This is a genomic window from Terrisporobacter hibernicus (assembly GCF_020809405.1).
Classification (GTDB): Bacteria; Bacillota; Clostridia; order Peptostreptococcales; family Peptostreptococcaceae; genus Terrisporobacter; species Terrisporobacter petrolearius.
This window is the reverse complement of record NZ_CP081135.1, coordinates 2883573-2998915: the sequence shown is the minus strand read 5'-3', so window position 1 is coordinate 2998915 and position 115343 is coordinate 2883573. Positions and strand designations below refer to the sequence as shown.

The following is a 115343-nucleotide window of genomic DNA, read 5'->3' as shown; positions in this document are numbered from 1 at the left end:
TCTCTCTCATATACAGAAATATATCCTGATGCAATTATTTTAACACCATTATCTAATTTTAAACTTTTATCATAATTACTTTTAAAAATAATACAATTTAATTTTGACTTTTCATCTTTTAAGGATAAATAAACATTACCACTACTATGAACCTTAAAATTAGAAATTTCTCCTTTTACTCTAAGGTTATAAAGAATAGGGTCATTTATTAATATTCTTTTTATATATGAATTTGCTTCGCTTATATCTAAAGCTCTAAGTTTCATACATCCACTCCTAATAATTCTTCATTTTATTTAATCCTATTATAGCACATCCTACACTATTATCTGTTGCATATTCTTTGTCAGTGAAGTAAGCTTTTATACTTTCTCCCTTTAATTTTTTACTTAATTCTTTTTGAATATATTCACTTGCAGACACTCCGCCTCCAAATACAACTTCTTTTAACTCATGCTTTTCACATATGTAAGTTAATGATTTATACATGGATCTAATCAATGTATCTAAAAGAATTTTACTAAGATATTCTTCATTGTAATCGTAAATTATTTTATTAATTTGATTTTCTATTCCAGATAAATTCATATATCCTTCTTTTACACTTGTTTTTAATCCATTTTTGATTTTTTCATTACATTTTAAAGCATTCTCATCTATATATTTTCCACAAGGGAAATTATAATTCAGTCTAACACCTAAGCGATCTATTAACTGACCAAAACTCACATCTAAACTTCCACCTACAATTTCTATCTTATAGTCATTATCTTTTCTTTCTACTAAAAGTATTTCTGTAGTTCCACCAGACATATGAACTGCTAAAAACTTATCTTCATTTTCCAAGTTTTTATTAAATAGGCTTGCTTCTATATGATTTTCTTGATGAGTGGTTTCATAAAAAGGACAGTTATTAATGCTACTTAGTAATTTTGCAAAATTATATCCCACAGAAAAAACAGGCATATAAGAACTATCAACTGGTCTTGGTTTTGTTGATACACATATACCTAAAATATTATAATTTTTTAATTTATTATTTATTATTTGTGATAATTCTCCCATATTATTTACATGTTGAAAAACTGCTTCACTTTGTCTAAGACCTTTATTGTCTTTTTTTACTTTTAATATTATTTTTTCATTTAATACAATCTCTTTATTTAAAGAGATAGCTGCTATAGATGTTGTATAGCAGCTAGTATCAAATCCTAATATAATATTATTGTTCTTTCGTGTCATTAACAACACTTCCTAATATTCCGTTTATAAATTTAGGAGATTTATCGTCACAATATAATTTTGCTAAATCGATAGCTTCGTTTATTGAAACCCTAATAGGTACTTCTTTGCTCATGTATACAATTTCACAAATTGAAAGTTTTAATATTGCTAAATCTACTTTTGCTATTCTATTTAGAGACCAATTTAGGGCATGTTTTGTTATTAGCTCTTCTATATCATAGCAATGTTCACTTAGTTCATTACAAACTCTTTTCATATATTTCATATCTATTGCGTTGTTCATATTTACACGCTCTAAATCAACACAATTTTCATTTGAGAATTGTAATAATAATTCTTCATATCTATTTATTATGTATTCTTCGTTATTATTTAAAAAATCTTCAAAATAATTATTTATATCTTGTAAATCACCTTCTAATATATCTATTTGATAAATTAATTTCATTAAATATTCTCTACTTGTTATTTTTCTAGCTTTTTCAATATAACTTATTTTGCTTACATTGTCGTTTTTCATTCTTAATGAACCTCCTTCAGTCTTATTATTTACCACTTAAGCAATAAAAAACCCTCTGATTTTCAGAGGGCTTTATTTAATTTATTTAGTGATTTGCTTAGATTCTTCTTTCTTAGCTTGTTTTGCTAATTTAGCTTCTTCTTTTTTAGCTTGCTTTGCTAGTTCTTTTTCTTCTTTTTCTTTCTTGAAGCTAATTTCTTGAACTTGTATATTCACTTGAGAAACTTCTAATCCAGTCATTGTTTCAACTGTATTTTTAACATTTTCTTGTACTTTAAGTGATACATCTGGTATTGACATACCATATTCAATAGTTATAACTACATCTAAAGTAACTTTACCGTCTTCCATTTGGATTTTTACACCGTTGTTTTTAAGTAATTTATCTGTTAATGAAGTTATTGTCTCTACACCTTCTACTTCTAAAGCAGCTAATCCAGCTATTGTAACTATAACATCATTCGAAATTTTAACTTGCCCTAAATTATTGTTATTTTCCATGAGATTGTTACCCCCTGTATTAAGGTTTTTATAATTATATATTATCATAGCAAATTATAGTCAGTTTTGCAAGAAAATACCTCAGCATTTTCTGAGGTTTTAGTGATTATATATTATTATAACCTAAAAGTAGTAATTTAAAATCAATTTATTACTTTTGACTATAACTATTCATTAATTTAATTTTATCGTAAGATACTCCAGCTTGTTGTGCTACTAAGTCAAATATTCTTGCTGCTTCACTCTTTGACAAATCTTGTTTGTTTACTACTACATTCACATTACCTTCACCTATGTATACTAAAGCATTTTCAAATCCCTTAGCACTTAATAAATTTTCTATTTTTAATTCAGTTTCTTGATATTTAACAAGTTGAAGTTTCATATTGGATGCTTCTTCTCTTGATTTATCTGTAGTAGAAGGATTATTTATTATTTCATTTAATTCTTCTGATAAATCATTTCTTTGTTTTTCTCTTGTCATTTTCATATCAAGAATATATGTAGACTTGTTCATGTTTTCCTTTGAAGTCAATTGTTCTTCTATTTCTTTGCTTGTTTCCACTGCTTTATCTTTAACTTCATCACTTTCACTATCCTTACTATCTACAACAGTTATTTCTGCCGTCTCCTTACTATTTTTTTCATCCTTATCATTATTTGCTGTTTTTGTTTTATCCGTATTTTTATCTTGCTGAGCCTGTTCATAAGCCTCAAATTCTTTAGACACAGTAAGTGCTGATTGTTTACTTAACTGATAATTTATAACCCCAACAGCTATTAACATTGTAGATAATGCTAATACAACAAAACCTCTATTTTTAAAATTAAATTTCATTTTTATCCTCCACCCCTTATTATTTAGCGTATATCTCTACTTGATGACCTGATATTTGTAGAGATGTTTTAACTGCATCATACAACAATTCCTTTACAGCTTGATCATTTGCTCCACTTGATACTACTATCACACCTTTTATTTTAGCTTCAGATGTTTTTAATACTACTGGGTCATTTGAATTGGATGTGATCATTGTTTTATTTTCTGTTGAACTAGTAGTTGTCCTTTCCCCTCCAGAAGAATCTTGTTCTTTAGTGGTTTCTGTTGTTGTATTAGAATTGTATGCTGGAACAATTTCTTCGCTAGATTGGAAAGTAATCATAACATCCACATCTCCAGCTCCATTAATTTTACTTAGTATTTGGGTCAATTTACCTTCTAAATCTTCTTTTTCAGCTTCAGCAGCAGACGTTTTAGTTTCGGGCTCCGTACTAACATTTGATTGTTCTTTTTTTCCATCTGGCATTACTGATATGACTATAAGAGCTAATATACAAATTCCCGCCAAAAAAATTAATGGTTTCAATTTCTTTTTTTCCATATCATTGAATAATTCGTTAATTTTTTTCAACTTACCCCAACTCCTCTTAATCAATTTCTATATCCTCAATGGATACATCTAGTACCTTTATTAAGTCTTCTTTTAGTTTACTTTCTTTTAAGTTCAACTCATTTTTACTTCTAAATACTTCTTCTTCTTTTGTGTCATTAGATTGTATGTCCTTATTATTGTCATTATTACTGTTTTTTTCTTTTATTTTTATAGTTTCAATATCTGATCCATTAATTTTTAAGTCTTCTAATTCATACCCGTACTCGTCTAATTTGAGTTGTAACACACTTTTAAGACCATCTTTATATCCTTTGCTTAAGTTTTCATTGTTTGTTTTTCCTGCTAAATCATTATAACTATCCACATACATTTTTGAGTAATCACCCATTTTTTTTAATATTGTATCTTCCAATGACATGTTACTAGAAAAAAAACCTACTACAGGACTTATTATCATAAATACGAATATAAAATTACATACCAAATTTATATATGGCTTTACTTTAGTGTTTGGTAAAATCATATCTACCATATTAATAATAAATGCCCCTACTATAATCGATATTATCCATTCCTTTATACTAGCAATAATATATCCCTCCCTTTTACTTTAAGTTGCTACTGCACTTATGGAAGTTAATATAGCTATGGTTACAAAAAACATTATTGTTACAGCAATAATTGTAGCCAAAATTATTATCATTAAATTTGATACTTCATTTAAGAAAGATGATATGTTATCTTCTCCGATAGGTTCTACTACTATGGCACATAATTTATATACAAGTATTACTGATAATATTTTTATTATTGGTATTAAGCACAATCCTACTAAAATTACTAACCCCACTCCACCAAATACATTTTTTATAAGTTGAGATGATGATAGCAATATATCAACAGAATCTGATACAAATCCTCCAACTACTGGAATAAAGTTTCCAACAGCAAATTTAGCTGTTTTTACTGTAAACTTATCAAAGGATGTGACATATAAACCTTGTATGGATACTAATCCAAGGTACAAGGTAAATACAGCTCCTAAAGTCACTACATTAATTTGTTTGATAAACGATGATAATCTATTTAATTTGATATTATTAGTTACCTTATTTATTACTAATATGGCAAAAGCTAAAGATATGGCTACAAATATAAATTTTTTAAATACAATATTTATAGCTGCAATTCCTCCAATAAAAATTGGATTTAAGGCTGTAGATGTGATTGGAAATCCTACTAAAACTAAAAGTGAGATCATTATTGGTATAATTACATTAACAAGTCCTATAATACTTTCTATAGTGGCATAACATAACGCCAATATGTCTTTAAAGCTTACAAGAGTTAATGTTACTACAGTTATAAAAACTATATAATTTGTTACTGTACTAATACTTGATGATGAAAAAGAATTTTCTAAACTTTTTATTATGGATGATAATAAAGCTAAGACTAAAATGCTAACTGCAATTTTAATACTAGTTTTTATTTCTGAAAAAACTGCTGATTTAATTTTGTTTTTATCAAATAAGTCTAGTATATTTGCTTTTCCCCCTATCAAATCTTTTATATATTCTTTAAGATTTATGTCTTTTATTACGTTATCTTCTTTTACGTATCTTTCTATTTCATCTATGTTTATTTTACTTAACTGATTATCTATATATAGATCTATGTTATTTTTAGTATCCTCATATTCTTCATCATTGTTCTTGTCCTGTGCAAATGATGCAGATGTTAAAGAGAATAAAATAATTAAAACAAGACCTAAAATTTTGTTTTTCATAATAAATCATTCTCCTACTTTAAATTAAACTTATTATTGTATCTACAATGGATAAAAGTATAGGAAATGACATTGTCATAATGATTATTTTTCCACCAAACTCTAACTTAGTCGCAATGTTTTTTTCCCCACAATCGTTACAAAGAGAAACAGCAAATTCTATAATATAACAAATACCAATCAACTTAATTATTAAACTTATGTACATGGTTGGAATATTTACCTTATCAGCTAAGGACTGTATTCCTTCAATTATAAAATTCAATTTCATAACAACAGATAATAATATTATCACTCCTGCTGTTATGGCAACAAAATTCGCCATTTCTGGTCTATCTTTTCTTATGACTAAACAGAGTATGGTAGAAACCATTGAAATTCCAACTAATTGCATAACTTCCAAAGTATCTCCTCCTCTTTAGTAAAGTTGAAACATTGTTCTAACTGTATTGAATAAATCACTAATTTCTGTTATGACTAATCCTAAAACAATCACCACACCTACAAGTGTTGTAAGTGTTGCCCAATCCTTTCTATCTACTTTTTCTAAAATCATGTTTAATACTGATATTAAGATACCAACACCCGCCACTTTTAATATCAATGCTATTTCCATATTAACCTCCTAAATTAAAATTATTCCTATACAAATGCCTATAAATGTTATTAGCTTTTTATAAAGTGAACCCTTTTTAAAAATTTCTTCTTTGCTATCACTAGTAAATTTTTTTAAATTTTCACAAGTTAAATCTATCAATCTTTGTTGTGATTCTACATCACTTTGTCCCAAAGTTAAAAATAATTTTTTTAACTCATCTATTTCTTTGTTTTGTAAATTTGTCTCTTTCTTTAGTTTTATAATGTTTTTACTTAGCATTTCTTCTAAAGTTCTGCCATCTTCTTTCTTTAAATCCTCTTGCATATTTTTGCAAAAACCACAAAGACAATAATCTTGTTTTAATGATGCTCTATAAAAAACTTCTTCTAATGTGTATAACCCAAAAGCCAAATCCATTCTGATTATTTCTAATATCCTAATAACTTCATTTAATTCCTTATGTCTTTTAATAAATGCTTTATGTATAGTATCACCTATAAGATAACTGGATCCTATTAGCATCCCTATGAAAAATATTTTAATTTGCAAAGTACCATCTCTTTTCTTGTAAATCATATATTTTTTCTACTGTTCCTGGTCCCCTTTTTGCAGAAAGTAAAATAACCTTTTTAAATAATTCTTCATCTAATAAATTATTTAGTTCTTTTTTGTTTCTTATATCTTCAATGGAGTCTCCATGTACTGTAGTTATAAGCCCCACACCTCCATTTAAAGCAGTATATAAAGCTTTTATATCCTTTTCCGTGCCAATTTCATCTGTTATTATTACATTTGGTGACATTGATCTTAAAACCATCATTATTCCCACATCCTTTGGGCATGTCTCTATAATGTCTGTCCTAATTCCCACATCCATTTGGGGTGTTCCCAAATAAGATCCTGCTATTTCGTTTCTTTCATCTATTAAAGCAACATTTACACCTTTAAAGTTGTATTTTTCAGTCCCATTACTTAAATTCCTTACTATGTCTCTTAAAAGTGTGGTTTTGCCACACTGAGGTGGTGATATTATTATGGTATTATTTATTTTAGTAGGACTTTTTATAATGTGATCCATAACTTTATCAGAACAGTCTTTAACTTCCTTGGATATTCTTATATTTAAAGAAGATATATGTTTTAAATTTTCAACTTTTCCATTTTCAACTATGGCTTTTCCAACTATACCTACTCTATGTCCACCTCTTAAAGTTACAAATCCCTTTTTTATATCATCCATAAATGAGTGAATCGAGTATTTGCATATAATTTGAAAAGTTTGTTCTACATCTTCTTTAGTTACTATATAAGCCTTGTCCATATTTAAGTCTAATTTATTGTATTTTTCATTGTAAAAGTAATCTTTCTGGTTTCCGTTAATTATCAAAGGTTTGTTGATTCTAAGTCTTATTTCTTCAATATTCTCTCCTTGAATCGTTTTAATTTTATTCCTTAAATTAAGAGATAATGAATTAATAATTTCATCAGATAATTTCATCACCTTGTCCTCCTCTCTTGTTTATAATATTTATATTTATTAGATGTGTTAAATATTACTTTTAGAACAACTTTTATGTTCTTGAATCTGTTGACATTCTTATAAGCTATGATAGTATTTAATAATAATCAATTAACTTAAGGAGGCAAAATGATTTATTTATCATTAAAATATAGTATTCTTATCACTTTATCCGTTACAGGAGTTTTTCTTGCTTTTGGATATATTTATAGCCTTATTGAAAAAAGAAATAGTTTATATATATACTCAACTTTTGGCAGTAAAGGAATTTTATTTACTGGTGTAATAGGTACAACGGTTCATGAAATTGGTCATTTAATTATGTGTTTAATATTTCATCATAAAGTAGGTGATTTTCAATTATTTAATTTTAAAGGATATAAGCATGAAGAGACACTTGGATATGTTTCTCATAGATACAACGATAGAAGTTTATATGAGAAGGCAGGAAACTTTTTTATCGGCATAGGACCCATGATATCTGGTACTTTATTTATAATTTTTTCTTTTAAATTATTACTACCTTCTATTTATGAAAGTATTAATATTAGTAGTTATTTTACTCACTTATCTACAGTAAATATTGAAAATACCATTTTTTTATTACTATCTTTAAGTAAAAATTTATTAATTTCTATTTTTAATATGAATAATTTGAGTAGTATTAATTTTTATATTTTTATTTACTTAATGTTTTGTGTTTCATCACATATCTCCTTAAGTAAGAAAGATTTTGAGAATAGCAGTGTTGGTATACTATCATTGTTTTTAATTTTCTTTGCAGTTTGCTTAATTAGTATTTTTTTAAATTTGAATTTAAATTACTTATTACTAATTTTCATGAATATAATAATATATATAATATTTTTCCTAGCATTGGGATTGGTATTTTCTCTTGTTTCACTTTTTATTTCTTATTTTATTTACAAAATAAAAAGATAAATATTTTAAAATCCATTGATTAATAAAATAAAAAACCCTTAGACAATATTTGCAAAGGGTTTTTTATTTGTTCAAATTTCTATACTCCATATAAAATTTAACCATTATTAACAAAAAATGTAAAATATATTTCTCATGTAAAATAGTTTCTTTTTTCATAATATAAAAATAGTTGTAGTACAAATTAATTTTTTTATATTTGTATGATATAATTGTGAATACATAAAAACAATACTTAAATTATTAGGAGGCAAAAGTTTGATATCAATTATTTCACCTGCCAAAAACATGCGAAATATTAAAATTAATAATATAATTCCTAAAACTATAGGGAAAAATAGATACTTTACAAAGGAAACAAAAGAAATAGTGCAAGTATTAAAGTCTTTAAGCCCACATGATATACAGTCTTTAATGAAAGTTAATGAAAAAATAGCATTTCAGTCTTATGCATATTTTCAAGATTTTAATTTCCAAGAAGGAGGCGTATGTGGTCTTTTAGCTTATGATGGTTTAGTTTTTAAAAATATAAATTCAGAAGATTTTTGTCTAGAAGATTTTGAATTTGCTAATAATCATATAAAAATTTTAGACGCATTTTATGGTGTGGTAAATCCTTTGGATGAAATTTTACCCTATAGACTAGAAATGCAATCTCCCATAAAAATCCACGACAAAAATCTTTATAAATTTTGGGATAATAAAATATATAATAAACTATATAGTGAAGATAATGTGATTATCAATTTAGCTTCTGAAGAATATGCTAAGACCGTAAGAAGATTTTTAAATGAAGATGATATATTTATCGATATAGAATTTAAAGTCCATAAGGACGGAAAATTAAAGACTCTTGCAACATTAGCAAAAATGGCTAGAGGACAAATGATAAAATATATAGTTGAAAATAAAATTAATAATCCTGAAGACTTAAAAAACTTTAAATTTAATAATTATAAGTTTGCTAACAGTTTATCCACTAGTAGAAAATTTATTTTCATTAAAGAAGATTAAAATAAAAAAACTTCCAAATTAATTGGAAGTTTTTTATTTTAATTTTTTATTAGTTTTCTTCTTTATTTTCATTGGATTTTTCATCTTCTTTTTTTTCTTGTAAATATGATTCTATATCTTCTACCACATTACCATTTACAAAGTGTATAGCTTGATTTATAGCATTTTTTATAGCCTTAGCATCTGAGCTTCCATGGGCTTTTATTACTCCACCTTTTACTCCTAAGAAAGGCGCTCCACCATATTCAGAATAATCCATAAATGCTTTTAGCTTTCTTAAGTCTTCTTTTATTAATAATGCTCCAAGCTTTCCTTTTGTACTGCTCATTAAAGTTTCCTTCATAAGCTTCATCATTCCCATCGCAACACCTTCACAAGTTTTTAACATTATATTGCCTGTAAAACCATCACAAACTATTACATCAGCCTTAGATGCTATAACATCTCTGCCTTCCACATTACCTATGAAGTTTAAATCCATATTTTTTAATTCTTCATAAGCAGTTTTTACTAGCTCATTTCCTTTTCCTTCTTCAGATCCGATATTTGCAATACCAACTCTTGGATTTTCCATATTTAACACTTTTTTAAGATAAATATTAGCCATCATTGCAAACTCACTTAAATTTCTAGACTTACAGTCTGCATTAGCTCCACCATCCGCTATTATAGTCATACTTCCTTTTATATTTGGCATACAAGGGCAAAGACAAGGTCTGTCTATTCCTTTTATTCTTCCAACCACTAAAGTAGCTCCTGTAAGTAAAGCTCCCGTACTACCTGCTGATACTATAGCGTCGGCTTTCTTTTCTTTCACTAAATTCAAACCTACAACCATAGATGAATCTTTTTTTCTTCTTATTGCTTGAACTGGTTTATCTTCATTTTCAATAATTTCCGTAGTATGCACTATTTCTAATTTACTTCTATCAAACTCATATGATGAGAATTCTTTTTCAAGGATTTCTTTATCTCCTGTAATTACTATTTCTACATTATATTCTTTTATAGCATCAACAACTCCACCTACTATGGCTTTAGGAGCATTATCTCCACCCATTCCATCTACTACTATTCTCATAATTACCTCCTCGTATATTTATGTATAAATTTATATATAACTACAAAATATTATTAGTATTTTACAGTAATTATTTTATTTTTTCAACTTCATTTATTTTTATATTTTAACAAAAAAACATGTAGATTACTCTACATGTTTTTAAAAATATCATTATTCAGATACTATTTCTTTACCTTTGTAATGTCCACAATCTGGACAAACTCTATGTGGTAATTTTGGTTCATGACATTGTGGACACTCTACGAATCCTGTTGCTGTCATTTTTGAGTTAGCCGCTCTTCTCATTTTAGTTTTTGATTTAGCTGTTTTACGCTTAGGTACTGCCATTTAAGCCACCTCCTTAGTCATTTTTAAATAAATCTTTTAATTTAGCAAAACGTGGATCTATATCATCCTCGTCATTGGCAATTTGGCTACATGCACAAGTTTCCCTATTTAGGTTAGCTCCACAATCGTGACAAAGGCCTTCACAGTCGTCTTTACAAAGAGATTGTGCTGGTAAATTAAAAATTAATGTTTGTCCTATTACGTCAAGTAAATTTACTTCATCACCGTCAATAATAAAAGCATCACAATCTTCAAACTCATCTTCGTCAAAATCTTCTTTCACTAAGAAACCTTCTATAGCATATTCTATTGGTACTTTAACTTCATCTAAACATCTAGCGCAATTGTCTATCATTTGGAAACTAACATTAGCATCTAAATAATATCCTTTATTAGTTCTAGATATTTTACCTGTTAGGTTTAACGGTGAAGCTATTTTATATGTGTTCTCACAATAATTAATAGTATCAATTTTTTGTGAAAAATTCAAGTCTATTTTATCAGTTTCTTTTCTATCTAACTTATCTAGACTAATTATCATACTTTCACCTCGTTATATTACCAAATTTATTATACAAATCTAGTCAATGTTTGTCAAGTATTTTTACTTGATAGTTAAAAATAAGATTTTAATATTTTATCTGTAAATATCTTCAAAATATGTTGTTAAAATTATTTTAAGGTAGGTCAAAGCCTACCTTAAAATTTATAATACATTTATAAATAACATATTTTATAATTATTTAACTAATGTTAAAGTATCTCTAGCTATCATTAATTCTTCGTTTGTAGGTACTAATAATATTTTAACTGCAGAATCTTCTGTAGATATTACTCTTTCTTTACCTCTAACTTTGTTAGCTTCTTTATCTAACTTCATTCCTAAGAATTCCATGTTTGAAGCTATAGATTCTCTTATTTCTATTCCGTTCTCACCAACACCAGCAGTAAATACTACAGCATCTACACCGTTCATTTCAGCCGCATAAGAACCTATATATTTTTTAACTTTTTGTACATATGCATCTAAAGCAACTTGCGCTTTTTCGTCACCTTTTTCTGCTGCACCTTCTATATCTCTAAAGTCAGAAGATATACCAGTCATTCCATATACTCCTGATTGTTTATTCATTATTGCATCTAATTGATCAGCATTTAAGTTTTCTTTTCTCATTAAGAATGGTAATATAGCAGCATCTATATCTCCACATCTAGTTCCCATTATTAAACCTTCTAATGGAGTGAATCCCATAGAAGTATCTACACATTTACCACCATCAACAGCAGCTATAGAAGCTCCGTTTCCTAAGTGACAAGTTATTATTTTAAGATCTTTTATGTCTTTTCCTAACATTTGTGCAGCTCTTTGAGATACATATTTATGAGAAGTTCCGTGGAATCCATATCTTCTTACACCGTATTTAGTGTATAACTCATGTGGTAAACCATATAAGTAAGATTTCTTAGGCATTGTTTGATGGAAAGCAGTATCAAATACAGCTACCATTGGTACTCCTGGAAGTATAGCTTTACAAGCATCTATTCCCATTATGTTAGCTGGGTTATGAAGTGGAGCTAAATCTATACACTCTTTTAAAGCTGCTTCTACTTCATCAGTTATAACAACTGATGTTGCAAATTTTTCACCAGCATGAACAACTCTGTGTCCTACTGCTTCTACTTCTTTAATATCTTTTACACCACCGTAAGTTGAGTCAACTACAGCATCTAAAACTAATTTTATAGCTTCTTCATGGTTTTTCATTGGTTGTTCAACTATGTATTTACCTTCAACACCATCTTTTTCTTGCTTAAGTATAGAACCTTCTATACCTATTCTTTCTACTAATCCTACACATAATACTGCTTCATTTTCCATATCTATTAATTGATATTTTAATGAAGAACTACCACAGTTTAATACTAATACTTTCATTATTAGCAATCCTCCTTAAAAATTTAAAAATTTTCCTTAAATTAATATTCAAAATGACTATTTAACTTTATATTGTCAATCATAATAAATATAACACCTTTTTAATTAAAAGTACATACTATTTATAAAAATATCCTAGTATGTAATATTTAAATATTACGATATATCTCTTTTATATCATTATTTATTTGGTATAATAGATAATTAATTAAATTTAACTTTCAAAATAAGATGTCTTACTTATTATTCATATAATAAAACATATTTATGTGCCTTAATAACACATTTTATATTATTCTATTATTATTAAGTATTTCCTCTATTTTTGTCAACTTAAAAAATATAACATACTATTATGTAGTAAAATTACTAAAAGGAGCATTGTATGAACTTATTAGGATTAATCGTTGAATACAACCCATTTCACAATGGTCATAAATACCATTTAGAAAAATCAAAAGAAAAAACAAATGCTACTCATACCATGGCAATAATGAGTGGTTCTTTTTTACAAAGAGGAGAACCTGCTTTGTTTGATAAATATACAAGAGCTGAAATGGCCGTAAAAAATGGTGTAGATTTAGTAATAGAGCTTCCAACTCTATACGCTTGCCAAAGTGCGGAAATCTTTTCACATGGAGCTATAAGTATTTTAAATTCTCTTAATTGTGTTAATTCAGTTTGCTTCGGTAGTGAAGAAGGTAGCGTTGAAATTTTAAGTACCATAGCAAAAATTTTAGTTCAAGAACCCGAAGAATTTAAATCAGCTTTAAAAAAACATTTAGACGATGGTCACGTTTTCCCTTTGGCAAGAAGCAAAGCTTTATTTGAATATATAAAAGCGCAAAATCTTTTACACTTAAACGAAAACCAACTTCAACAAGTTTTGAATTCTTCTAATAATATTTTAGGTATTGAATATATTAAAAGTTTAATTAAATTAAGCAGCAATATTAAGCCTTATACTATTACTAGAATTGCTTCCGAGTATAATTCTAATGATATAAGTAGCAATATTTGCTCAGCTACAGCTATTAGAAATGTTCTAAGAGAGGGGGCTAATTTAAGTCACATTGAAAATGTTATCCCAAAATCAACCTTCAATGAAATAAATAGTAAAATTGATAACAATTTCACACCTGTATTTGATTATATGTTTTATAATATTTTATCATCTATCATCATTAGAGATTATGATAATTTGCATAGTTACTTCGAAGTAAATGAAGGTATAGAAAATAAAATTTATTCAAATATATTTACCTCTTCTAACTTAGAAGATTTAATAAATTCAACAAAATCAAAACGTTACACTATGACTAAAATAAAAAGAACTTTAAATAATATTTTATTGGGCATTACGAAAGAAGATGTTATAAGGGTAAAAGATTTAAATTCTGTTCCTTACATTAGGGTTTTAGCTTTTAATAATAAAGGCCGTGAAATTATAAAAAAAATCAAAACTTCTAGTGATGTTGAAATTATCACTAAGTTTTCAAAAATAAGTCATATCGAAGACTCAACATTTAAAACTCTTATTAAATATGACTTAAAATCTAGTAATATGTATAATCTTGTTTATTATAAAAATAATAAACATTTATTAAAAGGACCAATGGATTATTATTTATCACCTAAATATTTGCCATGATTAAAGAAGAAAAGGACTTTATTTATAGTCTTTTTCTTTTTTAGTTTCTGAATTTTTCATATTTTACTTTTAAAATTAATATAATACCTTAAAGTCTTTATTTGTTAGGTGATTTTATGAACATATATAAATTAACAAAATATTTTTTACCCAAAGTTATAGTTTTATTATTAATTATTGGGATTATAATTTTTCCCAACGATTCCATTGAAGCTGCAGCCAATGGAATACATATATGGGTTAATATATTAATGCCCTCTTTACTACCTTTTATAATAGGAGCCAATTTAATAGTTTCTTTGAGAGTAGTTGATATTATAGGCGCTATTATAAACCCCATAACCCAACTTGTTTTTAATATATCCGGCAAAAGCGCATTAGTTTTTGCTATTTCAGCTGTATCCGGTTATCCAGTGGGAGCTAGACTTGCCTCTGATTTAAGGTTGAAGCAAGATATTTCTCAATATGAAGGTCAAAGATTAGTATCGTTTTGTTCTACATCTGGTCCTTTATTTATAATCGGTGCCGTTGCTGTTGGAATGTTAAAGGATGCATCCTTAGGATATGTAATGCTCATTTGTCACTACTTAGGTGCCATAACCGTTGGATTACTTTTTAGAAGATACGGAAATGAAAAAAGAGGAAGATCAAATATAACAATAGTTAATAATATAAAATACATAATTAACACCCCTGAAAAAGACGGTTTTTTTATTTCATTTGGAAATGCTGTTATAAGTGGTGTAAATACTTTATTAGCAGTTGGTGGTTTTGTAATAATTTTTTCTGTAGTGTTTAAAATACTAACTTTATTCAATGTAATAGATGGAATATCTTCAGTAGTCTGCTTTTTATTATCATTCTTAGGCATAACAAAAGAAGTTTGCTCTGCTTTTATTAGCGGGTTATTCGAAATAACCATCGGTTGCAATAACATAGCTAATATTACATACATTCCTGAAGCAATTAAAGCTAGTTTATGCAGTTTCATTATAGGTTTTAGTGGTTTATCTATATTAGCCCAGTGTTGTAGCTTTATAGCTAAAACAGACATCAATACCAACATTTACATATTCAACAAATTTTTACATGGCACATTTGCAGCTTTATATACTTTTTTACTTTATCCTTTAAGCAAAAATTATTTGCCTGTTTCAAATTTTTCATCAATTTATAATTCTGTTTATAATAATAACGTTTTAAATCATTATTTTTATAACTTCAAAATATTTCTAATTATAACTGTAATTATTTACATAATATTTAATCTATACTTTTTATACATAACAAAGGATTAATTGAAAAGAATTAATTTATAAAATAAGGAAAGCTCCCAATTTACTGGGAGCTTATTTTCTATTCTTCTCTTAATTCTCTTTTATTTCTTTTTACAATTTCCAAAGTTTCAATTAAATTTTGTTCAACAGAACTTATAACATCTTCTGCATATTCAATAGAACCTTCCCTAATCTCAAGAGCATATGACTCTGCTCTACTTATAATTTCCGAAGCTCTTTCTTTTGCTCTTTCTACTACTTCATTAGATTCTACAATATCATCAAATTGTTGTTTAAGATTTTCTTCGAACTGTTCTCCTTGTTTAGCCTTAATTTGAGCTTCCTGGTTAGCTTGTTCTATAATTTGTTCTGCTTCTGCTTTTGCTTCTGTTATTATTCTTTGTCTTTCTCTATTTATCCATATTGCTTGATTTACTTCTTCTGGCATTAATGCTTTGATATCATTAATAATAGCAAGAATTTCTTCTTTATCTATACTAATTGATTTCCTTGCAAGCCCTTTAAGTGGTGCATTTTCTATTAATTCCTCTAGCTCTTGAAATAAATCCATAATTTCTAAATCTATTTTCATACTAATCCCCCTAAATTACTATTTCGTCTTGTTTTCTATAGCCTCTATGACTTCTATAGGCACTAAATTTTTAACATCGGCTCCAAAGTTTAAAACTTCTTTAATTAGTGACGAACTTACAAAAGAGTACTGTTTGTTAGTTGGCAAAAATATTGTTTCTATATCGGGATTTAATTCTTTATTCATATGAGCCATTTGAAGCTCATAATTAACGTCATCTTCACTTCTTACCCCTCTAACTAAAGTATCTATTCCATTTTCTTTACAATAATTAACCAATAAGCCTTGGAATTCAATAACTTTAATATTATTTAATCCTTTTGTGCAAATCTTAATTAACTCCACTCTTTCTTCTAGCGTGAAAAGCCCCTTTTTATTAGGATTTATAAGCACTCCTATTTGTAATTCATCAAATAATTTGGCAGCTCTAAAAATTATATCTAGATGTCCATTGGTAATTGGGTCAAAGCTACCAGCAAATATTGCTTTACGCATTGGTTTGTCCATGTTATTCCTCCACTTTATAGAATGTTAATGTTGTATTTCCATACTTTTTGTCTCTACTTTTGTATAACCTACCAATATTATCCGGAAACTTATCTTTAGTATCATGTTCTACAACAATAATTCCGTCTTCTTTTAAAAGGTTATTGTTATCTATACTACCTAATGCATCACTAAACATATTCTTATAATATGGAGGATCCATAAATATAACATCAAATTTTTCATTTTTTAAAGCTAGAGAATTTATAGCACTTTTAAAATCTAAATTTAATACTATGCTTTCATTCTCAACTCTTGCCTTTTTTATATTGGACTTTATAATATTTATACTTTCCTTACTATTATCTATAAAAATACATTTATTTGCTCCTCTTGATAAACATTCAATTCCTAAAGAACCTGTACCAGCAAATAAATCTAATATATTGCTATCTATTATATATGGATTTATCATATTGAACAAAGATTCTTTAACCCTATCTGTTGTAGGTCTTACATCATCATTTTTAGGAGCATTCAATTTTAGTCCTCTTGCTTTTCCTGAAATAACTCTCAAAGTTATGTCTCCTTTCTTTATTTTACCATAAATTTCAATTAATTTAATGAGATTTCTTCACGTTCACTAAATTTATACAATATTTCTTCTTTTAATTTTTTATTGTCATCTTGTTGTAATATTACATCTTGACCAATTATGTACCTAGCCTCCAGTTGGGCCTGTTTTAATATTTTAATATGTTTAAAAATATTTGCAACTTTTAACTCTGGAAGACCATGTTGCCTTGTCCCAAAAAATTCTCCTGGGCCTCTTATCTCTAAGTCTTTTTGAGATATTTTAAATCCATCTGTAGTTTCTTCCATTATAGCCATTCTCTCTCTACATACTTCAGTCTTTGAGTTATAAATTAGTATACAGTAAGATTTATGTTTTCCTCTTCCCACACGTCCTCTAAGTTGATGTAGTTGAGCTAGACCAAATCTTTCAGAATTTTCAATTATCATCAACGTGGCATTAGGTACATTCACTCCAACTTCAATAACTGTAGTAGATACTAATATATCCAGCTTTTTATTTTTAAAATCATCCATTATAGTATCTTTGTCGCTAGGTTTCATTTTTCCATGAAGCAATCCTACTCTTAAATCCGAAAAAAATTTTCTTTTTAGTTCTTCTACAAGCTCAACCGCTGCTGTAGCTTCTATTTTTTCACTCTCATCTACCAAAGGACAAACTACGTAGACTTGTCTTCCTTTTTCAACTTCACTTCTTACCAAGTTTTCATAGGCCTCATTTCTTCTTTTGTGTTCTATAGCGATAGTTTCCACAGGTTGCCTTCCTGGAGGTAACTCATCTATTATGGATATATCTAAATCTCCATATAAAATTAAAGCTAATGTTCTAGGTATTGGAGTTGCCGTCATAACAAGAATATCTGGACTGTTTCCTTTATTTGATAATCTTGCCCTTTGTCTAACGCCAAATCTATGTTGTTCATCTGTTATAACCATTCCTAAATTTTTGAATTCCACCTTATCTTCTATAAGAGCATGAGTTCCAATAAGAATATCTATTTCTTGATTTTTCACTTTCTTTAGCACTTTTTCTTTTTGTTTTTTTGTAAGACTTCCTACAAGCAACTCAGATTTAATATTAAAAGATTCTAATGCTTCTTTAAATGATTCATAGTGTTGGGATGCTAAAATCTCTGTAGGTGCCATTAAAGCCCCTTGATAACCATTTGAAACTACCCTTGCTAAAGCAAGTAATGCTACTATTGTTTTTCCACTTCCAACATCCCCTTGAACCAATCTATTCATTACTTTAGAAGTAGCCATATCCTCAGTAATTTCATTTAAGGCTCGAACCTGAGCCTTAGTTAGTTTAAATGGAAGAGATTTTATTATATCATTTAATTTTTCTTTTTCTTCAAATGCTATTCCACTAGCTTCATTCATCCCATTTTTAAAATAAAATAGACCTAATTGTAAAATCAAAAACTCTTCAAAAACTAATCTATATAATGCGACTTTTAAAGTTTCTTTGCTAGTTGGAGAGTGTATATTTCTAACTGCAAAATCAATACCACACAATTTATATTTCTCTAGTATATATCGTGGCATATATTCTTTTATTTTAAATTCTTCCTTGGCAAGAACTGATTTGATCATCCCTTGCAACTCTTTATTAGACAATCCATAAGTCAAAGGATATACTGGCTCAATTTTGCAAGTAGACATTGGTTTATTCGTATAATGCTCAACTTCAATAGGTATTAACTCTTTAAAATTATTTTCTATCTTAACTCTTCCAAAAACTAAAATACTATCTCCACTTTTAAACACCTTTGTGATGTATTCTTGGTTGAAAAATGACATTTTAATATACCCGCTATCATCTTTTACATCCATTCTAGTTATTTTCATACCTTTTCTTGGACTATAAGCATCTATTTTACTTATAATACCTTTTATAGATACTTTATCTTCATTTTCCAGTTGATTGATTTTTTTTATAGTACTTCTGTCTTCATATTGTCTTGGAAAATAATATATTAAATCTTTCAAAGTAAAAATATTAAGCTTGTGAAGTTTTTCTGCTCTTTTAGGACCTATTCCTTTTACAAATTGTATTTCTTTATTTAAATTATTCATAATTATCACCTACAAATATTATTCCCCTACGAATAAAAAATCCTGTATAATATACTAATTTATAGTACGATTATACAGGACTAGTTAATCATTATTCAACTGAAATTAAGTAATAATAAAGAGGTTGTCCTCCATAGTGTAATTCCACATCTATATCTTCAAATTTTTCTTCTAATAAATCTCTTAAGACTTCTGCTTCTTCTTTGGAAGTATCTTCACCATAAAATAAAGTTATTATAGCACTATCTTCATCTACTAATTTTTCTATAAGGTCAGTAGTTATTTCATCCACATTATTTCCTGCAGATAATAATTTGCCTTCTGCAATTCCTATTATGTTTCCTTCTTTTACTTCCACATCATTTATAACTGTGTCTCTTACAGCATAAGTTACTTGACCAGATTTTACTAAGGATAAAGCTTCCATCATATTTGATTCATTCTCACTTACATCTGCATCTGCATCGAATGTCACCAAAGTAGCAAAAGCTTGTGCCACATTTTTAGTTGGTATAACTATTATGTTTTTAGCACTTAATTCTTTCGCTTGACTGGCAGCCATAATGATATTACTATTATTTGGTAATATTATAATGTTTTTAGCATGTAAACTTTCTATTGCTTTCATAAAATCTTCTGTACTAGGGTTCATAGTTTGACCACCTTCTATTATGTGATCAACACCAAAATCTTTAAATATTTGTGCTAAACCTTCTCCCATAGAAGTTGCTATAAATCCGTACTCTTTTTCTTCAACAGGTATATCTTGTGTTTGAGCCGTTTCATTTAATACCTTGTTTTCATGTTGAAGTTTCATATTTTCTATTTTTATTGTTAATAATTGTCCGTATTTTAATGCTTCTTGTATAGCAAGACCTGGATCATTTGTGTGAACATGTACTTTTATTACACCTTCATCTCCAACTACAGCTAGGCTATCTCCAAACTTCATGTACATTTCTCTTACTGCTAAATCATCTATTTTATCACTTTCTAAAATAAATTCTGTACAGTATTGGAACTTAATGTCTTCACTAGATATGTTTTGTTCTACATTAACCTCTACGTTACTAGAAGTTCCACCTTCTATAGACTCTATATTACTTCCCTTTAATGAAGATAACATCCCTTCATATATAAGAACTAATCCTTTACCACCTGAGTCTACAACTCCAGCTTCTTTTAATGCCTTTAGTAATTCTGGCGTCTTATTAAGTGATTCATTAGCTTTTTTTACTACTAATTCAAGAAATTCTATCATATCCATATCTGGCTTAGCTACTTTTACTGCATACTCTCCACTTTCTCTAACAACAGTAAGAATAGTTCCTTCTATTGGCTTTATAACAGCTTTATAAGCAGTGTCAGATCCATTTTTAAGAGCATTAGCTAAATCTACAACATTTAAATTTTCTTTAGCTTCTATTGATTTTGCTATTCCTCTTATTATTTGTGATAGTATAACTCCTGAGTTTCCTCTAGCACCCATTAAAGAACCTTTTGAAAGAGCTTTACCTATATCTGTTATATCATCATTTTCAACTTTAGATAATTCTTTAATTGCATATGATATAGTTAAAGACATATTTGTTCCTGTATCACCATCTGGAACTGGAAATACATTTAATTTATCAACTAAATCTTTATGGTTTTGAAGATTATTTGCACCTGAAACAAACATATCTCTAAATTTTTTCCCGTCTATATATTGAATCATATTCTTCCTCCTATATTACTTAACCCTGATACCTTGCACGTTAACATCAATTTTGCTAACTTTTATTGATGTTGTATTTTCTACTGAGTATTTAACTCTGTCTATTATGTTATTTGCTACAGTAGAAATATTAATTCCATATTGCATTATAACAAATAATTCTATTTCTATTTTATTATCTTCTGTTTCATATATTTTAACGCCTTTAGTAGCATTGTCTCCTTTTAACAATTCAACAATACCTTTTATCTTTTGTGAGAAACCTACTAATCCGTAACTCTCCATTGCAGCTCTATATGCAATTTGAGCTATAACATGCTTATCTATTTCTATACATCCATATTTATTATTTACTTTAGTAGTCATGGTTTTACCCCCTCATTTTCTTTTTTAATAATATTTTGTACGATGTTGAATTATTATTTTACCAATTCAACAAATTTCCTTTATTTTAATAAATTATAGTTTATATTTCTATTTTAGACAAGATATATAATACTATAAGTAATTAATAATTAAAAGTTATTTAAATTTAGTAACTAAAAAGACACTTATTGCCAATACTACTCATCAAGAAATGGAAGATACAAAGTTTTTACCTTTTAAAACATAGTAATTTACAACACAACAAAACTATGATAATAAACTTTTATCATTATTTTATCTTTTAATATTTACATTAGCAAAATTTATATATATAATTTTATATGATAATGAGAAAATCTTCAATATGTTAAGAACAATTATATATTTTTATTGCAAAAATTCAAATTTTATGTTAATATAAATATGTTTTTAGTCTTAAAATAGTTATCATTTTAAGGAGGTGTATATAATGTCAAGAGTATGTTGCGTATGTGGTAAAGGTAAAGTTTCTGGAAACCAAGTATCACATTCAAATAAACACAGCAAAAGAACATGGGCTGCTAACTTAAGAAACGTGAAAGTTATAGAAAATGGAACTCCAAAAAGAGTAAAAGTTTGTACAAGATGCTTACGTTCAAACAAAGTTGATAGAGCTTAATAATAAATTTATTTTATTAGTAAAGAGCCTACAGAAATGTAGGCTCTCATTTTTTTATCTAAAAGTTTATCATTTTTTTTACTTTTTATTCGTTCTCATAAATTTTAAAACAATATTAGAAAGCCATTTTGGTAATTTTACAGTTACCATTTTCATACTTATCCCCCCTAAGTTAGATAGTTTTCAATATTTTACATTAGATTTGTACCATAACATTTATTAATTTCTATGCAAATCATTTTTTTTATAGACCTTAAAATTAAATCTTACATTACCATTATTTATGTCTATGTTCATCTCCAAAACTTTAATAAAAACCTTTACATTAAATTATATTAAAGAAGTCTTTCATTTTAGAATTATAAATTACTCATTGCATTAAATTTTTCTTTTTATTATTTCAATTCATAGTTAATCATGTTTATAAGGCTCCCATTAGCTTTCTAAGAAGTTATATAGCCCTCATGGACAAACTATATTACTTCCCACTTAAAATAAATAAACTCCTCTTAATCACATATCAAGAGGAGTTCATTTTACGCTAAGTTATAATTTCTTATAATCAATGCATATCCATCTTCAATTTTTATAATACATTCATCTTCTAACATAACATTAGATATACCTAAAGATGATAAGTATCCCATTTTAGCATTGTTCAATGGGTACTCTAATTTTTTAAGAGTTATATTGTTTACATCTGCCATTATAGGTACAACTGATACAGTATCACCCTTTTTGCCATGTAAAATAATTTCTTCATTTCTTATAATAGTAATTTCTTCTTCACTTGTAATTATCCTAGGTGTTATATTCATTTCTCTAACATAGTGCATTAAACCTATGTTTGCGAGAGTATGATCTATTCGTCCTCCTAGGGATCCGTAAAAATCTATTTCTTCAGCTTTTAATTCTTTTGCTAAATAAATACAAATCTCTGAATCTGTTTCATCCTTATGAGATGGATATTTTTTAAAAAATACGTTTTTATTTTTATAATAATCAACTAAATCATTATTAATAGAGTCTAAGTCTCCTATTATATAATTTGGTATTATATTCATTTTATATAAATGATTACATCCACCATCAGCTCCAATTATAAAATCATATTTTTCCCTAAGTATTATTTCTTTTGTCTTATCATAATTTTTTATTTCGCCATTTAATATAATACAAACCTTCATTAATATCTCCTAAAGACTAGCATTCTTTCTCATTAATTTTACAGTTTCTTCTATATTCTCACTATTAAATATAGCTGATCCTGCTACTATTACATTTGCTCCAGCTTCTACTACTTGATTTATATTACTTGGTTTTATTCCACCATCTACTTGTATATCAACATTAAGATTTTTTTCATCTATTAATTGTTTTAATTCTTTTATTTTCCCAATCATACTTTCAATGAATGATTGCCCTCCAAATCCAGGATTTACAGTCATTACAAGTACCATATCCACATCTTGAAGTACATGTTTTATAGTTTCTATTGGTGTTCCTGGATTTAAAGCTACACCTGCTTTTACATTATGAGATTTAATATTTTGTATAGTTCTATGTAAATGTCTACAAGCTTCCACATGAACTACTATTAAATCACTTCCTGCATCAACAAAATCCTTGATATAATTATCTGGATTTTCAATCATAAGATGTGTATCAAATACCATATTAACATCTTTTCTTAAGGATTTAACTATTCCAGGACCCAGTGTTATGTTAGGAACAAAATGTCCATCCATAACATCTATATGTAAATACTCACATCCTGCTTTTTCTACCTTTTTAACATCTTCTAAAAGTTTTGCAAAATCTGCTGATAATATTGATGGTGCTAATTTTATCATTTTTAATATCTCCTTTTCCCTTGTCTTATCTCATTGAGTAATTGTATGTAACTTTCATACCTTACTTTAGAAATTTCCCCTGCTTCAACAGCTTCCTTAACTCCACAATTTGGTTCATTTTCGTGTATGCATTTATTTCCAAACCTGCAGTTATCAACTTCATCAAACTCTATAAAGTATTCTTTTAATTCATTTTCTTCTATGTCCTCTAATGTTAATGAAGAAAAGCCTGGCGTATCTGCAACTATACCTCCGCATTGTAGTTTTAAAAGTTCGGCATGTCTTGTAGTATGCTTTCCTCTTTTGATTTTATCACTAACTTCACCAGTTTGTAACTTAAAATTTGGATCTATTTCATTTAATAAACTAGATTTTCCAACTCCTGATGGTCCTGCAAATACTACCACACTATTATTTAGCTCTTCTTTTACTTTATCTATATTTTCTTTAGACTTACTACTAACCGGAATAACTTTATATCCACTTAATTCATATATTTCTTTTATTTTATTCGTTGTATTATCCTCATCTAAATCAACTTTTGTAAGAATAATTACAATTTCTAAGTTTTCCTTTTCAGCAAGAACTATAAATCTATCTAATAAAGATAAATGAGGTGTAGGGTTCTTTACAGCAAAAACTATTAAGGCTTTTTCCACATTAGCAATTGGAGGTCTTATAAGCTCACTATCTCTTTTATCAATAGCTTCTACAACACCAATCTTTTTTGCCTCATCAACTATGCTAATTTTCACTCTATCACCTACTAAAGGAGTTTGCTTATTTTTTCTAAATATTCCTCTAGCTCTACATTCATACAGTCCCTTTTCTGTATCTACATAGTAGAATCCCCCTATTCCTTTCATTATCCTTCCATCTAACATTAATTGCCTCCTTATTTTTTAACACTTTATTATATATTACCACAATATTTTTATTATTTTAAATTTAATTCTTATATTTATTTTTTCAAAAAATAAATATAAGTAAGCATTATGCTTACTTATATTTTGTATCTATGATTTATTTTTATTCTTTAATCATTATTTTCTTCTTTACTTTCAACTTTGCTAGATTCTTGGTTTTCAGGCTTCTTATGTCCACCTTGTGTGTTTTCTGAGTTATTATCTTCTGTTGGTTTTTCTTCTTCTGTTGGTTTTTCTTCTTCTGTTGGTTTTTCTTCCGTTGGTTTTTCTTCTTCTGTTGGCTTTTCTTCCGTTGGTTTTTCTTCCGTTGGTTTTTCTCCTTTGCTTACAACAATATTGACAATGTCACCTTTTTTAACACTTCCAACACCTGCAACTGGATTTTGATTAATTACAGTACCTTCCTTATAAATTTCACTATAACTATAACTTACACTACCCAATTCTAACTCCTTATCTTTAAGAATTGTCTTAGCATCCTTTAATGAAAATCCAATTAAATTTGGCACTGATAATTCTTCTGGTCCTAAACTAATTACTATTGTAACAGTATCTCCTTTTTCCAGTTCAGTTCCTTCTGGTGGTGTTTGAGATATAACATGATTTTTTTCCACTTCTGAGTCATGTTTTTCAGTTATTGTTAATTTTAATCCTAAATCATTAATAACCTTATTTGCATTTTCTAAACTCATATTAAGTAAATTAGGAGTTTTTATTACTTCAACTTGATCATTTTTATTTAAAAGACCAAATCCATTAGTTACAACTCCAGCCCCTACTGCTCCTAGTAAAAGTAATACAAGTAGACCAACTAAAATACCTTTAAAACCTCTTCTTTTTTTCTTTTTAGGTCTTCTATCATAGTTATTAACATCTTCCCCATCAGGCTCCATTAAATCATCTTCTTTATTATCTCTAATTTGTTCTTTCCCTAGGGTTTTAAATTTAGACTCATCTACAACTTCAACGGGTGGTATTCTTCTTGTAGCAAAATCATCATATTGTTTAATAAAATCTAAATCTATATTTTGTTCAATATATTCAATATCTTCAATAACCTCTTCACTACTTTGATATCTATCTTCTGGAGATTTTTCTGTCAATTTTTTAATTAATGTTCTAATACTTTGGGGTATTTGAGTTTTTTCTTCTAATGTAAATTCTATTTCTTCATTTATATGTTGAAGGGCTATAGAAATAGGGCTATCTCCTTTAAAAGGCACTTTACCTAATAACATTTCGTATAATACAATTCCTAAAGAGTATAAATCCGCATTATTTTTCACCGATTTACCTTTGGCTTGTTCTGGTGAAAAATAATGAACAGACCCTATAATACTTCCTATATTAGTCATAGTAGAATTCGTAGCTGCTTTGGCTATGCCAAAGTCTGCAACTTTTACATTTCTACCCTCACTTGATATCAGTATATTATGAGGCTTTATATCTCTGTGTATAACTCCTTTTTTATGGGCAGCGCCAAGGGCTTTTGCTATTTGCTTAGTTATGTCAAGAGCCGTATATTCATCTAAAGTTCCTTCAGATTTAATAATTTCCTTTAGATTTTGCCCATCTACATATTCCATAACTATGTAGTTTACTTTTCCGTCACAACCTACATCATATACATTTACTATATTAGGGTGAGATATATTAGCCACAGCTTCTGCTTCTCTTTTGAACTTTGCTAAAAACTCCTCGTCATCAACAAATTCCGGTCTCAAAACTTTTACAGCTACTACTCTATTTAGAAGTCTGTCCTTTGCTTCATAAACAAAAGCCATACCTCCATCTCCAATTTTTCTTATAATCTCGTATCTATTACCTAAAATTGTTTCTCCCACAATATCACCATCCTAATCAATCTTACTTAAGATAACCGATATATTGTCCTTGCCAGAATTATTATTAGCCTCATTAATTAAATCTTGGCAAATCTCTTTTATATCCTTATCTTGTTTAATAATATTTTTTATCGATTCATCCTCTACACAACCAGTAAGTCCATCTGTTGCTAAAAGTAAGATATCATCTTTTTCTACTTTTTCTCTGAATATATCTACTATAATTATTTCTTCCGCTCCCATTGCTCGTGTAATTTGATTTCTACGAGGATGGAACCTAGCTTCTTCTTCCGTTATTAAATGAGCATTTACCAATTCTTCTACAACAGAATGATCTTTAGTTATTTTTCTAAAACTGTCACCTTTTAATAAATAGCCTCTACTATCACCCACATTAGCTATAATAACATCATTTTGGTAAATAACAGCTACGACTAAAGTAGTTCCCATACCTTTACAAGAATTATCCTCTAAGGCTTTAGTATAAATTTTCTTATTAGCATAATTATAGCCTTGTTTAATTATATCATCTAAATAATCCATTTTTATACCGCCACTTTGAGAAATATTCTCTTTTAAGAAATCTATAATACTTTCTACTGCTATTTTGCTTGCTACTTCTCCTTTATTATGGCCACCCATGCCATCAGCTAAAGCAAACACGCCTATACAATCATCTTCTGTTTGTAAAATCTCCCCCATACAGTAGTCTTCATTATTTTTTCGAACTTTTCCCATATGAGAGTCACAATTATAAATCATAGCAATTATCCTCCTTATTTACTTGTGTTTACGTCTAAGCTGACCACAAGCTCCTCCTATATCAGACCCCATAGATATTCTAACCGTTGCTGGAATATTACTTTTTTCTAGGATATCTCTAAACTTATAAATATAAGTTTTATCAGGTCTTTCAAAATCTCTTTCTTCTACTTTATTAATAGGAATTAAGTTAACATGACATAACATTCCTTTTAAAAGTTTTACAATTGCATCAGCTTCTTTTTTAGAGTCATTTACACCTTTAATCAATGAATACTCAAAAGTTACTCTTCTATTCGTTTTTTGAATATAATACTTACATGCTTTTATTATATCATCTATTTTATATGCATTGGCAACTGGCATTATTTTTTTTCTTTCTTCATCAAAAGGAGAATGTAGAGAAAGAGCTAAGTTTATAGGTAATTGCAAATCTGCAAATTCATACATTTTAGGAACAACTCCACAAGTAGATAAAGTTATATGTCTATACCCTATATTTAATCCATTTTCTTCATTTACTAATTGTAAAAACTTCTTAGTATTTTCAAAATTGTCTAAAGGTTCTCCACTTCCCATTAATACTACATTAGATACTCTTTTATTGGTATCTTCTTGAACTTTCATAATTTGATCTAAAATTTCCCAAGGCTCTAAATTTCTAATTAAACCCTCTAATGTGGAAGCACAAAATTTACATCCCATTCTACAACCTACTTGATTTGATATGCACACAGTTATTCTATCACCATAATCCATCATAACTGTTTCTACAACATTTCCATCATTTAATTCAAATAAATATTTTTTGCACTTATCTACTTTTGATTCTAAAGATAATTCTTGTTTTATATTTCCTATATAAGATACTTCTTCTAATTTCTCTCTCAAACTTTTAGGTATATTATTCATATCGTCAAAAGTTTTAGCACCTTTATATATCCAAGAAAATATTTGGCTACCTCTAAATGGTTTTTCACCTATACTTTTTAAAAATTCTTTTAACTCATCTTCTGTCATATTTTTTAAAGCCACTTTATTTTGTGTCATTTCATCACTACCTTACTCTAATTAATTTTGATATAAAGAAGCCATCCATTTCGTGAACATTAGGATAAATTTTCATATAACCTTTTTCTTGATTATCTAAATCCACCTTAACTTCATCTATAGGAGCTAATTCAAAGTTTTTATTTTTTTGTAAAAATTCGTTTATTACATCAATATTTTCATTATCTTGTATAGTGCAGGTACTGTATATTAAAGTTCCACCTTTTTTCACATACTTAGATGCATTTTCAAGTATTTTCTTTTGAATTGGTGGCAAGTCTCTAAACTCTTCTTTTTCTTTATACTTTATCTCTGGTTTTCTTCTAATTATTCCCAATCCAGAACACGGAACATCTGCTAATACATAATCAAATTTTCCTACACTGTCTTTATCTAAAGATAATCCATCAAACTCTTGTACGTCTACATTAGTAAGATTAAGCCTTTTACTAGATGCTTTTATTAGTTTCAATTTGTGTTCATAAATATCTCTAGATACTACTTGTCCTGTATTTTTCATTAACGTAGCTATATGCGTAGTTTTTCCTCCAGGAGCACTACATACATCTAAAACTAAAGACTTTTCTTTTGGGTTCATAACTTTTCCCACAAGCATAGAGCTTATATCTTGTATAGTAAATAACCCTTCTTTGTAAAGAACGTTATTTTCTATATCCTTTAAATTTTCCACTTTTATAGCTTCATCTACTACATGCACTTTAGATGCTTTAACGTTTTGTTGTTCTAATTTTTCTATTAATTCATCTCTAGTGATTTTCAAAGTATTTGTTCTCAAATATATGCTTGGTCTTTGGCCATTGGCTTCTAACAACTCTTTTGTAAAATCTTTACCAAAATGTATCATCCAGTTTCTTATCATCCACTTATCATAAGAGTATTTAACAGCTAGATAATCTATATCATCTTTAATTTTTATTTCTCCTATAGTTTCTTTTTGTCTTATAACATTTCTAAGTATTCCATTAATAAATCCTGAGACTTTAGAGTTTTTCTTCTTAGCTAAATTTACTGTTTCATTTACTGCAGCATAATCAGATATACTATTTAAAAACATTATTTGATATATTCCCATTCTAAGTAATGTTTTTACGTATATCTCCATTTTATTTGTTTTAACTTTTGATAATTTATCAATCATGTAATCTATGTAATATTTATTTTCTATTACACCGTATATTATTTCCGTTGCCAACCCTCTATCTTGATTTGATAATTTAACATCTTTAAAGTGTTTATTTATTGCCATATTTGAGTAGTTCTTATTTTTTTCTATATCTAAAAGAACTTTGTATGCTATTTCTCTTGCGTTCATAATATTCTCCTTATTTATCAAAATTTAATTAAGTTTTGATTTATTTTATTTTTTTAAATTTACTTTCCTTATCTGGACAACAATTGCCTTTCTTACCACTTCAGGGGTTACATTGCTTAAAGCAAAACAGGTCCTAGTAAACTAGGACCTAAATATTAATCATCACGATTATTTGCAATCATTAGCAATCTTAACAATTGAAGTATTGCAGTAACTGCTGCTGCCACATAAGTTAGGGCTGCTGCTTGAAGTACTTTTCTACTTTGTGTTACCTCTCTATCGTCTACAATTCCTAAAGATGTAAGTTGAGTTAAGGCCCTACTTGAAGCATTGAACTCTACAGGTAGTGTTACTATTTGAAATAATACTGAAGCAGAGAATAATAATATTCCTATTTGTAAAAATATACCTCTTGTGAAAAATCCTAGCATTATAAATATCCAAGACATACTTGAAGCAAAATTTACAACAGGTACTAAACTACTTCTTATGTTTAAAGGCGCATATCCATGGGCATGTTGTATAGCATGACCACATTCATGAGCAGCTACAGCTACAGATGTGATAGAAGTACCACTATAAACATCTTGAGATAGTCTTAAGACTTTAGATCTTGGGTCATAATGATCACTTAGCCTTCCTCTAACCATTTCTATTCTAACGTTATATAATCCGTTACTATCTAATATTTTTCTAGCTGTATCTTCACCAGTATATCCTCTATTTCCTCTTACATTAAAAAATCTATTTGTTGTAGAGTTTACCTTATATTGAGCATATAGAGTTAACAATATGGCTGGTATTAATAAAAACATTGTTGGATCATATCCATATCCATAATATCCATACATTGGCATTTAAAACACTCTCCTTATTTATTTGTAAAGAAGTTAATTGCTTCCTCTATTTCTTTAATGTTAATATTTGTATCTATACAAGGTCCATTAGGTCTAGAGTTAAAAACCCCAAGAACTGGAATACCCTTAACATCTCTTACCCCTGATGTTAAATCTCTTTCGCAAGCAACTGCTATTACTGCTTTAGGCCTATTATCAGTAATAATTTTCCTCGCCAAGGTTCCTCCTGTAGCTATAAATACTTTTGTATTGTACTTTTCTTTTATTTCTAAAAGTTCTTTTATTTTGCACATGCCACATTTTTTACAATTTTCAATATCATTTGTAACTTTTAATTTACAATTATGATTTTGAATACAATGTGGTATTAAAATTATTAAACTCTCACTATTAAAAGCATATTTATTGCTATAAATATAAGCATTATTTATCTTAATAAATATTTTTCTTATTTCATCTTTTGATATACCAACAAATTTTCCCATATTGCTTATAACGGGAAATATACATCTTATAATTGTATAATTTATTCTCATTAAATATTTATTAACTTCCTTATCATTTAAAATAAAATAAGTTATCATAGTAGAAAATAATATTAATAATATTATTCCACTGACTATGAGATTTATCACTAAAGAAAGTATATTTATATATTTAGATAAAAATAAGTGAATAATTAAGGCACCTAAAATAAGATTTATTAAAAAAACATTAACTACCTTAACATATTTTTTTGTATCAGTCATAATAAACCTAACCTAGAATAGTATTTTCTTCTATCTTATTTCCTTTTATATATTCGCAAACGGCCACTCTCTTTTTATTTGGCATTTGTATTTCTTCTATTAATAAAACATTTTTTTTAGTTGATACTCTTATACCTTCTTTATCAACCCTTAAAATTGTTCCACATGGTTTGTCGCTACTTTCATTTAACACTTTAGTTTTCCAAATTTTCATTATCTTATCTTCATAAGTCGTATAAGCACTTGGCCAAGGATTAACACCTCTAACTAAATCATGAATTTCTTTTGCAGTCTTTGTAAAATCTATATTACCTAAAGATTTATTCATCATGGGTGCATATGAAGAATCTTCATCATTTTGTTTTATCCTTGGTGCACATCCTTTTTCTATTTTTTCAATAGTTTCAATTAGTAGATTTCCGCCTTGCTCCATCATCATATCATGAAGCTCACCTGCTGTTATTTCATCACTTAATGCAAATTCACTTTGAAGTATTATATCTCCTGTGTCTAGTCCTTCATCCATATACATTGTAGTCACACCAGTTTTTTCTTCTCCGTTTATGATTACCCAGTTAATTGGCGCGGCTCCTCTGTATTTTGGTAGTAATGATACGTGAACATTAACACAGCCTAATTTAGGTATATCAAGTAACGACTTAGGAAGAATTTGACCATAGGCTACAACTATTATTAAATCTGGTTCTATTTCTTTTAATGTGTTTATAAACTCTTCATCTCTAGCTTTTGCTGGTTGGTATACAGGTATATTGTGTTCTAATGCCAATTCTTTCACTGGTGGCATACCCATTTTTTTACCTCTTCCAATAGGCTTATCACCTTGAGTCACTACTCCTACTACATTAAGTTTTTCATTTATTAATTTTTCTAGACATCCTTTGGCAATGTCTGGCGTTCCCATAAATACTATTTTCATTTATATCACTCCTACTATTTTTCTACTTTATCTACAAATAATACTCCATCTAAGTGATCTATTTCATGGCAGAAAGCTCTAGCTAATAGCTCTTCTCCTTCTATTTCAAAAGTATTTCCATGTCTATCTTGTGCTCTTACTTTTACTACGTATGGTCTTTTAACTTCTCCATTTTCTCCTGGAACACTCAAACAACCTTCTGCATCTATTTGTTCTCCGCTAATTTCTATTATTTGTGGATTTATAAGTTCTAATAATCCATCTCCTACATCAATAACTACTACTCTTTTTAATATACTAACTTGCGGTGCTGCAAGACCAACACCATCTGCTTCGTACATAGTATCTGCCATATCTTCTAATAAATCTATTAGTTTTTGATCAAATTTTTCTACAACCTTCGATTTTTTTCTAAGTACTGGCTCTCCAATTTTAGCTATTTGTCTAATTGCCATAATTCTTCCTCCTATAATTAAAGAATATTGTTTGGATTAACATCTATTGAAATGTTCACATCTTTATCAAATACAATTTCTTTTTTCGTTATACATATATATTTTATTATACCTTTTAATAAATTAATTTCAATATTATCATCTTTAAATAATAATTGATATCTATAATTTTGATTAATTTTTGTAATGGCACAAGGACTTGGACCTAATATAAAATCAAAATCTTCTACTCCTCTTTCTTTTAATAAATAGGTTAAAGAGTTGTACATATTTTTTATATTATTCACAACTAATTTTTCACTTTTACCACTAACAACCACACTTATCATATTATTAAATGGTGCGTAGTTGAAGATTTTTCTTACTTTTATTTCATCTTCGTAAAAACCTTCAAAGTCATAATTTAAAGCTCTTCTAATTACATAGTGGTCAGTATCATATGTTTGAAGTACTACTTTCCCCTCTTTATCACTTCTACCAGCTCTTCCTGATACTTGAGTTATTAATTGAAATGTTGTTTCAAAACTTTTAAAATCTGGAAGGTTCAACATCATATCTGCGGATAAAATACCAACTAAGGTTACATCTTCAAAATCCAAACCTTTACTAAGCATTTGGGTTCCAATTAATATGTTAGCTTCTTTGTTTTTAAACTTATTTAAAATATTATCTAGTTCACCTTTTTTAGATGTGGTATCTTTGTCCATACGAAGTACTTTAGCATTTTCAAAAAGTCTTTTTATTTCTTCTTCAACTTTTTCTGTCCCTATTCCAAAAGGCTTAACATAATCACTTCCACACTCTGGACAAGTCTTAGGTATTATTTCTTCATATCCACAGTAATGACATCTCCCAATATTTTGGTGTTTGTGATAAGTTAATGATATATCACAGTTCTTGCAAGAAAACACATATCCGCATTTCCTGCAAGAAACAAAATTACCATATCCTCTTCTATTTAAAAATAATATAACTTGATTATTATTATCTAGAGCTTGTTTAATCTCATTTTGCAAGTCATAAGAAAACATACTCTTATTGCCTAAAGTTAATTCATTTTTCATATCAACCAGCTCTATTTTAGGAAGAGGCTTTTTATTTGCTCTTTCTTTAATATCAATTAAATTATATTCATTATTTTTTGCTCTATAATATTCTTCTACTGATGGTGTTGCAGAACCAAGAACTAATGTAATATTTCTTTTTAAAGCCATATATTTTCCAACTTCAATAGCTGAAAACTTTGGATTTTTTTCTGATTTGTAAGCACTTTCATGAAACTCATCAATTATTATTACACCTAAACTATTGAACGGTGCAAATAAAGCCGATCTAGCACCAATTAATATTCTTATTTTGCCGTTTTTTATAGCTTTAAAAACATCATGCTTTTCTCCTTCAGACAATCTACTATGAAAAACTCCTACTATATCACCAAATCTATTTTTTAATCTAGATATGGTTTGAGGAGTAAGAGAAATTTCTGGAACTAAAAAAATACTGTCTAAGCCTTGTTTTAAAGCATAATCTATTATTTCCATATAAACTTCTGTTTTACCACTGCCCGTTACTCCATGAATCATATACGGCTTTTTATTTTCATCAAACATCTGAGAGGTAATTTTATCAACAGCAGTCTTTTGTTCTACATTGAGTATGACTTCTTTTTTATTTTCATCATAACAACTTTGAGGACTTCTATAATAATCTTTTATATTAAAGACTATTAAGTTTTTATTTTGCAAAGAAGTAATACTTGGTTTTGATGCTTTTAATAATTTAATTAAATCATTAATTTCTATTTCTTCATTGTGTTTTAAAAATTCTATAATATCTCTTTGTTTATCTCCCAATCGAATTTTATTATCTGACACATATTCATCAATAAGGTTAGAGTCCATACTCAAAGAAATATAGCAAATTTTTTTTTCATTTTTTTGACTTTTATAATTCCACTCTATATCAATTAAATTATCTTCCTTCATTTTTAGTAAAAGATTATTTAGAGTAGATGAAAGTTTTAAATCTTTATGGTTAGTATTTTCTTCTATTGCTTTTTCTTTTATTAGTTTATCTAATTTTATCTTATTTTTATTTTCTATTATTTTATTTATAACAAATTGTTTATTTTTACTTAAGCTATCTATTTTCATGTATAAACTATTAGCATCTAAATCTTTAATTTCTTTGGATAAACTTATTTCTTTAAAGCTCTCTACCTTATACCCTTTAGGATGAAGTAAAGATATACAGTCCATATAAGTACATAAATATCTGTTTTTTATCCACTGAATTAAATTTATATCTTCTTCTTTAAAAATAGGATGTTCATCAAGAATATCAAATAATTCTTTAAATTCCATGTTATCTTCCACTTTGTTTGAAATCAAAAATACATAGGCTTCTATAGGTTTATTACCCCTTCCAAAAGGAACTAAAACCCTATGCCCTATTTGAATATCTTCCAATAAAAACATTGGTATTTTATATGTAAACAAGTTATCTGTATAAATGCTATTATTTTTTACTATCACTTTTGCGTATTTTTCACTATCCATAGATTGCTCCTTAAAATTCGCTTTGCTCATATCATAAGCGACAAGTCCGTTGCTTAAAATTCGCTTTACTCATATCATATGCCACAAATCTATTACTTAAAAATATAAGCACCTATAAATAGATGCTTACTTTTCTAATAATGATTTTACTTTATCTAATATAACATTTGCAACTTCATCCTTTTTCATTTGAGGATATTTATTTATGTTGCCTTCTCTGTCAATTATTTTTACTATATTTGTATCAGTCCCAAAGCCTGCACCCTTTTCTGTTAGGTCATTAGCAACAATAAAGTCTAAGTTTTTCTTATTAACTTTACCTTTGGCGTTTTCAATAAGGTCATTAGTTTCAGCAGCAAATCCCACTAAAATTTTATTATTTTTAATTTTTCCTAGTTCATAGGCAATATCCTTGTTTCTATCTAATTCTATAACTAAATCATCATTACTTTTTTTTATTTTTTTATTACTATAAGTCTTAGGTTTATAATCTGCAACAGCTGCGCTTTTTATTATAACTTGATTTTCATCGAAATTGTCTATAATTGCATTATACATATCTTCAGCAGATTGAATTTTTACTAGTTTTTTTATGTTAGATGGTGGGTCTATATTTGTTGGCCCACTAACTAAAGTTACATCTGCTCCTCTATTAGCAGCTATTTTTGCAATAGCATATCCCATTTTTCCTGTAGATCTATTAGTTATATACCTTACTGGGTCAATGCTTTCTACTGTAGGTCCAGCAGTTATTAATATTTTTTTACCCTGTAGATCTTTATCTTCATTGTTAAGTAGTTCTATCACTTTATTAACAATAACTTCCGGAGAAGCAAGTTTTCCTTCTCCTTCATCACCACAAGCAAGTCTACCACTTTCTGGATTAACAAAATTATAACCTAATTCTTTTAATGTATTAATATTTCTTTGAAGAATGGGATTTTTGTACATATTAGTATTCATAGCAGGTGCTATAAGCACTTTCCCTGTAGTTGCCATAACTGTAGTTGTTAACATATCATCACATATACCATTTGCTACTTTTCCAATTACATTTGCAGTAGCTGGTGCAATTAAAAATACATCAGCTTTTTTTGCTAAAGATATATGTTCAACATCCCAAGTTTTTGGTTCTTCAAACATATCACTTACTACATAATTTTGACTTAATGATTGAAAAGTTAGAGGTGTAACAAATTCAGTTGCACCCTTAGTCATAATTACATGAACATTTGCATTTAGTTTTTTCAATCTACTTACAATATCGCATGCTTTGTATGCTGCTATTCCACCACTAACACCAATTACTACAGTTTTATTCTTTAACATAACTTACTCCTCGATTAATTTACTTTGTTCTTCTGCATGTAATGCTTCTTGTATTTCTATTTCTTCTTCAGTTAATAATCTATAAGTTATTTTTCCTTCTGATATTTCTTCAGTAGCAAGCATTACTGGTTTACCTTTGTTTATTTTACTCTCAAGGTATGGCTCACTTCCATCAACTATTTCTCTTGCCCTTTTTGCTACTGTTCCTACTAAATAATATCTGTTGTCTATTTTTGCTAATACTTCATTTATAGATGGTTTCATTTTATAATTCCTCCTTAAATTTTCTTATTATTTCATCTTCATATCTTGCAGCTTTATTTTTTTCAGCGCTTATAATATTTTCAATTTCTATTGCAGCTTCAACTTCTCTATTAGTTTCGTTGAAAATAAAATAGTTATAATCTTTAATTTGTTTGATTTCTTCTAAAGCACAACTTAATCTTTCTTGCATTTGCTCTTCAGTTTCTGTTCCTCTAGAAGACAATCTGCTTTGTAATTCGCTAAGAGTTGGTGGTAAGACAAATATTAAAATTGCATCTGGATAAATTTGCTTTACTTGTCTTGCTCCTTGCATTTCTATTTCAAGAACAACATCTTGTCCTTTTTCTAAACACTCCATAACTGGTCCTTTTGGAGTTCCATAAAAGTTACTATAAGTCTTTGCATATTCTAAAAACTCATTTTTACTTATCATATCGTTGAACTTTTCATGGGTTAGGAAAAAGTAGTTTGCACCTTCAACCTCTCCAGTTCTGGGTTGTCTAGTTGTGGCTGATACAGAAAGTTTTAAATCTTGATTTCTGTTCATTAATACTTTGCAAATTGTGCCTTTGCCTGCACCAGATGGCCCCGATACAACTAATAAAAGACCTTTCTTGTTTATAACCATTAATATTTCATCCTTTCAACTTATCTATTAGTATTATACATTTTTATAGCATTTATCACATTTAATACTACTCAATGTTTTGTATCTGTTCTCTAATTTTTTCTAATTCACTTTTAACTTCTACTACTAAATTAGTTATTTTTATATTAGATGATTTTGAACCTGTTGTATTAACCTCTCTATTCATTTCTTGAATTAAGAAATCAATTTTTCTACCTATAGAGTCATTTTTCACTACAGTATTTTTAAGTTGTTCAATATGACTTCTAAATCTAACAATTTCTTCTGTTATAGAGCTTTTATCTGCGAATATTGCAACTTCTTGAGCTAATCTATTTTCATCTATTATACTTGGATTTTCTAATATTTCACCAATTCTAGTATTTAACTTTTCTTTGTATTCATCTACAATAGTATTTGAGTATTTCTCTATCTCATCTACTAAACTACTTAATACTTCACATCTTTTCAAAGTATCTTCTGCAAGCTTTTTACCTTCTTCTTGTCTCATTTGACCAAGTTTTTCTAATGTAATATCAAGTGCTTCTTTTAACATGCTCCAGTATAAATCTTCATCTTCTTCTTTTTCCTCACATTTTACAATATCAGGAAACTTAGCCACACTCATGACACTTATATCATCTTGTAAATCGTATTTTTCTTTTATTTCTTTTAAAATATTTACGTATTGAGCAGCCAATTTATCATCGAATTTTAAGTTTACATCCTCAGAACCGATTAAGTCAAGCTTTATATATAAATCTACTCTTCCTCTTTTTACAAAATTTTTTACGTAGTTTCTTATTTTATCTTCTAAAAAAGATATCTTTCTAGGTAGGCGTACATTTATATCACAATATTTATGATTTATAGTTTTACACTCTACTAAAAAATGATAATTATCATTTTTGAATTCTCCCCTACCAAAACCTGTCATGCTTATAGCCATATTTTATACCTCCAAAATTCCTTCACATATTTTTTCTGCTCTTCCACTCATATAAGCTTTTTCATCAACTAAATCTATTTTTATACTGCCACCTTCAGAAGTAACATTCACACTTTTACATACTTTGTTTAAATAATTACTTATAATAACTGATGCTGTCATTCCTGTACCACAACCTAATGTATATCCACAACCTCTTTCCCATGTTCTAACAAATATGTTTGATTCATCTATAACTTTCACAAAATTCACATTAGTATTTTTCAGAAAAATTTCATGTTTTTCTATTAATGGTCCATATTTATGTATATCTTCCATGTTTATCTCGTCTACAAAAACAACTGTATGAGGAACTCCCATCAACATAGAACTAATAGTAAATTCTTTATCTAAGATTTGAATATTCTCATTTATAAAAACTTCTTTATTTGTGTTAACAGGTATATCACCAGATTTAAAGCTTCCGCTACCCATATTAACTGTGATTGTATCTATCTTATTGTCATTAGTATTAATCTTTATCCTTTTTATGCCATCTAATGTATAAACATTAAATTCTTCTTTTTTAATTATATTATTGTCATAAACAAATTTAACAAAACATCTAAGTCCATTTCCGCACATAGATGCACGACTTCCATCAGAATTATAGTATACCATTTCTATATCCGCCACATTGCTATTTTTTGCAACTAGTAAACCATCAGCACCAACTGAAAATTTTCTATGGCAAACCTTCTTTGCTAATTTACCGTAGTTATCACTTGCTACACTGTCATTTCTGCCATCAATTGCTATGAAGTCATTACCTATACCTTGTAATTTCCAAAACTTCATTCATATCTCCCCTTTTATACAAACAGTTCTAACTTCATATTATACAATATTTTTTTAAAAAAATAAATATGAATACGTCGCTTACCTTATTATATAATAATTATTATAAATTATTTTCTTCATAATTTTGCTTAAATTCTTTTAAGTCCTTCTTAATACTTTCATCTAAGTCATGCCATCTAATATTTCTTATAGCACCTTCTAAGGCGCATAGTCGATTTAAACAAGCGCTTTCGTCTATATTTTTAATCTTTATCCAAGCTTTTTTACTTCCTATTTCCCTTAGATTTTCAATGCTGTTTATTCCAACTTCATTTAACTGTTTTTCTAATACTTTTCCTATATTAGGTAGTTTACTTAACTCTCCCATTTTTTCACCTCCAACATTTCTTCTTAGTTATAATTTTATTGTATTTTCACATTTATGCAAAACTTTATGTTCCCACTATTCACATCTTGGTTATAATATGTAATAATAAGTTTATTACTTATGTTTGAAAGGAGAGTATTATGGCATTAGATGGTTTAGTTATTCATAGCTTGGCATACGAGCTTAGCTCAAAGCTTGTAGGCGGTAAAATTGATAAAGTTCATCAACCAGAAAATGATGAATTAATCTTATATATAAGAAACAATAAAGAAAACTTTAAATTAATATTAAGTTCTAGTGCATCAAACCCTAGAGTTTATATAGCCAATAATTATAAAAAAGAAAATCCAATAAAGGCACCAATGTTTTGCATGTTATTTAGAAAATACATACAAGGTGGTATAGTTACAGCAATCTCTCAAGTTGATTTTGAAAGAATAATAAAAATCAGTGTTGAATCTTTCGATGAATTAAAGGAAAAAACAACAAAAGATATTTATATTGAAATAATGGGAAGACATAGTAATATAATTTTAACTCAAAACAACAAAATAATAGATTCTATAAAAAGAATTCCACCTAGTATAAGTAGAGTTCGTCAGTTGCTTCCTAATATGACTTATGAACTTCCACCAGCACAAGATAAGATTAACCCTGTAAAAGGAGCATCTATAAAAAGTTTTATCAATACTTTGAGAGAGTTCGACGGTCCCATATATAAAGGTATCTACACTAAATTTTTAGGTATAAGTCCTTCTGTATCTAAAGAAATTTGTTACAGATCTAATTTAAACCCTAATGACAAAGCAGAAGATAAAACTCGTGATGAATTATCTATTTTATATAAAGTTTTTTCTGATTTATTTACTAAAATAAAAAACGACAACTATGATCCTTGCATTGCTATAGATGAAGATATAGATAAAGTAATTGATTTTAGTTGTATTGATCTTACCTTCTTAACAGGAAACAAGTTCATAAAAAATGATTCTATATCCCAAATTATTGAGGATTACTATAAAACTAAAGATTTTAAGGATAGAGTTCATCAAAAAACTTCGGACTTGAGAAAAAGTATTTCTATTAAATTAGATAGACTTTATCATAAACAAAAGAAGATAGAAAAAGAATTAAGAGATGCAGATAATGCTGATGAATTTAAAGTAAAAGGTGAATTACTTACTTCATATATATACATGATAGAAAAAGGTATGGAAAGTATAGAAGTAGCAAACTTCTATGATGAAAACTATTCAAATATCACAATACCTTTAAATAAAAATTTAACTCCTTCTGAAAATGCTCAAAAATATTTTAAAAAATACAGCAAGTTAAAAACAGCCAAAATAGAATTAACTTCTCAAATTACTATTTGTAATGAGGAAATTGAGTATTTGGAAAATATAATCCTTGGAATTGAAAACTGCGAAAATCTGGATGAATTAGCAGATATTAAAGATGAATTAATCAAATTAGGATATGCTAAAGCTCCTTATAGATACAAGGTGAAAAAAGATATAGACCTTACCACAAAGCCTAATCAGTTTACATCTTCTGATGGATTTACAATTTTAGTTGGAAAAAATAATAAACAAAATGATTATTTAACATTAAGAATTGCTGATCCAGAAGATATTTGGATGCATACTAAAAATATACCTGGCTCTCATGTTATTGTTAAATGTGCAGGAAAAAAAGTATCTGATGAAACATTATATGAAGCTGCCATGCTTGCAGCTTTTTATAGCAAAGGTAGAATGTCTTCTCAAGTTCCTGTAGATTACACTATGAAAAAACATGTAAAAAAACCTAGTGGGTCAAAACCTGGTATGGTTATTTATGAAACTAATAGCACAATTTATGTTACTCCAACAGAAGAAATAGTAGTAAAATTAAAGAAATAACAATAAAAAGGGCTTATTATGTAAGCCCTTTTATTGATAAATCATATAATTCCCATCATTTCAAATAATTTTCTAAAATTACTAACTGTTTTATTACTCAAATTTACTGATTTACATTTTACTTTGTCATAAAATTCTTTGGCTGCCATAGTTTTATTGTCAATATAATTTATACTAAATTTATTTTTATCTTCCTCACTAATAAGAGTTTCTACGAACTGGGCACATTTATAAATATCTTTATCCTTGTTATCGTAAGTATCATTACAATTTACAAAAAATATATCTTCGTTTATTTTCAAATTTAAGTTTGCTATTAATTTATCACACTCTACAAATCCAGCCTTATCATAGTCTAATATTACCTTAAAATCACATCCCCAACCAATTAATATTGATACAATTACATTTACATTTCCTGCTCCAACCGCGGGGATAATATATGGCATTTTTTCCTCTGGTACATTAAAATAATATAACATTGCCGTATAATACATGTAATCCGTTATACCTTCTGTTACAATATTCAATTTTTCTCCTTGTGGCCCAATGTTAAATCTTAAATCTGCACCTATAGCTTGAACTAGTGGACTTAATGTTTCCCTTTTTGATACGCTATTCAATTTATTATCATAGGCAGTATTGTAAATATTGGTATTCCCTTTTTCATCCTTTTCTATTGCCCTTATATTTATAATATTATTGGAATCTATCATATAAGGTGAATGAGTGGAATAAACTACTTGATTATTATTTTTGCACAAATCATAAAATAACCTTAGTAGTTCTCTTTGAGCATTTACGTGAAGATATACTCCCGGTTCATCTAGTAAGTAAATTACATTTGTATCTTTTATATTATTTGCTAAAATATCTATAAATAAATTTAAATACCATTTAAGTCCATTACTTCTTTCACTAATATTAGTTGTAACTTCATTTGTTTTCACAAGTATTTTTATAAAATCATGTTTGAAAGATATTTTAATTTGAACATATTCTTCACAATAAAATTCATTAAATCTTTTTTGTATATTGTACTTAACTTTTTCTTTTATTTTATTCCTAAATAGTTCTAATTGGTTATGGTCATCATTCTCCATGGCAAGTAAAAATTCCTGTGTATTTATTTCACTTGCCAATAAAAATTTATATAAAGCTCCCCTTCTATCTTTTATTTGTTTTTTTACCTCTTCCAATTGATATTCACTTTGCAATTCCTCTTCATTTTTTCTATGATAAAGTATGGGTAAAAGTGAATATTTTTTTCTTATTTTACTTTTAACAATTTCTAAATGTCTTATGAGAGTATATCTTTTTTCATCATAAATCATGTTGGACTTATCATCCATTTGTATATTGTCAGAAAAATCATCTTCTTCACTAACACAAATATAATCTCCCTCATAAGAGTTTAGAATATAGAGCAACTTATTAAGTGTCTTCTTATACTTAACCCAAATAGTATTATCAATATTTTCCAAGATGCCAACATATTTAGCCACTTCACTAAAAAATTCACTGTCCATACTATCATAATAATTTTCATGCAAATACAACATCAGTTCACTTTTTAAATAATTAATTGATTTAATTAACTCTATGTCCTCATTAAATAATCTGGAATATCCTCCTTTGAACTCAATTTCCCTATACTTCGAAAAATAAAAATAAGTAATATCACTTTTAATATCCTTATATTCTTTTAATAGTTCTATTTCATTTTGGGTAAATTTAAGTTCTACAACTAAAGATAACTCTTCATCTAAAGATCCATTATTAAACTTATAAAAATCATCTAATATATAGTGACTAAAAGAAATTGCTCCTAGGATTTCAAGCACATTACTTTTACCACTATCATTTTTACCTATCAATGCTGTAACATCATCTTCTAACAACAATGTATTTTTTTGTGTTCCTATTGACTTGTAATTATTTATTATCACGCTTGATATCCTCATACAATTCACGCTCCAATTTAATATTCTATAAATTATATTAATATAAGTATAAAAAAAATCACAAATTATATATATATATAATTTGTGATTTAACATTAAAATTTATTATTTTATGCTGTAAGCTCTTCTATTGTATTTCTATCTTCTTTTTTAAAGTCATTATAATTAATTAATCTGTTAACAATTATACCTACTAAGGCAGCTAAGCTAAGCCCTGTTAGCTTTGCATTACTAGCTATATTTATACCTATTTCTACTCCTGTAAAGTGTTTTACATAACATGTAGTAAGGCCAATAACTAATATTATTAACATTACCGAAAGGTTTCCATTTTCTTTATAGCATTTGCTATCTCTTATAGTTTTTATTCCTATAAAAGTAATCATTGAGAATAAGTAAATACTAATTCCACCCATAACTGCTGTTGGTATAGATTGTAAGAATGCACCAAATTTACCTACACAAGATATTACTATGGCAAACACTGCAGTAAGTCTTAATAATTTAGGATCATAATTTTTAGTTATGGCAAGTAATGCTGTATTTTCACCATAAGTTGTGTTGGCTGGTCCACCCATAAATCCTGCAAATAAAGTTGCTATACCATCTCCTAGTAAAGTTTTATGAAGGCCTGGGTCTTCTAAAAAGTTCTTCCCAACAACTGCACCGTTAGTAGTTATATCGCCCACATGTTCCATAAATACTGCTAAAACTACTGGTGCTATAATTATTACTGCTTCAAGTGAAAACTTTGGTGCACTGAAATTTGGGATAGAAAATAAACTTGCTTGACCTACTGCACTAAAGTCTGTTATTCCAACAAATTTACTTGCTACTATACCAACAAATATTGCTATTATCACACTAAATTGTCTAATGTTTCCTTTAGCAAATTTATTAATTCCTACTGCCATCCCTAAAGTTATAAACGCAACTAGTAAATTATTACTAGCCATATCTATAGCTGTTGGTATTAAATTTAAACCTATTACTATTATCATAGCCCCTGTAACTTGAGGCGGGAAAAATTTTTTAACTTTTTCCGGTCCAACAACTCTTACTATTATGGACAAAATTACATATATAAGACCTGCCACAATTATACCACCTTGAGCATAAGATAAGTCTCCATTAAAAGTCTCTGCCACTTGATTTATTACTGATATAAAAGCAAAGCTTGAGCCTAAAAACACTGGCACTTTAAAATCTGTACATTTATGGAATAATAGTGTTCCAACTCCTGCACAAAATATTGCAACTGATGGATCAAATCCAGTAAGCAGTGGAACTAATACTGTAGCTCCAAACATTGCTAACAAATGTTGTATTGATAAAATGGCTTTTTTCATTTATTTTCCCCCTAAGATTTTAACTATATAGTTGATTTATTCTTCTATGGTAACTGAATCCTCTGCATCGCACTCATTTAATTTAACAGATATTATTTCTGTTTTTGATGTTGGCACATTTTTACCCACATAATCTGCTCTAATAGGTAGCTCTCTATGGCCTCTATCTACTAATACTGCTAATTGTATGGCTTTAGGTCTTCCTACATCCATAAGTGCATTTAAAGCTGATCTTACGGTTCTTCCCGTATATAGTACATCATCAACTAATACTACTGTTTTATCTGTAATATCAAAATCTATTTTTGTTGAGTTAACAACTGGGTCAATTTGTTTCTTGCTTAAATCATCTCTATAAAGGGTTATATCCATTTCACCTATTTCTACTCTTTGGCCTTCTATATTTTCAATTTTATCTGCTATTCTACTTGCAACGGGTACACCTCTAGTCTTAATTCCTATTAACACTACATTTTCTATTCCTTTGTTTCTTTCAATAATTTCGTGACTTATTCTTGTTATTGCTCTTCCTATTGCTTTTTCATCCATTATTTTTGCCTTTTGCATAAGAATCCTCCTAAAATTTTTGTATTTAAATAATTTTATTAAATACCATGTAAATTCCAAAGAAATATTATTGTACATAAAAAAACTTCTTATCTTAAGACAAGAAGTTAGTATTTTTCCACATAAAAAAATTCTATTGTTACATGCCTTATGATCTCTCTGTATCATTTTAAAGGTATTTAATTACTATCCCTATTATATATAATTAACAATTCTTTTTCAAGTATATTTTGTACATTTAATTACTTTATTCTATTAATTATTTTTTGGAAGTATTCTGGTAACTGTGAATCAAACTCCACGTATTCATTTTTACTAGGATGAATAAATCCTAATTTCTTAGCATGAAGAGTTTGCCCGTCAACTTTTAATTTGTTATTTTTAGGACCATATAAAGGATCTCCTAAAAGGGGATGATTTAAAGATGCTGCATGAACTCTAATTTGATGAGTTCTTCCTGTTTCCAATGTAGCTTTTACTAGAGTATAATTTTCAAATCTTTCAATTACTTCAAAATGAGTCACCGCTCTTCTACCATCTTTAACTATAGCCATTTTTAATCTATCTTTTGGGTTTCTTCCAATAGGTTTATCTACTGTTATTTTATCTTCTTTAAATACACCATGACAAATAAATTCATACTCTCTAGTTATTGAGTGATCTTTCAATTGATCTGCTAAGGAGCTATGTGCCTTATTATTTTTTGCGATCATCAAAAGGCCAGAAGTATCTTTGTCGATTCTATGCACTATACCTGGCCTAATCACTCCATTTATGGATGATAAATTATCTTTACAGTGATATAAAATTGCATTTACTAAAGTATTATCGTAGTTACCTGGAGCAGGATGAACAACCATATTTTGTGTCTTATTTACTATTAATAAATCATCATCTTCATAGACTATATCTAGAGGAATATTTTGTGGAGTAACTTCCAATAATTTTGGAGCTGGAATTTCAATTACTATTTTATCTTCTTCTTTAACTAAGTATTTTGCTTTTTCTATCTTGTGATTAACTTTGACTTTTTTATCTTTAATAATTTTTTGTATATAACTTCTAGACATATCTCCTAGTTGTCCTGATAAATATACGTCTAATCTTTCTCCTTCTTCTTCTTCAAGAACTAAGAATTCTCTTATTTCGTCCATTATTTCACCTGCTTCTTATCTTCTTCACTTGTAATTATATATATACATAGTAGTATTGTACCTACTACTACAAAACAATCTGCTAAATTAAATACATAGTTCCATATTATATGAAAATCTAAATAATCAATTACATATCCTAATCTAACTCTGTCAATTAAATTTCCTATAGCACCTGATATTACTAGCAATATCCCAATTTTACCAAGATTATTCACATTTTTAGTATGTAAATAGTAAAGACCATAGCAAGAGGCAATTGCTGCAACTACTACAAAAATAGTTTGATTGTTTTGAAGCATACCAAAGGCTGCTCCCCTATTTTCTACGTAAGTCAAATTAAAAATATTATTTATAACAGGGATGCTTTCTACTCCTTTTAAATAATTTAGTGCCCAATACTTTATTATTTGATCTAACCCAATTAATATAGCTACAATAAATTCATACATTTTCTAATCCTCCTAAACAAGTCTCATCTTATTATTATACAAAAAAAGTATCTTTAAAGAAACAAATTTCTATAAGATACTTTTTTGTCTTGGATATTATTTAATTAGGAGCCTTTTCATTATTTGTATTCTTTTCTAAATGCTCTATTAACTCTGAAATTGTTACAAATTTATATCCCTTTTCTAATAAGTTTGGAATTATTATATCTAAAGCTTCTATAGTTTGAGACTTAGGAGCTCTTATTTTATTATAATCATGCAACAATATTATACACCCATTTTGTATTCCACTTTCTATAGATTTAACAATGGAACATACTCCTGGACTTTCCCAATCCCTAGCATCTACATATGACCAAAGTACTATATTCATATCTTTTTCTTTTATTATGTCACACATATCTTTGCTTATGGCTCTATATGGTGGTCTAAAAGTTTTTGGATATATTCCTGTTACAGACTTAACTGCACTTTGGGTGTCTCCAATTTCTTTTTTTATTTTGTTATATCCATTTTTTGATACATTTATATGTGTATATGTATGATTTCCTATTTCATGACCTTCTTCATATTGTCTTTTTATTATTTTTTTATTGTATTGAACTTTCTCTCCTATAACATAGAATGTTGCTTTAACATTGTATTTTTTTAAAATGTCTAATATTTGTGGTGTGAAGTCTTCATCAGGTCCATCGTCAAATGTTAATGCAATAAGTTTCTCATCTGTATTGCCACATTTAATTATTAAATCTTCATAATCATTTTTTGATGTTTTTTCAAGCATACCTACTTCTATATCTTTATTAGATATGTTCTTAATACTTATACCTATTAAAACTATTGCACCCAATATTAATGCATAAATAGTCTTTCTCACGTAAAGCACTCCTTACTTATTTTATTCAGTTTCTCCATCCAAATCATTTTTATTTAAGTCAGTTAAATCTTTAATATACTCACTATAATACATATTGTCATATGAATTAAGTGGGTTTTTATCAAAATGTTCATTTTCATCCGGTGGCGTAATAATTTCTTTTGCACAAGAAGAACAAAGTGTAGTTTCTGGTATTATATCTAATCTTTCTTGTTCTATTTTTCGGTGACAATTTGTACAAATACCATAGCTACCATCAGAAAGCTTGTTTAAAGCTTCATTTATTTCATCTAAAACATATTTTTCATGATTTATTAGACTATTATCCATATCATTCATATATACATCTGTACCTATATCTCCTATATGATTATCTACGCTAGATAATTCTCCACTACTATATTTTTCACTAGTATGCTTAGTTGTATTACCAAATAGAGTATTATCTTCCATTTCCTTTATGGTCTTTTTTACTTGAGTTTTTTCATTTTCTAATTTTTTTCTGTAGTCCATAATATCACCTCATTTTTTATCTATATTCTTGTACTATGTTTAATAATTTTGCTATGTACCTACCAATAATAGGCAGATCTACCCAACTAAATAGCATTCCAAGCACTATAGCCGTAAGAACTGTAAATCCAATTGCTTGGCCAAACCCCTTTCCCACACCAGCAATAAAATTAATAATAAATAATCGCCTTTTACTATCTGTCAAATACATATAGTCTCTAATTCTACTTCTTTCGATTATTAGTATTAGTTTTTCTAAATATCTTTTTATAATACCTAATTCTTTTTGTGAATTATCACTTAAATACATTCCGTTAATAAGTCTATCGATATCTTCAATACTTACATATTCTTCAGTATTCTTTTTACATTTTTCTGTGTATGAGGCTTCTACTGCCTCATCTATATCTAAATAGTTTTTATCTTCAACATTGAAATTTTCTTTTTTATTTTTAAATTTTTTAAGATTTTCTGCAGATATACGAGTTTTAAACTTCATTATTCCACATCCTTTTATATTTTCATAACATCAAATTTAGTATATGAAGAAAACTTTTAAAAATACAAAATAAAGACTAAGTAATTTTCATTTTCTTAGTCTTTCCCTTTTTATTATTAATTATTTAATTTTATCTATCAGCACATAAAAAAAGGAAGCCAAATTAGCTTCCTTATCTACTATAATGCTTTTAGCATTTTTAGTACTATATCTTTTGAATTTTCAGCAGCTTCTATAACAAATTCATCATATGTTACATTAGCACTTCCATCAGCTTTATCTGACATAGCCCTTATTATTACAAATGGAATATTATTCAAATAGCAAGCATGAGCAATTGCCGCACCTTCCATTTCTCCACAATAAGCATTAAAATCATTTTCTAACTCTTCTTTTAATTCTTTAGAAGATATAAATATATCTCCTGTTGCTACTCTACCTTTAACAATTTTAAACTCTTTACCTTTTACTTGAGCAAGAGAAGATTCATATGCAGCATTTACAAGTCTTTCATCTGCTATAAATATAGAATTATCCATTTGTGGTATTTGACCTTTTTTATAACCAAAAGCTCTAGCATCCACGTCATATTGTATTGCTTCTGTTGATATTACTATATCATTTACATCTAGTGATGAATGTATAGCTCCTGCCACACCTGTATTAACTATGGCATTTACATCAAATTCGCTTATTAATATTTGAGCACATAATGCAGAGTTTACTTTTCCTATTCCACATTGAACCAATACTATTTCTTTATCTTCTAATTTTCCTTCATAGAATGTTAAACTTGCTTTTTTAACAGTTTTTTCTATGTTCATTAAGCTTCTTAGAGTAGTTACCTCTAATTCCATAGCTCCGATTATTCCTACTTTTTTCATATTTCCTCCTAATTTACGTGCATTTTTAATAATAACATGGTTATTATTAAAAAACCGTTCTAATAAATTAGAACGGATATTTTCAATATATTTAATGATATGTTTTATATATAAATTTGTCAAGAAGCCAAATCTATATAACTGCCACCAATACTGCACCTTCTGATGTATAAACACCCATAGATGGACCTATTTCCATAACATAAACTTCTTTGAAGTCATGATAATTTTCCAATACTTCTTTTACTTTCATAGCTCTTTCTGGGCAATTTGCATGTCCTATAGCTAATTTAGTTCCACTTGTTTTATTAACATTATTTTTTATATAATCTATAACTTTATTTATTGAGTTTTTATCTCCTCTAGCTTTATCCATAGGCTTAACTAAACCATCAGTAATATGGACAATCGCTTTCAAGTTTAAAGCACCTATTATTTTTCCTGCTAAAGCATTTATTCTTCCACCCTTTATTGCATTTTCTAAAGTGTGTAAAGCTCCATAAAATACTAACTCATGTTTTAATTTTTCAATAGTCTTTACTATTTCATCCATACTTTTATCTTCATCTATCATATTTGCAATTTTTGATACTAATAATGCTTGACCGATTGAGCCTGTAGTAGAATCTATTATTTCTATTCTCTTTTTGCTTTCGTTTTCTTCTTCATACATATTTTTTGCAAGTACTGCACTATTATAGATTCCTGATAATTTGCTTGTTAAACATAATACTATAATATTGTCTTCCTCACAATCAAATGCATCTAAGAATTGATTAGGAGATGGACATGATGTTTTTGGTAATTCACTATAATCTTTCATCATTTCATAAAACTCAGGTATAGTTATATCTGTTCTTGTTGAGTAACTTTTATCTCCAAAAGATACCATTACATCTACTATTTCAACTTTACTACTCTCTATAATTTCCTTAGAAAGATCACAACTACCATCTGTTATTAATTTAATATTTTTCATTCAAAAATACCTCTCCTTAAATATTGTACATCAAATCGGTCAACTGACCGAACAGTAAGTATATTTTATCTTTTATAAAGATTTTTGTCAATATTTATAGAATGAAAATGTTTTTTGTAGTTTGACAATATTTTTTTGTGACATTATAATAGGTGTAGATAAGTAAAGTTAGGAAGGTTTATAATATGAAATTAGATAGAGGAACCAAACAAAATCACAACATGAAGGAAAAGATTTTATTAACTTCTATTGATTTAATGACTAAAAATGGCATAAATAATACTTCTTTAGCAGATATTGCAAGAGAAGTTAACATAAGCAAAGGCACATTATACTATCATTATTCATCAAAAGACGATATTATATTCGACATAGCAGATAATCATTTAAGTATAATATCAGAAGCATTATTGGATTGTTTAAAAGAAATAAATTTTCATTTTACTACAGAAGAATTTGTGTTAGTAGTTCTTAAAAATATTTCAAACATTGAAAGTACGGGTAGAATTCATATGTATTTAATTTGCGAAGCAATAATGGGTAATAATGCATTAAGAGAGCGAATTGGTCTTAAATATGTTGAATGGAGAACTACTTTAGAAAATCAAATGACGCAAATTATAAGCAACAAATCACATGCAAAAGGCGCTTCATTCTTATTAATGTCTATAGTAGATGGACTAGTAATACAAGCTCTTTTGAAAAGTGAAAAAATACCTTACGTAGAAATAGCTAAATTCTTAATAGATTATTCAAATAAAAATAGAACTACCTCTTTATAGTTATTAACTAAGAGGTAGTTCTTTTATTATATTAAGTTATTATTTTCTAATAACCTTTATTCCTGTATCATGTCCATTTAAGTCAAACACTTCTAAAGTATTATCTTCTACTCTTTCTATATCTATTGCTAAAGTTTCGTTTTTGATATATTCATCAAAATTACTTATAGCCTTAGATATTTCATCATCTCCACAGAATTTTATGTCAATATTATCTAGTACTTCAAAGTCATTAGATTTTCTTAATTGTTGAACTTTTGATATGAACTCTCTTGCATATCCTTCTTCTATTAATTCTGGAGTTAAGTTTGTATCTAGAATTACGAATATGTTATTTTCCATACATACATCGAATCCTTCTTTAGAAGATATATTTATTAGCACTTCATCTTTACCAAATTCAAATGTTTCTCCAGCTAAATCAACTGCTACTTTTTCCCCAGATTCTAACTTAGGTACTACTTCATTAGCATTTAGTTTTCCTAAAACTCCAGCAAACATTCCCATTTTTTTACCTAAAACAGGTCCTAAAGCTTTGAAGTTTGGTTTTAAGCTGTAGTTCATATATTCACTTAAATCAGCTGCAAACACAACTTCTTTAACGTTAAGTTCTTCTTTTATCAAGTCTACAACATCACTTATTTGAGCTTCATATTTTCCATCAACTAAAACTTTTTGGATTGGTTGACGAACTTTTATTTTACTTTCTTCTCTAGATGCCCTACCTAAAGCAACTAACGCTTTAGTTATTTCCATTTTTTCTTCTAATTCTAAATCTATTAATTCTTCATTAGCTCTTGGGTATGACGCTAAGTGAACTGATTCTTCATTAGTTAAATCTCTGTATATTTCTTCAGAAAGATGCGGCGCAAATGGAGCTATCATTCTACAAAGTTCAGTTAATAATTCATAAGTAGTATTGTATACTGCTTTTTTATCTTCTGTTAACTCAGTAGCCCAGAATCTTCTTCTAGAACGTCTTATATACCAGTTTGATAAATCGTCATTTATGAAAGCTTGTATACTTCTTATCGTTTTGTTAACTTCGAATATTTCTAAATTTTCTTCAGTTTCTTTCTTTAAATGATTGAATCTTGATAATATCCATCTATCAAGTTCTGGTCTATCTTTGTAGTCAACAAAGAAATCCTTAGGATTTACATTGTCTGTATTTGCATATAAAGCAAAGAAATTATATACGTTTTTAACAGTTCCTATGAACTTACTTTGCACTTCCCTAAGACCTGATTCGTCAAATCTTATTGGTGTCCATGGTGGAGATACGTATAATAAATACCATCTAAGAGCATCTGCTCCGTATTTATCGAATAACTCAAACGGATCTACTGTATTTCCTCTAGATTTACTCATTTTCTTACCATCTTTATCAAGAACAAGGTCATTAACAAGTACATTCTTGTAAGGAGCCTTTCCTGTTACAAACGTAGATATAGCAAGTAAAGAATAGAACCATCCTCTAGTTTGATCTATCCCTTCACATATATAATCTGCAGGGAATAATTGATCAAAGTTTTCTTTATTTTCAAATGGGTAGTGATGTTGAGCAAATGGCATTGCACCACTATCAAACCAACAATCTATAACTTCTGTTACTCTTGTCATTGGTTTACCACAACATTCACATTTTAAATGTATATCATCAACATAAGGTCTATGAAGTTCTACAGTTTTTGGGTCTATATTTTCTATTGCTTTAGCAGCTAATTCTTCTCTAGATCCTACTGACTGTTTATTACCGCATTCACATCTCCATACATTAAGTGGAGTACCCCAGTATCTTGTTCTTGATACTGCCCAGTCATTTAAGTTTTCTAACCAGTTACCAAATCTTCCTTCACCAACGAATTTTGGATACCAGTTAACACCATTATTATTTTCTATTAATTTATCTTTTAGTTTTGTCATTTCTATATACCAGCTTGGTTTTGCGTAGTATACAAGTGGAGTTTGACATCTCCAACAGTGTGGGTAATTATGCTCTACTTTTATTTTTGAGAATAATTTATTTTCTTTTGCTAACCATTTTATTATTTCAACGTCTAAACCGTCTTCCATAACAAATTTGCCTTCCCATGGAGTAGCTGTGAATTTACCACTTTCATCAACAGGTTGAAGTACTGGTAAGTTGTATTTTCTTCCTAAGTTATAGTCATCTTCTCCAAATGCTGGAGCAGTATGAACTATACCTGTACCATCTTCAGTTGTTACATAATCACCTAAAGTTATGAAAAATGCTTTTTCATCAGTAGTTACAAATGGCATTAATTGTTCATATTCAACGCCCTCTAAGTCAGCACCTTTCATTTCTTCTAATATTTCATAAGTTCCTTCTCCTAAAACTTTATTAGCTAAAGGTTTTGAAACATAGTATATTTCATCATCTTTTTTAACTTTTAAATAATCTACTTGTCCATTTACTGTTAATGCAACATTTGAAGGTAGAGTCCAAGGAGTAGTTGTCCAAGCTAAGAAATATTCATTTTCAGCATCTTTCCTTTTGAACTTAGCTACAACTGTATTAGTTTTAACTTCTTTATATCCTTGAGCAACCTCATGTGAAGCGAGACCTGTTCCACATCTTGGACAGTATGGAAGTATTTTATGTCCTTCATACATATATCCTTCTTTATTGAATTTATCTAATATCCACCAAACTGATTCTATATAGTTATTATCTAATGTTATGTATGGATTATCTAAATCAACTTCATAAGCCATTCTTTCAGTCATGTTTCTCCATTTACTTTCGTAAGTAAATACTGACTCTCTACATTTTTTATTGAACTCAGCTATTCCATATTCTTCTATCTGTTGTTTATTAGTTAAACCTAATTCTTTTTCAACTTGAAGTTCTACTGGTAAACCATGAGTATCCCATCCAGCTTTTCTTTTAACTTGATATCCACTCATTGTTTTATATCTACAAACCCAGTCCTTTAAAGTTCTAGCAACAACATGGTGTATCCCTGGGTTACCATTTGCTGTTGGAGGACCTTCATAGAATACAAAGCTAGGATCATTTTGTCCTTTTTCTAATGTTTTTTCTAGTATATCTATTTGTTTCCAATATTCTGACACTTGACTCTCAGCATCTTTTACTGAAGAATCCACTAGCGGCTTAAATTTTGCCATGTTAAGTTCACCCTTTCTTAATCATTTATTTAGTATAAAATATAATTATTCCCATTTTTATTGACTTAAATGCCAATTCGAATATTTATAACTTCGGTTAGTTTAATTAAAAATATGGTATTTTGAATATAAAAAAACCCGTCCCCTAATAAAAGGGACGAGTTGAAATCGCGTTACCACCCTAGTTCTACATACACTTAAAAGTATATATAACACTCTATAGTTTAACGGCACTAACCGGCACAGCTTAATCAATTAAAATCTTTCAGCCTGCAGCTCCAGAGTGATCTTCAACTTTATTCAATACATTGGTTCTCAGCTTATCCAACTCTCTGTAAAATATCCAAAAGTTTACTCTCTCCATCATTGCTTTTTTAATATATAATTATATTCTTAAAGTATACAATAACTTCTCTTTTCAGTCAACATAATTATTATTTAAACATTTTTATTATTCCATTGATGACGCAACTTCATCCTCTGCTAAAATGCTATTATCATCTTCAGGCAAATCAATCATATTGAATGATTCATTACAGTGCTCATCTACATTAAAAAATATCTCGTCTATGTTTGTCATTTCATCTTGAATTAAAGACTTGAATTTATTTCTAAAAATTTTAAACTCTTTAACTAAATCATCATACTCTTTTGTTAAGACTACTATTCTTTCTTTACAATTTTCTATAATTTGTTTAGATTTTAGTTCAGCATCTTCTACTATTATTTTTGCCTTCTTATTTGCAGCATCACAAGTATCTTTAGCTGCCGTTTGAGCAGTAATTAAAGTATCATTTAAAGTTTTCTCTATAGTTTTATATCTGCTCACTTGTTCTTGATATAATTTAATTTTTTCTTTTAAATCTAAATTTTCTCTATATAGATTTTCAAAATCTTCTTTTACTTTATCTAAGAATTCATCAACCTCATCTTCATGGTATCCTCTAAATCCCTTTTTAAACTCTTTATTTTCTATGTCCATTGGAGTTATCATATATTTTCCTCCTACAATAATAATTTTCCTTGAACTTTTACTTTTCCCTTTTTTGTTAAACTGCCAATATTATTTATTTGTGATCGCCCTTTTCCCCTGACAGATATTAAAGACTCTGATTTTATTTCTTTTGAACAAGATGTGATCTTTTCATAATTTACCTGAACTTTTTCATTACTTATTAACTTAGCACTTTCTTGCCTTGATATATTATATAAACCACTTATTATACAATCTATTCTACTAGAAGAAACTGTAAAGTTAATTTCTTTATAATTAGGTGGATTGTAAACAACCTCTTTCCTAGAAATTTCTTTCAATTTTACATTATTCCTAGCAACCTTTTCTAAGTTCATTAAAATGAAATCACATATATCAAATGTAACTATTACCTGACAAAAGTTCTCATGTATAATTATATCTCCAATTTTTTCTCTCTTTATACCTAGACTTAACAAAGAACCCAGATAATCTTTATGACTGATTGATTTAAATTTAAAATTTCCTTCAATTTGTATAAATCTCAAGGTTTCATTTATATCTTCATAGTCCATGTAAAATGGATAAATAAATACTATTTTTCGTTCACTTTCATCGTATCCACCATCAACTGTATATCTTAGGTCATCATTGGCATTTAAAATAGCTTTAGCACTTTCCACTTCAAATGGATTTAGAAAATCACTAAATCTTACATCATAATTTTTTAAAGAGCCATTTGCTTTGTCAATTATCCTAAACATCTTATTTTTTAAGTCTATATCTTTAATGTGAGCTGTTAATTTTAACTTGTCCATTTTATTGTCTATTCTACCAAACCAAGCTCATAATCAATCTTTGCACAATAGATATTACAAAGAAAGCTATTATTGGGGAAAAATCTATTGGAATATCTATGTATCTAAATAAAACTTCTCTAATAGGACCTACTAAAGGTTCCGTAAACATACTTAATATTTCATATACTTTTGAATATCTAGCTCCTGGAAACCAAGACATTAAACATTGTATTATAATAAGCCAAGTTAGTATATTTAAAAGCTTAATAAGCAATACGGCTATCATTTGCATGGTTTTTCTCCTTTATATATTATTTTTGCCACGGAAAAAATGCTTTACTTTCTAATTCTTTTTTTATATTTGCATCTATATCCACGTTGTTTGGTGCTAATATAAATATCGACTTAGAAACTTTTTGCATACTTCCATCCAATATATAAACTGCCCCACTTATAAAATAGTATATAGATTTTTTAAGTTCTGGCTCTTCTTCAACACTTTCTAAGTTAACAATTACCGCTCTTCTTTGTCTTAGATGGTCAGCAATTATCGTTACATCGTCATATTTTTTAGGTTCAGCAATTACCACTTTCATTTGACTATTAGTATGTATATTAACTACTTTGCTGCTTCTTGTTACATGAGAGTTAGCAGCTTCTAATTTAGGTTCTTCTTGATCTTGCTCTTCTTGAATACCATCATATCCTTCATCGTCTCCATCGTATTCTTCTTCATCAATTGACATCCAATCTTTAAACTTCTTTATAAATCCTTCACTCATTTTATATTCCTCCCTAATATTTTCTATTTATTATAATTTCTTTGACCAAATATTGAAGTTCCTACTCTTATAATTGTAGCTCCTTCTTCTATAGCTATTTTATAGTCATGGCTCATCCCCATAGACAAAGTATCCATTTCTACGTTTGGTAAATTTAAGTCATTAATTTTCAATGATAAATTCTTTAAACTTTTAAATACTTTTCTTATTTCTTCATCATCATCTATAAAAGGTGCCATTGTCATTAAACCTTTAATATGTATATTTTTATAATTAGCAGATACATTCTTAACAAAATCTATTACAGATTCTTCTTCAAGTCCATGTTTGCTTTCTTCTTTTGATATGTTAACTTGAACTAAGCAATTAATATTTTTGTCTATTTTTTCAGCTCTTTTTTGAATTTCTTCACATAAAGCTATTCTGTCTAAGGAGTGAATCATATAAGCTTTATCAATTATATACTTTACTTTATTAGTTTGTAGAGTTCCTATTAAATGGTATCTAACCTTATCACCAATAATTTCATATTTTCTAGCTAATTCTTGCGGTTTATTTTCACCTATATCTGTAATTCCTGCATCTATAGCCTCTAAAACCTTATCTACATCAACAGTTTTAGTAACCGCCATTAAATTCACGTCTTCTTGTCTATTACTTTCTTTTCTTATATTATCAATATTTTGTTTAATGGATATTATATTATCTTTAATTGACATAATTACCACCTTCTTATTAGTTTTACTAGTTAATCTTTGCAATTCCTTTATTAATAAAATTTGGCTTTAAAATGATTCTATCATGTAATTTAACCGTATTTATTCCATTAGCTTCATTACTTCTAAAGTCTACATAGATATAAATATCGTCTTCAAAAGAAATTCCTTTAACTTCTATAAACTCAGGCTTATTATTTTCTTCGTTTATTACATATACACCTTTTTTATTGTCTTTTTTCACTAAAGATTTTTTTGGTATTCTTAAAGCTTCCATTTGTTTATATATTATATCAAATTCTTCCACTCTTGTATCATAAATTCCAATATTTTGTTGCGTAAATTTAACTATTACAATAGAATAATTATCCTTCTTACATATTTTATATATTTCACCATTTATTTCATTATCCTTAATTTCAATTTTAACACTATCACCTTCATTAAACAACTTATTATCTTCTCTTACAAACGCCATATAACAATCATTATTATTAACTACTCTGGCTATAATACTACCTTGTTTTACTTTTTCACCCTCAGCTGAAGTTGGTATATAATTGTTACTTGCGTTATCTATATCTTCTTTAGTAATATTAGACAAAGAATTGCTTCCATATTTATTTTCATTATTATCATATTTGTAAGATATAACCCCTGATTCACTTGCAGAGTAGTTAGTAGAATTAGATTTAATTTTTTCTTCTAATATATTCAGCTGTTCTGTTTTCACAGATAATATCCCAGCTTTTAATGAATTGTTTTCACTTTCCAAATCTTTGATTTCGTCTTTTAATTTTTTTAATTCTTCATTGATTCCTTCATCTATATTATTATTATATACAGTAGCTATATTCTGAGATTTCTGAACTTTTTCATTACGATTTACCAACAAAGATAAAGTTCCATTAGTATCACTTTTTATTAAATGTTCGTCTCTTATTACAATACCTTTTTCCTTTGTTTTCATAGTATAAGAATCATCTTTTAATACTAGTACAGATGTATTTAATCCTATTATTAAAGATATTCCTTTAAATATTAAATATATAAATACTCCTAGTATAAAAAGTCTAGAATATTTTATTTTTTTCAATGGATTCACCTCAGTATCTAAATAATATTCTTATTTAAAAAGTAATTTATTTATAATTTCTTTAAATATTATTTAAATCCTTCTTAATATATAAATAGATTTACTTTTTAATCTTTATCTTATATGCAAATTTCTTCTTTTTTCTTTCAAAAACTTAATTTTGTTTCACAAATCATAACTATACTAGAAACAAAAACAAACCCTATATCAAGTTTTGTTGTAATTTGTTCATTATAAACTTATACATGTTTTTATTTAATGACGTTAACTTTATTCCGATTATATGCACAAACAATGTAATGAAATTGCATTTTTCTGACTTATCTTTCATTACTATCTAATGCAATATGGTCACTTCTAAACAATATTATTAAAATATATTTCAAACAAAATGATATATTTTAATACATACTTTTTTTTCTTTGGATAAAAATAAAGTAATGAAGTGTTTATTAGGAGGAAATAATATGTCTGAAAAAAAACTATATTGTAAAGCTACTAACTGTGCTCATAATTACGATGAATATTGTCGTGCTGGTTACATAAATGTAAGAGGCAATTCTGCAGCAAAAACATCTGAAACTACTTGTTCAACATATTTTGCAGATAGTGTGGGGTATTTTACTAGCGCAATAGAAGTAGGTGGATATACAACACCAGAGAATATCATTTGTGAAGCTTATAGTTGCATTTACAATAATAAAACACGTTGCAGTGCAGATAGCGTTATGATTAATTCTCATTTTTCATCATGCGAAACATTTAAATGTAAATAATAAAAAAAGAGAGATATTAATCTCTCTTTTTTGTTATTTAAATAAAATTATTTTATAACATCTACGCCCATATATGGTCTTAATACTTCTGGTACTACTACTGAACCATCAGCTTGCTGATAGTTTTCAAGTATAGCTGCAACAGTTCTACCTACAGCAAGACCTGAACCATTTAATGTATGACAGTATTCAGCTTTAGAGTTTTTATCTCTTTTAAATCTTATTCCTGCTCTTCTAGCTTGGAAATCTTCGAAGTTTGAACAAGAAGATATTTCTACATATCTGTTGTAAGAAGGCATCCATACTTCTAAATCATATTTAAATGCAGCTGTAAATCCTAAATCTCCTGTACATATTCTCACAACTCTATATGGTAATCCTAACATTTGTAACATCATTTCAGCATCATTTGTTAATTTTTCTAGTTCTTCATAAGATTCTTCTGGTTTTGTGAATTTAACTAATTCAACTTTATTGAATTGATGTTGTCTAACTAGCCCTCTAGTATCCCTACCTGCTGATCCAGCTTCTGATCTAAAACAAGGAGTATATGCACAATATTTTACTGGCAATTCATCTGCACTTACTATTTCATCTCTATGTATGTTTGTTACAGGTACTTCTGCTGTTGGTATTAAAAAATAATCTAGTCCTTCTATTTTGAACATATCTTCTTCAAATTTTGGAAGTTGTCCTGTTCCTATAAAACTTGTTCTATTGGCCATAAATGGTGGTAAAACTTCTGTATATCCATTTTTCTCTGTATGAGTATTTAGGAAGAAGTTTACTAATGATCTTTCAAGTCTAGCTCCTAAACCTTTATATAAAGTAAACCTTGAACCTGTTATTTTTCCTGCAGTTTCGAAGTTTAATATTTCTAAGTCAGTTCCTACATCCCAATGAGCTTTAAAATCAAAGTCAAATTGTTTTGGTTCTCCCCATTTTCTAACTTCTACGTTATCATCATCAGTGTCCCCTTGAGGAACGTTTTCATTTGGAACATTTGGTATTCTAAGTAATCTATATTGTAATTCATCTTGAACTTTTTTAACTTTTTCATCTAAAACCTTTATGTTTTCAGATAATTCTTTAAGCTTAACTTTTTCCGCTTCAGCTTCTTCTTTTTTTCCTTCTTTCATTAGTTGAGGTATTTTCTTTTGTTCAACGTTCATTTCGCTTTTTAACGTCTCAACTTCTTTTAATAATTCTCTTCTTTGATCATCTAGTTCAACAACAGCATCAAGGTCAAATTCTTTTTCTCCTCTTCTGTCCATTGCTTTTTTAATATCTTCTAGATTTTCTCTTATCCTTTTGATATCTAACATTTTCTTTCCTCCTACATTTTATGTACAAATTGAATTATGTATATTCCCTGAGAAATATAAAACATAAAGTATAATAAATCCATTTTAACTATATTTTAAGCATTATAAATTATATTGTCAAATAATTTAACTTCTATATAATGAATTTCATATTTTTACTTTATTATATATAAGATTATAACCAATAATATTAATTATTTCACATATTATTCTAAAAAATAAAAAAAATTTGTATTAATATAAAAAAATGGCTCTTTATAAACAAAGAACCATCTTTTTTTATTATTTATTTACATTTATAATTAATAAAATTCAATTTCTATTAGTCAACTTTTTGCTTGTTTTTATTTTCCCAGAAATCAGCATTTTTAATTCCTAGCGGTACTGGGTCAAAGGTAATATCTTCACTAGTTTTACCAGATTTCTTTTGACTTTCATAGTCTTTAAAACACTTCATAACTATATTAGATAATAGTAAAATAGCTACTATGTTTAGCCATGCCATAAGTCCAACACCTATATCACCCATTGCCCATGCAAGATCTGATGTCTTTACAGCTCCATAATATGTCATACCAAGTAATACTAATTTTAAACCATGTGTAGCCATTATACTTCCTTTACCAGTCACCCTTTTAACTATATAGTTTAAGTTAACTTCAGCTATATAATAATAAGCCATCAATGTAGTAAATGCAAAGAAGAATAATGCTATAGCTACGAACGCTGCACCAAATCCAGGTATTAAAGTATTAACTGCACCTTGAGTATAAGCAGGCCCTATTTGTTTAACAGTATATTCTGTTCCTGCATTGAATAAAATACTTCCATCAGCATTGAAAGTAGTATAGTTATCAGTCATTAATATCATAAATCCAGTAGCTGAACAAACAAATAATGTATCTACATAAACTGAAAATGCTTGAACAAAACCTTGTTTTGCAGGGTGAGATACTTCAGCTGCTGATGATGCTTGTGGTCCTGTACCTTGACCAGCTTCATTTGAGTAAACTCCACGCTTAACACCCCAAGCTATAGTAGATCCAAGTATACCACCAAACGTAGCTTCTGCACCAAATGCCGATTTAAATATTAAACCTAATACATGTGGTAAGTACCCAATATTTACTATTATTATTATTACAGACATTAATATATATGCTCCACCCATAAATGGAACTATAAATTCTGCAGCAGAACCTATTCTCTTGATTCCACCAAATATAACTATTCCAACTAATATAACTAATGCAACACCAGTTATTGTAACATTAACACCAAAAGCATTTTCTACTGCAACAGCTATTGAGTTAGATTGAACACCTGGTAATAATATACCTATTGCTATAACAGTAACTATTGCGAATACCATACCATAAGCTTTTGACCAGCCTTTTTGTCCAAAACCTTTTTCTATATAGTATGCTGGACCACCGCAGTATTGACCTTCGTGTTCTTCTTTATATAGCTGACCTAATGTAGATTCTGCAAATGCTGAACCTGCTCCTAAGAATGCTATTACCCACATCCAAAACAATGCACCAGGACCACCCCAAGCAATAGCAGTTGCAACACCTGCTATATTTCCTGTTCCTATACGTCCTGCTAGTGCAGTACAGAAACCTTGGAAAGATGAAATACCTTGTTCAGATTTTTCACCTGAGAATAATAAATGTACCATTTCTTTGATATTTCTAATTTGAGAGAATCTTGTTCTAAGAGAAAAATAAACACCTGCACCTAGACATAAATAAACTAGCCAATTACTCCATACCACATTGTTGACTGCTTTAACAATGGTTTCCATAAAACCCCTCCTAATAATAAAATTTATCCCTAAAAAATTAATATACCTGCGAGTAAAAGATATATTTATTTAATTATATTTTTGCCACACCGTTTTATAACTAAAAAGAATGCAAAAACACATACCTTTATACTCGTATTTAGATTAATTCTATGTTTGCTCCAAATTTCCTCTTTTTATTTTCAATTTTCTGAATTTTTTTTACAGTTTGACTATTCTGATTTAACTGTACATTCCAAATCAGAATAAATAATAAAAAATATATAAATTTATCATATTTCAAAAATAAAAAAGAGCTAAATTTATCACATTTCAAATTTAGCTCTTTTTTATTATATAAATATTTAATTTTAGTATTAATTTTTTTTATAGCAAAATAGTTATTATATTACTACTACCTTCATTAATAATTTTTTGTAATGTTTTTTGTATCTTACATCTTATTTCTTCTGGCATTGTATATAATTTACTTTGCAATTGTTCTTTTACTAGATCATTTAATGATTTACCAAACATATTTGATTCCCAAATTTCAGCTGGATTTTGTTCAAATTCTTCAAGTAGATATTTAATCATTTCTTCTCCTTGATTTTGATTTCCAACTATAGGAGATACTTCTGTTGAAATATCTGCTTTTATTATATGAAGGGATGGTGCATTGGCTTTTAATTTAATTCCGTATTGCTTTCCTTGTTTTGTAATTTCTGGTTCTTCTAAACTAAGTTCATCAAGAGATGGTGCAACAACTCCATATCCTAAAGTTTTTGCATCACATAAAGCGCTTTCTATTTTGTCATACTCTACTTTAACTTTTGATAATTTTGTAATTAAATTAAGTAATTGACAATTTCCTTCAATTTTAAATCCACTTTGTTCTTCTAATATTTCATAGAATAATTCTTGCTTTGTACATATATCAACATTTATTACACCTTCTCCAAGACTTACGTCATCAACTTCACAATCTTCTAAGAAAGGTAACTCATTAAATCCATGTACTACAGAGTCAATATCTCTTATTTTATCAATAGATTCTATTGATTGCTTTAAAGTATTAATTATATTAGTCTTTATCCAGTGATTATTAGGTAATCCTTCTACCCAATCAGGTAAGTTAATTCTTATTTCAGCTAATGGGAAATCATATAAAACAGTTTCCATAACTTCCTCTATATCTTTCTCATCCATTTGATCCACATCCATTGGTACTACAGGAACTGCATATTTTTCTTCCAAATCACGTCTTAAAAATCCTGTTTCTTCACTGTCTGGATATTTAGTATTTAATACTATAGCAAATGGTTTCTTTAATGCCTTTAATTCTTTTATAACTCTTTCTTCAGGAATTATATAGTTACTTCTATCAATTCCTGTAACAGAACCATCTGTTATTATTACAATTCCAATTGTAGAGTGATCTTTGATAACCTTTTTTGTTCCTATTTCTGCAGCTTTTTCAAAAGTCATAGCTTCTTTTGACCATGGTGTAGATACTAGTCTTTGCTTTCCGTCTTCTTCATGACCTAAAGCTCCATCAACTATGTATCCTACGCAGTCTACCATTCTTACTTTTAAAGATACAGTGTCTTTAATTTTTATTTCAACTCCATCAGCTGGAACAAATTTAGGCTCAACTGTCATTATTGTTTTACCTGAACCACTTTGAGGTATCTCATCTTTAGTTCTTTCTCTTTTGAAGTCATTTTCTATGTTAGGTAACACAAGGGTTTCCATAAATCTTCTAATAAACGTTGATTTACCTGTTCTAACAGGTCCAACAACACCTATATATATGTCACCTTGAGTTCTTTTAGCAATGTCTTCATATATATTGTTCATAATAATTCCCTCCTGCATATAATTTCTTAGTTAATTATATTTCAAGAGGGAATTTTTTATTACATATATATTTATACCTTATTCAATAAATATTTATTAGTTAAATAATCCGTTATTAACGACTTCTTCCATTTCATGTTTTTTTGATCTAGTCATTAACTCTAACACAGCTTCATTAGGATTAGCTCCTTCATACAAAACGGAATATATAGCTTCAGTTATTGGCATATCAATATTTAAATCTCTAGAAACTTTATATGCTACTTCTGTAGCAGTTATTCCTTCAACTACCATTTGAACTTCATCTAATGTTTCTTGTAATGATTTACCTTGACCCATAAGTATACCAGCTCTTCTATTTCTACTATGCATACTTGTACAAGTAACAATTAAATCACCAATACCCGCAAGTCCTGTAAAAGTATTTACGTTGGCTCCCATGGCAACTCCAAGTCTCCCCATTTCTGCAATTCCTCTTGTCATTAAAGCTGCCTTTGTATTGTCACCATAGCCTAAACCATCACACATTCCTGCACCAAAAGCTATAATATTTTTTAATGCTCCACCAAGTTCTACACCTATTATATCAGGATTAGTATAAACTCTAAGAGACGGACTCATAAAAGCATCTTGTACTTTTTGAGCATATTCTATTTCCTCACAAGCTGCTACTAAAGTTGTTGGCATGTATTTAGAAACTTCCTCTGCATGGGAAGGTCCCGATAGTGCTACATAAGGATTATTAGGCAACTCTTCTTTTACCACATCAGAAAGTCTAAGTCCAGTTCCTTTTTCTAAACCTTTGGCCACATCAACTAAAATCTGTCCATCCCTAAGGAAAGGTCTAATTTGATTACATACACTTCTTACGGCTTGAGATGGTACTGCAAGCACAACAATTTCACTATCTTTTATAACTTCCTCTAAATCATTGGAAATTATTAAGTCCTTTGGAAAAACAATGTCTGGTAAAAACCTACTGTTTTTTCTCGTATCACTTATTTCTTTAACTTGCTCATTATCTCTTGTCCACATGAAAACTTTATGATTATTTTTATGTAAGCTAAGAGCTAATGCACTACCCCAACTCCCAGCACCTATAACACACATCTTCTCCATAATAAACACCACCTAATATAGTAATTTAATTTTTCTTTTCTCCTATTTTTCGTTCTGTACCATTTATCAATCGTTTAATATTTTCTTTATGGGTTATCGCTACTGATATAGTTAAAATTAATGCAACTAAAAAACCTTTAGTATTATGGTTTATAAGCATGATTATAGGAGATAAACCTATACCTAGTATAGAACCTAAAGAAACATACTTAGTTATAGCTACTACTATTATAAAAAATGCTAAACATATTATCGCAACTAGAGGATTCATTCCTAACATAGAACCTAAAGAAGTGGCTACTCCTTTACCTCCTTTGAATCCAAGAAAAGCAGGGTAATTGTGACCAAGAACAACAGCAACTACAGCAAAATAGGCACAAATACTTTGGTCCATATGAACGCCATAAGCAATTAACCTTGCTAGTAATACTGCAATTAATCCTTTTAAAACATCTCCTATAAAAGTTAATGCTCCAGCTTTTTTACCTAATGTTCTAAGTACATTTGTAGAGCCTGCATTACCAGAACCCTGAGTTCTTATATCAACTCCAGCAAGTCTCTTTGCTACTATATAAGAAGTTGATATATTCCCAAGAAGGTAGGCAATTATAATTATAATTAAATAAATTAACATATTAACCCCCTAAAGTTTCTATCTTTTTCTATCCTTTTCTTTGTATTCAAATTGCATTGATGTTCCTTCGAATCCAAAGTTTTCTCTTATTTTGTTTTCTAAGTATCTTTGGTATGAGAAATGAGTTAAATCTTTACTATTTATATATAAAGTAATCTTTGGTGGTTTTGTTCCCGTTTGAGCACCATAGTATATTTTAAGTCTCTTACCTTTATCTGATGGTGGTTGATTAAGCATTACAGCTTCACCAATTACATCATTCAATTGAGAAGTACTTACACGCTTAGAGTGTTCTTCAGCAACTTTATCAACTGTGTCTAATATTTTACTCATTCTTTGGTTAGTTACTGCTGATACAAATATTATTGGAGCATACTTCATAAACGGGAACATGTCTCTTATATCGTTTGTATAGTTTCCAAGTGTCTTATTGTCTTTTTCTATCAAATCCCATTTATTTACTACAAATATGCAAGCTTTACCTTCATCGTGAGCAATACCTGCAACCTTTGTATCCTGTTCTGTAACACCTTCTGTAGCATCTATAACTATTAATACTACATCAGCTCTAGATACTGCAGACATAGCTCTAAGTACTGAGAATTTTTCAACTCTTTCATATACTTTACTTTTTCTTCTTATACCCGCTGTATCTATTAATAAATACTGTTGATCACCTTTTTCAAAGTATGTATCAACTGCATCTCTTGTTGTTCCTGCAATTGGACTTACTATAACTCTATCTTCTCCTAATATTTTGTTAAGGATAGATGATTTACCTGCATTTGGTTTACCTGTTATCGCAACTCTTATTATATCTTCGTTATACTCAGTGTTTAATCCTTCTGGGAAGTTTTCCACTATTTCATCTAATAAATCTCCAAGTCCCATGGCATTTGCACTTGATATTGGATGTGGCTGCCCAAGTCCTAACTCATAGAAGTCATATATATTATCTTCTAAGTTTATATTATCTATTTTATTTACAGCTAAAATAACTGGTTTATTTGTTTTTCTTAACATTAAACCTACTTCTCTATCTGCAGAAGTTATTCCACCTTTTCCATCAACAACAAATACTATTACATGAGCCATATCCATAGCAAGCATAGCTTGGTTTCTCATTTGAGTTAATATTATATCATCATTTTCAGGCTCTATCCCTCCTGTATCTATTAAAGTAAAGTACTTATTTAACCACTCTACCTCTGTAAATATTCTATCTCTTGTAACACCTGGTGTATCCTCTACTATTGATATTCTTCTTCCTGCTAATTTATTAAACAGTGTAGATTTTCCAACATTTGGTCTACCTACTACTGCAACTATGGGTCTATTATCCATATTTATTCTCCTTCCTATTTAGTTATCTTGTCTACTACATCAGTACCTTTATTTTCGCATGGTACTACTTCTAAATTCAATTTTTCTTCTAGTTCTTTTAAAGTTATATTGTCTAAGAAAATTTCTTCATCAGCTTTCATCATAGACCTAGTAATATACAATGTTTCACCCAGGTCTTCACTTTTCAATTGATCGATTAAATCAGTAGCTGTTAAAAGTCCGCTAACTGTTATTGTCTCTCCAAAGAAATTATTTTTTATTCTATATACATTAATTTCTATATTATTAAATTTTTCCATTATTTTATTAGCCATATGGCACATAAATTCATAAGCAGATTTTCCTGTAGCAATGGATACTTTTTTTGTTTTATTTAATCTTGAACCAGATATTGTGTCTAAATACTGTACAATTTCTGTTCCCATTTTTGTTATCATTCCAACACCATCTTCGAATTGGTCAAATCCCTCATACTCATCATATTTCAATAATGGCCTTTTTGCAAGAATATAAAACTCATCTGATAAAAATGCAAATCTGGTATTTAATTTATCCAAATATTTTTCTTGTAATTTACTAACTTGGTCAATTGTACATACCGCACTTTTTTCATCAAATATATCAAGTCTAGCAAGATTATCTCTATATCTAGTAATTCCAACTGGAACTATAGCCGCACTTTTTACATATGGATGTAAACTTGATAGATCTTCTAATGTTCTTTCTAATTCTTCTTTATCATTATATCCTGGGCAAAGTACTATTTGGGCGTTCATTTCAATTCCTGCTTGTGCAAGTCTTCTCATTATATCTATTAGATTTCCTGCAAATTTATTGTTTATCATTTTTCTTCTTAGTTCAGGATTTGTAGTATGTACCGAAATATTTATTGGACTAATTCTATATCTTATTATATTATTAATATCATCCTCACTCATATTAGTTAAAGTAACGAAGTTTCCTTGTAAGAAAGATAGTCTTGAGTCATCATCTTTAAAATAAAGTGTATCCCTCATACCTTTTGGTAACTGATCTATAAAGCAAAATACACATTTATTTCTACAACTTTTTGCCTTATCTATTATAGGGTTGGTAAATTCTATGCCTAATTCTTCATCATAATCTTTTTCAATTTCATATAAATATATCTTCCCATTTTTTTGTTTTTGAATTTCTAGCTCGATATATTCTTCACTTATTAAAAATCTGTATTGAATTATATCTTCAACTCTCTCTTTGTTTACAGATAAAAGTATGTCACCAACTTCAATTCCCATTTCATCTGCTATACTATTTTTATAAACTTTACTTATTATATTATTAATATTTTTTACGTTTACTTCCATTTTGCATATCACCACTTTTCCACATAAATGTATTCTCTAATTTTAGATGTAAATACATCATTTAATCATACATGATTTAAAAAAATTAGTCAACTTGTATCTATCTTTCACCACTATAAATTAACAAAAGGTACCCCTAAGGTACCTTAATGTCTTACTACTATAAGAATTTCCTCAGTTATTTCATGAACCATACCATCCACACACTTTGCTACTAGTAAGGCTTTCTTTTGCATATCATCATCGTCATTTGCATAAAACAAAGGACACCCTCCTGATATGCTCATATTTTTATCTGTAGTTATTACTGCCATTGTATATGAATTAATACCTATATCATTTCCCATTTATTTACTCTCCTTTCCTTCAATTCTTAGATTTCTTAATGCTAAATGTTTACCTCTAGCACTATCTAGTATAGGGCAAGATTTAACTGCCTCTATTACTTTCCTTTCATCTTTTTCCATTGGTATAAATGCAATATATATAGCTTGGCTAACTGGATCTTTTCTAGGTATTGGAGTTAAAGCAGGTTCATCACTTTCTTTATGTACTCCAAGTCTCGAATATAGGTTGTAACATATTGCCTGTCTTTGTCCTGGATAACTTAGAATACCTGCATTAGTATAACTACTATTTTTAGGTCGTATTTCAATTCCTATACCATCTTTTAAATACCTCTCTCTATCACTTTTCAAACCAACATTTGTTATCCCTTTCAAATTTCCAACTTTTAATAAAGTGCCATCTACAAAACTAATGTCTACAATAGATACTTCAGCTATATCATCAATGCATTGTCTTGATAATGCTTTTCTAAGAAGAAAAGCTATGGATAAACCAATTACTGTACTTATTATTGTGGCTGAATTATCACTAATATTAGTTTCATTACTTAGACCATAAAAACATGCTACAGTTATAAAAGATGTTACAATGCACATGTAATTTCTAATTTCATAAGTTCTTGCTATTTCCTCAATAAAGGAATTTCCTCTAGGAACTAGCTGAGTAGGTTCCAAATCTTGCAAAGTATTTCTTCTACTACTTCTTACTTGTCTAAATTGTTCAGCTGCTAAGGATAAAAATGTAATTGATGTATAAGACCTATTTATTAATGCTGGAATTAATAATGATCCTAATGAAGATGCCACAAAAGCTAATACTATTTGTGATGTTAATACATTTGGTTGGGCTGGATATTGTTTGTTATCAAGATTTAACATGATTAATCTTGAAATAATACCTATTGTTAACCCTATAAAAAATATGTTATTCATTTACTCACCTCTTTTATCACTTTTATTTGAAAAGTAACGTTTTTTTCTTATAAGCACTTTGTTTGCCTTTTGATGTACCTATAATAGGTGTGCTTCCTGCTGCTTTCATAAGTGTTATTTCATCTTTTAGTAAAGGTATCATAACCATTACTACAGATTTCTTTTTTAAATCTGTTTCTCCAATTGCTAGTAAATCTCTGTCATCTACATCTTTATCCATACCAAGTTGAATATAAATATTATGCATTATAGCCTTTTGTTGACCTATATCATTTATTGTTCCAAAACTTCCCATATCTTTAGGTACTATTTCTATGGCAATACCTTTTTCCAAGTATTTTTTCCTACTGTCTTTTAGACCAATATTACCCATGACTACATCATTAACTTTTAAAAGAGGACCATCAAATGTTATTTTTGCTAAATATATATCTGCTAAGTCATTAACACTTTTTCTTCTTAATAACATTCTAAATATAAGGGCTAACGCTACTGCCCCTATAGTTGAAGTAACTGTACAAACTAATACACTATCGTTATATATTCTAGAAGTAAATATGTATATTAGAGATGCTATCAAAGCAGAGAATAAACTTACATAACTTCTCACTTCATAAGTAGATGAAATTTCATCAATATATGGTTGTCCTTTATCTATCAAATCATCATTATCAATATTTTCTAAAGTGATTTGTTCTTGTTGTGATAAACCTTGAAATTGTTGTATCCCTACTGCTAAAAAAGTTAATGCTGAGTACTCTTTATCAATTAGTGCCGGTAAAGCTACAGAACCAAGAGACGCGGCTAAAGCTGCCACTATTATTTGTTCTATATAATCCTGTGGTCTTGATGGATATTGTTTATCTTTAACTCTTAGTACAAAAAATCTACATAAAGTACCTATTACCATAGCTGTAATAAAAGCATGTCTAAATAGGGCATCATTTATTTGACTATCATTCATAAAACTAAATCCTCCTAATAATTTAATACTTTTAGAGTAAATTTAAAGTTATTTACTAAAAATCTATAAATTTAGTTTGTGCAAAAAATAAAAAAAATTCCCTACTAATCTAGGAAATTTTTTTCGGTAATTTTACTATAAATTTGCTACCCTCTCCAAGCTGGCTTTCTAGGCCAATGCTACCCTTTAGTGAGTGAACAATATGTTTTGTTATAGCAAGACCTAAACCAGTACCTCCTACTGATCTACTTCTAGCCTTGTCTACTCTATAAAATCTTTGGAATATTTTACTTTGGTCTTCTTTTGGAATACCTACGCCGTTATCTATAACTTCTATTACTATTTCATCATTTTTTGTAAATTGGTTTACAGTTACCCGTCCTCCTTCTGGAGTATATTTTATAGCATTGTCTATTAAATTAAGAAGTAACTGTTTTAGGTAATCGCCATAGGCCTGAACTACGGCTTCTTTATCCTCAAAATTATATTGTAAATCAATTTTTTTTGAATTAGCTATATAATTTATCATCTCATATACTTCTTTAAATACATCATAAAGAATTATATTTTCCATTACTAAATTGTTTTTACTTTCTATAGACGACAATAAAAGTATGTCCTCTATTAACCTTTTCAACCGATCTGATTCTTTCTGGATTATTGCTAAAAATCTATTTCTTTTATTTACCGGCAAGTCTTCATTCATTATTAAAGTCTCTACAAATCCATTTATTGATGTTAGGGGGGTTTTTAGTTCATGACTAACATTTGCCACAAAATCTCTACGCATGTTTTCTAATTTTACAATTTCTGTTATGTCTTCTATATTAATTATAGAACCTATAATAGCATTTTTAGAGTTTTGCAGATATACAGGATCAATTTTTATTCTATAAACCGTTTCATCATCCAAAGTTACATTATTGCTATGATTTTCTTTACTTCCAATATATCGTTCTACACCTTTTAAGATATCATCTACATTAATAACTTGTTTTAAATTTTTCCCGTCTTCTTTTCCATTACATTTACTTTTTATCATCCTACGAGCTTCATCATTAATTAAGATAATATTACCGTCAATATCTATAACTATAATTCCATGGGAAATACTTTTAAGCACTGATGTAAGTTGAAGATGTTTATATTCAACCTCTTCAATAGTATTTTCCATTGTCTCCATCATAAAATTAAAGTTTCTAGTAAGTTCGCCTAATTCTCCTCTAGCCGAAGTTTGTAATCTTGAATGAAATTCTTTATTACTTACTTTCTTAGATAATTTAATGAAACTTTTTAAAAATCTTCGTATAGTTATTGTATATCTGTATAAAAGTATTGCCACACTACAAGCTAGTAACATAACAAAAAAGTAAATACCGCTAATAGGCTCCATATATTTTCTCCATTCCTTACTCTATTTTATATCCTATTCCTCTAATAGTTTCAATATATTTTTCATTACTATCTGGACTCTCTATTTTTTTTCTTAAATATCTAATATGAACGTCTACTGTTCTAGTTTCACCATAAAACTCATATCCCCAAATTTTGTCTAATAAAAAGTTTCTAGATAAAACTTTTCCTTTGTTTTGAAGTAAAATTTTTAATAAATCAAATTCTTTAAGAGTTAAATCAAGTTTTTCTCCATTTTTAGTTGCTTCATGTTTAATTAAATCTAGTTTTATATCTTTTACTGTTAATATTTCTTCTTCTCTTGGCGAATTCATATTGTATCTTCTTAAAACAGAACTTATTCTAGCAAGTAATTCTTTAATACTAAAAGGTTTTGTAATATAATCATCTGCACCACCTACTAAGCCCTCAACTTTATCACTTTCCATATTTTTGGCTGTAAGCATAATAACAGGTATACTCTTAAGATCTTTATCCCCTCTTATTTTCTTCAATACGTCAATACCACTTATATTTGGTAACATCCAATCCAGTAGTATTAAATCTGGTTTATTTTCTTTTGCTTTTAAAAAACCATCAAACCCATCATAAGAATAGTCTACAATATAATCTGAAGTCTCCAAATTAAATTGTAGTAGCTCTACTATATGCTCTTCATCATCAATTACAAGAATCTTAGTACTCATTATTATTCCTCCCTATCTAATTTGAATCATTGTTCCTATTCTCTTTGGTGTTTTATTGTGTTTTCTGTAAGAATAGAATTTGTCATGATTACAATTAGTACATATTTGAAGATTTATTATATTTTCTTCTTTAACCTTACAATCTCTTAACATAAGTTCATTAATTTTCCATAAATCCAAATAATATTTATCATCTTTTATTATATCGAATTTTCCTGCATAATTTGCTAAATTTGTGTTAAATTTTTCAACTAAATCTTTTGAAACTTCATAGCAGCATGGCCCTATTGATGGTCCTATTACACATATTAAGTCTTTTGGATTAGAATTATAATTCTTACTCATTTCTTTTATAGTTTTTTCACTTATATTATCATAGGTACCTCTCCATCCTGCATGGGCTAACCCTATAGCTTTGTTAACAGGGTCAACAATTACAACGGGCACACAATCCGCTGTTAATATTAATAATGGAACCTTAGGAACATTGGTAATTAAAGCGTCTCCATCTATTTTCTGTCCTATATTATTTTCATCAATTTTATTAACTATGCTAGAATGAATTTGAGAATTTCTCGTTAAATTTATTAATTTAAACTCATCTTGTGTAAATGTCTTAAACAAATCATCTTCATTTTTTGCATCTATATTAGTAGTTGTTATGACTAAGTTAACAAAATCTAATTCTTTTTCTATTCTATCTACAGTTATATAGTTATTCATATTATTTATCCTTCTCCATTAATATGGTTTTTAATTCATTAACAAAAGTGTTTATATCTTTAAATTGTCTATAAACAGACGCAAACCTAACATAAGATACTTCATCTATATCTTTTAGTTTGTCCATAATCATTTCACCAATTATTTTTGTTTCTATTTCAGTCATATAATTTTTATTTATTTCATTTTCTATGTAAGATACTACCCCTTCAATTTGATCAATTGAAACTGGTCTTTTTTCACAAGATTTTATCAGACCATTTTTTATTTTTTCTCTATCAAAATACTCTCTTGTATTATCTTTTTTTACCACCATAACAGGTGTTGTTTCAATAGTTTCGTAAGTTGTGTATCTTTTTTTACAAGATTCACACTCTCTTCTTCTTCTAATAGAATTACTATCTGTATGTCTTGAGTCTACAACTTTAGACTCCTTATAGTTACAATAAGGACATTGCATAATCTTCCTCCTTAGTTAAGTTAGTTTAAATTTTTATTTCATCAATGTCTAATTTTCTTTCTGAGCCTATATTTACTATTATTGTGTCACATCCTATTTTTAATATATCATTCCAAAATATTACATCTACATCCATTCCTCTAGAAAAAAATCCTCCACTACCTTCTCCTGTAGTTGAAAAAGATACAACTTTGCCTTCATTAACATCAATGTCTATGTCTGTAATAAATCCCATCTTCTTTCCATTTTTTACATTGATAATTTCTTTATCCATTATATCAGATACTCTTAACATATTATAACATCCTCCTTAAAAATACAAAAAAAATATATTTCTCTCTTAATAATTTTTATGCAAAAAAATCCTTAGTATTCTTCTACTAAGGATTTATTGTTCATATTTAATTATAATTAAATGTACTTTCTCATATTTTTCAGTGCATTTTTTTCAATTCTTGAGACTTGCGCTTGAGATATTCCTATTTCATCTGCCACTTCAATTTGAGTACGGCCTTTATAAAATCTCAAATCCAATACAAGTTTTTCTCTGTTATTAAGTTTTTTTATTGCTTCTTTCAGTGCTATTTCTTGAAGCCAGTGCTCATCAGTATCTTTTTTATCCTGAACTTGATCCATTACGAATATGGCATCACCATTGTCTTGGTATACAGGGTCAAATAAAGATATTGGATCTTGTATAGCATCTAGTGCCATAACAACAGATTCAACATCTAACTCTAGCTCCTTTGCTATCTCTGAAACTGTTGGTTCCTTTGAGTTGCTTCTAATCAATTTTTCTCTAACTTGAAGTGCTTTATAAGCAATATCTTTTAATGATCTACTAACTCTTATAGGATTATTATCTCTTAAATATCTTCTTATTTCACCTATTATCATTGGAACCGCATAAGTTGAAAACCTAACATTTTGACTTAAATCAAAATTATCTATAGCTTTTATGAGACCGATACAACCAATTTGAAATAAGTCGTCAATATTTTCTCCTCTATTGTTAAACTTTTGAATGATACTTAGAACTAGCCTTAAATTACCCCTAACAAACTGTTGTCTAGCTTCTTCATCGCCTGCCTTAATTTTAACTAGAAGGTCCATCATTTGAGCATTTTTAAGAACTGGCAATTCAGATGTATTCACACCACAGATTTCAACCTTATTAATTTGCATAAGTTTCAGTCCTCTCTTAAAAGATTCTTTATATGAAATTATTTACATATCATATATTTTTATACTTTTATCGAGATTTTATTTAATTTATACAAATTTTTTCATTTCCTTTTTTAACCTACTAATAATTTTCTTTTCAAGTCTAGAAATATAAGATTGAGATATACCAAGGATGTTAGCTACTTCCTTTTGGGTTTTTTCATTTCCTCTTGTACTTAAACCAAATCTTAATTCCATAATTTGCTTTTCTCTATCTGATAATTTATCCAAAGCCATAAATAATAAATTCTTATCTATTTCTTCTTCAATAATTTTATATATTTCATCATTTTCTGTTCCAAGTACATCTGATAGCAATAATTCATTACCATCTAAGTCAGTATTTAAAGGTTCATCAAACGAAACTTCAGCTTTTTTCTTATTATTTTTTCTAAGATACATTAATATTTCATTTTCTATACATCTAGATGCATAAGTTGCTAATTTAATATTTTTATTAGATTTAAATGTATTAACAGCTTTTATAAGCCCAATAGTTCCTATTGATATTAAATCCTCAACATCTATACCAGTATTTTCAAATTTTCTAGAGATATAAACTACTAATCGAAGATTTCTTTCTATTAAGATAGTTTTTACATTATCATCATTTTCAAGTCTGTCTATTAGCAATCTTTCCTCATCTGGTTTTAAAGGTGGAGGCAGTATATTTACACCGCCCATGTAATACATGCCATTAGGTTTAATTATACCTAATTTAGATCCTATCTTTACTACCCAAGAGTTTATTTTCCACTTCATTTTCATTAATGTTAATTTCAATTATAACCCTCCCCGTTTTTAGATCTAAGAAAGTATACTTGGATTTAGTATGGCATTATAATTGTCGTCTTTAAAATTAGATATACCAAGTACAATGTTTCCTATCTTTTTATTATCAATTCGTAAATAGTCGGCTTTAAATCCTAGTATCATGTTTGTCTTATTGCTAGTAGCGTGGTTATAAGGAATTAGCCTTACCCTAGATGATATATCTTCACTTAAATCATTGATGATCTCCTCTGCCAAAAATACATCAACATACTCATAATTATAATTTTCAGGCAAATACTTTTCTAACAAAGAAGAATTCACCATAATTACATCACTTTTACTTAAAGGATCTTTTAGAAGATTTCCACTATCTAATAGGGCAATACACTTAAGTTCTTCTCCAAGAAGCGAAATTGTTACTTCTTTAGTAAATTCTTTAATATGATTTATTAACGTAATATCCGAATATATTTTTTTTAATATAAGACAACTAATATATACTGAGGCTATTACAAATGAAATTTTTATATGTTCTATACCTGTAAAATAAATTATAAAATATGTACTTCCACAGATAAAAAAATTCACTAAAAAAAATATAGTAAATACTCTTAAAAATTCATTTTTATCTGTATAAACAAATGAAATTAATCCTATAATTACAATAAATACTGCTTTTGAGGGTAATGTATATAGTAAATAAAACCTTGGAAGTAAATAAATTACAGAATAAATAGCTCCAACTATTGCTCCTATTATTTTTCTTTTATAAGAATTTGTATTTTTTGTAAGTATAGAAGTACAACTTATAATAATATAATTTATTAATAGGTTTTCAATAATGTAAAGATCTAAATACATTAATTACTCCCCCTTTTTATGTTTATATTATAAGCTAGTATAAAAAAATAATATGTCACTTTTAACAGTCGAAACTCAATTACTTTAATATAAAAAAACACAAAAAAAGGAAAAATTCTTCTTTTTCCTTTTTAAAATAATATTTTACTTCTTTTTAATTAGTATAAAAAAACATATATTGTTCATAATTTGTTATAATTAATAACTTTCTTTATAGTTAATAATATGCAACATGAATAAATATTATAACAAAAAAATAAGAAGCCTAAGCTTCTTATTTGATTATGTATATAAACTATTTTCTATTTCTTCTTAAGAAGACTGGAATTGGTGGTAAATCATCGTCCATATCATGAGTTGGCTTTTTAGCTTCCACTTTTTCCTCTACTACTTCTTCTTTTGTTGCTGCAACTTCCTCTACTGCAACTTTCTTAGTTGCTATTTCTGAAGGTCTATTAGTACCTCTATTTTTAAATGAATCCTCAAACCCTTGAGATGGATTAGTTTCAAATCCTGTAGCTATTACAGTTATAGTAATATCTTCTCCTAAATCTTCTCTTATAGACGTACCAAATATTATATTTGCTTCTGCGTCACATGATTCAGTAACTAAACTTGATGCTGCATTAGCTTCAAATAATGTTAAGTTCGCACCACCAGCAACATTAAGTAATACTCCTTTAGCACCTTTTATAGAAGTTTCTAGCAATGGAGATTGAATAGCTTCTTTAGCTGCTTCTATAGCCCTATTTTCTCCACTAGCAGTTCCTATACCCATGTGAGCTAATCCTTTGTCCTTCATTATAGAAGTAACATCGGCAAAGTCTAAGTTTATAAGTCCTGGCATTTTTATTAAGTCAGATATAGATTGTATACCTTGCTTTAATACGTTATCTGCTATAGAAAATGCATCTACCATTGATGTATTCTTTTGTACTATTTGTAAAAGTCTATCATTAGGTATAGTTATTAATGTGTCAACATTAGCTTTTAAATCTTTTATACCCTCTTCAGCATTTTTCATTCTTATTTTACCTTCAAATCCAAAAGGTTTCGTTACAACACCTACAGTAAGTATCCCCATTTCCTTAGCTAATTTTGCAACTATTGGCGCAGCACCTGTTCCAGTTCCTCCACCCATACCTGCAGTAACAAATACCATATCTGTTCCGTCAAGTAATCCTACTATTTGTTCTCTGCTTTCTTCAGCAGCTTTTTTTCCTACTTCTGGCTTAGCCCCCGCACCTAATCCTCTAGTCAATTTTTCTCCTATTTGAATTTGGTTTTCTGCCATAGACGATAATAGTGCTTGCTTATCTGTATTTATAGAAATAAACTCTACTCCTTTTACTTCTTCTCTTATCATTCGGTTAACAGCGTTGTTTCCACCGCCACCAACACCAATAACTTTTATAACAGCATCATTGTTGTCAGTTTCTATATCAATTCTATTATTATTCATTATTTTTTAACCTCCCTATCTTCTGAATTAAACAGTCATGTATTATGATTATACCATTTTACTTGTATTTTTTGTTAAATTACTATCTTATTCCATGAAAATACCAATTTTTACTCTTGTTATTAAACCTGTATAATAGATATTTAACAATCTGTTCTGTATATTGTCAAATAATATGTATAAATATTCCTTAAAATAATATAATATAAAAGCGTCTTATTCTCTATATTATTATACTCTTAATAGCAATGATTTGAAAATAGATATTTCCTAATTTTATGAAAAATTTCAAATATTTATCTATTATGATTGTGAAAACATTTTTCGTCGTTAGTTTGCAACATTTATCTACTTTAAATTTTACTGTGAAACGGTAGTAATATTCAAGTGATTTTTCACAATATTAATGCTTTTTTTCTATTTTTTACATAATTCTATTAATTTGAATAGGGACTATACAGTAAATAATTGTCATAAGTAAAATCCACCTTACCATAAAGTTCTTTTCTATTTTGCAAATCTATCATTACTTTACTAAGCTTTACTATGTTTTTTTCTATGTTATTATCTTTATTAAGGCATATAGTAAGCCCTGTTTTACCCTTCATAATAATTTCTTTTCCTTTTGTAAAATTGACTGTTTTGATTTGTAATAATATGTTTTCTTCTTCTAAATTTTTATATAGCGTTATAAGTTTATTCTTATCATTTTTGTTATCAAATTTTAACATTTTATTATTTAATGTATAAGGAATAGTAAAAATTAAGTCATCATTTTTTATTTCTTTTAATTCATCTACAAATTTTCCTTGATCATCTATATAGCAATAAGACTTTCCGTTATACAAAGGTCCAATAATATTCTTTTCTTTTACATTCACTATAAGCTTGTTGGGTATCTTTCTTTTAATCTCACAATCTTTAACATAGGTACTTTCTTTAACTCGATTCTCTAATTTTTTTAAATCATAGAAAAAAATATTCTTATTTTGCTCTAAATTTAATCGGTTGTTAACATCCTCTTTGGATAAATACTTATTGTTATTTATCACCACTTGTTTTAAAAAAAAGAAGTCACTTTTTAAGAAGAAACATGTTCCTAATGTTAATAGCAAAGAAAAAAATAAAATTCCCATAAGTTTATTAGTATTTATCTTTCTTCTTTTTCTCAAACACACCCCTCCTTAATTTTTTATTATATATAAAATACTTCTTTTACTCTTAAAACTCCTACAAAAGTTTTTTATTTTAATTAGCAAATTATTACAAAAAAATATAAAAGGTCTAAAAGACCCTTTATATTTTCCTAATATCTGCTCCTAAGTTGTTTAATATACCTTCTATATTTTCATATCCTCTTTCCACATGATATATATTACTAATTTCACTTTCTCCCTCAGCAGCAAGTGCTGCTAAAATCAAAGCTGCTCCACCTCTTAAATCCGGGGATTTAGTTTTAGCACCATATAATTTATTAACTCCATTTACTTTGCATAAATGAGTACTTATTATCTCCGTGTTTGCTCCCATTTTATTAAGTTCGCTACAATGCATAAAGCGATTTTCAAAAATGGTCTCATAAAAAATATTATTTTTATCACTCAATGTCATAAGAGCCATCATTTGTGCTTGCATATCCGTTGGGAAATTAGGATGGATATCTGTTTTTAAAAAGTTTATAGCTTTAATTTTCTTTGGTGAAGTTAAAATGAGGCCTTCCTTAGTATATTCAATATTACATCCTGCCTTTATTAGCGTATTATTTATAGGTTCCATATGTCTTCTTACTATTTTATCTACTTCTAAACAACCTCCCGTAATTGCACTCGCTACCATATAAGTCCCTATGGCAATCCTATCAGGAATAACAGAATGTTCAACTTTACCTAATTTATCCACGCCTTGTATTTCTATGAAATCGCTTCCTGCCCCACTAACCTTGCCTCCCATTTTATTCACGTAATCTTGAAGGTCTTCTATCTCCGGTTCCTTTGCTGCATTATATATTCTAGTTGTTCCTTTTGCTTTAACCGCTGCCAAAATAATATTCTCAGTAGCACCAACGCTAGGACTTTCAAGTATTATATCGTGTCCTGTAATTTCTTTTCTTTCACAGTTTATAATAGAGCCTTCTTCTATTTTCACTCCTAATTTTCTCAAAGAGTTTAGATGTAAATCTATGGGTCTTTTCCCTATTGCGCAACCCCCTGGCTCATATATTTTAACATGTTCTAATCTACTAATCATAGCTCCAAGTACAATAATAGATGATCTCATTTTCTTAACATATTCCTCATCTATTTCGTTGGATGTCAGATTAGAGCTATCTATTACTAATACATGGTCATTAAAATCAATTTTACACCCTATGCTTTTCAATATATCTATCATTGTATATACGTCAGCTATCAATGGAACGTTATGAATAATATTAATATTTCCATTCAATAAGGATGCAGCCATTAATGGTAAAATGGAGTTTTTCGCCCCTTTTATACTTAAGGTTCCGTGTATTTTGTTTCCACCAGTTATTAGATATTTAGACAAAATGAACCCCCCTAATCATAATATTAAATCCCTTATTATTAAATATTATGAGTTAGAGGGGGTATATGTTACTTTTTCTTTATTCCTATTGTTTTTATTTCCTTTACTTCCTCACTAGCCTTTATTTCTTTAGCTACTTCTTTTGATTCTTTCTTTTCTTTTTTTGAAATATTATTTTGTTGCTTTTCATTATATGCTTTCATAATTTCATCATATATTAAATCTATTGCTTGAGGTTTACCAATAGATTTACTTGTATTTGCCATATCTATAAGTAATTCTCTATCTCCTAGTAATTTAAATACTACTTCATTTAATTTTTCAGGAGTTAAATCTTTTTCTAATATAGCAATTCCTGCACCTTGAGATTCTATACTCTTAGCATTATATTCTTGATGATTTTCAGCAGTATAAGCCTTCGGTATTATAATAGATGGTTTTCCAAGGGCCGTTATCTCTGCTAAAGATATTGCACCAGCACTTCCTATTACAATATCACTTGCAGAAAGTCCATCAGCCATATTATCCAAATAAGGCATTACTCTTTGATAAGGTTTTAAAGAAACTTCTCCTAAAGATTCCATAAATTCATCATAGTATAGTTTTCCAGTTGCAAATATAAATGCAATGTCTTCTTTTACCATATTTTTTATTACAAGTCTCATTGCATCATTAATTTCTTCTGATCCACCACTACCACCATAGCAAAGAACCATTTTTTTATCTTCACTTATTCCAAGTTTTTTTCTTGAAGTTGATTTTCTTGATTGTAATATTTCTTTTCTTACTGGATTTCCTGTAAGAACTAGCTTATTTCTACTTTCTTCTGGAAATCTTTCATGAGAATCTTCAAAACTTGTAAGAACTCTTGTAACTACTTTAGAAAGTATTTTATTTGTTACTCCAGGGAATGAGTTTTGCTCATGAACTATTGTTACAGTTTTATTTAAAGCTGAGTTAAATAAAACTGGTCCACTAACATATCCACCAGTTCCTATTACTATATCTGGTTTATATTTTTTAACTATTCTTCTAGATTGTTCTAACCCCTTACATAGTTTAAATACTCGTTTTACATTTTCAAAATCTATTTTTCTTCTAAATCCTTGTACTGTTACAGTTTTTAACTCATATCCGTATTTTGGAACTATTTCTGATTCTATACCTTTTTCTGTTCCTACAAATAATATCTCACAATCAGGATTTTCTTCTTTTATTTTGTTAGCGATTGCTATTGCTGGATAAACGTGTCCTCCCGTTCCTCCGCCTGATAGTAATACCTTCATTGTATCATCTCCTGTTATTTAATCTTGACATGTTTTGAGATGTTTAACACTATTCCTATTTCCCCCATAAGCATGGTCAGCGAGGTTCCTCCATAACTTATAAATGGCAGGGCTACCCCTGTGTTTGGCATAGTCGATGTGGCAACAGCAATATTCAGTGCTGCTTGAATACCTATTAAAGCTCCTATACCTATTACTAACATACAAGCAAATATGTCTTCACATTTTAGAGCTATACGAACACATCTATAAACTAGTAATATAAATAACATAATTACTAAGATACATCCTATTAAGCCCAATTCTTCACCTATTATGGCAAATATAAAATCATTTTGTGGTTCTGGTATGTAAAAATATTTTTGTTTACTTTTCCCTAGACCTAGGCCAAATAATCCTCCTGATCCTAATGCATATAAGCTTTGTATGACCTGATACCCAGCTCCTAGTGGATCTTGAAACGGATCTAAAAAGGAAGTAATACGTTTTAATCTATAAGGTTCTATCATTACTAGAAGACCAAATAGCGCCACTCCTGATAAGCCCATAACGCCAACAAATTTCATATTCATTCCTGCTACAAACAGCATAACAAAGGTTACAAGTATTACTGTACCAGCTGTAGACATGTTAGGTTCAAGCATTATTAATACAAATATTAGCATAGGCATAAACAAAAGCGGTAAAACACCTTTTGTCAAAGATTTTATTTTATCGTATCGTTTTTCTATTAGTTTTGCTGTAAACACAACACAAGCAAATTTAGCTATATCTGATGGCTGGAAAGTTGCTCCTCCAACACCTAGCCATCTCTTAGCACCATTAGCTTCAATACCAAGAGGTGTTAAAACTAAAAGTAAAAATATAATGGCAACTATACAAATAGGTGTTGCATATTTTTTCCAAAGTTTATAATCAACATTGGAAAGAACCATCATTCCTATAAATCCCAGTGTTGCATAAATTAAATCTCTTTTTAAAAAGAAATAGGGATCATTATGTTTAAATGAAGATTGAATATAACTTGCACTAAACACCATGATGATCCCAAAAAATACTAAAATCATGGTAGTATAAAATACTACTGAATCAAAATCAGTCTTCATCCCCCTGTCAATTTGCTTTTTTAAAATTTTACTAGGCATCTGATAGACTACCCTCCATTTCGCAGTAAATTGCTTTGAAGGAGTTATTTTAAGTTGTTAACATTATCTTTGAAGTCGCGTCCTCTCACTTCAAAACTTTTGTACATATCCCAACTTGCACAAGCAGGAGATAAAAGAACAACATCTCCACTTTCAGCTAGGTTATAAGAAGCTTCTACAGCTTCTTTCATATTATTAACTTTAATTATAGTTTTATAATCTTTTTCTTTAGCACATTTTTCAATTGTACTAGAAGTTTCACCCATTAAGACTAGGGCTTTAATATTTTCTTTTCCTACTTCTAAAAGCTCACTAAAATCACTTTCCTTATTGTATCCACCAGCTATTAGTATGATTGGATTTTCATAAGAAGTTATTGCCTTAACAGTTGAATCTGGATTAGTTCCCTTAGAGTCATTTACAAATATAATATCATTTAATGTTCTAACATATTCTAATCTATGTTCTACAGCTTTAAATGTTTTTAATACATGCTTTAAAGTTTCTAAATCCACATTGCATACGTAAGACATAGCAATAGCAGCCATGCAATTTTCTAGGTTATGTCCTCCTGGTAAACTAAGCTCTTTTTTATTTAATAAAACAATTTTTTTATCTATATGAATAACTATATTGTTGTTTTCGTCTAAATATACACCTTTATCAAGTTTTTCTTTTCTTGAGAAAAATATTACTTGGCCATTACAATTAGACTCTAGACTTCTAACTTCTTTATCGTCATAATTTAATATTGCGAAATCACTTTTATCTTGGTTTTTAAATATATTAGCTTTAGCAGCTATATAATTTTCCATAGTATGATGTCTATTTAAGTGATCTGGAGAAAAATTCAATATTGATGCAACTTTAGGTTTAAAGTCAACAATACTTTCCAGCTGGAATGAGCTTAACTCTGTTATTAAATATGAATCTTCAGTTGTAGTTTCTACTGTATCTATAACAGGATTTCCAATGTTTCCCACTATATATGTGTCCTTATTGTCTGATTTAAATATTTCCCCTACTAAAGATGTTGTAGTCGTTTTTCCATTTGTTCCAGTTATACCTACAAATACAGGATTTTTAGAGAGTCTATAAGCAAGCTCTACTTCTCCTATTATCTCTATATTATTTTCTTTTAGTTTTAATATAAAAGGCAAGTCTAAAGGTACTCCAGGAGACACAACTGCTAAGTCTATATGGTCTACGTTTTCTGGATGATATCCAAGAATATACTGAGCATTTTTTATATCTTTTAATTCTAGTAAAATATCTTTTAATTTTTCTTCATCTTTTATATCATTAACTATTATATTTGCTTCTAGTTTGTTTAATAATTTAATTGTTGAAACACCTGTTTTAGCTAACCCAACAAGTAAAATATTTTTATTTTTTAGGTTCATTGTTTTCCCCCCTAGTGATTAGAATACTGCAATTATTCCTATCCATGCTAATACTACTGTAGTTATCCAAAATATAAATACAACTCTAGTTTCTGGCCATCCACATTGTTCAAAATGGTGATGTATTGGCGCCATTTTAAATATTCTTTTACCAGTTAATTTAAATGATACAACTTGTAATATTACTGATATAGCCTCTGCAAAATAAATACCTCCTACTATTGGTATTAAAAGTACTGAGTTTGTTAATACTGCAAAAGCTACTACCGCTCCTCCTAAGGCCATAGAACCAGTATCCCCCATAAATACTTTAGCAGGATATGAATTGAATCCTAAGAACCCTAAACAAGCTCCCCCAGTAGCTGCTGCAAGTATTGCAACATCACTGTTACCTATTGTTGTTGCCAACATCATAAAGAATGCTGATACTATTAAAGTCACTCCTGATGCTAGACCATCTAAACCATCAGTTAAGTTTACAGCATTTACTGTTCCTATTATAATAAACATCATTATTGGTACATACAAAGGTCCTAAGTTTATTACATAATCAGTAAATGGAACCATTATTTGAGTTGCACTTGGTGATGCACTGTATTGATAATAAGCAACAAATAGTGCAAGAGCAAATTGTAATACAATTTTTTGATATGCTTTTAGTCCTAAAGATCTTTTCATTTTAATTTTAATAAAATCGTCTAAGAATCCTACAAATCCAAATCCTGTTATACATATTAGTCCTACTAATAAGTCCCTATCTATTTTTGCTCTTGTTAGTCCAGTAATAAGAATAGCTATTATCATTATTACTCCACCCATAGTTGGTGTTCCATTTTTTAGTAAATGAGTTTGTGGTCCATCATCCCTAACCGTTTGACCAAATTTAAATTTTGCTAACATTGGTATAAATATTGGTCCTAATATAACTACTATTAAAAATGCGATTATCGCTGTATACGTAAGCTGTGTTATTCCTAACATAATATAAAACTCCTCTCCCTAGTTCGCTAATTATTTTGTCTATTTATTAAGATGTTCAACAACCTTTTCTAGATGCATTCCTCTTGATGCCTTAACTAAAATAGTGTCATTTTCTTTTATGATATCATCTAGCTTTTCAATTGCTTCTTCTTTTGTTTCAAAATGATAAAGATTGTCAGGGTTCATATTATTTTCTTTTAATTCTTTTACTATAAACTCTGAATCCTTTCCTATTGATATTAATATATCCACATTGTTTAAAGCTGATTTTCCTACTTGTCTATGCCCAAATTCTGCAAATTCACCCATTTCAAACATATCTCCAAGTATTGCTACTCTTCTGCTTTTATATCTTCCAAGGATATTTAATGCCGCCGTCATAGAATCTATGCTTGCATTATAAACTGAGTCAATTATAGTTAAATTATTACTTTTTATTATGTCTAACCTATTTTTTGTGCATTGGAAATTTTTTAAACCATCTTTTATTTCCTCTAAGGTCATATTCAGATTAATTCCTACTAGTATTGCTGCCATAGCATTATATATATTGTGTTTTCCAACTGTTGGAATGAAAAACTCTTCTCTTTTACCATCAATAACTGCTATGAAATTTATGTTGTCTTCATCCATTTCAAAAGATTCGCAGTATATATCGTTATCTTTTTCAAATCCAAAAGTTTTTAGTTTATAAACTAAATGTTTATCCTTTAAAGTTTTTAAACAATCATCATCTCCATTAACTATTAATAAAGAATTCTCATCAAAGTTTGTTGTTATTTCCATTTTTGCTTTAAAAATCCCATCTCTACTTCCTAGATGTTCCACATGAGAATATCCAATATTAGAAATTATACCTATTTGCGGATTAACGATATTTACCAGGTATTCAATTTCATTAAACCCACTCATTCCCATTTCTATTACTGCACATTCATGTTCTTTATTTAAATTAAATAAAGTTAAAGGCACTCCAAATTGGTTGTTTAAGTTTCCTACGTTTTTTAGTGAGTTATATTTTGCACTAATAGTCGAATATACCATATCTCTAGTAGTTGTTTTTCCCACACTACCCGTAACGGCAATGAACGGTATTTCAAATTTGTTCTTATAAAGTCTAGCAATATCACCAAAAGCTACTTCCGTATTGTTTACTTCTATTACATTAATTTCTTTATTCTCTATGTCAACGTTGTTATCTTTATTTTTTATAATAGTTTTACAGCCTTGATTTATAGCTAAATTAATGAAATCATGCCCATCTAAGTTTTCTCCAACTATAGCAACAAAAGCATTTTCTTTACTTGCTTTTCTACTGTCTATTACTATATCATTTACTAAAGTTTCTTCGCTACACTTAGAAACTAGCTGTCCTTCACTAGCAAGTATTAACTCTTTTATAGTTAAATATTCCATTTTAACCTCCTTATTCATTTTTAATTTAATGCTTATCTTTATAAAAGGCAATGCATTGCATACATTGCCTTTTATATATTTATCTTAATAATTATATACCATATTAACTTTTTTTTGAAGATATTTATAAGTTTCTGTAATATTAATTATCAAAATAAATGGATATCAGAGAACCTTCATTTACGCTAACTCCAGGTTTTGGGAACATATCTTTAATAATAGTTCCTTCCTTTATATCTATATCATTATCAATATTAGCTTCTAATTTAGACTCTTCTAAGACTTTTGTAGCATCTTCTATACTTAGACCTCTAACATCAGGCACTTTCACTTTATTTTTCACATTTTCGGCTTTTTCTTCTTCAGTATACTTTGGCTCTACACCCAGATATTTCAGTGTATTGCCCATTACTTCTTTTATAATTGGCCCTGCTGTTGTTGAACCAAATTGCATAACATTTGTAGGCTCGTCAACTATAGCAAGTACTACAATTTGTGGATCGTCAGCTGGTGCCATTCCAATAAAAGAACACACATAATGACCTTGAGCGTAAGACCCATCTATAACCTTTTGCGCAGTTCCTGTTTTTCCACCTAATCTATATCCTGGTAAGTACGCTATTTTACCACCACCTTCTGTTACAACAGATTCCATTATTTCTCTCATTTGTTCAGATGTTTCTTTTGAGATAACTTGTTTTACTTGTACTGGATCTACTTTCTTCGTTATATTTCCTTTATTATCTGTATATGCCTTTACTAACCTCGGTTCCATTCTATTTCCATCATTTACTATAGAACACACTGCTGTAATAAGTTGCATAGGTGTTACAGATATTGACTGGCCAAATGATATAGTTGCCAGTTCAACAGGCCCAACATCTTTTTCATTGTACATTATACTTCCTGCTTCACCTGGCAAATCTATTCCTGTTTTTTTATTTAAACCAAATGCATCTATGTAATTATACATTTTTGAAACTCCAAGTCTTCTACCTACTTCAACAAAAACTGGGTTGCAAGAGTTTTGAACACCTTGTTTAAATGTTTCTGAACCATGCGGTCTATAAGACCTCCAACATTTTATTTTTTTCCCTTCAACCATAACACTTCCGCTACAAGTAAATTTATCATCTTGCTTAACAACACCTTCTTCTAATCCTGCAGAAGAAGTTATAAGTTTAAATGTTGAACCTGGTTCATATGTATCACTTACAGCTGTATTTCTCCACATAGTTGAATATGCTTTTATTTTTTCATTATCATTTTTACATTCTTCTAATAGCTCTTCATATGCAGGGTAAATTGCTTTTGTAGGAGTGTTCGGATCATAATCTGGTTTTTTTACCATTGCTTTTAACTCTCCTGTTTTAGGATCCATAGCAATTATAGTTACTTTACTTGCGTTGTTTTCTTCATAAGCCTTTTGAGCTGCTTTTTCACAATAATGTTGTATTACTTCATCCACAGTTAATACTAATCCATTTCCTGTTGTTGGCTCATAATATTGTTCAGAACCTTGAGGTATTTCTTTTCCCGCTGCATCAGTACTTACGATTAGCTTTCCTGCTGTTCCTTTAAGCACATTATCATATCTTAATTCTATTCCTGCTACACCTGATGAATCTGAAGAGGTATGACCAAGAACGTAAGATGCAAAATTTCCATATGGATAGTATCTTTGATTGTCTTCAGCAACCCATATCCCCGATAATCCTGCTTTAGTAATTTTATCTGCCATATCATCATCTATCCATCTTTTTACTTTGACTAGAGCCATGTTGTTCTTACTAACTTTTTTGTATACATCATCATATTTTTCATCCAATATTTTTGCCAATTCTTCAGAGGTTTTTTTTGCATCTTTTACTTCAACTGGCTTACACCACACTGTATATTTTGTAACACTTACTGCCAATTCTTTCATATTTGTATCATATATTGTTCCCCTTTTAGCTTCTATAGGTATCTCCCTTGTTTGCTGTTCTGATGCCTTTGTACTAAGCCACTCTCCTTTAATTAATTGTAAATATCCTATTCTAAATACCAATGCTAAAAATAAGGAACAAGCCAACACCATTACTATAACTAATCTTTTTCTGCTGTTTATTTTTATTTTCATTAACAACCTCCCTTTCTAATCCTTTAAGTCAATATATCTCATTTGACTTTCATTAGGGTAATCCATTTTTAACTTTTCTTTTGCATTTTCTTCTATATTAGTAATGCTAGAATTTTCTAATTTGTCCATTTTTAATCCATCTAAAGCTATCTCTTCTTTTCTTAATTGTTTTTTCAACGTATTAATTTCATACTTGTAATTTGATACAATAGCATTACCACATAAGTTTATGATGATTATTAACACCACAGGAAATGCAAACAAAATAGGCTTAGCTACTCTTTTTATTTTTCTCTTTCTATATCTATTCTTTTTTCTCTTTTTATATTCATTTATGTTCTTTACTCTTTCCTTTTTATTCAAAAAATCACCTCCGCCTTGTGTGGTATATACATATTTAGTTTTTTTGTGTCTGCCTTCCTTTAATGACTTATACAAAAATTCATACATAAAATATTATGAATTTTTATATGTAGAACATTTTTTTAAAAAATTTATACTTTCTTTTATTTTTTTGAAGTATTAAATAGAATTAAATATGTTCATTATCTTTATATTTTTAATAAATTAATCTATACTTAAATTAATTAAAGCCTGAGAAAAATTAAGCTCTTAGTTTTTATATAAAAATTCTAATAACAGCTTAAAGAATTATACGATAAGAAATATATAAATAAAATTTTTTTATACTTTTTAATAAAGGGAGGAATATATGAAAAAGATATTATTATTGATTATACTAATATCAGCTGCTATTATTTTTTATGGTTGTAATAAAAATTCAAATGAAGACAGCCCTATTTCTTTGTCTTCCGTAGATATAAGTTCATTGAATAATAAAGAAATATTAGATGTAATTTATGACAGTGATTTAGAGGAGGGAATTTATCAGATAACAACAAAAAATAATAGTTACATATTTTTTAAAGGTATCAAAAATGAATATATTGATGTAGGATTACACCTTGAAGATAAAACTCTTATAATAAATTGTAATACTACTTCCTCTTCACAAGAAACAAGCAAACTATACGTTATAAAAGAAAAAGGTTCAACTTCATCAAGAGATAAAAATATACTTTTCGATACAATAATACTAAAAATAAATAATAAGGAAGTTCCATTTAATTCGGTATATCTTTTATAATGAAAGTAATAAATTATGAATTTCTATTATCTAAAAAAAGCTCATTATATAATGAGCTTTTTATATTTCATGTAATTTCCACTTGTTTCCCTTATATCTAGTAATAAAGCACACCACTCTAAATATCCAATCTATACTCATGGCTACCCATACACCAAAAACTCCCATATTCATATATCTTCCCAATACATAACTAAAGCCAATTCTAAAAATCCACATGGATAAAATAGATACTGTCATACAGAATTTAACATCATTAGCTGCACGAAGAGTATTTGGAATAACAAAAGAAATTGTCCATATTATAATTGATACTATTCCATGATATAAGATAATATCTTTTGAAATTGTTGCTGTATAATCAGATAGATTATATGCATTTAAAATTAATGGCATGCTTATAAAAGTAAGTATTACAGCTAAGGATATGCATAAAGTACTTATCTTAACTAGTTTTCTTGTATAATATTTTGTTTGATCGTAATCTCCTGCACCTATACATTGAGATGTTACAGAAAGGGTAGCCTGGCTAATTGCCATACCAGGTATTATTTGAAAAAGTCCAACAGCATTTGCTACAGCATTTGCTGCAATAGCTGCTGTTCCAAAAGTTGCAATTAAATTTAATACAATAATTTTTCCAAGTTGAAACATTCCATTTTCCAAACCATTTGGAATACCAATATGAAGTATTTTTCTGATTAATATTCTATCAAATTTCATACACATTTTTTTTGATAAGTGAATTTGCAAATTATCATTTTTTATTAATATAAAAATTACTATAGCTGCTACAGCCCTAGAAAAAACTGTAGGTATGGCTGCACCTGCAATTCCCATTTTAAAAACATAAATTAGAAAATAGTTTCCTATTAAGTTTATCAGGTTCATCATAATTGATATTTTCATTGTGATTTTTGAATTTCCCATAGTTCGAAATAAAGCTGCCCCACCATTGTATATTGCTATGAAAGGAATTGACATAAATACTATGGTCAAATAAGTATTAGAGTAGTTCATAACATCTTGTTCTATATTTCCAAATACTATATTAAGAATAAAATACTTGCATAAATACCCAATTACCATTGTAGTTATAGAGCTTAAAAAAAGAAAAAGAATGAGTTGATCAGCACTTTTGCATGCATTATTTTCATTTTTCTGTCCTAAATATTGGCCTGCTACAACTGCACCTCCTGTAGCAAGAGCTGTAAATATATTTATTATAAGGATATTTATACTATCCACTAAAGATACTGCAGATACTGCAGCTTCCCCTATACTAGCTATCATTATTGAATCTGCTAATCCTACAGTTACTAGTAAAAATTGCTCTATTATCAAGGGAAAAATAAGTTTATATAAATTTTTATCTGAGAATAAGTATTCCCGTGTATTTTGAGTAATTTCCATGTAAGTCCCCCCTTATGACATTCACCAATAATTATAACAGATATTTAATTTATATTCAGAAGTTGAAAATAATGATTTTACATTATAAAAAAGAAAGATGATGTTTATCATCTTTCTTTTTATGTTCCTATTTTGATGCTTTTTCTAAAGCTTGATTCAAGTCCCAAATTAAGTCATTTACATCTTCAATTCCTACAGAAACTCTTATCATGTCTGGAGTAACTCCTGCAATTTTTTGTTCTTCTTCATTTAATTGAGCATGAGTTGTACTAGCTGGATGAATTACAAGTGATTTGGCATCTGCCACATTAGCAAGATGCGAAAAAATTTGAAGAGATTCTATAAATTTAATTCCTGCATCTAATCCTCCTTTTATCCCAAAAGTAAATATTGATCCTGGCCCTTTTGGTAAATATTTTTTCCCTAATTCATAATATTTATTTTCTTTTAAACCTGGGTAGTTTACCCATGCAACTTGAGGATGATCATTTAAAAATTCTGTAATTTTCTTAGTATTTTCCACATGTTTTTCAACTCTTAAGGATAAAGTTTCAAGTCCTAATAATAATTGGAACGCACTTTGTGCACTTAGGCAAGCTCCTGTATCTCTTAGATATTGAGCCAGAAGCTTTGTAGTATAAGCTGCTTTTTTACAATCTTTAGCATAGTTTAAACCATTATAAGATAAATCTGGTTCTGTTAAACATTTAAATTTTCCACTTTTTATCCAATCAAAATTCCCACTATCAACAACTACTCCACCTAAAGTCGTCCCGTGTCCTCCAATAAATTTTGTAGCCGAATGAACAACAATATCAACTCCATAATCAAATACGTTTATTAAGTAAGGTGTTCCAAAAGTATTATCTAACATAAATGGAATTTGGGCCCCATGAGCTATTTGTGCAATTTTTTCTATATCAATAATATTTATACCTGGGTTGCCTATAGTTTCTGCATAAACTAATCTTGTTTTATCATTTATTGCAGCTTTAAAACTTGCTGGATCATCAGGATTTACGAAATGAGTTTTAATACCTAATTTAGGTAGCATATTGGCTAATAAATTAAATGTTCCACCATATATTGTTGGTGCAGCAACTATTTCATCACCAGCTTGAAGTATATTTAATATAGCAGCATTAATAGCTCCCATTCCAGAAGCAAAGGCTACAGCGCCTACTCCTCCCTCAAGTAAAGCCATTCTTTCCTCAAATACTGCCACAGTTGGATTTGATATTCTTGAATAAATATGTCCTTTTGTTTTTAGTGCAAATAAATCTGCTCCATGCTCCACACTTTGAAAGCAATAAGAAGTTGTTTGATAAATTGGAACTGCTCTAGCTCCTGTTGTAGAGTCCACTTGTTGTCCTCCATGAATTTGTAGTGTAGAAAAACCCAACTTTCTTTCACTCATTGTTTATATCCCCCTTGTTATTTAATATAAATAATATTAAACAATATATAAAAAACCTTACAAATTGTATCTTATCAAATAAAAAAGGTTCTTTTATCTTGAAGATAAAAGAACCTTAATAATCTAAGATTTCTCTCTTATCTTTCTTATGTTTCCATAAGTAGGATTTAGCACCTATCTAATATAGGTTGCTGGACTTCTTCGGGCCTATTCCCTCCATCACTCTTGATAAGATTTTTTACTATTAATTTAATAAGTTAATTGTATATATATTTTTATTCATATGCAACAAGAAAATTATTTTTTTTGAGCTACTCTAAGTTTTGCACTTCTCGATCTTGGATTTCTTTCAATTTCTTCATCACTAGGAATTATTGGTTTTCTTGTTATAATCTTAACTTCTGATTTTTTATCACATTGACAAATTGGAAGCTCTGGTGGACATACACAACTTAAAGCTAAATCTTTAAATTCATTTTTTACTATCCTATCTTCTAATGAATGGAAGGTAATTATACAAACTCTTCCTCCTTTATTCATTATAGAAACAGCATCTTCAATCATTTTGTTTATTACACCAAGTTCGTTATTTACCTCAATTCTTATAGCTTGGAAAGTTCTCTTTGCTGGATGTGGACCATCTATTCTAGCTTTTTTAGGTATTGCTTTTTTTATAACATCAACAAGCTCACCTGTTTTTTCTATTGGACCATTTGCTTCTCTTTCTTCCACTATAAATTTAGCTATTCTCTTGGCCCAATTATCCTCGCCATAATCTCTGATTATCTTAGCTAATTGTTCTTCACTATACGTGTTTACCACATCATAAGCAGAAAAATCTTTTCTAACGTCCATTCTCATATCTAGTGGTGCATCATGCATATAAGAAAAACCTCTATCAGCCTCATCAAGTTGGTGAGAAGATACGCCTAAATCAGCAAGTACTCCATCTATTTTATAAATACCTATTTTTTCTAATTCTGATTTAATATTTTCAAAATTACTGTGTACAAACTTCACTCTATCTGAATACTCAGATAGTCTTTCTTTTGCCGTTGCTATGGCATTTTTATCTTGATCAAATCCAATAAATAAACCTTTATCAGATAATCTCTTTACTATTTCTTTTGAATGACCTGCTCCACCCATGGTGCAGTCAACATAAACTCCATCTTCTTTTATGTCTAAATTTTCAATACATTCATCTAGTAGTACTGATACATGATTAAATTCCATTTTTTCTTCTCCTTAAGAGTTACTAGTTAGCCTCTATTTTTTCTTCTTTGATAATATTTTATGTAAAATAACACAAATTATAATCGTTCCTAAACTTATTACTTGAGCCATTCTAAGCGGACCAATCATAAGTGAATCTGTTCTAAGTCCTTCTATAAAAAATCTTCCTAATGAATATAAAATCAAATAGAATATAGCTAATTGACCCTCATATTTTTTCTTCTTTCTAAAGCACCACAAAAATATGAATATACCTAAATCCCAGATAGATTCATATAAAAACGTAGGATGAACTCTAATGCCATCAACAATTATTCCCCAAGGTAAAGATGTTGGTCCTCCATGTGCTTCTCCATTTATAAAATTCCCCCATCTTCCTATAGCTTGACCTAAAGGTATACCAATCATTACAGTATCAGCCATCTTAAAGAAATTAATTTTTTTAATTTTAGTATATATGAATCCAGCCAATATACCACCAATTAAAGCTCCATGTATGGCCATCCCTCCACCTCTGAAATTTAATATTTCAGATAGGTTATTAGAATACCAAGACCAATTAAAAACAACATAATAAAGCCTAGCACCAATTAAACCACAAGGTATTGCTATTATGGCTAAGTTTAGCAAATCATCTTCACTTATGTTTACTCTTTTTCCTTCCTTTAGCGCTATAAATACACATATTATCATAGCTAGTGCCATTAATACGCCATACCACATTACATCTAAACCAAATATTGTGAATGCCACTCTATCCATTATTTCACCTCTTATAATTTAAATAATCTTTTGAAAAATCCTTTTTTCTTTACTTCTTCTTTATAAGGTTTTGACAAATATAAATTTTCATTATTTATTATTGCATTATTATTTTTAATAAATAAATTATCTGCCATTTCTTTTGAATATTTTTCGCACACGTATTTGTATGCATCTAAAAATATTGGTGTTCTTCTTTTGCTACGATGAGCATCTGTTCCTACAATATGAACCATATTTCGGCTTATTAGTGTATTACAAGTCCTTTGTAATTCTTTTCCACTTTTGCCTAAAATACTATGAGAGTTTATTTGTATTATAGCTCCAGCTTCAATAACCTCATATATTAACTCAGGATTTTCTTGAACTTCTCTATATCTTTCCACATGTGCAAAAACTGGTATGTAGTTTTTTTCTTTTAATTCATATACTATATTGCATAAGTCATTTGGAAAATTTGTAGGAGGAAGTTCGATAAGTATGTATCTACTATTATTTAAAGTATAAAAATCTAATTCATCAATTTGTTTTATTAAATCATTAGTATAGTAAATTTCATTCCCAATTAACACTTCAATATCTATCATATTTTCTCTTAAAACATTATTAAAATCTTTTAGCTCTTTTAATAGTTCTTCGCCTTTTTTGTACCTGAAATCTGGATGATAATGTGATGTATTAACAATTTTTTTTATACCCTGTTCTCTAGCTATTAAAGCCATTTCTATAGACTCATTTAAGCTTCTAGAACCATCATCTACTTCAGGCAAAATGTGGCAATGTATATCAATCATAAAACATAGCCTCCTTATACCCTAAACAATTATCCTTTTCATTTTTTATTATATCAGTTTCTTAATAATAAAAAAACAGAATGCCTTAATTATAATTAATTAATAAATATTTTACAATGAAAAAAGGATAATTATCCTTAATTTTAACTAAAATTATTTCTTTAATCAAAATCAACTAACTATCCTTTATTTTATTACATTTTTATTTTTATATAAGCATTATCTAGGCTCTGCAATAGATATAACACAATTTTCTTCTTTAAAATGATTATTTAGTCTTTCACTTACCTCTTCAAATGTGACTTCCTTCATTACTTCAACATAATCAAGTAAGTTTATACCTTTAAATTTGTAAGTTATAAAATTATTTGCAATAAAAGTAACTGAGTCAAAATATTTAATAAAGTTACCTATATTTTTTTTCTTTGTTCTTTCAAAACCTTCTTTATCTAAACCTTCTAATTTAAATTTTTCAATATAAGACATTATAATTTCTTTTACTTTATGAGGATCTTTTGATTCTCCTCCTATAGATGTATATGCATAATCTACTTGTGAAGAGAAGCCTGCACCAAAGTTTGGAGTTATAAGACCTTGCATGTATAAATCTTCGTATATAACACTACCTTTTTTAAATAACATATCTGTAATGATATCTGTCATTACCTCATATCTTAATAATTCTTTACCTTTCATTCCTACTTTGTCATCTTTAAAGCAAATTGAAAACATTGGCATAGATATAGGGAATTTTGCACCAATCTCTTTTTGCTTGACTTCCTTAGGTTCTTCTGGATAAAATCTCACAATCTCTTCTTGAAGCTTTTGTATATCTTTATGATTAGCCTTTTTTACATGTTCAAATACTTCTTCTTTGTCCAAATCCCCTACAACAAATAAAATCATATTTCCTGGATTGTAGAATGTATTATAGCATTTATATAACTCTTCTTTAGATATCTTATATATACTGTCAACAGTACCTGCAATATCTATTCTAGTTGGATGATTTACATACATAGCTTTTAATGCATTAAAAAATACATTCCACTCTGGATCGTCATTATACATTTTTATTTCTTGTTCAATTATTCCCTTTTCTTTTTCCACATTTTCATCTGTAAAATAAGGTGTTTGAACATAATCTATTAAATGTTCTAAACATTCATAAAAATATTCTGTAGCTGAGAATAAATAGGCTGTCATAGTAAAATTAGTAAATGCATTGGCATTTGCTCCATATTTTGAAAACTTATCAAATGCATTTCCTCCATTTGGTTGTTCAAACATTTTATGTTCTAAGAAATGGGCAATACCAGCATTTACAGTCATTTTATTTTTTTCATTTATAGGAATAAATTCTAAATCATTTGAACCATAGTTAGTTGCAAGAACAGCATATTTTTTAGTAAATCCTTTTTTAGGCATAAAATAAACATCTAAACCATTTTCTAATTTTTCATAATATAATTCTTCTTTTAGCAATTCATTAACTATTTTTTCCATATTTATGCCTCCTTGTTATTACTTAAGAAATATATAGTATCTAACTGAATATTTTTAAATGCATCAACTATATCTTTCACTGTAACCTTTTCTATAATTTCTATAATTTTTTCTACAGTTGAGTTTGTTTGACCCATTGTTTGGGAGAAGTAAAAATCTGATGCTCCTCCAATAGAGTCTTTTATTGTTTTTAATGAACTTACTAAAGAACTTTTACTATTTAATAATTCTTCCTTAGAAATTTGGCCTTCTTTTAAGCATTCTAATTGTTCTTTGATTAGCTTAATTGTTTTATCGTAATTTACATCTTCTATTCCAGAAGCTATAAACATAGATGTTTTATATTTTTCTAGTGAAGAGTATATATAATAGCATAAACTTTCTTTTTCTCTAACATTTACAAATAACTTTGAATGAGGTCCTCCACCAAGAACATTAGAACCTACGAATAAAGAATAGTACTTATATTCGTCTTTATAGTCAATATTGCATCTAAATCCCATAACAAGCTTTCCTTGTGTTATATCCATATCTTCTTTTATTATCTTAACTTCATCCACATTTTTTTGGAAATCTGCTCTAGGTATTTCTACTATGTTCTCCCTATGGAAGTTAAATCCGTTAGATATAATTTTTACTATTTCTTCTTCATCAAAATTTCCTTCTACTACTATATCAATAGGCGAAGTCCTCATAATTTCCATATAATGTTCATAAAGCCTTTTTGCAGTTATTTTATCTATGTCTTCTAAGTAACCTAAATCACTAATTCCATATTTTTCATCTTTAAACATTTCTTCACGTGCACGTTCAATAGCATATCTACCTTTATCATTTATAATTGACTCTATTCTATTTTTAAGGTTCTCTTTTTCTATTTTTACATATTCCTCTTTAAATCCACCATCTATAACTAATGGATGATTTACTACTTCGTCTAAAAATTCCACAACAGGTTTAAATATTTTTTCGTCTAAGTATTTTTCATCTGTACTAATAATTTTAAAAGTAATTACTTGAGTTTCTCCTCTTTTGCTACTATCAGCGCCTATAGAAACTCCATATAAATCATCTTGATGCTTGGACATTTCTCTAGCGCTTGGATATTTTTCACTCCCACTTTTTATTATAGAAGGAAGTAGTGCATTCATCGTTACTTCGTCTCTATTTAATAATCTTTGGATATAAATACTTACTAAATTAGTTTTGAATTTTTCTTCTGGTATTAAAGTTAGATTAATTCCTTTACCTAGATTTATTGTTTTATTATTTTTCATTTTTACCTCCTCTTATGAGTATTAACTTGTATATACAATAAATGATTTATATATTCAAAATTTTTCCTTTTACTTAATTATATATCTTTTATTATTTTCTAAAATACTTATTTTTATTTTGTTTACACATTTTTATTAGGATATGCCAAATTTCAAGTTAAAATCCTATTAATAATATAAATTCTTACAAAAATAATGTAATTTACAAATAATAACTTATTTCAAACGTGTTTACACATATTAAGATTATGATGTATAATCAATATGTATGTCTAGAAAATACTAAGAAGTGTTTATAATTTATGTATAAATAAAATTGACAAATATGTAAATTCATATAAGAAAGGAAGATTATTAATATGAAATTAGGTATAGTAGGGTTACCAAACGTTGGTAAAAGTACACTATTTAATGCTATAACTCAAGCAGGAGCTGAATCTGCAAACTACCCTTTCTGTACAATAGAACCAAACGTTGGTGTTGTTTCTGTTCCAGATGAAAGATTAGAAGTACTTAGAGAAATGTATGATTGTAAAAAAGTTGTTCCAACAGCTATAGAATTCTGTGATATAGCAGGTTTAGTTAGAGGAGCTTCAAAAGGTGAAGGTTTAGGAAATAAATTCTTATCTCACATAAGAGAAGTTGATGCTATAGTTCACGTTGTTAGATGTTTTGATGATCCAAACGTTGTTCACGTTGATGGAAGTGTTGATCCACTTAGAGATATAGAAACTATAAACTTAGAATTAATATTCTCTGATATAGAAATATTAGAAAGAAGAATATTAAAAAGTGGCAAAGCTGCTAAAGCTGATAAGTCTATCGCTGCTGAAGTAGAATTCTTAAAAGAAATACTAGCTGTTCTAGAAGAAAATAAATCTGTTAGAACTATGGATTTAAACGATGATCAGAGAGAGTTTGTTGAGACTTTAAATTTATTAACTTCTAAACCAGTAATATATGCTACAAATGTTTGCGAAGATGATTTAGCTGATGAAGGCGAAAATAATGAATATGTTCACAAAGTTAGAGAATTTGCTTCTGATGAAAACGCTGAAGTTGTTGTCGTTTGTGCTCAAATAGAAGCAGAAATAGCAGAATTAGAATCTGAAGAAGAAAAACAAGAATTCTTAGAATCTTTAGGCCTTGAGCAATCAGGTCTTGATAAATTAATAAAATCTTCTTACTCTTTACTTGGGCTTATGTCTTACTTAACTGCTGGTGTTCAAGAAGTCAGAGCTTGGACTATAACAATAGGAACTAAAGCTCCACAAGCTGCTGGTAAAATACACTCTGATATGGAAAAAGGATTCATTAGAGGTGAAATAGTAAACTATAAAGATTTAATTGAATGTGGGTCTATAGCTAATGCAAGAGAAAAAGGTAAAGTTAGACTTGAAGGTAAAGAATACGTAATGCAAGATGGCGACGTAGTCAACTGGAGATTCAACGTATAAAATAAATATAAATGCTTAAGCCAATTATAGACAAATGTCTTAATTGGCTTTTTGTTTTCTTTTTATAAATAAAATTTTTAATATTCTGTATATTTTTCAAATACATTTTTTTATATATAATAGTGCTATAATTATTACAATTATATATTATATACTAAGGGGATGGGGATTTTGAGAAGAAAAGATAGAACTATTAAGGATATTAATACAATCAAAGAGATTGTTTCTAAATGTCAAGTGGTTAGAGTTGCCATGTGTAAAGATAATGTACCTTATTTAGTTCCTTTAAATTATGGTTATGAATTTAGTGACAAAGGGGAGCTTATTCTCTACTGTAACTGTTCTACCATCGGTAAAAAACTTGATATTTTAGAGGAAAACCCAAATGTATTCATAGAAATTGACAATAAAAAACATATTATTGAAAATGACACTACTTGCGACCATGATTTTGAATACTATAGTATAATGTCTGCAGGTAGGGTTGAATTTGTACATAATATTTATGATAAAATCCATGGTCTAAATAAAATAACTGGAAATTATACTTCTAAAAATAGTACCAGTGAGTTTAAAAATGAAGCTTTAAATAAAATTTTTTTGCTAAAAATTACATGTACAAATATTTCTGCAAAAATTTGTACTAGATAAACTAAATTAACAAGGTGTAGCGTGAATAAAAACAAATTATCTCACATTACACCTTTTATATTTATGAGAAATATTACAAGTTTATAACAAAAAGTGTGCATTTCCCCCAAAATGCACACTTAATATATATAATTTAAATACCCCTATTTCAAACTTTTTTTAATTATTTAAAAAGCACTGGATTTTACTTTAATATCATATTTATCAAAATCATTTTCTGAGCAGAATATTTCAATTTTTCTCTTTTCTCCAGGCTCAATTTCTGTTTCATTAGTAAATGATTTTTCTATAACTGTTCCGTCAGAGTTCATTAATTTATACTCAAATTCAACATAATCTATGACTTTTTCGCTAGTATTTTCAAAAATACCAACTATCTCAGTACTATAATCACCTCTTTTTACTTTCCATTTTATATCTTTGGCCATTTCTTGTAGCTTAGTATCATTTTTAACTGTTTCTTTTTCTACTTCTTTTACTGCATTATCTACACCAGACATTCCTGCTCCAACTAATGCTACACAACCTCCAACAATAACTACAAATCCTATAATAATACCTAATAATATCTTCTTCATATTTTACCTCCATAAGTAATTGTCTAATTATAAATTAATTATATAAATTTACCCATGGGTGTTGGTATGCTGTCAGCATACAAAGTTGAATTTTTTAGTTCATAGTTAAACTTAATAATCCACCTCCAATTAAAAAGATACCTGTAACATAAATAAAATATCCTACCAACCTGATTGCTACTTTTTTACTTTTTATCAATGGTAACTTGTTTTTTATTCCTAAATAATTTGTAAATATGAAATAAGTTGATAACATCACTATAACAAGTATAATATTACCTAAAAAATCATTAAAACCTTTTGCAATAAATAGCCCCATTATTAAAAATAAGTACCAAAGGCTAGCACCAATCATATATATTGGATTTTTAGTCCTAAAACCTGGCAAGGCTTTTGAATAATAATGTTTTGTTTTTATATCTTTTTTAATATGATATTTACTACCTGCTTTTTTATCCATCTTAGTATATTTTTCATCATAAAGTTTACTTTTTAATTCTTCTTTTAGATCAAGGACATTCGCATATCTTTTTTCTGCAGATATATTAGTACATTTTTTTATTATGTCTTTTAGCAAAGTATTATTTAATTCTTCTTTTATATGTTTTCCCGTAGTTAATACATTCATCATGATACCCATTGCATATATATCACTTCTACAGTCTGTTTGATCAAATCCAAACTGTTCTGGAGAGGCATATCCTTTTGTTCCTAGAAGTGTTGTATCTAAACTTTCACCTTCTTTATAAATTCTTGAAATATCAAAATCAATTAATTTTAATATATTATCATTACTTATAATTATATTAGCTGGTTTGATATCTCTATGAATTATAGGAGGATTTAAACTATGAATTTCATATAAAGCATCACACAAAGAAATCATATATTCAATTACTTCTTTCTCTCTTAGCTTATTTTCTTTTTCTAGAATTTCCTGCAAAGTATTTCCATTTATAAACTCTTCAATTATTATAAGTTGATCTTCTTTTTCTAATATCTCATGTATTTTAGGTATATTTTTGCAATTTATACTTTTTATAATTTCATATATTTCCTTTGTATACTCCTTTATTACCTTCTTTATATATATTTTTTCATCTTGTATATTTTGAACTATAAAAATTTCAACTTTTCTACTTTTATGAATAGATTTCAGTTCCTCATACAATGATAATTTAAATTCCATATTTATATTCAAATTTAGCACCTCATCTTATTGATTTTGTAACGCTAAAATTATATCATATTACATGAAGAGGTGAAATATATGAAAAATCTAGAAACAATAAAGCTTATGAGTTTATTAAATAATATAGATGATGAATCTAATTTAGATGATTTTATATCAAACACTTTAGATAACTCAAGAAATATAAAACTTTGTGAATATTTTGAAAAAATGTTTAAAGAAAAAGGCATGAGTAAAAGCGCCGTTATTAAAAATGCAGACTTAGATAGAACTTATGCATATGAAATTTTAAGAGGAGATAAAAAACCTAGCAGAGATAAAATATTACAACTATGTATAGGCAGTAACTTCACTTTAGATGAAACTAATAAGGCTTTAAAAATAGGTAATTGTGGTGAACTTTATCCCAAAATTACAAGAGATAGTGTTATAATCTTCGGTCTAAATAAAAACTTAAATATCCTTCGTATTAATGATCTCTTATTTTCTTATAATTTGACATTATTAGGAGAGGAATAACCCTATTCCTCTCTATATATTCATATTGAATTTATATCAATTATTTCCCAGGAAAATTTATTAATAATTTTATTTGCTAAATAAATATATTACTGATTATTTCAATCAATTTATTTCTTCTATATTATAAGGTGTATTTTGGTATACACAGTAGTTTAACCAATTTCCAAAAACTATATTGGCACTTTCTCTCCAAGTGACGAAAGGAGTAGTTTTGTCATCATCATTTTCAAAATAATGTTTAGGTATTTCTATAGATAATCCCTTACTTAAATCTCTTAAGTATTCTCCTTTTAAAGTATCTCTATCATATTCTAAGTGGCCAGTTATAAATATTTGTCTTCTACTTTTATTAGCTACAATAAATATCCCTGCTTCATCTGATTGTGATAAAATTTCTAAGTCTTCAACTTTCTCTATATCTTCTTTTCTTACTTCTGTATGCCTAGAATGAGGAGCATAAAACAAGTCATTCAGACCTCTAGTTAAATTGTCATGTTCAAAATTATTCCTATGTTTAAATACGCCAAATAATTTTTTATCTAATTTATATTTAGGCACATTGTAATGATGATAAAGAGCTGCTTGTGCTCCCCAACATATATGCACTGTTGAATAAACATGACTTTTAGTCCAATCCATTATATTTTGCAATTCATCCCAATAAGCCACATCCTCAAATTCCATTTGTTCTACTGGTGCCCCAGTAATAATAAGTCCATCAAACTTTTCATCTTTAACGTCATCCACATATCTGTAGAATTTTTCCAAATGTTCAAGGGGTGTATGATTTCCCCTATATGATTTAGTTTGAAGTAATGTAATTTCAACCTGAAGTGGTGTATTTGAAAGATATCTAAGTAGTTGATTTTCAGCTTGTATTTTTATAGGCATCAAATTTAATATCCCTATCTTAAGTGGTCTAATATCTTGATGATTTGCTCTTTCTATATTCATTACAAAGATATTTTCACTTGATAGTACATTGTATGCAGGTAACTGTGATGGTATTTTTATAGGCATTTATTTTCCCCCTTTTTAATTTTCCTTTTTCTATATTTAGAATAAATTATAGCACAACTATATATTTGTTTAGTTAAAAAAGTCATAGTAAAATATAAAGGATAAGGTTTTATTATAAAACCTTATCCTTTATATCAATATACTAAATTTACATAAACAATCCCTTTACAGCTTCAGCAAATGACAATAATGAACGATAACTTATAACTAAAGTTACACTTAATATACATAGGCCCAATACATTATTCCAAAGCTTATTTTTATACTCACCCAAGTCCTTATGATTAAGCACATATATTAAGAATATTGCGATAATTGGTAATATTATAGCATTTGCTGCTTGAGCTACAAGTATAAGTTCTGTTGGGCTTGATGACATTCCAAGAGCGCTAAGTATTATACCTACACCTAAAACTATCATCCAAACTATTTTAAACTTCATACTTTTCATATCTTTTTTATATCCAAGGGCACCTGTTGTAGCAAATGCTGCTGAAAGTGGTGCTGTTATTGCAGAAGTAAAACCTGCAGCAAATAATCCTATACCAAAGAACCATTTTGCCCATGACCCAAGTAATGGTTCTAATTGCTCAGCCATTACTGCTCCACTATCTATAACTGTTTGGCTCCCATGAAAAGATGCTGATGCTGAAATAATTACAGCCATAGAAATAAGGCCTCCAAGTCCTATAGATATAACTGTATCTATTCTTGCATTTTTTAAATCTTCTTTACTAGTCCATCTCTCTGATACTGAAGATGCATGTAAAAATAAGTTATAAGGAACTACTGTTGTTCCTATTAATCCTACTATAGTTAACCAATCATTGGCTCCCGCTCTTGGTATAAACATTCCTTTTATAATTGCTCCAAAGTCTGGTTTTGAAACTATGGCAGTAGTAAAAAATGTAACACTCATAACTAAAACTAATCCAATTAATATTTTTTCTATTTTTTTATAATTTCCTGACCAAAGTAACGCAAATGCCACTACGCCTAACAATGGTGCCCATACAGTATTTGGAACTTGTGGTATTAATGTTGAAAGTCCCATAGAACCACCAACTAGATTGCCTGTTTCATAGGCTATATTTCCTATAAATATGGCAACTATTACTATTACTACTGCTATAGCTTTTAATATTTTATTAGAAATTTTTTCTCTAATGTTTTCACCTAAACCCCTTTGAGTAACTATACCTAACCTTGCCGCCATTTCTTGGAATATTATTGTGGCAACTGTTGAAAACAACATTGCCCAAAGAAGAGTATACCCACTGCTTGCTCCTGATTTTGTACAAGTTGTTATTGTGCCCGGTCCTATAAATCCAGCTGCTATTAAGGCTCCCGGCCCTATATTTTTTAATTTTTCTTTAAATTTATTTTCTTTTTTTGCTATTTCTTCAATTGAATTCTCCTTTAAAACTTCCATACCCATTCCCCCTTTAAATTTTCAAAATATGATTACAAGCTCTAAAATAATGATTTTATTTCTATATTATCTTCTTTTAACTTTTTATTTATTTTTTTTACAAACTCCAACGCTTTTATTCCATCACCATGAACACAAATAGAGTCAGCTTTTATATTTATATACTTTCCACTTATGGATTTCACTTTTTCATTTACTATCATACCTATTACTCTGTCTATTGCTTCGTCCTCATTAGTTATTATTGCTCCATCTTTTTTTCTGCTCACTAAAGTTCCATCTTCTTCATAAGCTCTATCTGCAAAAACTTCATTGGCACATTTAAGTCCAACATGTTCTCCTGCGCGAATTAACTCACTTTTACTTAATCCTACAAGTATAATTTCTTCATCAAATTCATATATAGCTTCACATATGGCTTTTGATAAGTTATAATCTTTTGCTGCCATATTATACAGTGCACCATGAGGTTTTACATGATTAAGTTTTACATTTGCACTTTTACAAAATCCATATAATGCTCCTATTTGATATTTTATATATGCCTTCGCTTCCTCCAAAGAAATATCCATATTTCTTCTTCCAAATCCCATCAAATCTAAAAATCCTGGATGAGCTCCTATAGATATATTATTTTCTTTTGCCAATTCAACAGTTTTTCCCATTACAACTGGATCTGAAGCATGAAAACCACAAGCTATATTAACAGAAGAAACATACTTAATAACCTCTTCGTCTAATCCTAATTTATATCTTCCGAAACTTTCCCCTAAATCACAATTTAAGTCTACTCTATACATAACTTCTTCCCCCAAAACTTATTTAGTCTTTTAACTCTTCATTTTTAATGTCAGTAATTAGCATATGACCTGGTGAATGAGTTATTACTATACTAGGTTTCACATTCATAACTACAGATTGAGGTGTTACCCCGCAAGGCCAAAATATCGGAACTTCCCCTTTTTTAATTGTTACACTATCTCCAAATTCAGGACTATTAATATCTTCAATTCCAATTATTTTAGGATCTCCAATATGAATGGGTGTACCATGAACTTTTGGAAACTGTTCAGTTACTGTAACTGCTTTTATTACCTGATTGTAAGGAATAGGCCTCATACTTACTACCATATTCCCTTTAAACATTCCCGCTTCTATACATTCAATATTAGTTTTATACATTGGCACATTACACCCTTCAGCAATATGCCTTACTTCAATATGATTTTTTATTAGTTCTGATTCAAAAGAAAAGCTACATCCTATTAAAAAACTAACAAAATCTTCTTGCCAAAATTCTTCTACGTCCTCATATTCTCCCCTTAATATTCCATTTTCATATACTCGATACTTTGGAATATCTTTTGCAATATCCACGTCTTTTGCAATATATTTTAAACTTCTACTCCCCTCATCTGACACTTCTAAAATAGGGCATGATTTCGGATTTCTTTGTGTAAATAAAAGAAAGTCATAAGCTAAATTTTTAGGTAAAATTACTAAATTAGCCTGAGCATAACCACTACATATACCAGAAGTTGGTTTTGAGTACTTGCCTTCTCTAATGATTTTTCTAACTTTAACTGGTGACTCTTTTGAGTAATCCATTTTTACACCCCCATTTTTATCGTAGTAATTCTTCTATAAATCCTGTATCTACTTTCCCATTCACATAAACTGGATTATTCATAAGAGAATATTGAAAATTTGCATTAGTTTCAATCCCACCTACTACTAATTCATCTAGAGCAATTTTCATCTTTTCTATGGCTTCTTTTCTATCACAACCATGAACGATTATTTTCCCTATCATAGAATCATAATTAATTGGTATGTTATATCCACAATATACAAAGGTGTCAACTCTAACTCCATTTCCTCCTGGAAGATTTAATGAGGTTATTTTCCCTGGACATGGTAAAAAGTTATTTGCTGGATTTTCTGCATTTATTCTACACTCTATGGCATGTCCCTTTATATTCACATCGTCTTGTTTCAAAGATAATTTTTCACCATAAGCAATTTTTATTTGTTCTTTAATTAAATCCAAACCTGTAACCATTTCCGTTACTGCATGTTCCACTTGAATTCTTGTATTCATTTCAATAAAATAAAAATTAAAATTCTCATCCATTAAAAATTCAATGGTACCTGCATTTTCATAATTTACTGCCTTTGCAGCTTTAACAGCCATACGTCCTATTTTTTTTCTAGTTACTTGATCAATAACAGGAGAAGGTGATTCTTCTATCATTTTTTGATGGTTTCTTTGTATAGAGCAATCTCTTTCACCTAGATGAATTACATTTCCATAACCATCCCCTAAGATTTGAACTTCTATATGTTTAGGATTTTTAATGTATTTTTCAACATACATAGTATTGTCATTAAATGCATTTACTGATTCTACCTGAGCTAAATTAAATAGCGTTTTAAAATCTTCTTCACTATATACTATTCTCATGCCCTTTCCTCCACCACCAGAAGATGCCTTAACTATTACAGGGTATCCTATTTCATCTGCAATTTTTTTACCTTCTTCACTTGTATATATAGGCGCCTTACTTCCTGGAACAACAGGAACGCCAGCTTCGATCATTGTGTTTCTTGCTTTTGATTTATTTCCCATAGCATCAATTATTTTACTATCTGGACCTATAAATTTAATGTTTTGTGATTTACATAACTCTACAAACTCACTTTTTTCTGATAAAAACCCAAATCCTGGGTGAATTGCATCTGATTTTGTTACTATAGCTGCACTTACAATTTTACTCATATCTAAATAACTTTCCCTTGGGTTTGCCTCTCCAATACAAATCTTTTCATCTGCCAAAACTGTATGAAGTGAGTTTTCATCTACTTTAGAATATACTGCCACTGTTTTTATACCTAAAGTTTTACAAGCTCTAATTATACGAACTGCTATCTCTCCCCTATTTGCAATTAATATTTTATTAAACATAACTATTCTCCCATAATTAAAGTACCTTTATTTTTATTAAACTCTGACCATATTCTACTGTATCATTGTTATTAATTAAAATGTCTTCAACTATTCCATCGTAATTACATTTCACTTCATTCATTACTTTCATAACCTCAATTATACCTATTACTTGATTTTTAGATACTTTATCTCCTACAGCAATATAAGATTCTTCCTCAGGTGAGGGTGAATTGTAAAAAGTACCTATAAGTGGAGATTTGATATACTCAAAATTATCCGACTCTATTATTTCAACTTCTTCTTTGATTTGCAAAACTTCATTTTGTGTTACCGGTTTTGTACATATAGTCTCTTCCCTATTCTTTTCTATTTTTATTTTTGTATCTCCCTCTTCAAAAGAAAATTTAGTAAGTGCAGATTTATCTATTGCTTCAATTAATTCTAATATTTCTTTAAAATCCATGTTAATGCCCCCTTTTGTAAACTTGCTATTTATTATTTAACAATATTTCAATTTTCTTAGATGTATTTCTTGGATTTAGTACTTCAATACACGGCTTATTAATTTGTTTCTTAAGTTCTTTAATTTTTTTTATTTCATCTCTATAAAGCTGTTGTGCTTTTTCTACAGATATTTCTTCAAATCTTATTTTGTCTCCAGTTTTTCTTTGAGCTAGTTTTCCAATATCTACTGAGATAACGGTTGCAATTTTTGTATACCCGCCTGTTGTCTGTCTATCGCTTAGCATTATAATTGGTTTTCCATGGGAGGGTACTTGTATCGATCCTAGGACAATTCCATCAGATATAATATCTGCCCATGTTTCATGCTCTATAATAGGTCCATCTAATCTACATCCCATCCTATCAAATTCCTTTGTTACCTCATATTTTTCATTTAAAAATGTATAAATTCCTTTTTGTGTAAAAGCATCGTCTTGAGGTCCTAATATTACTCTCACTACAACTTCTTTTTCTTCTTCTAACTTAAAATCTAACTTTCTAGATAAGTAATTTTCTAAATATACCTTTGGTGAAGAAAATTTAATAAAATCTCCCTCTTTCAACGTTCTTCCTTTATATCCACCTAAAGAACATTTTACATTTGTTGATTTACTCCCCATTACTTTATCAATTTTTAATCCTCCACAAAAAGCTATATATGCCCTAGCTCCTGTTTGTGAGTTTTCAAAAGATAAAATATCATCTTTTTTAATAAACAAAGCTTTATACATAGAGATACTTTTTCCATTTATTTTTGGTTTTAAATCACCACCAGTTATAGCTATAAAGTTTTCTTCTGTAAATTTTATTTTAGGTCCAATCAAAGTTATTTCTAACCCCGCTTCATCTTCTTGATTATCAACTAGAATATTTCCAATTGCTAAAGATTTTTTATCCATGGCACCACACACAGAAAAACCTGCATCTTGATAACCAATTCTCCCAAAATCCTGTACAGAGGTATATAGTCCAGATTGTAGTATTTCAATTCCCAACCCTATGCACTCCCTTCAACCACATTACATTCATAAATTCCATTTTCTACCAAGTCTTTTATTTTATAATAATCTTTTTTGCTTATAGGCTTAAATTTTATATAATCTCCAGCTTCATATAAAATTGCCCTGTTTCTATTTGAGTCATATGGCTTAATAGGTGTTCTTCCTATGATCCTCCACCCACCAGGAGATGCTAAAGGGTAAATTCCTGTCTGCTCCCCACCAATTCCTACTGCTCCTGCTTCTAATTTTAATCTTGGATTTTTTAATCTTGGTGTGATTAACCTTTCATCCATCCCCCCCAAGTATGCAAAACCTGGCAAAAAACCTAGCATATATATTAAATATTCTTTTGAACTGTGTAGTTTTATAATTTCTTCTTTAGACAATTTTGTATATTGACTTACAAAGTCTAAATCTTTTCCAAATTCTTCATCATAACAAACTGGAATTTCTATAACTTTTCTTACTTTATTATGCTTAACATCTATCGTTTTTAATAAATCAGTTACAATCTCTTTTGCTTCACTAAAAAATAATTTTTCCGGATTATAATAAATTAACAGCGCTTTAAAAGATGGTACTGTTTCTACTATTCCATCTATATTTAATGACTTAATTTTTTTATTAAAAACTCTAATTATATTATTAATTTCATAATTAATTTCATCCCCAAATTCTAAAGTTAGAGCTGAGTCTCCAACTGGTAAACATTTCATTAACACCCCTCCATCATGATTAAATCCCAAAACCCACCTTCAAAACAAGTTTATATTAACCCTATTTACTTTAATATAAATTGTATATTAAAGTTTTTATTTTTGCAATATTTTTTTTAATTCTTGCAATTGTTTTTAATTAATAACGTTTGTCATCTTTTTTAATCTACTAAAACCTTAATTTTTAAAGCATTTTTACTGTTTATTTATTATATTTTATATTTAATAAGTATTTTTTTGCATGTTCGGATTAATTTTATTCATATAAATCAACTTCCGAACTTTTAATTTCAATTATTCAAATATTCTATCTTCTTTTAAATTTGAATTCATTTTCTATTTTTTCTTCAAAATCAAAAATAACCATAGAATCTCCAATGAAAAGATTATTCTATGGTTTCATATACATTCATATAGCTTCTTTTTTACTAAAATTAAGTTGGTAAATCAAATCTGCTTTTTCACATACACTTTGCCAATGCGTTACAACAGTAACACTTTTTTATTCTTTAACTAATTTTTTAAATATCTTTAATTTATACTTTATTTATAATATATAATAAAAAGCTCCTAAAATTATCATCTATATATATTAAATCCCTAATTGTTGAGAAACATCCCCTAATATAGGACTTTAATAATTTGTTGCTATTTTCATAATCAACTTTGAAATCATCTATCTCCAAATACCTTTCAGTGTTTAATTTATGACGGTAATTACTATAGGAATGATTGGCTATCCATGTCCACTACTAATAACTTTCTACTTCACAATATTAATTAAACTAAGGTTTTATTTTTGTTTCAAAGCTGTAAAATTGTAATTTTCCCTTTACAATATGTTATTTGTATTTTAGTTTGAAAAGTTAATAATTAACTTGATTATAAACACAAATTATTATATTATATTATTTATCAATGCAAATTCTCGAAGGGGAGTAGCTTTCACATTTGTGCTAATCAACCGTCATTACGGATAATATCCCGGTTGATTAGCAAGGTAAAACTTGTTAGCAAGACCTTCAGAAAAATATTCATCTCATTTTATGAATATTTTTCTGAAGGTCTTTTCAATTATTTGTAAGAAAGGAGTTCAAAATGAAAAATTTCAAAGAAGAATTTACTAAGTCCATAAGATATGTAATACCTGTACTTCTTATATTTACAGGAGTACTTGTGCTAAAAAATCACGATCATATAATTAGTTTTTTTACTCATAATTTAGAAGCACTTAATAGTTTACTTGCACCATTTTTTATAGGTTTTATAATAGCATATATGCTTAACCAACCTATGAAAAAATTAGAGGACAAGTTTAAATTAAAAAGAGGGGTTTCCGTTTTAATAATTTATGGAATAACTTTGGTCATATTAATATTTTCATGGTTATTTATTGTTCCAGTTATAAAATCTAATATTAATGAACTTGCTCTTTCTATTCCAAGCGGTATAGATCAGGCACAAGATTTGATTAACAATATTTCATCACAATTTAAATTTGATATTACTAACCAAGATATAAAATCTCAAATTAGTAATTTTATTACTAAGGTTCTAATTCCAATATCAAGTTTTACAGCATCTACTGTTAGTAACTTTATTATTAATTTAATGAGTACCATTGTATCTTATACTATAAACATTGTACTAGGAATAGTCATCTCAGTTTATCTACTTTTATCAAAGGAGAAATATATTAAAGTTGTAAGTTTATTTTTCCAAAAAATATTAAAACAACATTATTTTAAAGTAAAAGAATTTCTTAATATATTAGATAATAATGTTGGTGTATATATAGTAGCAAAAGCTATGGATTCTACAATTTATGGTATTATCTGTACTATAGTGCTTGCATTAACAGGTTCTAAATACGCATTATTTATAGGAATAATTGCTGGTGTAACTAATATGATTCCTTTCTTTGGGCCTATTATAGGTACTATAATTGCTGTTGTTGCAAACTTATTCTTCTCTATCAATAAAGCTATTTTAGTTTTAGTAGTTATGATAGTAGTTCAACAATTAGAAAGTGCCATATTAGAACCTCATTTTGTTGGAAAACAAGTTGGTGTACCACCAATATTAACAATTTTCGCTGTAACATTCGCTGGAAAATATACAGGATTTTTAGGTATTTTGTTAGCCGTACCAGTTACTGGGGTTCTTTTAGTTTACTTCAAAAGATATATTTACAACAAACAAGAAGAATCTTTAAACAATATTGTATAAAACAAACAACATAAGAAATAAAAATACCTTAGAATAGATTTTTATAACCTATTCTAAGGTATTTTTTAATTAGTCCATAATATCTACATCTTCACCTTTTAATATCTTATTGATATTTCTAACTGCACACATTTTTCCGCACATTGTACAAGTATCTTCATTTTCTGGTTTGGATTCTGTTCTGTATCTTCTTGCCTTTTCACCATCTATAGCTAAATCAAACATTTTCTCCCAATTTAAATCTCTTCGAGCCTCGCTTATTTTGTTATCCCAATCAGTTGCACCTTTAACTCCTTTTGCTATATCCGCTGCATGAGCTGCTATTTTAGATGCAATTATTCCTTCCTTTACATCCTCTACTGTTGGTAATCTTAAATGTTCTGCTGGAGTTACATAGCATAAGAATGACGCTCCATAAGTAGCTGCAATAGCTCCGCCTATAGCAGCTGTTATATGATCATAACCTGGTGCTACGTCAGTAACTAGTGGACCTAAAACATAAAAAGGTGCTCCTTTACAAACAGTTTCTTCTATTTCCATATTAGCTTTTATTTGATTTAACGGCATATGACCAGGGCCTTCTATCATAACCTGAACATTTTTCGCCCAAGCTCGGGTAGTCAATTCTCCAAGTGTAACTAACTCCTCAATTTGAGATACATCACCTGCATCTGCAATACTTCCAGGCCTACAAGCATCACCTAAACTTATAGTAACATCATACTTTGCACAAATATCTAATATTTCATCATAATGTTCATAGAAAGGATTTTCATTGCCTGTTAACTCCATCCATGCAAATATAATAGATCCTCCCCTAGAAACTATATTAGTAAGTCTATTAGATTTTTTAAATCTTTTCGCTGTGTGTTTGTTAACTCCACAATGAAGAGTTAAAAAATCCACACCATCTTGTGCATGCATTCTAACAATATCTAACCATTCTTTTGAAGTTATTTTCTTTAATGGCTTATTATAATATACTACTGCATCATATATAGGCACCGTACCTATTATGGCAGGACACTCTTCTATTAATTTTTTTCTAAATGTTTGAGTATCTCCAAAAGAACTTAGATCCATTATAGCTTCTGCTCCTAAGTTTACTGCATTCATAACCTTTTCCATTTCTACATTCGTATCGAGACAATCTTTAGAGGTACCTAAG

General features: G+C 28.5%; 116 protein-coding genes, 1 riboswitch and 1 other annotated feature (2 of these 118 cut by a window edge). Of the genes, 13 read left to right on the top strand and 103 right to left on the bottom strand.

The genetic code is table 11. From position 1 onward, the window contains the following. The 12 genes from xseA to spoIIIAA form a co-directional block, all read right to left on the bottom strand. On the bottom strand, positions 1 to 266 hold the 5' end (the start) of the coding sequence (gene xseA, locus JW646_RS14515; RefSeq protein ID WP_228415523.1) for an exodeoxyribonuclease VII large subunit. It extends 940 nt beyond the left edge of the window; 266 of the gene's 1206 nt are visible here — the first part of the coding sequence; it begins with the start codon at positions 264 to 266; the stop codon falls past the left edge of the window. A gap of 10 nt (positions 267 to 276) precedes the next feature. Then, positions 277 to 1242, bottom strand: a complete 966-nt coding sequence (locus JW646_RS14510) for an O-sialoglycoprotein endopeptidase (protein WP_228415522.1) — start codon at positions 1240 to 1242, stop codon at positions 277 to 279. Then, positions 1223 to 1765, bottom strand: coding sequence for a transcription antitermination factor NusB (gene nusB / locus JW646_RS14505; protein ID WP_228415521.1), 543 nt, complete (start codon positions 1763 to 1765; stop codon positions 1223 to 1225). Before nusB ends, JW646_RS14510 begins: the two co-directional genes overlap by 20 nt. 81 nt (positions 1766 to 1846) lie before the next feature. Then, positions 1847 to 2266 (bottom strand): Asp23/Gls24 family envelope stress response protein, encoded by a 420-nt coding sequence (locus JW646_RS14500; protein ID WP_018589769.1) that lies wholly within the window; start codon positions 2264 to 2266, stop codon positions 1847 to 1849. A 151-nt stretch (positions 2267 to 2417) separates the two neighbouring features. Next, positions 2418 to 3104, bottom strand: a complete 687-nt coding sequence (locus JW646_RS14495) for a SpoIIIAH-like family protein (RefSeq protein ID WP_074915325.1) — start codon at positions 3102 to 3104, stop codon at positions 2418 to 2420. A gap of 19 nt (positions 3105 to 3123) precedes the next feature. Beyond that, positions 3124 to 3678 carry a stage III sporulation protein AG gene (locus tag JW646_RS14490; protein ID WP_148556268.1) on the bottom strand — a complete coding sequence of 185 codons (555 nt, stop codon included), beginning with the start codon at positions 3676 to 3678 and terminating at the stop codon, positions 3124 to 3126. A gap of 16 nt (positions 3679 to 3694) precedes the next feature. Beyond that, positions 3695 to 4201 (bottom strand): stage III sporulation protein AF, encoded by a 507-nt coding sequence (locus tag JW646_RS14485; protein ID WP_228417393.1) that lies wholly within the window; start codon positions 4199 to 4201, stop codon positions 3695 to 3697. Positions 4202 to 4270: 69 nt separating this feature from the next. Continuing rightward, positions 4271 to 5449: a stage III sporulation protein AE gene (spoIIIAE, locus tag JW646_RS14480; RefSeq protein ID WP_074915322.1), complete on the bottom strand. Its 1179-nt coding sequence runs from the start codon at positions 5447 to 5449 to the stop codon at positions 4271 to 4273. Between the two features lie 19 nt (positions 5450 to 5468). Next, positions 5469 to 5843 (bottom strand): stage III sporulation protein AD, encoded by a 375-nt coding sequence (gene spoIIIAD, locus JW646_RS14475; protein ID WP_228417392.1) that lies wholly within the window; start codon positions 5841 to 5843, stop codon positions 5469 to 5471. Between the two features lie 24 nt (positions 5844 to 5867). Then, positions 5868 to 6065: a stage III sporulation protein AC gene (spoIIIAC, locus tag JW646_RS14470; RefSeq protein ID WP_074915317.1), complete on the bottom strand. Its 198-nt coding sequence runs from the start codon at positions 6063 to 6065 to the stop codon at positions 5868 to 5870. 9 nt (positions 6066 to 6074) lie between these two features. Next, on the bottom strand, positions 6075 to 6569 hold the full coding sequence (locus JW646_RS14465) for a stage III sporulation protein AB (protein ID WP_243132840.1): 495 nt from the start codon (positions 6567 to 6569) through the stop codon (positions 6075 to 6077). Between the two features lie 16 nt (positions 6570 to 6585). Beyond that, positions 6586 to 7545 (bottom strand): stage III sporulation protein AA, encoded by a 960-nt coding sequence (gene spoIIIAA / locus JW646_RS14460; RefSeq protein ID WP_228415520.1) that lies wholly within the window; start codon positions 7543 to 7545, stop codon positions 6586 to 6588. A 150-nt stretch (positions 7546 to 7695) separates the two neighbouring features. Here spoIIIAA and JW646_RS14455 point away from each other — a divergent pair, with 150 nt between their 5' ends. Further along, positions 7696 to 8508, top strand: a complete 813-nt coding sequence (locus JW646_RS14455; protein WP_074915312.1) for a hypothetical protein — start codon at positions 7696 to 7698, stop codon at positions 8506 to 8508. 258 nt (positions 8509 to 8766) lie between these two features. Further along, on the top strand, positions 8767 to 9522 hold the full coding sequence (yaaA, locus tag JW646_RS14450; RefSeq protein ID WP_148556266.1) for a peroxide stress protein YaaA: 756 nt from the start codon (positions 8767 to 8769) through the stop codon (positions 9520 to 9522). Positions 9523 to 9571: 49 nt separating this feature from the next. On the opposite strand, the gene plsX is transcribed toward yaaA, so the two are convergent. The 4 genes from plsX to JW646_RS14430 all read right to left on the bottom strand — a co-directional run bounded on the left by plsX (position 9572) and on the right by JW646_RS14430 (position 12869). Beyond that, entirely contained in the window at positions 9572 to 10603 is a 1032-nt protein-coding gene (gene plsX / locus JW646_RS14445; protein ID WP_228415519.1) for a phosphate acyltransferase PlsX, read from the bottom strand. Between the two features lie 153 nt (positions 10604 to 10756). Next, positions 10757 to 10933: a 50S ribosomal protein L32 gene (gene rpmF, locus JW646_RS14440; RefSeq protein ID WP_018589781.1), complete on the bottom strand. Its 177-nt coding sequence runs from the start codon at positions 10931 to 10933 to the stop codon at positions 10757 to 10759. Positions 10934 to 10946: 13 nt separating this feature from the next. After that, complete coding sequence (locus tag JW646_RS14435) at positions 10947 to 11474, bottom strand: YceD family protein (protein ID WP_228415518.1); 528 nt, start codon at positions 11472 to 11474, stop codon at positions 10947 to 10949. Between the two features lie 198 nt (positions 11475 to 11672). Beyond that, positions 11673 to 12869, bottom strand: a complete 1197-nt coding sequence (locus JW646_RS14430) for an acetate/propionate family kinase (protein WP_074915303.1) — start codon at positions 12867 to 12869, stop codon at positions 11673 to 11675. 385 nt (positions 12870 to 13254) lie between these two features. Between JW646_RS14430 and JW646_RS14425 the strand changes: the two genes are divergently transcribed. Then, the gene (locus tag JW646_RS14425; RefSeq protein WP_228415517.1) at positions 13255 to 14520 is read left to right on the top strand and encodes a nucleotidyltransferase; all 1266 of its coding nucleotides are present in this window, start codon (positions 13255 to 13257) and stop codon (positions 14518 to 14520) included. A gap of 116 nt (positions 14521 to 14636) precedes the next feature. Further along, positions 14637 to 15818 (top strand): sporulation integral membrane protein YlbJ, encoded by a 1182-nt coding sequence (ylbJ, locus tag JW646_RS14420; RefSeq protein ID WP_228415516.1) that lies wholly within the window; start codon positions 14637 to 14639, stop codon positions 15816 to 15818. A 58-nt stretch (positions 15819 to 15876) separates the two neighbouring features. Here ylbJ and JW646_RS14415 read toward each other — a convergent pair whose 3' ends face one another. The 6 genes from JW646_RS14415 to JW646_RS14390 all read right to left on the bottom strand — a co-directional run bounded on the left by JW646_RS14415 (position 15877) and on the right by JW646_RS14390 (position 21631). Further along, complete coding sequence (locus JW646_RS14415) at positions 15877 to 16389, bottom strand: hypothetical protein (RefSeq protein WP_074915297.1); 513 nt, start codon at positions 16387 to 16389, stop codon at positions 15877 to 15879. Between the two features lie 18 nt (positions 16390 to 16407). Next, a complete protein-coding gene (coaD, locus tag JW646_RS14410) occupies positions 16408 to 16896 on the bottom strand; it encodes a pantetheine-phosphate adenylyltransferase (protein ID WP_074915295.1) in 489 nt (162 codons plus the stop codon). A 1-nt stretch (position 16897) separates the two neighbouring features. Further along, positions 16898 to 17458, bottom strand: a complete 561-nt coding sequence (gene rsmD, locus JW646_RS14405; protein ID WP_331478089.1) for a 16S rRNA (guanine(966)-N(2))-methyltransferase RsmD — start codon at positions 17456 to 17458, stop codon at positions 16898 to 16900. A gap of 32 nt (positions 17459 to 17490) precedes the next feature. Then, the gene (recG, locus tag JW646_RS14400; RefSeq protein ID WP_228415515.1) at positions 17491 to 19548 is read right to left on the bottom strand and encodes an ATP-dependent DNA helicase RecG; all 2058 of its coding nucleotides are present in this window, start codon (positions 19546 to 19548) and stop codon (positions 17491 to 17493) included. Positions 19549 to 19639: 91 nt separating this feature from the next. Beyond that, positions 19640 to 21265, bottom strand: coding sequence for a DAK2 domain-containing protein (locus tag JW646_RS14395; protein ID WP_228415514.1), 1626 nt, complete (start codon positions 21263 to 21265; stop codon positions 19640 to 19642). Between the two features lie 15 nt (positions 21266 to 21280). Next, entirely contained in the window at positions 21281 to 21631 is a 351-nt protein-coding gene (locus JW646_RS14390) for an Asp23/Gls24 family envelope stress response protein (RefSeq protein ID WP_018589791.1), read from the bottom strand. Positions 21632 to 22100: 469 nt separating this feature from the next. On the opposite strand from JW646_RS14390, the gene rpmB reads away from it, so the two are divergent. After that, positions 22101 to 22289, top strand: a complete 189-nt coding sequence (rpmB, locus tag JW646_RS14385; protein ID WP_018589792.1) for a 50S ribosomal protein L28 — start codon at positions 22101 to 22103, stop codon at positions 22287 to 22289. A gap of 536 nt (positions 22290 to 22825) precedes the next feature. On the opposite strand, the gene JW646_RS14380 is transcribed toward rpmB, so the two are convergent. The 18 genes from JW646_RS14380 to JW646_RS14295 all read right to left on the bottom strand — a co-directional run bounded on the left by JW646_RS14380 (position 22826) and on the right by JW646_RS14295 (position 39990). Then, entirely contained in the window at positions 22826 to 23476 is a 651-nt protein-coding gene (locus JW646_RS14380; protein ID WP_074915289.1) for a thiamine diphosphokinase, read from the bottom strand. Between the two features lie 9 nt (positions 23477 to 23485). Further along, positions 23486 to 24142 (bottom strand): ribulose-phosphate 3-epimerase, encoded by a 657-nt coding sequence (gene rpe / locus JW646_RS14375; protein ID WP_148556258.1) that lies wholly within the window; start codon positions 24140 to 24142, stop codon positions 23486 to 23488. 2 nt (positions 24143 to 24144) lie between these two features. Further along, positions 24145 to 25026, bottom strand: a complete 882-nt coding sequence (rsgA, locus tag JW646_RS14370; protein WP_074915286.1) for a ribosome small subunit-dependent GTPase A — start codon at positions 25024 to 25026, stop codon at positions 24145 to 24147. Between the two features lie 152 nt (positions 25027 to 25178). After that, on the bottom strand, positions 25179 to 26912 hold the full coding sequence (gene pknB, locus JW646_RS14365; RefSeq protein ID WP_228415513.1) for a Stk1 family PASTA domain-containing Ser/Thr kinase: 1734 nt from the start codon (positions 26910 to 26912) through the stop codon (positions 25179 to 25181). Between the two features lie 12 nt (positions 26913 to 26924). After that, a complete protein-coding gene (locus JW646_RS14360; protein ID WP_074915282.1) occupies positions 26925 to 27674 on the bottom strand; it encodes a Stp1/IreP family PP2C-type Ser/Thr phosphatase in 750 nt (249 codons plus the stop codon). Positions 27675 to 27692: 18 nt separating this feature from the next. Then, positions 27693 to 28724: a 23S rRNA (adenine(2503)-C(2))-methyltransferase RlmN gene (gene rlmN / locus JW646_RS14355; protein WP_228415512.1), complete on the bottom strand. Its 1032-nt coding sequence runs from the start codon at positions 28722 to 28724 to the stop codon at positions 27693 to 27695. Between the two features lie 7 nt (positions 28725 to 28731). After that, positions 28732 to 30057: a 16S rRNA (cytosine(967)-C(5))-methyltransferase RsmB gene (gene rsmB / locus JW646_RS14350; protein ID WP_148556254.1), complete on the bottom strand. Its 1326-nt coding sequence runs from the start codon at positions 30055 to 30057 to the stop codon at positions 28732 to 28734. Positions 30058 to 30212: 155 nt separating this feature from the next. Next, a complete protein-coding gene (locus tag JW646_RS14345; protein ID WP_074918986.1) occupies positions 30213 to 30908 on the bottom strand; it encodes a zinc metallopeptidase in 696 nt (231 codons plus the stop codon). A 20-nt stretch (positions 30909 to 30928) separates the two neighbouring features. Next, the gene (locus JW646_RS14340) at positions 30929 to 31663 is read right to left on the bottom strand and encodes a DUF116 domain-containing protein (RefSeq protein ID WP_074915277.1); all 735 of its coding nucleotides are present in this window, start codon (positions 31661 to 31663) and stop codon (positions 30929 to 30931) included. Positions 31664 to 31670: 7 nt separating this feature from the next. Continuing rightward, positions 31671 to 32600, bottom strand: coding sequence for a methionyl-tRNA formyltransferase (gene fmt / locus JW646_RS14335; RefSeq protein WP_228415511.1), 930 nt, complete (start codon positions 32598 to 32600; stop codon positions 31671 to 31673). A gap of 14 nt (positions 32601 to 32614) precedes the next feature. After that, on the bottom strand, positions 32615 to 33055 hold the full coding sequence (gene def / locus JW646_RS14330) for a peptide deformylase (RefSeq protein WP_074915272.1): 441 nt from the start codon (positions 33053 to 33055) through the stop codon (positions 32615 to 32617). 17 nt (positions 33056 to 33072) lie between these two features. Continuing rightward, entirely contained in the window at positions 33073 to 35613 is a 2541-nt protein-coding gene (gene priA / locus JW646_RS14325) for a primosomal protein N' (protein WP_228415510.1), read from the bottom strand. Between the two features lie 126 nt (positions 35614 to 35739). After that, positions 35740 to 36942 carry a bifunctional phosphopantothenoylcysteine decarboxylase/phosphopantothenate--cysteine ligase CoaBC gene (coaBC, locus tag JW646_RS14320; protein WP_228415509.1) on the bottom strand — a complete coding sequence of 401 codons (1203 nt, stop codon included), beginning with the start codon at positions 36940 to 36942 and terminating at the stop codon, positions 35740 to 35742. 3 nt (positions 36943 to 36945) lie between these two features. Further along, a complete protein-coding gene (gene rpoZ / locus JW646_RS14315; protein WP_074915267.1) occupies positions 36946 to 37206 on the bottom strand; it encodes a DNA-directed RNA polymerase subunit omega in 261 nt (86 codons plus the stop codon). A gap of 1 nt (position 37207) precedes the next feature. Beyond that, entirely contained in the window at positions 37208 to 37834 is a 627-nt protein-coding gene (gene gmk / locus JW646_RS14310; RefSeq protein ID WP_074915265.1) for a guanylate kinase, read from the bottom strand. A 67-nt stretch (positions 37835 to 37901) separates the two neighbouring features. Further along, the gene (locus JW646_RS14305; protein ID WP_228415508.1) at positions 37902 to 38783 is read right to left on the bottom strand and encodes a YicC/YloC family endoribonuclease; all 882 of its coding nucleotides are present in this window, start codon (positions 38781 to 38783) and stop codon (positions 37902 to 37904) included. Positions 38784 to 38786: 3 nt separating this feature from the next. Further along, the gene (gene dapF, locus JW646_RS14300) at positions 38787 to 39620 is read right to left on the bottom strand and encodes a diaminopimelate epimerase (protein WP_074915261.1); all 834 of its coding nucleotides are present in this window, start codon (positions 39618 to 39620) and stop codon (positions 38787 to 38789) included. Positions 39621 to 39723: 103 nt separating this feature from the next. After that, positions 39724 to 39990, bottom strand: a complete 267-nt coding sequence (locus JW646_RS14295) for a TfoX/Sxy family protein (protein WP_074915258.1) — start codon at positions 39988 to 39990, stop codon at positions 39724 to 39726. A gap of 140 nt (positions 39991 to 40130) precedes the next feature. Between JW646_RS14295 and JW646_RS14290 the strand changes: the two genes are divergently transcribed. Further along, on the top strand, positions 40131 to 41894 hold the full coding sequence (locus JW646_RS14290; RefSeq protein ID WP_228415507.1) for an Rqc2 family fibronectin-binding protein: 1764 nt from the start codon (positions 40131 to 40133) through the stop codon (positions 41892 to 41894). A 41-nt stretch (positions 41895 to 41935) separates the two neighbouring features. Here the strand turns inward: JW646_RS14290 and JW646_RS14285 are convergent, their stop codons facing one another. The 10 genes from JW646_RS14285 to JW646_RS14240 all read right to left on the bottom strand — a co-directional run bounded on the left by JW646_RS14285 (position 41936) and on the right by JW646_RS14240 (position 51132). Further along, positions 41936 to 43858 (bottom strand): AAA family ATPase, encoded by a 1923-nt coding sequence (locus tag JW646_RS14285; protein ID WP_074915253.1) that lies wholly within the window; start codon positions 43856 to 43858, stop codon positions 41936 to 41938. Positions 43859 to 43968: 110 nt separating this feature from the next. Then, entirely contained in the window at positions 43969 to 45207 is a 1239-nt protein-coding gene (locus JW646_RS14280; protein ID WP_074915250.1) for a uracil-xanthine permease family protein, read from the bottom strand. A 36-nt stretch (positions 45208 to 45243) separates the two neighbouring features. After that, positions 45244 to 45774, bottom strand: a complete 531-nt coding sequence (pyrR, locus tag JW646_RS14275; protein ID WP_074915248.1) for a bifunctional pyr operon transcriptional regulator/uracil phosphoribosyltransferase PyrR — start codon at positions 45772 to 45774, stop codon at positions 45244 to 45246. 242 nt (positions 45775 to 46016) lie between these two features. Then, entirely contained in the window at positions 46017 to 46928 is a 912-nt protein-coding gene (locus JW646_RS14270; RefSeq protein ID WP_148556246.1) for an RluA family pseudouridine synthase, read from the bottom strand. After that, positions 46928 to 47380, bottom strand: a complete 453-nt coding sequence (gene lspA / locus JW646_RS14265) for a signal peptidase II (RefSeq protein WP_228415506.1) — start codon at positions 47378 to 47380, stop codon at positions 46928 to 46930. The genes JW646_RS14270 and lspA overlap by 1 nt, the downstream gene beginning before the upstream one ends. A 100-nt stretch (positions 47381 to 47480) precedes the next feature. Beyond that, positions 47481 to 48257, bottom strand: a complete 777-nt coding sequence (locus JW646_RS14260) for a polysaccharide deacetylase family protein (RefSeq protein WP_074915242.1) — start codon at positions 48255 to 48257, stop codon at positions 47481 to 47483. Between the two features lie 21 nt (positions 48258 to 48278). Beyond that, entirely contained in the window at positions 48279 to 48770 is a 492-nt protein-coding gene (locus JW646_RS14255) for a TraR/DksA C4-type zinc finger protein (RefSeq protein WP_228415505.1), read from the bottom strand. A 16-nt stretch (positions 48771 to 48786) separates the two neighbouring features. Then, positions 48787 to 49269, bottom strand: a complete 483-nt coding sequence (locus JW646_RS14250; RefSeq protein WP_083399241.1) for a DUF5665 domain-containing protein — start codon at positions 49267 to 49269, stop codon at positions 48787 to 48789. 179 nt (positions 49270 to 49448) lie between these two features. Continuing rightward, positions 49449 to 50153 carry a 5'-methylthioadenosine/adenosylhomocysteine nucleosidase gene (locus JW646_RS14245; RefSeq protein ID WP_074915238.1) on the bottom strand — a complete coding sequence of 235 codons (705 nt, stop codon included), beginning with the start codon at positions 50151 to 50153 and terminating at the stop codon, positions 49449 to 49451. Between the two features lie 133 nt (positions 50154 to 50286). Then, positions 50287 to 51132: a DegV family protein gene (locus tag JW646_RS14240; RefSeq protein ID WP_206924082.1), complete on the bottom strand. Its 846-nt coding sequence runs from the start codon at positions 51130 to 51132 to the stop codon at positions 50287 to 50289. Positions 51133 to 51317: 185 nt separating this feature from the next. Here JW646_RS14240 and JW646_RS14235 point away from each other — a divergent pair, with 185 nt between their 5' ends. Next, positions 51318 to 51914 carry a TetR/AcrR family transcriptional regulator gene (locus JW646_RS14235; RefSeq protein WP_074915233.1) on the top strand — a complete coding sequence of 199 codons (597 nt, stop codon included), beginning with the start codon at positions 51318 to 51320 and terminating at the stop codon, positions 51912 to 51914. A gap of 39 nt (positions 51915 to 51953) precedes the next feature. On the opposite strand, the gene ileS is transcribed toward JW646_RS14235, so the two are convergent. From ileS to JW646_RS14200, 7 genes are all read right to left on the bottom strand, one after another. Then, complete coding sequence (gene ileS / locus JW646_RS14230; RefSeq protein ID WP_074915231.1) at positions 51954 to 55067, bottom strand: isoleucine--tRNA ligase; 3114 nt, start codon at positions 55065 to 55067, stop codon at positions 51954 to 51956. A 150-nt stretch (positions 55068 to 55217) separates the two neighbouring features. Beyond that, positions 55218 to 55443 (bottom strand) — a binding site (T-box leader). Between the two features lie 75 nt (positions 55444 to 55518). Then, positions 55519 to 56061, bottom strand: a complete 543-nt coding sequence (locus JW646_RS14225; protein ID WP_074915228.1) for a DivIVA domain-containing protein — start codon at positions 56059 to 56061, stop codon at positions 55519 to 55521. A gap of 11 nt (positions 56062 to 56072) precedes the next feature. Next, positions 56073 to 56858: a YlmH family RNA-binding protein gene (locus JW646_RS14220; protein ID WP_228415504.1), complete on the bottom strand. Its 786-nt coding sequence runs from the start codon at positions 56856 to 56858 to the stop codon at positions 56073 to 56075. Positions 56859 to 56871: 13 nt separating this feature from the next. Next, a complete protein-coding gene (locus JW646_RS14215; RefSeq protein WP_074915223.1) occupies positions 56872 to 57132 on the bottom strand; it encodes a YggT family protein in 261 nt (86 codons plus the stop codon). Positions 57133 to 57151: 19 nt separating this feature from the next. Then, positions 57152 to 57622, bottom strand: coding sequence for a cell division protein SepF (locus JW646_RS14210; RefSeq protein WP_074915220.1), 471 nt, complete (start codon positions 57620 to 57622; stop codon positions 57152 to 57154). 23 nt (positions 57623 to 57645) lie between these two features. Continuing rightward, positions 57646 to 58341, bottom strand: coding sequence for a YggS family pyridoxal phosphate-dependent enzyme (locus JW646_RS14205; protein ID WP_148556240.1), 696 nt, complete (start codon positions 58339 to 58341; stop codon positions 57646 to 57648). Between the two features lie 25 nt (positions 58342 to 58366). Further along, complete coding sequence (locus JW646_RS14200) at positions 58367 to 59434, bottom strand: HlyD family efflux transporter periplasmic adaptor subunit (RefSeq protein WP_187359177.1); 1068 nt, start codon at positions 59432 to 59434, stop codon at positions 58367 to 58369. Positions 59435 to 59901: 467 nt separating this feature from the next. Here JW646_RS14200 and JW646_RS14195 point away from each other — a divergent pair, with 467 nt between their 5' ends. Continuing rightward, the gene (locus JW646_RS14195) at positions 59902 to 60210 is read left to right on the top strand and encodes a DUF1540 domain-containing protein (protein ID WP_074915216.1); all 309 of its coding nucleotides are present in this window, start codon (positions 59902 to 59904) and stop codon (positions 60208 to 60210) included. A 47-nt stretch (positions 60211 to 60257) separates the two neighbouring features. Here JW646_RS14195 and serS read toward each other — a convergent pair whose 3' ends face one another. From serS to JW646_RS14055, 28 genes are all read right to left on the bottom strand, one after another. After that, positions 60258 to 61535, bottom strand: a complete 1278-nt coding sequence (serS, locus tag JW646_RS14190; RefSeq protein ID WP_148556238.1) for a serine--tRNA ligase — start codon at positions 61533 to 61535, stop codon at positions 60258 to 60260. A 322-nt stretch (positions 61536 to 61857) separates the two neighbouring features. Next, positions 61858 to 63342: an alanine/glycine:cation symporter family protein gene (locus JW646_RS14185; protein WP_228415503.1), complete on the bottom strand. Its 1485-nt coding sequence runs from the start codon at positions 63340 to 63342 to the stop codon at positions 61858 to 61860. Between the two features lie 366 nt (positions 63343 to 63708). Beyond that, a complete protein-coding gene (gene spoIVA, locus JW646_RS14180; protein ID WP_074918980.1) occupies positions 63709 to 65184 on the bottom strand; it encodes a stage IV sporulation protein A in 1476 nt (491 codons plus the stop codon). Positions 65185 to 65277: 93 nt separating this feature from the next. Beyond that, the gene (locus JW646_RS14175; RefSeq protein WP_074915209.1) at positions 65278 to 66300 is read right to left on the bottom strand and encodes an NAD(P)H-dependent glycerol-3-phosphate dehydrogenase; all 1023 of its coding nucleotides are present in this window, start codon (positions 66298 to 66300) and stop codon (positions 65278 to 65280) included. A 25-nt stretch (positions 66301 to 66325) separates the two neighbouring features. Then, positions 66326 to 66934 (bottom strand): glycerol-3-phosphate 1-O-acyltransferase PlsY, encoded by a 609-nt coding sequence (gene plsY, locus JW646_RS14170; protein ID WP_074915207.1) that lies wholly within the window; start codon positions 66932 to 66934, stop codon positions 66326 to 66328. An 18-nt stretch (positions 66935 to 66952) separates the two neighbouring features. After that, positions 66953 to 68278, bottom strand: coding sequence for a ribosome biogenesis GTPase Der (der, locus tag JW646_RS14165; RefSeq protein ID WP_074915205.1), 1326 nt, complete (start codon positions 68276 to 68278; stop codon positions 66953 to 66955). Positions 68279 to 68292: 14 nt separating this feature from the next. After that, complete coding sequence (locus JW646_RS14160; RefSeq protein ID WP_228415502.1) at positions 68293 to 69624, bottom strand: DUF512 domain-containing protein; 1332 nt, start codon at positions 69622 to 69624, stop codon at positions 68293 to 68295. A gap of 146 nt (positions 69625 to 69770) precedes the next feature. Further along, on the bottom strand, positions 69771 to 69971 hold the full coding sequence (locus tag JW646_RS14155; protein ID WP_083399238.1) for a capping complex subunit for YIEGIA: 201 nt from the start codon (positions 69969 to 69971) through the stop codon (positions 69771 to 69773). After that, on the bottom strand, positions 69972 to 70904 hold the full coding sequence (locus tag JW646_RS14150) for a YIEGIA domain-containing protein (RefSeq protein ID WP_228415501.1): 933 nt from the start codon (positions 70902 to 70904) through the stop codon (positions 69972 to 69974). Positions 70905 to 70926: 22 nt separating this feature from the next. After that, on the bottom strand, positions 70927 to 71868 hold the full coding sequence (locus JW646_RS14145; RefSeq protein WP_148556232.1) for a YIEGIA domain-containing protein: 942 nt from the start codon (positions 71866 to 71868) through the stop codon (positions 70927 to 70929). Between the two features lie 109 nt (positions 71869 to 71977). Further along, positions 71978 to 73261, bottom strand: a complete 1284-nt coding sequence (locus JW646_RS14140) for a HAMP domain-containing sensor histidine kinase (protein ID WP_074915195.1) — start codon at positions 73259 to 73261, stop codon at positions 71978 to 71980. A gap of 16 nt (positions 73262 to 73277) precedes the next feature. Then, a complete protein-coding gene (locus JW646_RS14135) occupies positions 73278 to 73967 on the bottom strand; it encodes a winged helix-turn-helix domain-containing protein (protein WP_074915193.1) in 690 nt (229 codons plus the stop codon). Positions 73968 to 73979: 12 nt separating this feature from the next. After that, complete coding sequence (pgeF, locus tag JW646_RS14130; RefSeq protein WP_206924089.1) at positions 73980 to 74690, bottom strand: peptidoglycan editing factor PgeF; 711 nt, start codon at positions 74688 to 74690, stop codon at positions 73980 to 73982. Between the two features lies 1 nt (position 74691). Beyond that, entirely contained in the window at positions 74692 to 75150 is a 459-nt protein-coding gene (gene nrdR, locus JW646_RS14125; protein WP_018589846.1) for a transcriptional regulator NrdR, read from the bottom strand. A gap of 25 nt (positions 75151 to 75175) precedes the next feature. Continuing rightward, positions 75176 to 75445 (bottom strand): YlmC/YmxH family sporulation protein, encoded by a 270-nt coding sequence (locus tag JW646_RS14120; RefSeq protein ID WP_074915189.1) that lies wholly within the window; start codon positions 75443 to 75445, stop codon positions 75176 to 75178. Between the two features lie 116 nt (positions 75446 to 75561). Then, positions 75562 to 76335 (bottom strand): RNA polymerase sporulation sigma factor SigG, encoded by a 774-nt coding sequence (gene sigG, locus JW646_RS14115; protein WP_074915187.1) that lies wholly within the window; start codon positions 76333 to 76335, stop codon positions 75562 to 75564. An 87-nt stretch (positions 76336 to 76422) separates the two neighbouring features. Beyond that, positions 76423 to 77142 carry an RNA polymerase sporulation sigma factor SigE gene (gene sigE / locus JW646_RS14110; RefSeq protein WP_074918976.1) on the bottom strand — a complete coding sequence of 240 codons (720 nt, stop codon included), beginning with the start codon at positions 77140 to 77142 and terminating at the stop codon, positions 76423 to 76425. A 39-nt stretch (positions 77143 to 77181) separates the two neighbouring features. Further along, positions 77182 to 78009 (bottom strand): sigma-E processing peptidase SpoIIGA, encoded by an 828-nt coding sequence (locus tag JW646_RS14105; protein ID WP_074915185.1) that lies wholly within the window; start codon positions 78007 to 78009, stop codon positions 77182 to 77184. Between the two features lie 295 nt (positions 78010 to 78304). Beyond that, positions 78305 to 79471 carry a cell division protein FtsZ gene (ftsZ, locus tag JW646_RS14100; protein WP_074915183.1) on the bottom strand — a complete coding sequence of 389 codons (1167 nt, stop codon included), beginning with the start codon at positions 79469 to 79471 and terminating at the stop codon, positions 78305 to 78307. Positions 79472 to 79908: 437 nt separating this feature from the next. Beyond that, complete coding sequence (locus JW646_RS14095; RefSeq protein ID WP_228415500.1) at positions 79909 to 80643, bottom strand: cell division protein FtsQ/DivIB; 735 nt, start codon at positions 80641 to 80643, stop codon at positions 79909 to 79911. A 124-nt stretch (positions 80644 to 80767) separates the two neighbouring features. Beyond that, on the bottom strand, positions 80768 to 82018 hold the full coding sequence (gene murA / locus JW646_RS14090) for a UDP-N-acetylglucosamine 1-carboxyvinyltransferase (protein ID WP_228415499.1): 1251 nt from the start codon (positions 82016 to 82018) through the stop codon (positions 80768 to 80770). A gap of 68 nt (positions 82019 to 82086) precedes the next feature. After that, positions 82087 to 83304, bottom strand: coding sequence for an undecaprenyldiphospho-muramoylpentapeptide beta-N-acetylglucosaminyltransferase (murG, locus tag JW646_RS14085; RefSeq protein WP_228415498.1), 1218 nt, complete (start codon positions 83302 to 83304; stop codon positions 82087 to 82089). A 14-nt stretch (positions 83305 to 83318) separates the two neighbouring features. After that, on the bottom strand, positions 83319 to 84449 hold the full coding sequence (gene spoVE / locus JW646_RS14080) for a stage V sporulation protein E (RefSeq protein ID WP_083399237.1): 1131 nt from the start codon (positions 84447 to 84449) through the stop codon (positions 83319 to 83321). A gap of 44 nt (positions 84450 to 84493) precedes the next feature. Next, entirely contained in the window at positions 84494 to 85852 is a 1359-nt protein-coding gene (gene murD, locus JW646_RS14075; RefSeq protein WP_148556229.1) for a UDP-N-acetylmuramoyl-L-alanine--D-glutamate ligase, read from the bottom strand. An 18-nt stretch (positions 85853 to 85870) separates the two neighbouring features. Beyond that, the gene (gene mraY, locus JW646_RS14070) at positions 85871 to 86836 is read right to left on the bottom strand and encodes a phospho-N-acetylmuramoyl-pentapeptide-transferase (RefSeq protein ID WP_026255033.1); all 966 of its coding nucleotides are present in this window, start codon (positions 86834 to 86836) and stop codon (positions 85871 to 85873) included. Positions 86837 to 86872: 36 nt separating this feature from the next. Continuing rightward, the gene (locus tag JW646_RS14065; RefSeq protein WP_206924093.1) at positions 86873 to 88249 is read right to left on the bottom strand and encodes a UDP-N-acetylmuramoyl-tripeptide--D-alanyl-D-alanine ligase; all 1377 of its coding nucleotides are present in this window, start codon (positions 88247 to 88249) and stop codon (positions 86873 to 86875) included. A 142-nt stretch (positions 88250 to 88391) separates the two neighbouring features. Continuing rightward, entirely contained in the window at positions 88392 to 90371 is a 1980-nt protein-coding gene (locus JW646_RS14060; RefSeq protein WP_148556227.1) for a stage V sporulation protein D, read from the bottom strand. A gap of 15 nt (positions 90372 to 90386) precedes the next feature. Beyond that, positions 90387 to 90734, bottom strand: coding sequence for an FtsB/FtsL family cell division protein (locus JW646_RS14055; protein WP_074915169.1), 348 nt, complete (start codon positions 90732 to 90734; stop codon positions 90387 to 90389). 349 nt (positions 90735 to 91083) lie between these two features. On the opposite strand from JW646_RS14055, the gene JW646_RS14050 reads away from it, so the two are divergent. Beyond that, positions 91084 to 91518, top strand: a complete 435-nt coding sequence (locus JW646_RS14050; protein WP_228415497.1) for a hypothetical protein — start codon at positions 91084 to 91086, stop codon at positions 91516 to 91518. 60 nt (positions 91519 to 91578) lie between these two features. On the opposite strand, the gene JW646_RS14045 is transcribed toward JW646_RS14050, so the two are convergent. The 7 genes from JW646_RS14045 to yfmF form a co-directional block, all read right to left on the bottom strand. Next, a complete protein-coding gene (locus JW646_RS14045) occupies positions 91579 to 92862 on the bottom strand; it encodes an MATE family efflux transporter (RefSeq protein WP_331478022.1) in 1284 nt (427 codons plus the stop codon). A gap of 196 nt (positions 92863 to 93058) precedes the next feature. Next, a complete protein-coding gene (locus JW646_RS14040; protein WP_228415495.1) occupies positions 93059 to 94348 on the bottom strand; it encodes an O-acetylhomoserine aminocarboxypropyltransferase/cysteine synthase family protein in 1290 nt (429 codons plus the stop codon). A 134-nt stretch (positions 94349 to 94482) separates the two neighbouring features. Next, positions 94483 to 94583: riboswitch (SAM riboswitch) on the bottom strand. Between the two features lie 62 nt (positions 94584 to 94645). Continuing rightward, a complete protein-coding gene (gene rsmH / locus JW646_RS14035; protein ID WP_148556222.1) occupies positions 94646 to 95584 on the bottom strand; it encodes a 16S rRNA (cytosine(1402)-N(4))-methyltransferase RsmH in 939 nt (312 codons plus the stop codon). A 33-nt stretch (positions 95585 to 95617) separates the two neighbouring features. After that, entirely contained in the window at positions 95618 to 96346 is a 729-nt protein-coding gene (gene lgt, locus JW646_RS14030) for a prolipoprotein diacylglyceryl transferase (RefSeq protein ID WP_228415494.1), read from the bottom strand. A gap of 11 nt (positions 96347 to 96357) precedes the next feature. After that, positions 96358 to 97140: a tyrosine-protein phosphatase gene (locus JW646_RS14025; RefSeq protein ID WP_074915157.1), complete on the bottom strand. Its 783-nt coding sequence runs from the start codon at positions 97138 to 97140 to the stop codon at positions 96358 to 96360. A gap of 219 nt (positions 97141 to 97359) precedes the next feature. Next, positions 97360 to 98646 (bottom strand): EF-P 5-aminopentanol modification-associated protein YfmH, encoded by a 1287-nt coding sequence (gene yfmH, locus JW646_RS14020; RefSeq protein ID WP_228415493.1) that lies wholly within the window; start codon positions 98644 to 98646, stop codon positions 97360 to 97362. Between the two features lie 2 nt (positions 98647 to 98648). Beyond that, positions 98649 to 99923, bottom strand: a complete 1275-nt coding sequence (gene yfmF, locus JW646_RS14015) for an EF-P 5-aminopentanol modification-associated protein YfmF (protein ID WP_228415492.1) — start codon at positions 99921 to 99923, stop codon at positions 98649 to 98651. Positions 99924 to 100282: 359 nt separating this feature from the next. Between yfmF and ychF the strand changes: the two genes are divergently transcribed. Continuing rightward, positions 100283 to 101380 carry a redox-regulated ATPase YchF gene (gene ychF / locus JW646_RS14010; RefSeq protein ID WP_228415491.1) on the top strand — a complete coding sequence of 366 codons (1098 nt, stop codon included), beginning with the start codon at positions 100283 to 100285 and terminating at the stop codon, positions 101378 to 101380. Between the two features lie 171 nt (positions 101381 to 101551). Continuing rightward, entirely contained in the window at positions 101552 to 102031 is a 480-nt protein-coding gene (locus tag JW646_RS14005; protein WP_228415490.1) for a pyridoxamine 5'-phosphate oxidase family protein, read from the top strand. Between the two features lie 167 nt (positions 102032 to 102198). On the opposite strand, the gene JW646_RS14000 is transcribed toward JW646_RS14005, so the two are convergent. Continuing rightward, positions 102199 to 102609 (bottom strand): FxLYD domain-containing protein, encoded by a 411-nt coding sequence (locus JW646_RS14000; protein WP_074915147.1) that lies wholly within the window; start codon positions 102607 to 102609, stop codon positions 102199 to 102201. 94 nt (positions 102610 to 102703) lie between these two features. Next, positions 102704 to 103798, bottom strand: coding sequence for a serine/threonine-protein kinase (locus JW646_RS13995; RefSeq protein WP_074918972.1), 1095 nt, complete (start codon positions 103796 to 103798; stop codon positions 102704 to 102706). Between the two features lie 81 nt (positions 103799 to 103879). Between JW646_RS13995 and JW646_RS13990 the strand changes: the two genes are divergently transcribed. Continuing rightward, complete coding sequence (locus JW646_RS13990; RefSeq protein ID WP_074915145.1) at positions 103880 to 104320, top strand: hypothetical protein; 441 nt, start codon at positions 103880 to 103882, stop codon at positions 104318 to 104320. Between the two features lie 105 nt (positions 104321 to 104425). On the opposite strand, the gene metA is transcribed toward JW646_RS13990, so the two are convergent. From metA to pxpB, 8 genes are all read right to left on the bottom strand, one after another. Beyond that, positions 104426 to 105343, bottom strand: coding sequence for a homoserine O-acetyltransferase MetA (metA, locus tag JW646_RS13985; RefSeq protein ID WP_228415489.1), 918 nt, complete (start codon positions 105341 to 105343; stop codon positions 104426 to 104428). 148 nt (positions 105344 to 105491) lie between these two features. Continuing rightward, positions 105492 to 106775, bottom strand: coding sequence for an Nramp family divalent metal transporter (locus JW646_RS13980; RefSeq protein WP_228415488.1), 1284 nt, complete (start codon positions 106773 to 106775; stop codon positions 105492 to 105494). Between the two features lie 41 nt (positions 106776 to 106816). Continuing rightward, positions 106817 to 107575 carry a LamB/YcsF family protein gene (locus JW646_RS13975; protein ID WP_074915139.1) on the bottom strand — a complete coding sequence of 253 codons (759 nt, stop codon included), beginning with the start codon at positions 107573 to 107575 and terminating at the stop codon, positions 106817 to 106819. 22 nt (positions 107576 to 107597) lie between these two features. After that, entirely contained in the window at positions 107598 to 108383 is a 786-nt protein-coding gene (locus JW646_RS13970; RefSeq protein ID WP_074915137.1) for a putative hydro-lyase, read from the bottom strand. A 16-nt stretch (positions 108384 to 108399) separates the two neighbouring features. Further along, on the bottom strand, positions 108400 to 109740 hold the full coding sequence (locus JW646_RS13965; protein WP_228415487.1) for an acetyl-CoA carboxylase biotin carboxylase subunit: 1341 nt from the start codon (positions 109738 to 109740) through the stop codon (positions 108400 to 108402). A 16-nt stretch (positions 109741 to 109756) separates the two neighbouring features. Next, positions 109757 to 110188, bottom strand: coding sequence for an acetyl-CoA carboxylase biotin carboxyl carrier protein (accB, locus tag JW646_RS13960; protein WP_074915133.1), 432 nt, complete (start codon positions 110186 to 110188; stop codon positions 109757 to 109759). Positions 110189 to 110213: 25 nt separating this feature from the next. After that, positions 110214 to 111224 (bottom strand): 5-oxoprolinase subunit C family protein, encoded by a 1011-nt coding sequence (locus tag JW646_RS13955; protein ID WP_148556211.1) that lies wholly within the window; start codon positions 111222 to 111224, stop codon positions 110214 to 110216. A 2-nt stretch (positions 111225 to 111226) separates the two neighbouring features. Then, positions 111227 to 111946, bottom strand: a complete 720-nt coding sequence (gene pxpB, locus JW646_RS13950; protein ID WP_074915129.1) for a 5-oxoprolinase subunit PxpB — start codon at positions 111944 to 111946, stop codon at positions 111227 to 111229. A 1098-nt stretch (positions 111947 to 113044) separates the two neighbouring features. Here pxpB and JW646_RS13945 point away from each other — a divergent pair. After that, positions 113045 to 114175, top strand: coding sequence for an AI-2E family transporter (locus tag JW646_RS13945; RefSeq protein ID WP_074915127.1), 1131 nt, complete (start codon positions 113045 to 113047; stop codon positions 114173 to 114175). Positions 114176 to 114244: 69 nt separating this feature from the next. Here the strand turns inward: JW646_RS13945 and thiC are convergent, their stop codons facing one another. Then, positions 114245 to 115343 carry the 3' portion of a phosphomethylpyrimidine synthase ThiC gene (gene thiC, locus JW646_RS13940; RefSeq protein ID WP_228415486.1) on the bottom strand. Its footprint extends 206 nt past the window's final position, so only the last 1099 of its 1305 coding nucleotides appear in the window; its start codon lies beyond the right edge, outside the window; it ends in the stop codon at positions 114245 to 114247.

Bases quoted from the DNA above. Each gene is read 5' to 3' on its own strand.
- JW646_RS14380 (WP_074915289.1), bottom strand. From the start codon at position 23,476: ATGAAGGTTTGTATTATATTAAATGGCGAAATAAAAAATTATGATAAG.
- nrdR (WP_018589846.1), bottom strand. From the start codon at position 75,150: ATGCAATGTCCTTATTGTAACTATAAGGAGTCTAAAGTTGTAGACTCA.
- JW646_RS14205 (WP_148556240.1), bottom strand. From the start codon at position 58,341: ATGTCAATTAAAGATAATATAATATCCATTAAACAAAATATTGATAAT.
- JW646_RS14280 (WP_074915250.1), bottom strand. From the start codon at position 45,207: ATGAAAAAAGCCATTTTATCAATACAACATTTGTTAGCAATGTTTGGA.
- JW646_RS13965 (WP_228415487.1), bottom strand. From the start codon at position 109,740: ATGTTTAATAAAATATTAATTGCAAATAGGGGAGAGATAGCAGTTCGT.
- coaD (WP_074915295.1), bottom strand. From the start codon at position 16,896: ATGGACAAACCAATGCGTAAAGCAATATTTGCTGGTAGCTTTGACCCA.
- JW646_RS14500 (WP_018589769.1), bottom strand. From the start codon at position 2,266: ATGGAAAATAACAATAATTTAGGGCAAGTTAAAATTTCGAATGATGTT.
- spoIIIAE (WP_074915322.1), bottom strand. From the start codon at position 5,449: ATGAAAAACAAAATTTTAGGTCTTGTTTTAATTATTTTATTCTCTTTA.
- JW646_RS14135 (WP_074915193.1), bottom strand. From the start codon at position 73,967: ATGAGTACTAAGATTCTTGTAATTGATGATGAAGAGCATATAGTAGAG.
- lgt (WP_228415494.1), bottom strand. From the start codon at position 96,346: ATGGATAGAGTGGCATTCACAATATTTGGTTTAGATGTAATGTGGTAT.
- lspA (WP_228415506.1), bottom strand. From the start codon at position 47,380: ATGTATGAATTTATTGTAGCTATATTAATTGGGTTAGATCAAATAATA.
- JW646_RS14270 (WP_148556246.1), bottom strand. From the start codon at position 46,928: ATGGACGAAATAAGAGAATTCTTAGTTCTTGAAGAAGAAGAAGGAGAA.
- JW646_RS14185 (WP_228415503.1), bottom strand. From the start codon at position 63,342: ATGGAAACCATTGTTAAAGCAGTCAACAATGTGGTATGGAGTAATTGG.
- ychF (WP_228415491.1), top strand. From the start codon at position 100,283: ATGAAATTAGGTATAGTAGGGTTACCAAACGTTGGTAAAAGTACACTA.
- JW646_RS14495 (WP_074915325.1), bottom strand. From the start codon at position 3,104: ATGAAATTTAATTTTAAAAATAGAGGTTTTGTTGTATTAGCATTATCT.
- JW646_RS14345 (WP_074918986.1), bottom strand. From the start codon at position 30,908: ATGTATGGATATTATGGATATGGATATGATCCAACAATGTTTTTATTA.
- JW646_RS14255 (WP_228415505.1), bottom strand. From the start codon at position 48,770: ATGGACTACAGAAAAAAATTAGAAAATGAAAAAACTCAAGTAAAAAAG.
- JW646_RS14295 (WP_074915258.1), bottom strand. From the start codon at position 39,990: ATGGGAGAGTTAAGTAAACTACCTAATATAGGAAAAGTATTAGAAAAA.
- JW646_RS14510 (WP_228415522.1), bottom strand. From the start codon at position 1,242: ATGACACGAAAGAACAATAATATTATATTAGGATTTGATACTAGCTGC.
- JW646_RS14145 (WP_148556232.1), bottom strand. From the start codon at position 71,868: ATGAATGATAGTCAAATAAATGATGCCCTATTTAGACATGCTTTTATT.
- yfmH (WP_228415493.1), bottom strand. From the start codon at position 98,646: ATGGAAAAAATAGTTAATGAATTGCTAAAAGAAGAATTATATTATGAA.
- gmk (WP_074915265.1), bottom strand. From the start codon at position 37,834: ATGGTTATAAACAAGAAAGGTCTTTTATTAGTTGTATCGGGGCCATCT.
- JW646_RS14285 (WP_074915253.1), bottom strand. From the start codon at position 43,858: ATGAGGATATCAAGCGTGATAATAAATAATTACAAGTCAATAGGAACA.
- JW646_RS14305 (WP_228415508.1), bottom strand. From the start codon at position 38,783: ATGGCTATAAGCATGACAGGTTTTGGTAGGGGAGAATTCAAAAATGAT.
- JW646_RS14390 (WP_018589791.1), bottom strand. From the start codon at position 21,631: ATGACTACTAAAGTAAATAATAAATATGGATGTATAGAAATAGATAAG.
- JW646_RS13990 (WP_074915145.1), top strand. From the start codon at position 103,880: ATGAAAAATCTAGAAACAATAAAGCTTATGAGTTTATTAAATAATATA.
- rpoZ (WP_074915267.1), bottom strand. From the start codon at position 37,206: ATGAAACCATCTATAAATGAAGTATTAGCAAAAATAGACAACAGATAT.
- JW646_RS14225 (WP_074915228.1), bottom strand. From the start codon at position 56,061: ATGATAACTCCAATGGACATAGAAAATAAAGAGTTTAAAAAGGGATTT.
- JW646_RS14155 (WP_083399238.1), bottom strand. From the start codon at position 69,971: ATGGGAAATGATATAGGTATTAATTCATATACAATGGCAGTAATAACT.
- rsmB (WP_148556254.1), bottom strand. From the start codon at position 30,057: ATGAACGCAAGAGAAATAGCATACAAAGTTCTTTTAGATATAGAAAAA.
- priA (WP_228415510.1), bottom strand. From the start codon at position 35,613: ATGGATAGTGAAAAATACGCAAAAGTGATAGTAAAAAATAATAGCATT.
- JW646_RS14340 (WP_074915277.1), bottom strand. From the start codon at position 31,663: ATGACTGATACAAAAAAATATGTTAAGGTAGTTAATGTTTTTTTAATA.
- JW646_RS14395 (WP_228415514.1), bottom strand. From the start codon at position 21,265: ATGATTCAATATATAGACGGGAAAAAATTTAGAGATATGTTTGTTTCA.
- pgeF (WP_206924089.1), bottom strand. From the start codon at position 74,690: ATGAATAACTATATAACTGTAGATAGAATAGAAAAAGAATTAGATTTT.
- sigG (WP_074915187.1), bottom strand. From the start codon at position 76,335: ATGCAAATTAATAAGGTTGAAATCTGTGGTGTGAATACATCTGAATTG.
- JW646_RS14060 (WP_148556227.1), bottom strand. From the start codon at position 90,371: ATGAAAATAAAAATAAACAGCAGAAAAAGATTAGTTATAGTAATGGTG.
- JW646_RS13970 (WP_074915137.1), bottom strand. From the start codon at position 108,383: ATGGATTACTCAAAAGAGTCACCAGTTAAAGTTAGAAAAATCATTAGA.
- def (WP_074915272.1), bottom strand. From the start codon at position 33,055: ATGGCAATTAGACAAATAGCTAAAATTGGAGAGCCAGTACTTAGAAAA.
- JW646_RS14120 (WP_074915189.1), bottom strand. From the start codon at position 75,445: ATGTTAAGAGTATCTGATATAATGGATAAAGAAATTATCAATGTAAAA.
- ftsZ (WP_074915183.1), bottom strand. From the start codon at position 79,471: ATGAATAATAATAGAATTGATATAGAAACTGACAACAATGATGCTGTT.
- JW646_RS14235 (WP_074915233.1), top strand. From the start codon at position 51,318: ATGAAATTAGATAGAGGAACCAAACAAAATCACAACATGAAGGAAAAG.
- JW646_RS13980 (WP_228415488.1), bottom strand. From the start codon at position 106,775: ATGGAAGTTTTAAAGGAGAATTCAATTGAAGAAATAGCAAAAAAAGAA.
- JW646_RS14215 (WP_074915223.1), bottom strand. From the start codon at position 57,132: ATGCAAATGATAGCCGTATTGCTTATTAAGCTTTTAAATATACTAACT.
- rpe (WP_148556258.1), bottom strand. From the start codon at position 24,142: ATGATAAAATTAGCACCATCAATATTATCAGCAGATTTTGCAAAACTT.
- JW646_RS14415 (WP_074915297.1), bottom strand. From the start codon at position 16,389: ATGAAAATAGATTTAGAAATTATGGATTTATTTCAAGAGCTAGAGGAA.
- JW646_RS14065 (WP_206924093.1), bottom strand. From the start codon at position 88,249: ATGGAATATTTAACTATAAAAGAGTTAATACTTGCTAGTGAAGGACAG.
- JW646_RS14000 (WP_074915147.1), bottom strand. From the start codon at position 102,609: ATGAAGAAGATATTATTAGGTATTATTATAGGATTTGTAGTTATTGTT.
- JW646_RS14150 (WP_228415501.1), bottom strand. From the start codon at position 70,904: ATGAATAACATATTTTTTATAGGGTTAACAATAGGTATTATTTCAAGA.
- metA (WP_228415489.1), bottom strand. From the start codon at position 105,343: ATGCCTATAAAAATACCATCACAGTTACCTGCATACAATGTACTATCA.
- spoVE (WP_083399237.1), bottom strand. From the start codon at position 84,449: ATGCCTAGTAAAATTTTAAAAAAGCAAATTGACAGGGGGATGAAGACT.
- JW646_RS13995 (WP_074918972.1), bottom strand. From the start codon at position 103,798: ATGGAATTTAAATTATCATTGTATGAGGAACTGAAATCTATTCATAAA.
- recG (WP_228415515.1), bottom strand. From the start codon at position 19,548: ATGAATAATTTAAATAAAGAAATACAATTTGTAAAAGGAATAGGTCCT.
- JW646_RS14425 (WP_228415517.1), top strand. From the start codon at position 13,255: ATGAACTTATTAGGATTAATCGTTGAATACAACCCATTTCACAATGGT.
- dapF (WP_074915261.1), bottom strand. From the start codon at position 39,620: ATGAAGTTTTGGAAATTACAAGGTATAGGTAATGACTTCATAGCAATT.
- nusB (WP_228415521.1), bottom strand. From the start codon at position 1,765: ATGAAAAACGACAATGTAAGCAAAATAAGTTATATTGAAAAAGCTAGA.
- JW646_RS14040 (WP_228415495.1), bottom strand. From the start codon at position 94,348: ATGAGTGAAAGAAAGTTGGGTTTTTCTACACTACAAATTCATGGAGGA.
- fmt (WP_228415511.1), bottom strand. From the start codon at position 32,600: ATGAAAATAGTATTTATGGGAACGCCAGACATTGCCAAAGGATGTCTA.
- accB (WP_074915133.1), bottom strand. From the start codon at position 110,188: ATGGATTTTAAAGAAATATTAGAATTAATTGAAGCAATAGATAAATCT.
- murG (WP_228415498.1), bottom strand. From the start codon at position 83,304: ATGAAGGTATTACTATCAGGCGGAGGAACGGGAGGACACGTTTATCCA.
- serS (WP_148556238.1), bottom strand. From the start codon at position 61,535: ATGTTAGATATCAAAAGGATAAGAGAAAATCTAGAAGATATTAAAAAA.
- coaBC (WP_228415509.1), bottom strand. From the start codon at position 36,942: ATGTTAAAGAATAAAACTGTAGTAATTGGTGTTAGTGGTGGAATAGCA.
- pxpB (WP_074915129.1), bottom strand. From the start codon at position 111,946: ATGAAATGTTTACCAGTTGGAGACTCAGCTCTAACTTTAGAATTTGGG.
- JW646_RS14210 (WP_074915220.1), bottom strand. From the start codon at position 57,622: ATGAGTGAAGGATTTATAAAGAAGTTTAAAGATTGGATGTCAATTGAT.
- JW646_RS14290 (WP_228415507.1), top strand. From the start codon at position 40,131: ATGGCATTAGATGGTTTAGTTATTCATAGCTTGGCATACGAGCTTAGC.
- sigE (WP_074918976.1), bottom strand. From the start codon at position 77,142: ATGAAAATGAAGTGGAAAATAAACTCTTGGGTAGTAAAGATAGGATCT.
- plsY (WP_074915207.1), bottom strand. From the start codon at position 66,934: ATGTTAATTTATTTAATTATAATTATAATTGCCTACCTTCTTGGGAAT.
- JW646_RS14245 (WP_074915238.1), bottom strand. From the start codon at position 50,153: ATGAAAAAAGTAGGAATAATCGGAGCTATGGAATTAGAGGTAACTACT.
- yfmF (WP_228415492.1), bottom strand. From the start codon at position 99,923: ATGAAAAATAATAAAACAATAAATCTAGGTAAAGGAATTAATCTAACT.
- JW646_RS14050 (WP_228415497.1), top strand. From the start codon at position 91,084: ATGAAAAAGATATTATTATTGATTATACTAATATCAGCTGCTATTATT.
- rsmH (WP_148556222.1), bottom strand. From the start codon at position 95,584: ATGGAATTTAATCATGTATCAGTACTACTAGATGAATGTATTGAAAAT.
- JW646_RS14175 (WP_074915209.1), bottom strand. From the start codon at position 66,300: ATGGAGAAGATGTGTGTTATAGGTGCTGGGAGTTGGGGTAGTGCATTA.
- JW646_RS14240 (WP_206924082.1), bottom strand. From the start codon at position 51,132: ATGAAAAATATTAAATTAATAACAGATGGTAGTTGTGATCTTTCTAAG.
- JW646_RS14195 (WP_074915216.1), top strand. From the start codon at position 59,902: ATGTCTGAAAAAAAACTATATTGTAAAGCTACTAACTGTGCTCATAAT.
- JW646_RS13975 (WP_074915139.1), bottom strand. From the start codon at position 107,575: ATGTATAGAGTAGACTTAAATTGTGATTTAGGGGAAAGTTTCGGAAGA.
- rpmB (WP_018589792.1), top strand. From the start codon at position 22,101: ATGTCAAGAGTATGTTGCGTATGTGGTAAAGGTAAAGTTTCTGGAAAC.
- JW646_RS14105 (WP_074915185.1), bottom strand. From the start codon at position 78,009: ATGTATTTAGATCTTTACATTATTGAAAACCTATTAATAAATTATATT.
- plsX (WP_228415519.1), bottom strand. From the start codon at position 10,603: ATGAGAATAGTAGTAGATGGAATGGGTGGAGATAATGCTCCTAAAGCC.
- JW646_RS14250 (WP_083399241.1), bottom strand. From the start codon at position 49,269: ATGAAGTTTAAAACTCGTATATCTGCAGAAAATCTTAAAAAATTTAAA.
- JW646_RS14360 (WP_074915282.1), bottom strand. From the start codon at position 27,674: ATGATTTATAATTGTGACTCTCATATGGGAAAAGTTCGAAAAAATAAT.
- JW646_RS14140 (WP_074915195.1), bottom strand. From the start codon at position 73,261: ATGGAGCCTATTAGCGGTATTTACTTTTTTGTTATGTTACTAGCTTGT.
- spoIIIAC (WP_074915317.1), bottom strand. From the start codon at position 6,065: ATGGAAATAGCATTGATATTAAAAGTGGCGGGTGTTGGTATCTTAATA.
- der (WP_074915205.1), bottom strand. From the start codon at position 68,278: ATGGATAATAGACCCATAGTTGCAGTAGTAGGTAGACCAAATGTTGGA.
- spoIIIAD (WP_228417392.1), bottom strand. From the start codon at position 5,843: ATGCAATTAGTTGGAATTTCAATGGTTTCTACCATACTCTGTTTAGTC.
- JW646_RS14430 (WP_074915303.1), bottom strand. From the start codon at position 12,869: ATGAAAGTATTAGTATTAAACTGTGGTAGTTCTTCATTAAAATATCAA.
- JW646_RS14465 (WP_243132840.1), bottom strand. From the start codon at position 6,569: ATGCTAATAGGATCCAGTTATCTTATAGGTGATACTATACATAAAGCA.
- JW646_RS13945 (WP_074915127.1), top strand. From the start codon at position 113,045: ATGAAAAATTTCAAAGAAGAATTTACTAAGTCCATAAGATATGTAATA.
- spoIIIAA (WP_228415520.1), bottom strand. From the start codon at position 7,545: ATGAAATTATCTGATGAAATTATTAATTCATTATCTCTTAATTTAAGG.
- JW646_RS14435 (WP_228415518.1), bottom strand. From the start codon at position 11,474: ATGATAATTAGTCTAGATAAGTTAGATAGAAAAGAAACTGATAAAATA.
- JW646_RS14220 (WP_228415504.1), bottom strand. From the start codon at position 56,858: ATGGACAAGTTAAAATTAACAGCTCACATTAAAGATATAGACTTAAAA.
- JW646_RS14025 (WP_074915157.1), bottom strand. From the start codon at position 97,140: ATGATTGATATACATTGCCACATTTTGCCTGAAGTAGATGATGGTTCT.
- rlmN (WP_228415512.1), bottom strand. From the start codon at position 28,724: ATGACACAAAATAAAGTGGCTTTAAAAAATATGACAGAAGATGAGTTA.
- JW646_RS14160 (WP_228415502.1), bottom strand. From the start codon at position 69,624: ATGGAAGTAAACGTAAAAAATATTAATAATATAATAAGTAAAGTTTAT.
- JW646_RS14455 (WP_074915312.1), top strand. From the start codon at position 7,696: ATGATTTATTTATCATTAAAATATAGTATTCTTATCACTTTATCCGTT.
- ylbJ (WP_228415516.1), top strand. From the start codon at position 14,637: ATGAACATATATAAATTAACAAAATATTTTTTACCCAAAGTTATAGTT.
- murD (WP_148556229.1), bottom strand. From the start codon at position 85,852: ATGAACCTAAAAAATAAAAATATTTTACTTGTTGGGTTAGCTAAAACA.
- rsgA (WP_074915286.1), bottom strand. From the start codon at position 25,026: ATGTTAGATGGAAGGATAATGAAAGGAATAGGGGGATTCTACTATGTA.
- ileS (WP_074915231.1), bottom strand. From the start codon at position 55,067: ATGGCAAAATTTAAGCCGCTAGTGGATTCTTCAGTAAAAGATGCTGAG.
- pyrR (WP_074915248.1), bottom strand. From the start codon at position 45,774: ATGCAAAAGGCAAAAATAATGGATGAAAAAGCAATAGGAAGAGCAATA.
- rpmF (WP_018589781.1), bottom strand. From the start codon at position 10,933: ATGGCAGTACCTAAGCGTAAAACAGCTAAATCAAAAACTAAAATGAGA.